Source organism: Lactobacillus sp. ESL0259 (assembly GCF_003693045.1).
GTDB classification, from domain to species: domain Bacteria; phylum Bacillota; class Bacilli; order Lactobacillales; family Lactobacillaceae; genus Lactobacillus; species Lactobacillus melliventris.
In genome coordinates, this window is the sequence record NZ_REHP01000003.1 from 115,343 (window position 1) to 201,810 (window position 86,468).

The window sequence follows — 86,468 nt, forward strand, 5'->3', positions numbered from 1 at the left end:
CGTATTTTGATACCAGCTTGATTACCATCAATGAGGATTTTGGTGGAATTGATTCCTATATTGCTAACCAGCTAGGAATTGACCAGCAAATGCAAGAGAAAATAAGAAAGAACTATTTGGAAAATTAGGGATAAAATAATGATTAAAAATTTGGCTATAGAACAAGAAGTAGGACAGCATCATGCCTTGGGTACAGCAATCACTTTACAGGTTTTTGGTGCTCGTGATAAAAGCGTGATTAATGATTCCTTTGCTTTGATCGACCATTATGAAGACTTATTGACAGTTAATCGTGATGAATCAGAAGTAATGGATGTTAATCATGCTGCAGGTAAGCACCCTGTTCAAGTTTCAAGCGGTACCTATGATTTGGTTAAATTGGCGGTAGAAAAAAGTCGGGAAAATTTTGGCTTCAATGCTCTGATAGGCCCGGTTGTCAAGTTATGGGCAATTGGTTTTAAAAACGCTCACGTTCCTACTGCTGAGCAAATTAAGGAAAGAATGGCACTGATTGATCCGTTTAAAGTTGACCTAAACGATGCTGATCAAACCATTTTTTTGCAAAAAGAGGGCATGGAATTAGATTTAGGCGGTATTGCTAAAGGCTGGATTGCTGACCGTATTAAAGATTACTGGCGGGCTTACGGAGTTCATGCCGGAATTATTAATCTGGGTGGTAACATTTTACTTGTTGGCGACTCACCTAAAAGGACTAGTGGTCAGTGGTCAGTAGGAGTACAGGATCCAAAAGAGTCTCGTGGCAATAATATTGCTTCGGTGATGGTACCGGAATGTTCTGCAGTTACCAGCGGAACTTACGAACGTTATCTAGAAGTTGACGGTCATAAGTATCACCATTTAATTGATCCGCGAACTGGTTATCCGGTTGAAACTGATTTGGCTGGCGTGACTACTTTTACTAAGTATTCAGTTGAAGCCGAAATCGAATGTAAGAGATTGTTTTTTGCTGGTAAGCCGGTTGCTGGTTGGCATGATGATCCTGACCGCATTGGCGCAGTTTTTGTTTATAACGATGAACACGTTGAGTATGATAACTTTCAAAAGTAATAAAAAAAGTGCCTCTAAGGCACTTTTTTACTTTTAAATTTATAAGTAAGTTTATTATTTGAACGAGAGGGCTTTGTGGCAAAATTCTGCTTGAATAGCACTCTCTGGTACCCAGGCAATTGCACCATGATCATAATTCATGTTCTTGCCACCAGTACCCGCTTTATCAAACTTGGAGTAATAGAGTGGATCATAAACCAAGAACTTGCCTTTTTTGTAGCCGGTGATAACTTTGCAGTGATTGCGCTTGTAGTCGCCAGCTTTTTGATATGAAGAAAAGCCATAGTATAAAACTGGCTTGCCAGCCTGAATATACATCTTAAGATCATCAACTGTTAGTTTTTTACTGGAGATATTAATGATCTTTTTGCCCTTTTTAAAAGTCCGGGCGTATTTAGCTAGGGCACCGGGGCTAATTACATAGCCAAAACCGACGCCAGTGTAAACATTTCCCTTTTGTCCGCCTTTAACTGGCTGCATTGGTAAATTATTTTGAATTTTTGTAAGCAAACTAGTGGTAATTTTCTGTCCCTGGGAACCTAACAGCATCGCCATTGAGGCTCCTGCACAGCCCCACGGGGTTTTAACAGGAACATATTGACTGACATATGGCGTCTTCTCAATTGTTTTAGCTTGATTAGGAGTAGCTACGGCTTTTTTATTAATATAGCCAATTGATTTCTTGCCCTTTTTGTTAAGCCAATAATATGTTTTACCGTTGTGGGTGAATTTTTTATTGACATTAAATGTTTGGTGAAAATAATTCTTGGCTGCTTTCTTCTTGGTAAAATTATCAAGATAAATACCATAATTCTTTTTAACAATTGCTACTTTGAAAGTTTTGACTTTTTTTGCAGTGGTATTAGCAGGCTTGTTATTCTGAGTCGCGGCAGCCGGGACATTGGTTTCGGTCGTATCTGTTTCTTTGTCTGTCTTTTGGCCTTCTTGCGGCTTTTGCGTCTCAGACTCTTTATTTACTTGATTATGGTCCTGCTTTAATTGTTTATTTTGAGCTTCCGTTTCTGCGTTAACTGTTTTAGTCAGATTGTTACTGAAAACAGGTGTTGCAAGAATAATTGCTGCAGATAGAGTTGCAATTTTCTTTAAGGTTAATTTACTCTTCAATTTATCCTCCCAGTTTTTCTTATTCAAAATATCTTCATAACTAGTTTACTACAACAAATGGCAAAGATATGCCAAAAATTAGCTGGATTTTTATTATTTGTAGAGGTATATATAACATAATTACTCAAATTATTTTAGTTAAAGATCGAAGTAAACTTTTGCTAATTGATAAACAAAAACAGCGTCTAAACTAACAAGTTTAAACGCTGATGACTATTTTATTCAATTTAAGCAGCAGTTCTGCTGATACTAAAGATACTGTTAAATAACCCGTTGGATAAGCCAGGTGTGTTATAAATGATGAAACGAATAAATGATGAGTCTAAAGTTTGCTGGATAAACCACGGATTTTGCAAAGCATTAAGCATTGACAGGATAATGTAAACGAAGAAATAACTGGCAAAAAAAGAGACGACAGCACCTAAAACACTATCTAGTAAATTGCCAAAGTTAGTCGCATGGGGATTTTTATTAGGTACCCAGCCTTTAAAAATCTTAACAACCATTTTGCCCAAAAAGACAATGATGAAGAATGCCAAAAAACGAAAGAGCATTAAGTTAGTTCCGGGAGTTAAAGTGGTTTGAATATTTTGCCCGGTGATCTGACTGTAAAGCCAATTGCCAACAGGATTTTGAAACAGAATAGCTGTAATGAAGACAATGGCAGCAAAAATCAAATTAATAATTAATCTGGTGAAGCCCGTTTGGAATCCTTTGTAGGTTTTTAGTGTCAAATAAGCCAGTACAATTAAAGTAACAATCATATTTATCTCCTTTGACGATATTATAGCTTAATTTATGCGTTTAGACTTTGACGACAGTCGAAAAATATTTCATAATTAAAGGGATGCATTGACTTTACATTAAGCCAATTTTAGCGTTAAATTTAAAGGGTGTGAAACAAGGTTTCACGGGTGAAAAATGAATCCTGAACAGTTCGTCCAAGAATTATCAAAACGTAATTTTAAATTAAATGAAAAACAAATCAACCAATTTAACCAATACTTTACCAGTCTGATTGAGACTAATAAAAAAGTTAATCTTACGCGGATAACAGAAAAAGATGAGGTTTATCTAAAGCATTTTTGGGATAGTATCACACCTCTTTTCACATTTGGTTCAGTATTAAAAGCGGCTGATACTTTATGTGATGTTGGTGCCGGCGCCGGTTTTCCTTCTATTCCTTTAAAGATTATGCTGCCTGAATTAAAGGTTACAATCGTTGATTCTCTGGGCAAACGGTTGAATTTTTTACAGGGTTTGATCACCCAGTTAAATTTAAAAAATGTTACCTTGGTTCATGGCCGTGCCGAAGATGTAGGGCAAAATAAACAATATCGGGAACAATTTGATGTTGTGACTGCCCGTGCTGTTGCTAACATGGCCGTTTTAAGTGAGTATTGTTTGCCGTTAATTAAAGAAAATGGCAATTTCATTGCTCTCAAGGGACCAAAAGCTGAAGACGAATTGAAATCAGCTCAGAAAGCCTTAAAAGTTTTAGGTGGTAAGGTCATTGCAGTTAAAGAATTAAAATTACCTCGAAGTATCGAAGAGCGCACTTTGATTCTGATAGAAAAAGTGCAGGCTACGCCTAAGAAGTATCCGCGGCAGGCGGGAACTCCGCACCGCAAACCAATTCATTAAACAGGGGGACTCAAAATGTCATTATTTTCTTCTTTACGTCATCATGAAGAAATACCTAAAAATAAGCAGATTCAGGATATTGAGCTAAGTAAAATAAAACCCAATTCTTTTCAGCCGCGGCACCAGTTTTCTGAAGAATCAATTCATGAATTGGCATCAACCCTTGATAAAGATGGGTTACTGCAACCAATTGTTGTACGTGAAAAAGAGGGCAATTATGAAATTATTGCTGGTGAACGCAGATTACGAGCCGCAAAGCAGCTCGCTTGGACAAAAATACCGGCAATAGTTAATAACATGGATGATAGCCAGGCTGCATCATTAGCTTTAATTGAAAACCTGCAAAGGGAAGATTTAAATCCGATTGATGAAGCACAGGCTTATAGTAATCTTATGAAACTAAATAACCTGACTCAAACTACCTTAGCCCAAAATATTGGCAAGTCACAATCTTATGTTGCTAACAAGCTGCGCCTGTTAAAGTTAACACCGAAAGTACAAAGTTATTTGGCCAGTGGTGAAATTTCACCACGTCACGGTCGCTGCTTGGTAGGACTGAGTGAGAAAGATCAAGGCCGTGTCTTAGATGAAATACTTGCAAATAACTTGAATGTGAGCGACACCGAAAAAATCGTTAAAAATGTTGACCAGTATTTTGCAGGCAAAAAAGTTAAGGATAAGGAAAAAGAACAGGCAGAACAAACAAGACGAGCAGCCAATCGCATTCCTAAAGATTTGAAAGTACAAATTAATACAATTAAAAGGGCAATTAAACTCGCACAACAGTCTGGCATCAAGGTTAAGTTCAAAGAAAATAATGATCCTGATGATTATATGATTACGATTGAATTGAAAAGAAAGTAGGAAGGCATGGAAAATATGGTGAGTGTAATTTCAGTTGCTAACCAAAAAGGTGGCGTCGGTAAAACGACAACAACTATAAATTTAGCGGCTTCGATTGCGGAACGCGGTTATCAAGTCTTAATTGTCGATATTGATCCGCAGGGTAACGCAACCTCTGGCCTGGGAATTGAAAAATCTGCTATTGATCAAGATATTTACAGCGTTTTAATTAATGACGTTCCCCTTAAAGATACGATTTTCCATACTTCAACTAAGCGATTGGATTTAGTTCCGGCGACTATCAATCTGTCTGGAGCTGAAACAGAACTAATCAGTATGATGGCCAGAGAAACACGCTTGAAGTCAGCTTTAGATTCAATTAGTGGTAATTATGATTTTATTTTTATTGATTGTCCGCCTTCATTAGGCCAATTATCTATCAATGCTTTTACGGCATCTGATTCAATTTTAATTCCCGTTCAAAGTGAGTATTACGCTATGGAGGGGCTTAGCCAGCTGCTTAATACCATCCGTTTGGTGCAAAAACACTTTAATAAAGATTTAGGTGTTGAGGGTGTTTTGCTGACCATGCTGGATGCGCGAACTAATTTAGGTGCGGAAGTTGTAAAAGAAGTACGTTCCTATTTTTCTGATAAGGTTTATAAAACTATTATTCCAAGAATTACTAAGCTGGCTGAAGCACCTAGTTATGGAGAAGCAATTACTGAATATGCTCCTAATTCACGTGGTGCTGAAGTTTATGATGATTTAGCTAAGGAGGTGTTAAAGAATCATGGTAAGAAACTCAAGAAATAAAGATACTAAAAAACATGGTGGTTTAGGTCGGGGGATTGAAGCCTTGTTTGAAGACGAACCGCAAATTGAAGATAATGAAGAAGAAATTCAGGATTTAAATTTAAGCGATATCAGACCTAATCCTTATCAACCACGTAAAAACTTTGATGACAAGTCTCTTAAAGAATTGGCTGATTCGATTAAAGAAAATGGTGTTTTTCAGCCAATTATTGTGCGTAAGTCGGTGAAAGGCTATGAAATTATTGCGGGTGAACGCAGATTTCGTGCTTCAAAACTAGCAAAAAAGACTACAATACCGGCAATTGTCCGTGACTTTAGCGAAAGCCAAATGATGGAAGTTGCCGTTTTAGAGAATCTGCAACGTGAGGACTTAACACCTCTTGAAGAAGCTCAGGCCTACGAAATGCTGCAAAAAAACTTAGGTTTGACCCAAGAAGAAGTTTCAAAAAGAATGGGTAAGTCCCGTCCATATATTGCTAATTACTTGCGTCTTTTGACACTTCCTAATAAAACTAAGCACTTGTTACAGCACGGTGAACTTTCAATGGGACAAGCCAGAACGCTTTTAGGCTTAAAGAATAAGGACAAGATTGATGAAGTAGCTAAGCAGGTCGTTAAGGAAGGGATGCCAGTACGCAAAGTTGAGGCACTGGTAGCCAATCTTAATTCTAAAAAGCCGCGCAAAAAGACAGTGCACAAATCGCCATTTATTCGTGCTACTGAACATCAATTAGCTGATAAGCTGGGTTCAACTGTCAATATTTCCGCCAGCAAAAAAGGTAGCGGCCATTTGTCGATTGGCTTCTCTTCAACAGAAGAGTTGAATAGAATACTCGATGTGCTGGGAGTCGACCTTGATGAATAAAGAAATTGCTTATGGTTTGGCAGATACGGTATTAATGAAAAAGCCACATGCTTGTAAAACTAATGACTGGGAAGTTCTGCGTTTAGGAGCTGATATCAGGTTAAAGTGCATGGGGTGTGGCCATATCGTAATGATGCCGCGTTCAAAATTCGCGCATAATTTAAAAAAAGTTTTAACTAAGGCTAATGATCCGGTTAATATTAAAAATACGCTTTATGTGCCTAAAAAAGAAATAGCACGGCCGGATATTAATCAAGAAAATAACTGATTTTGTTAAAGAAAGAGGATAAAAATGTCATTAACTGCTGGGATTGTTGGATTGCCAAACGTGGGCAAGTCAACTTTGTTTAACGCAATTACTAAAGCGGGTGCGGAAATGGCCAACTACCCGTTTGCAACGATTGAGCCTAATGTCGGAATGGTTGAGGTTCCGGACAAGAGACTGGCTCGAATACAGGAACTGATTCCGGCTAAGAAAATTGTTCACACTACTTTTGAGTTTACCGATATTGCCGGACTAGTTAAAGGTGCTTCAAAAGGTGAAGGTCTGGGTAATAAATTCTTGGAAAATATACGCCAAACTGATGCTATTATCCATGTTGTTAGGGCCTTTGAAGATGATAATATTACTTCTGTCACTGGTAAAGTAGATCCGGAAGAAGATATCAACACTATCAACTTGGAATTGGCAATTGCAGATCTTGACGCCGTCAACCGCCGAATTAATAAGGTAAAAAAGATTGCCCAGCAAAATGACAAAGAGGCTAAAGCAGAGTTCAATGTTTTACAAAAAATCAAGCCTGTTTTAGAAGAAGGCAAGGCTGTCCGTTCAATCAGTTTTAATGACGATGAGCAAAAAATTGTCAAGGGCTTGTTCTTGCTGACTGATAAACCCGTTATCTATGTAGCGAACATAGCTGAAAGTTCAATGGCCGACCCGGAAAAAGACCAGTACTATCAAGTAGTTAAAAAACATGCGGAAAGTGAAAATGCGGAATGTTTAGGTATATCTGCTGCAACCGAAGAAGAAATTGCCGGCTTGGATGACGATGAAAAAGCTGAGTTCTTAGAAGCAGAAGGCGTATCTGAGTCAGGCCTTGACCGTTTAATCCGTGCAGCCTACCACATTTTAGGCTTGAGGACTTTCTTTACGGCTGGTGGTCCTGAAACACGGGCATGGACTTTTCATAAGGGAATGAAGGCTCCGCAAGTTGCAGGCGTTATTCACTCTGATTTTGAGCGGGGATTTATTCGTGCTGAAGTAGTTTCATTTACTGATCTTGATCAGTATGAAACCATGCAAAAGGTTAAAGAAGCGGGGAAGCTACGTCTTGAAGGTAAAGATTATGAAGTTCAAGATGGCGACATTATTGAATTTAGATTTAACGTTTAGGAAAAAATAATGGCAGAAAAGAAAACTGAAGAACAAGCTAAGATTGATACTAATAAGCAGGAAAAGTTAAAAGAAAAGGTAATTAGTCAGAATAAAGATGACGAGGTCAAGCAAATGCAGCCTGCTGAATTGCGTAAGCAGCTCAGTAATAAGAACTCTGACTATGTTTTTCGTTTGCAAAAAGAACTGGAAACACAGGGTAAAATGAGTCATGAAGATGCCCAAAAGAGAGTAGATGAGCTTTTAAACGACTTGGTAATTGCACAACGTCATGGTCAACCAGCCAGCACGTATTATAATATGTCGCCTAAACTTAAGGCTGCTGACATGTTAAAGCCCAAAAAGAAAAAGGCTTCAGATATTCCATTTTGGCAATACGCTACGGATAATGCCTTGTTTTATGTTGCTATTTTCTTTGGTCTTTTTGGCTTAATTGGCTTGTTCCAAAAGAATGACAAATATAATTCACAGATGGGTGTGTTAACATTATTGATTGTTGGTGCTTCACTAGGTGTTTTCATGACCAAATATAATGACTGGGTTTTACCTAATGGCAGTAAAAATCGTAAAATTCCGTGGTCAAAATTAATCTGGGGTTTTGTTTTACTGATGGGAATGCTCTTTATCTGCTTTGGCGTATTGGGTCTTCCTGCATTACAAGTAATCAACCCGGCTTTGCCAGGAGTATATAACTTAATTATTGCAGCGGTAGCGTATGGCATTCGCTGGTTGTTCCGCCGGCATTATGAAATTATTGGTTCGGCCTTTTCACCAGCTGATAAGAGCAAATAGGTGCTTTTTGTCAAGAAAAGCGCTATACTTAGATAACTATATGTTTTAAAGGATAAATAGATTTATTATGAATCTATTTATCCTTTTTAAACTGAAAACACGTAAAAAAGAAAGCATTAATAAATTAGAAAGAGGTATTTAATGATTAACACGCTGCGTAAGTCAATCAGGCAGTATAAAAAACTGTCGTTGCTGTCGCCATTATTTGTTACTGGTGAAGTTATCATTGAGATGTTAATACCGTATTTAGTTGGTATATTAATAGACAATGGCATTATGAAGGGAAATATGTCATATATCACTAAGACTGGTGTTATTTTACTGGTGTTAACAGTTGTTTCACTTGTTTTAGGTTCTGGTGCCAGTTATGCCTCTGCTCACGCTGCTTCTGGTTTTGCAGCTAACTTGCGTAAAGATATGTTCTATCATGTGCAAGATTATTCTTTTGAAAATATTGACAGGTTTTCCAGCGCGAGTCTAGTTACGAGAATGACTACTGATGTTAATAACATTCAGATGTCTTATCAAATGCTGATTAGAATAGCAGTTCGGGCACCAATGATGTTGTTAGTTTCAATTATTATGTCAATAATAGTTAGTCCACAGTTGTCACTTGTTTTTGTCGTGATTGCACCGGTTTTCGTAATCCTTTTAGGCTTAGTAATTAAAAGTGCCAGCAAGTATTTTCCTAAAATTTTCCGCGGTTATGACCGCATGAACCAGGTTGTCCGGGAAAATGTTCGTGGTATTCGCGAAGTCAAAACCTATGTGCAAGAAGAAGCGCAAACTGTTAAGTTTAAAAAATCAGCTGGTTTTATTTATAGACTTTTTGCTACAGCTCAGAAGATCATGTCTCTTAACTCCATGATTGTCATGGCTGTTTTGAATATTTCTAATTTAGCTATTTGCTGGTTTGGTGCTAAGGAAATTGTGGGTGGCAGTTTACAGACTGGTCAATTAATTTCAATGTTCTCATATTCCAACTCTGTCTTGGGTAGCTTGAACATGCTAGCTATGATCATTACTCAGCTGGTAGTTTCAGGAGCTAGTGGTCACAGGGTTGCTGCGGTTATTAATGAAAAGCCATCAATTGAAAATCCACGTAAACCGTTAAAGCATGTGAATAATGGAGAAGTGATTTTTGATCATGTCAACTTTAAGTATGACCCAGATGATAAGGAACTGGCTTTAAGTGATATTAACTTAAATATCAGGCCGGGTGAAACAATAGGAATAATAGGTCGTACGGGGTCATCAAAATCTACATTAGTTTCTATGATTCCGCGGCTTTATGATACTGATTCCGGAGCGGTGCGTGTATCAGGACATAACGTTAAGTCCTATGATTTAAAGACATTGCGTGATAATGTTGCCATGGTTTTACAAAATAATGTCCTATTTTCGGGCACTATCAAGGAAAACCTCAAATGGGGCAATGAAAATGCAACAGATGAAGAAATTATCGCTGCCTCAAAAATTGCTCACGCTGATGACTTTATTCGTGAAATGCCAGATCAATATGACACTATGGTTGAGCAGGGCGGTAATAATGTTTCTGGTGGTCAAAAGCAAAGGATCACTATTGCAAGGGCATTGCTCAAAAAGCCGAAAATCTTGATACTTGATGATTCTACTTCAGCAGTAGATACACAGACTGAGCGTCAAATTCGGGAAGCCTTGGCAAAGGATATGCCCGATACTACCAAAATTATTATTTCTCAAAGAATTGTGTCAATTAAAGATGCAGACAGGATAATTGTAATGGATGAAGGCAAGATTCAGGATATCGGGACACATGAAGAGCTATTGCAGCGTAATGATTTATACAGCTCAATTGCTAAGTTTCAAGAAGAACAGAAGAAGTAGGTGATTAATTTGGATAAAGCAGTAGAAAATAAAAATAGCCAAAATACTGGTAAACGTTCCACAATTTTATGGCGTCTGCTTAAATTAGTTGCCAGTACAAGTCCTTGGATGCTGATTGCTTCAACAATTGCAATAATTTTAACAGCTGCAGCAAACGTTTTAGGTTCACTATTTATTGAACGTTTGATTAATGTTTACATTATTCCCTTAACTAAAGAAGCCCAGCCAAATTTTGGTCCGCTTTTACATGCAATTGCAGTTATGTTTGGTTGCTATGCTATCGGATTTATTTCTAATTATCTTTTTGCTGTGTTGATGGCAGTTTTGGCCCAGAAAGTACAATATAGAGTACGGCTTGAAATGTTTGAGCACATGGAAATGTTGCCAATTTCCTATTTTGACGAAAATGATTATGGCGACATCATGAGTTGCTATACTAATGATATTGATACCTTGCAACAAATGATTTCGCAGTCTATTCCGCAGTTTATGAATTCTGCGTTGAACCTCATTTTTGTTTTGGGTGCCATGCTGGCTTTAAGTTGGCAATTAACTATCTTTACCTTGATTGTTTTTGCACTTTCTATTATAATCGTCCGTTTTTTAACCGTTCGCTCCGCTCATTATTTTCAATTGCAACAAAAAGAATTGGGTCAAGTTAATGGTTACAATGAAGAAATGCTTAATGGTCTTAAGGTAATAAAGGTCTTTAGCCATGAACCTGAAGTTGAAGAAGACTTTGATGCTTATAATGAATCTTTAAAAGTAGCCTCTGGTAAAGCTCATACGTATGCCACAATTTTGTTCCCTATTATGGGTAACATGGGCAATTTGCTCTACGTCTTAATTGCTATTTTAGGTGGAGCAGTTGCTATTAACCGTATTGCCCCACTTTCATTAGGTGTCATTGGTGCTTTCTTGCAATTATCTAAGCAATTTGCAATGCCAATAGCCCAGATTTCACAACAATTAAATTCTATTGTAATGGCTTTAGCGGGCGCAGAAAGAATCTTTAAGTTAGAGGATCAACCCGTTGAAATTGATGATGGTGATGTCACTATTACCAAGGATGAAAATGTTAAGGGTACTTGGCATTGGAACGTACCGCAAAAAGACGGCTCTATCAAGAAAGTCACAGTTAAAGGACATATTGTCTTCGATCATGTTAATTTTGGCTATACGCCCAATAAACAAATTTTGTACGACATTTCTATTGACGCTAAGCCAGGTATGAAAGTAGCCTTAGTTGGTGAAACCGGTGCTGGTAAAACGACGATTTCTAATATGATTAATCGTTTTTACGAAATTAATTCTGGTACGATTACTTATGATGGTATTCCCATTAGTAGAATTAAAAAGGATGATTTGCGTCAGTCTCTGTCGATTGTTTTGCAAGACACTCATATGTTCACCGGTACGGTGATGGACAATATTCGTTTTGGTAATACCGATGCCAGTGATGATGATGTATATCAGGCAGCACACTTATCTCACGCTGATGAATTTATTCACCATTTAGATGAAGGTTATAAAACAATCATTGACGGCAATGGCGGAGACTTATCTCAGGGACAAATGCAGCTGCTCAGTATTGCACGAGCAATGATAGCAGATGAACCTGTGATGATTTTGGATGAAGCCACTTCAAGCATTGATACCCAAACGGAAAAACTGGTACAAGCTGGTATGGATAACTTGCTTGCAGGTCGCACTAGCTTTGTCATAGCTCACCGCCTGTCTACGATTGTTAACTCGGATTTAATTCTGGTGCTTGATCATGGCCATATTATTGAAGCCGGCAATCACGAACAACTTCTAAAGAAGAAGGGTTATTACTACGAGTTATATACTGGTAAAAAAGAAATAGAATAGATGTACTTAAAATATTCCTGGTCCTACAGACTGGGAATTTTTTTGCTTTAAATAATGGTGTAAGCAATAATTACTTTTCAACCATTAGTTTGTGTTATGGTAAAATAAATGAATTTAGTTGGTTCGACACTATTAATATAATTTGGTGATAATTCAAATTTTAAAAAAGTATAAAGGAATTAAGCTATGAATCAAATTATCCAGATTTTAAGCGAGCGCAAAGGTGATTTGGGAGTTGCTTTATTGCAACACCTGCAAATATCGTTAGTTTCGTTGCTGATTGCAATGGTGATTGCCATGCCTTTGGCCTTTTGGACTATAAAACACACTAAAATAGCAGAAATATTATTGCAAGTTGCCAGCATTTTACAGACCATTCCGTCACTAGCACTGCTAGGTTTATTAATTCCACTCGTTGGGATTGGAACAGTGCCTGCCGTGATCGCTTTAGTGGTATATGCACTATTACCGATTTTTCAGAACACATACCTGGGATTAACTGAAATTGATCCGGCACTAGAAGAAGCTGCTGACGCATTCGGTATGTCACGCATGCAAAAATTACTTAAGGTGGAGTTGCCTTTAGCTATGCCGACAATCATTTCGGGTATTAGAACGGCCTTAGTTTTAATTATTGGTACTGCCACCATGGCAGCTTTAATTGGTGCTGGTGGCCTGGGCAGTTTTATTTTATTGGGAATTGACCGCAACAATACCGGACTAATTGTAATTGGCGCTGTTTGTTCTGGCGTTTTGGCGATTACGTTAAGCGCGCTCATTAAGTGGCTGGAACATGCATCAGTTAAAACAGCTTTGGGAATATTAGGAGTTAGTGTCATCTTCTTAGCAGGAAGTGGAATTTATCAAGCTGTTGCCGGTCAGAAAGAAACAGTTACAATTGCCGGTAAGTTAGGTTCTGAACCAGAAATTTTGATCAACATGTATAAAGAGTTAATTGAACAAGACGATCCACACGTCCAAGTGACCTTGAAACCTAATTTTGGTAAAACTACCTTTTTATATACTGCTTTGAAAAACAATAAAATAGATATTTATCCAGAATTTACGGGAACTGTTTTGGAAACCTTTGCGAAGTCTCCGGTTAAAACGGCTGGTTTATCTGAAAAAGAAACCTATGAAAAAGCAAAAGAATTAATGAATAAACAGGATAAGCTTACTTTGCTTAAGCCTATGGCGTACGATAATACTTATGCCCTAGCAGTTAAAAATTCATTTAAAAAGAAAAATCGTTTAAGAAAAATCAGTGATTTGGCTAATGTCACCAATCAGCTAAAAGGAGGAATGACATTAGAATTTATTGATCGTGGTGATGGGTTCAAGGGTATTAAAAAATTATACAAGATTGATTTCCCTGTTAAGTCAATGGAACCGGCTTTGCGTTACCAGGCAATTAATCAGAATAAAGTTAACATCGTTGATGCCTATTCAACTGATAGTGAATTGCGCCAATATCATTTGACTATTTTAAAAGATGATAAGCATAATTTTCCTATTTATCAGGGCGCTCCCTTGATGACCAATGATTTTGCCCGCAAGCATCCGCAAATTGTTCGCAGCTTGAATAAGCTGGCTGGCAGGATTTCCGAAAAGCAGATGCAGGAAATGAACTATGAAGTTAATGTTAAAAATATGGATCCTGGACAAGTCGCACGTCACTTTTTATTAAAACAGCATTTGCTTAAGGAGAAGTAAGATGACTTCGGCAATTAAATTTGAGCATGTAAATAAAACCTTTGCTAAAAAAGTAGTAGTTAACGATCTTAATTTGGATATTCAGCAAGGCGAACTTTTCGTTTTGGTAGGAAACTCAGGCAGTGGTAAAACTACGTCGATTAAAATGATTAACCGTTTGGCAGATCCTAGTGCTGGACAGATTTTAGTCAATGAGCGGCCTACGACTGATTATAACGTTCAGAAATTGCGCTGGAAAATTGGTTATGTTTTACAACAAATTGCTCTTTTTCCTAACATGACTGTCGCTAAGAATATTACTTTGATTCCGGAAATTCAAGGTGCTAAAGCTGATCTTACGGAAATGGCCGCAAATTTATTGGAAAAAGTGGGACTAAATCCCCAAGAGTATGCTCACCGTTATCCTCATGAACTGTCTGGTGGTGAACAACAAAGAATTGGCATTTTACGCGCGATTGCGTCAAAGCCTCCGATTGTTTTAATGGATGAACCCTTTAGCGCTCTGGATCCACTTTCCCGCGCAAATTTACAAGAACTAGTTATTAATTTGCACAAGCAGCTGCATAATACAATTTTATTTGTGACGCATGATATGAATGAAGCCCTGCACTTAGCTGACAGGATTGGCGTTATGAAGGATGGCAAATTATTACAGGTCGATCAGCCACAAGAAATCTTACGCCATCCGGCAAACAATTTTGTCAGGGACTTTTTTAAAGGCAGCTTAGGGAACAATTTATATGAAACACCATTAAAGCAAGCGGCCTTATTTAATGAATTTAAGCAAACTAGTTCTAATTCGCTGGCAGCAATGCCTGTAATTAATATTAATGAAAAAATTGCTGTTTTGCTGGAATTATTGAATCATCAAAATGAAGTTGCCGTACAAAATAATAATGGAGAATATTTAGGCTTCATTGATCGCCAGTGGCTGATTAAATATTTGAACAATATTAATAGTTTAAAATAGGAAATAAGTTGGGAACTGTCCAGCTTTTTTAATAAAACGATAAAATTATGCTTGAATATTAGTAGTTTATTACAAAATTGACTAAAATATTAGACATAGATTCTGCTAAACTATATTTAGTGGAATAATGAAATAAACCGAAAATAATCAATAGATAAAAGAAGGGAAATTAGCCCTATGAAAATTTTAGTTGTTGACGATGATAAAGAAATCGTCGAGCTGTTAAGTATTTATCTTAAAAATGAAGGTTACACTCCAGTTGTTGCCTATAGCGGTAAAGAAGCAATTACGAAATTAACTACGACGCCAGATATTGCATTAATGATCTTGGATATCATGATGCCTAATATGAGCGGAATTGATGTTATCAAGGAAGTACGCAAAGATTCTGATATCCCAATTATTATCGTATCAGCCAAGACTGGTGATATGGATAAAATTCAAGGCTTGATTACTGGAGCAGATGACTATGTTTCTAAGCCATTTAATCCTTTAGAAGTAATGGCACGAGTTCGTTCACTTTTGCGTCGTAGTCAAAAGCAGGTTAAGGATGATGAACCAGATATTTTAGAAGTGGGACCACTGATTATTAACCGTGATTCACATGAAGTTAAGACAATTGATGGTAAAGACATTCAGTTGACTGCCTTAGAATTTGGCATTTTATACTTGCTTGCCAGTCACCCTAACCGGGTATTTTCAGCGGATGAGATTTTTGAACGGGTTTGGCAACAGGAATCCATAGTTTCTGCTAAAACCGTTATGGTGCATGTTTCACACCTGCGTGACAAAATCCAATCGGCAACGGGTGGTGAAGATGTTATTCAGACCGTCTGGGGAGTAGGCTATAAAGTTGAGGCTTAACTAGATGAAAAAAGAAAGGGTCAAGCTGACAGCCGCGGAAAAAAGTGAGCTGTTTGCTGAAGGCGTTATAACGGTAGTTTTAGAGCTACTATTGAACCTGTCAGTGATTATTTTGATCAACTTGACAATTTTACAAGATAAAAACCTGGTTAACGGGATTTATTTTCTAAAAAAGACCATTACTTTTGCTGGCGGGCGCCACTTATGGTCCTGGCAGAATACCTTTATTATTTTCATGGGTATTGGTGATTTAATCGTTCTGTACTGGCGCTTAATTCGGCGCTATCATCAAATGCAGTTAAGACATGTTATTTCTGAACTGCATTATATTGCTAAGGGACATTTTGACCATACAATTTCTTTTAAAGTCAAAACTGATTTGCAAAAAGTAATTGATTCAATTAATTCGTTAGTGGATAGTACAGTAAATGCGATTAATGAAGAAAAAGCGATTGAAAAGTCAAAGGACGAACTGATTAGCAATGTTTCTCATGATATCAGAACGCCTTTAACTTCTATCATCGGCTATTTGGGTTTACTGAAATCGGGGGTGTCAAATCCAGCAGATCAACAAAGATACCTTAATATTGCATATATGAAGGCTGAACAAATGAAATCGCTCGCTCATGATTTGCTTGAGTATACAACGTTAAAATCAACTAGTACCAAATTAAATTTATCTTCTTTACATATTTTTTCTATGTTAGAGCAGGTTGCCGCGGGGTTTGAATTCGAGGGTCAGGAAAAAGGGATAGTATTTAATATAGAAGCAAGACCTAAGAATTTAACCATTCAAGCTGATGCGGAAAAGCTGGTACGTGTTTATAATAATCTCATCACTAATGCGCTAAAGTACGGTACAGGTGCAACACAAATTAACTTAATTGCTAATTTAGTTAATAACAATGAAGTTGAGTTACGGGTGGAAAACAACGGTGCTCAAATTCCCGAAGATTCGTTGAAAAAAATATTTGAACGTTTTTACAGAGTCGAAGGCTCCCGTAATACCCAAACGGGTGGCACAGGGCTAGGTCTATCAATTACCAAAAGTATTGTTGATCTTCATCAGGGCAAAATCCGCTGTGAATCTGATAAAGATTGGACCCGTTTCATTATTTGCCTGCCTTTAAACTTAAAGAGTGAAAAAACTCCAGCATAGCTGTGGTATAATTTTGACTGAGATAATAAATAGAGGAGTATAGCATGAGTATTTCTTTAAATACCTGTATTTTAATTTTAAAAGAACACCATCTGCTTAAATCGAGTGCTGTCCAAGATACTATATCTTCTAAGATGGAATATGTGTCGTATGACTCGCGTGACGTTCATACCAATACATTGTTCTTCTGTAAAGGTGCTGGTTTTCGCCCCACTTATTTGTCAATGGCAAAGGCGAATGGTGCTAATTGTTATGTAGCAGAGCAACCCTATCCGGAAGGTAAGGGAATGCATGCACTGATTGTGCGCAATGTTTCCAAAGCGATGGCGTTATTGTCTGCGGCATTTTTCCGTTTCCCGCAAGACGATTTATATTTAATAGCTATTACTGGTACTAAAGGCAAGACTACAACGGCCTACTTTTTAAAAGGGATGTTAGATCAGGTAAACGGTGGTAAAACGGCGTTAATTTCATCAGTCAACACAGTTGTGGGACCTAAAAAAGATGATACTTTTAAGTCAAGCTTAACTACGCCTGAATCACTTGATTTGTTCCGTGATATGCGAATAGCTGTAGACAACGGAATGACGCATATGGTTATGGAAGTTTCCAGCCAGGCTTATAAGAAAAACAGGGTATTTGGTCTGACCTATGACCTGGGCTTTTTCTTAAATATTACACCTGATCATATTGGACCTAATGAGCATCCCAATTTCGCTGATTATTTACATTGTAAGTTGCAGCTGCTGGTTAATGCTCGTAAATGTATTATTAACGCTCAGACTGATCATTTTCCTGAAGTTTACGCTGCGGCCATGACTACTACTGATCCAGACAGTATTTACTTATTTGCTGACGAAAAATTTACTAATCCGGATCTGAAGCAGACCATCGATTTTCGTTTTTCGACCCAAGAGCTTGATATGTCACGGACCCGGTTCCAGGTATTGTGTGTTAGCGACAAAGCCAAGCAGCTTAAAATAGCTGGCGATTACCAGTTAAAGATGTTAGGTGATTTTAACGAATCTAACGGTACTGCCGCAGTAATTGGTGCAGGACTGGCCGGGATGAATTATGACGATGCTGCTAAAGGTATCAGTCAAGTTACCGTCCCTGGAAGAATGCAAACAGAAGTTACCAAGAAGCACGGAGTAGTGGTTGTGGACTTCGCACATAATGAAGCCTCAATGATGGCTCTTATGGGCTTTATGCAACGAGAATTTAATAATCCCAAAATTATTGTCGTTGTGGGGGCACCTGGTGACAAAGGAGTTTCTCGTCGTCCCGGTTTTAGTAACAGTCTAAATGCCTACGCTGCTAAAGCCTTTCTGACAACAGATGATCCTGGCTTTGAAGATCCCATGGATATAGCACAGGAAATTGATGCAGGGATCGATCATTCTAAAGTTGATGTCACAATAGAACTAGACCGTAAGAAGGCCATCCATGATGCAATCAGTATGTCCAAGCAGGGTGATGTTGTTCTGATCTGTGGTAAAGGTGAAGATAGTTATCAAAAGGTCCGGGGAGTAGATACTCCTTATCCGTCTGATATTACAGTTGCACAACAGGTAATTGATGAACTTGAAGGGCAAAAAGAACATTTTAACGGTTAGAAAAGCAGGTATTAATGAAACATTTTTTTAGTATTATTGGCGGTATGGGTACGATTGCAACGGAAAGCTATGTCCGCATGATTAATCACCGTCTAAAGATTACCAAAGATCAGGACTATCTGAATTATATTTTAGTTAATGATGCCCAAATTCCTGACCGCACGGCTTATATCAAAGACCATAGCCAACCTAATTTTTTCAATGCTTTGCGTGATGATGTGCTCCAGCAAGCAATGTTAAAGCCCGATTTTTTCGTGATGCCATGTAATACTGCACATTATTTTTATGATGACTTGGCTAAACTAACTGATATTCCTTTTTTACATATGATGCGTATTGCTGTTCATAAATTTGCAAGTGACTTTCCGCAGGAAAAAAAGATTGGCTTGATTGCTACGGAAGGTTCGATTTATGATCATCTGTACGAAGACGAAATTGAACAAGTTGGCCGTGAGGTAGAATTGGGTGGTCCTGAGATTCAACCGCTGGTTACTGAGCTGATTTATTCCAGCATTAAAGAAAAAGGCGTAGTTGATGGTGAACTTTATCACCGCATATTACGCACCATGCATGATCAGTATGGCTGTAATGTAATTTTACTTGGTTGTACTGAATTATCTTTAGCTCAGGAAAAGGCGCCAGAGCATCCGTATAATGTTATTGATCCGCAAGTTATTATTGCTGATGTGGCAATTGAATTAGAACTAAAAATTCGTGCAGGAATGGATCCTAAGACTGCTATAGAGAAATATATGTATTAAATAAAGCGTAAGGTTTAATGCAAATTAAATAGACTAGTAATCAATTTGATTATTAGTCTATTTATTTTTCCAAAAAGTATTGACAATGTTTCTATTTGGTAGTAGTGTATTAGAAAAGTAATACAGTTGAAAATGGGAGGGTTAAAATGTTATATCTTTTATATATAGTTATTGGCATACTGATAATTCTGACTACTAATTTAGTAGTAACAGCAATTTTGAGCATTAGAGATGCTTATCGCAATCATCTTAAAGATCAGTTGTCATTTGGCACTGCCTTTAAGAAATATTTTGGTAAAAACAACAATATCCCTCTTCATCTGTCTGATTGGAGACTATAAAAAATTATTTTATTTAAGTTTCTGCTTATCGTATATATAATTTTATAAAACAACAAATTGCTATTGCCGATATAGGATATCTATATTATACTGGAATAAGTTGAATACGGTTTCTTCGGGGCAGGGTGCAATTCCCTACCGACGGTGACAATTAATAATTGAAGTCCGTGACCCGCGTTTTGCGGTGGAACTAGTGTGAGTCTAGTACCGACAGTTAAAGTCTGGATGGGAGAAGAACAAACAAGATTAGACAGAAAACTCGCGTCGTTATTAAGCTTCGCTGGAATCTTATTTGATGAATACAAATTAAGCCTCGTTGATAAAAGCAACGAGGCTTTTTAATGTTTAGGAAGTGAAATTAGTGCAGGACAAGGATTATATGGAAATGGCAGTTCAAGAAGCCTTGAAAGCTCAGGGAATGACTTGGACAAATCCTTTAGTTGGCGCAGTTTTGGTTAAAGACAATCAGGTTTTAGCAACCGGCTACCACCATCAATTTGGTAAGGAACACGCAGAAGTAAATACACTCTCACACCTAGTTAATCCCAAACAGGCACAAGGAGCCACCTTGTACGTCACGCTAGAGCCTTGCAGCCATTATGGCAAGCAACCTCCTTGTTGCAAAAAGGTCGCTGAAGCCGGAATCAAAAAAGTTGTTATTGGTCAGGTTGACCCTCATCAAATTGTAGCTGGCAAGGGTATTGAATATCTAGAAAGCCATGGGGTGCAAACTGAGATAATCGGTGGTACAGAAAATTTAAACGTTGCTTATAACTTTTTTTATCACCAAAAGAGGCCTTTTGTGACGCTTAAATATGCAATGTCCATTGATGGCAAAATTAATGCTGCAGGTAAAACGAGAACAATTTTGACTGGGGATGCAGCTCAGGTGGATGTGCAAAAGTTGCGTTTGCACAACCAAGCAATTTTAATTGGGGCAAATACTTTGCGAATAGATAATCCACTTTTAACGGTCAGAATTAAGAATTTACCCCAGCCACCTATTCGAATAGTGTTAACTAAAGATGCTAATCAGTTGGACTTTAACAGTCGCATGTTTAAGACACAAGGCGAGATTTGGCTATTAAGTAGAACTGAACTGACACAAAAAGTAGCTGAAAATGTTCGCTGCTTTACTGCTGCTAAATGGACACCTTCAAAAATTGTGCAGCTTTTAGCCGCACATGAAATTCAATCATTATTAGTTGAGGGCGGCAGCAATGTCCAGAGTCAATTTGTAGCAGCTGACTTGGCTGACGAAATAGTGACATACATTGCTCCTTTAGTTTTAGGCGGTACTGCATTACCTGCTGTGTTTGGCCAGGCTTTAGCAGAAAAAAGCGATTATCAACTTTTAGACGTTAAAAAATTCAATCAAGATGTCAGAATTCGCGTGAGGAGAAAAGAATGTTTACAGGAATAATTCAAACTACGGGAACGATAACCCGTTTGGAAATTAGTGAGCAACATGCAAGACTGGGTATTTGCGCTCCTAAATTAGTGCAAAAAGATTTGCCTTTAGGGGCAAGCATTGCCGTTAATGGTATTTGTTTAACCGTTACCGCTTGGAGCGATAATGACTTTGCAGTAGACGTGATGCCGGAAACAATGAAACGGACTAATTTGGGCAATTTGCAAAAAGGTAGTTTAGTAAATTTAGAGCCTTCATTGTCTTTAAACGGTAAGCTTGATGGTCATATTGTTGCAGGTCATGTTGATACTACAGCTGAACTGGTAATAAGAAACGAAAATGAGAATTCCATAGAATTAGAATTCGCAGTACCACATAAGTATGCCCCTTTTATTGTTGAAAAAGGCTCAATTGCCATTGACGGCATTAGTTTAACCGTGACAATGACGCAAAATGATCATTTCGGGGTGAGCTTAATACCTTATACAATACAAAATACTACTTTGGCTCACTATCAAGTGCATGACAAAGTCAATATTGAAGTGGATATGATTGGTCGGTACGCTGTCAAACAAATTCAAGCTTGGAAAAAGGAATTTTAACGGAGGAAAAAATGACAGAACAACTGAATGAAAAAATGCAAAAGGTGTTACAACATATGTTGACTGGTGGGTTGGTCATTGTGGCTGATTCGCCGCAACGTGAGTCTGAGGGGGATATGATTGGTTTGGCTGAAAAGGTAACGCCTCAAGCAGTTAATATGATGATTACTAAGGCGCGCGGACTATTATGTGTGCCGATGAGTAAGGCATACGCTGACCGCTTGCAGCTAAAACCAATTGAAACAGGTTCGAACGATACTTTTGGCACGGCTTTTACCCTTAGTGTTGACTCCACTGAAACCACTACGGGAATTTCAGCTTTTGACCGTGCTAAAACTATTAAAAAATTGGCTGATCCTAATAGCCAGTGGGCTGACTTTTATCATCCAGGTCATGTTTTTCCTTTGGTAGCTAAAGAAGGCGGTGTACTAGAACGGACAGGTCATACTGAAGCTGCTTTGGATCTGGCTAGATTGGCAGGAGTTGCACCTGTAGGCTTTATTTGCGAGTGCATTAAAAAAGACGGAACGATGGCCAGGCGTAAAGACTTGAAAGCTTTAGCAGAAGGACTTGGTATTCCTTATTTGACCATTGAAGAGTTAATTGCATACCGCAAGAATCTGGCAAATAAAGATTTGGGGATTGAATCATTTACAAAGGTTGACTTTCCGACTAAATACGGTCATTTCCAGCTTGAAGGCTTCAGGGATAAAAAGCATCCTGAAAAGCAACCGACTTTGTTAATTAGTAAGAGTGAAGTAAAAAAAGGTGAGCCTCTTTTATTGCGGCTTCACAGTGAATGTTTGACTGGGGATGTTTTTGGTTCTAAGCGCTGTGACTGTGGCGCTCAGCTTGCCGCAGCTTTAACAAAAATTGAACAAAATGGATCAGGAGCGGTTTTATACTTGCGTCAAGAAGGTCGGGGAATTGGTCTAGAAAACAAGTTACGTGCTTATAAGCTGCAAGACGAAGGCATGAACACAGTTGAAGCTAACCAGCACCTTGGTTTGCCGGTTGACGCACGCCGCTATAATGTTGCTGCTGAAATTTTAAGGCAAAAAGGCGTGAGCGAAGTTGAATTAATGACCAATAATCCGGATAAAGTAACGCAATTAGAAAATTATGGCATTAAAGTTGTCAAAAGAATACCTGTTGAAGTAGGCATGACCGCCGAAAATAAGAATTACTTGGCAACTAAAAAGCATGAAATGAATCATATTTTAAACGAGGTAGATTAACATGAAAGAAATTATTGGCAACATTGCTCAGGGACAGGATAAAAAGATTGGTATTGTCGTTGCTCAATTTAACGGTGTGGTAACGGATCGCCTACTTTCAGGTGCGCTAAAGCAATTGAAAAAATCGGGCGTGAAAGATGAAAATATTGTGATTGTGAAAGTACCTGGTGCTTTTGAAATTGCTCGTACAGTCAACTGCCTGGCAAAAAGTGGCAAAGTTGATGGCATTATTGCATTAGGAGCTGTAATTAGAGGTGAAACGGCTCACTTTACCTATGTTTGTGAAGGTACTACTTCTCAGCTAGCTGCCGCATCAGCCAATGGGTCAGTTCCAATCATGTTTGGTGTACTTATGACCGATACGGTCGCACAAGCAACCGATCGTGCCGGAGGTAAAGCAGGCAATAAAGGAGCTGAGTGTGCCACAGATGTCTTAGAAGTATTAAATATAGAAGAGCAAATAAAGCAACTATAATTTATTAAGTACATCTCCTTAATAAAGAAATAGCAAGTCATTTTTAGAAATAGAAGTGGCTTGTTTTTGGTCTTAGTAGTTTTAGCGGCTTGCTGTTTGCTTTTATTATTAGTTGATTGATCTTAAAATTATTAAGTCTAATTTTAAAAACATATATGCATATATTATCAGATAACAGTAAAATTGTTATTTTAATTTATTATTAATGTTGATTTTATGGCTATTTTAAGCACTCTTATGAAAATAATTCTATTTGCAATGTTATTAAATGAAGTATATACTGAAATTGTAATAATATACATACTTTTTTAGTAGCAAGATTAGATTGATTTTATCATTGAGGTGAAAAATGAATAAAGGATTAGATCGCAATAAGCGGACTGGAGCACTGCTTTTTAGCAGTTTAACGGCAGCTGCGCTTGGTTTGATGAGTTTGAATACTAATGTCGTAAAGGCTGATAGCAATTCAGGAACACAAGACACTGCACGAAGCTTTAATAAGAATGATAATGATAGTCGTGTTAAAACTCGAATAGCAAACAATACTGTATCTCAAGCAAATAATCAGGGCGTTACTACTGATAATGCGAATACCACTACACCAGAAGGAAATACTGATGGTACTACAGATAATACAGATGAAACTCAAAATGGGAGTGTAGACTCGCTGCAGGGCAACAATAAAGATTCCAACTCTCAAACTTCTGCTGGTAATGATCAGCCAGTAACAGACATTACTAAGAATGAAAATAAAATTAGTACAAAAACTATTAAAACAGGTAAGTGGGGTAATGCTGACTTAAGTTACGATAGTGATACTAACGTATTAACTGTGAGTGGGAGTCATGATAAGAATAATCCGACTATTGTAAAAAATAATCCCGGGGTCTTAGGTGGTTTTCTAGGTGACAATGAGTCTGCGAAGGTAAAAAAGGTAATCTTTGACGGTAACTTTAAAATTGTCGGCGAAGTCAAGTCAGTTTTTATTCGTCTTAAAGGCCTAACTGATATTGTAGGCTTAGAAAACGTTGATACTTCGGAGGCGACCACCATGTATTGCTGGTTTTACCAATGTTATAGTCTTGAAAGCCTAGATCTATCTCAGTTTAATACTTCGCAAGTTACAAGCATGGACTCTATGTTTGATGGCTGCAAAAGTCTTAAAAAATTAGATTTAAAGAATTTTAATACTTCGAAAGTTACAAATATGACATGTATGTTTGCAGGGTGTGAGAGTCTTGAAGAATTAAATGTTACCAAGTTTGACACCTCTAATGTCACAGATATGTCATATATGTTTAATCACTGTGCAAGTTTGACTACCATTGACGTCCGTAATTTTAATACCAGTAATGTGACAAATATGGCGTCAATGTTTAGTATGTATTATTCTGGCGCCAGCGATACGGGTTCAGTATTCGGTTGGGATTCCAGCCTTGTCTCACTTGATCTTTCTAACTTTGATACTAGTAAAGTTACGGATATGTCATTAATGTTCTTCAAATGTACAAAGCTAAAAGACCTAAACATCTCTAAATTTAATACCTCTCAAGTTACAACTATGAATAGTATGTTCCAAGCATGTAATAAGTTAACATCTTTAGATCTTAGCAACTTTGATACTAGTAAAGTTACGGACATGTACGGCATGTTTCGAGATACGAATAGTTTAATCAGTTTGAACCTGTCAAACTTTGACACCAAAAATGTAACTAACATGGGGCAAATGTTTTATCTCTACGCTGACCCTAAAGTGGACGGTAAATATCCTAAAAAGGCAAATTTAAGGATTCTTGATATCAGCAATTTTAACATCAGCAATGCCACGTATTGTGGTTACATGTTAAAAGGCCAAGCAGGATTGCTAGTTTTGAAATTAGGAGATGAAGACAAAAACTTTTCCCAAATGGGTCTTGATACGCCAGGAACTTGGCTAAATGTTGGTACTGGAACAATGCAGCATCCTGAGGCCTCAGAAAAATGGTCATCAGATGAGTTGATGAAAAATTGGAATGGTAAAGAAGAAACGTATGTGCGAGAAGCTACGATAAATGCTCATTATCAAGATCAAAACGGCAAAACTCTTGCACCTGATGAATCTTTCACAGGTACATATGGAACCCAGTATGAAGCTAAAGCCAAAGAAATTCCAGGATATACTTTAATGACTATGCCGAAAAATGCGTCAGGACGCATTGGAGAAAATCTAGATGATATTACATTTATTTACAAAACGAATGATTCAAACAATTCAGGCTCAAACGATCATGGAACAAACTCAGGGATAAATGATAATAATACTATAGCAAGAGTTGAAGTTCATTATCAGGATGAGAACAACAATGAAATTGCTCCGTCTAAGATTTTAACTGGCGTTGTTGGTGAAGGCTACATTACTAAGGCTTTGGATATTACAGGTTATACTCTTAAATTTAGACCTGTTAATGCTACCGGCTTCTTTAGCAGCCAGCCACAAACTGTTACTTATGTTTATTCGAGAAATGGTGTTATTCGAACTGTTCGTCATAATTCCTATCTATATGACCAAAATGGTGGCCGTAAAGCTGGCGAATACTTTATAGGCAAAAAAATTAAAACCTATGGCAGTAGGCTTATTCAGAATAAGAAATATTACGAACTTGGAAACGATACTTTTATTAAAGCTAATAATGTTACAGGTATTAAACGCAAACTTAAGCACAATGCCTATATCTACACCAAGAAAGCTAATAAGAAAGTAAAGCGTTCTGGTCGTAAAGTATTGAAAAAGAAACAAACGATCAGAACATATGGTGGAGCTATTAAAATGCATCATAAGTTGTACTACATTGTTGGTAAGAATCGTTATATTAAAAAAGCTAATTTTTAGCAATTAAAAAATAATAATCAGAAAAGTTCTATCATAGTAAAAACGACTAGATAGAACTTTTTTATGTTTTGCTAAATTGCGAAATAAGGAAGAAAAAATTTAATTAAAGCTGTTGCTTTTACCTAAGCGATACTTTTGCACGTTAATACCAAGAGTGACAAAAACTAGTAATAACGAAATTCCGCTAGCAAGGAGCGTAAGAGCAGGTCGCTGCAGCATATTGGCAATTGCCGAAACTCCAACTGTAAAAAAGATATTTAGTAGTGAACTGCCTAACTGCAAAAAACTTGATTGAGCAGACTGGACATTTTTACTGGTCCGTTTAATTCTAACTTTGCTGCACCAATTACCGATTGGTAAAGTTTCTGCATAAATTAACAATGTACTAATGAACATGGTAGCGATTGTTTGTTTTAAAAAGAAAATGCCTAATGCTATTGTGGTGGTTAGAGTTAAGGTGCAAAGTAACCAGAAGTAGTTGTCAAAGCGAATAAGCACAGCTCCTAATAAGAGGCCACTGACTACAGCAAGTAGCAGCCAGTATACTTGACTGTATGTAGGATCAATTGCTTTCCAGAAGTAAATCATCAGTCCGTTAAATACAGATTGGAGAGCACCATTAAACATGGCCACAATAATTGCTGCGCGTAAGCCTTTATTAGTAATAATATTGTGCCAGACTTTGACCAGATGGGTTATGGTTTTAAAATTGTTTTTATCTTTAACAAAATGCCTTTGGTGCAAAGCTAGAGCTAGAAAAATGTTAATGAAAAAACCGCTGCTTGCTACTAAGAGAAAATATAAATAATTGCGCGTAGTCAAAATCAATACTGCTATTGCAGCTACACTGGCTATATTACCGATCAGACCAGCTATAGAATTGTAGTTAATGGTTTTTTCGAGGGAATTATCAGTCAGAAGAAATTTTAAATTTCCCATAAATGATAGTCCTTCAACTAAACTGAACATTGTAATGCAAAGGTCAACCAGAATATATAAGGGAACAAAGTATTTTTTGGGAAAAGTAAACGGCAGTAATAAGAATAAACACAGAAAGATATATATCCAAATTAACATGCAGCGTTTGTCGACATTATCAAGCCTTGATCCAATAAATAAGACGCTCAAAATAAGTGCTAAAGAACTAATACTTGATATCAAGCCATTCACAATGATATTATCTGAATATTCGCGGATAATTAGTGCACCGCCTATTCCAACTAGAATACTGCCAAAATTCGATAGCAGATTGATTAGTGGTAATAATATTTGATTACGCTTGAGAAATTTATTACTGTCCATTTTGTCACGCTTTCATGTAATATAATAAAAAGCGTAACATGTAGCAGTTTTGTTAGTAGCAGAAGTGACACAAAAGGCCCTTTTCAATAGTTGAAACGGCCTTTTTCACTATACAAATTCCTAGACCTAAATTTAATTGTTAACTTCATCAAGATCATTAAGAGTAATGCTTTTTTATGCTGCCCAAGCCATAAAATACATAGGATTGTTCGACTTTTTAGAGTATTATATAAATATATTAAGGAAAAATAATAATAACGGCTATGATAAGGATTTTATATGGTTACGATTACTGGCTTGCAAGGCGTGCCCATGATATCTGAAACTTGTGACTTGTCCCGAATATTAGTTGAAACGGTCAAAAAAGAACATTTCAAGATTGCTGCTGGCGACATTATTTGTGTAGCGTCTAAAATTTGCTCAATGGCGGAGGGCAATATTGTGGATTTAAGCCACGTAGCACCAACTTCTGTGGCAAAAAGAATTCATCAACGCATACCCAGAAAGGATGCCAGTTTAATTCAAGTGATTATTGACCAAACCGCTGACCCATCTGGCAGTAAATTAGAAGTAAGTGGAAATCATATTGGTGCTTGGCTTCCCAACGGTTTGTTTTTAACTAGTGGCGGTGTTGACAAGGGTAAAAATAATACAGCGATAACTTTACCTAAGAATTGTGATTTAACAGCTAAACGCATCAGCAATACTTTTTACCAAGAATTAGGTGTAAAAACTAGTGTAATCATTACTGACAGTGACGGTAGGGCAGATAAAAAAGGTGCTAATCAGGTAGCAGTTGGCTTATACGGATTAAATGGCTTAAGGATAAATAAAGAAGCTGGTACAGCTGAAACGCTTTGTGATTTGCTGGCAGCTGCTGCTGGTTTAGTAATGGGGCAACGAGGAGCCAATATGCCTTTAGTGTGTATTCATGGACTTGAATATGAAAAAGCTACGGATTTTAGCATTGCAGATACTGTGAATTAAAATTTAACCTGTACGAATCATTTTTAGAATGGAGCAAGTTTTTTGAAAAGATACAGAAATAACACGAACCTGAATGAAACAACGCGTAGTGAATTTGAATTAATGGGTGAATTTGGTGTAAATCCAGATTTTTTAGAAAGACAACTTCGTGATGGCTTTGCAATTGGGGTATTTAAATACGAAGGTGGAAAAGCGGAAGTTAAAACTACTCCAGTTCTTTATACTAAAGATGATAAAATTGCTGGCGGTTATTTACCATTAACTAATAGTATAAAACATTGTATATATGGCTTTTTAGAAGATGGCACGTTTGTCAGATTAAATACTTTTTCAAGTTCAAATCATAGGCTTCATATTTCGGGATTAAGTGCAATAAAATATATTTCTTATGAGACTGATTTTTTCAGATTACCTTTTAATAAAGAACAAGAGCCGGAAGAATTGTGGATAACAATAAATTCTTTGAGTGAAATTGCAAGCTATATTATTCCTCAAGATTTAGAAAATACCGAAGCTTTAAGAAAACAAGACGTGAAAATATGTGAGTTAACAGATTTTGATATCTTCTTAAAACTTCTCTATTTTAAAAATAATTCACAAATGTCTTCAAGTATTAAAACAAATATTGCGTTGAAAATAAAACCTCATAAACCTTATAGTGAAAAAACTATTTTAAATTATATCAACAAGTTTGAAAAATTTATTTCCATTATTAACGATAGTCGAATGGACATAACTTCAATTAGATTTATGAAAGATAAAAAATGTATAAAGTTACGCCTTCCATATTCTGAAGTAATGAAAGAGAATGCCTCTAAAGACTTTTCAAGTTTTGTCTACATACCAGGTCTCGCTTTCAAATTTTATACAAATGAGCTTGGAAATGTATTCAAGGCAGTAAATAAAGATGATATAAATTTTAATAACTTGATTAATAATTATATTTATAATATAAATCGTGAGCTTAATATCAACAGCTCGTTGCTTGACTATGTAAATTCAATCGAATTTTATATGGCAGGAAAAAAGTTTAAAAATGGTAAAAGAATAAAGTCTTTAAATAAAAAAATTAGTTTTTTCATAGAAAGTTTGCCAGAAAAACTGTACCACTTATTTTTTGAAGAAGCTAAGAGTAAAGAAAATCCGACTGAGTCTATGTTCATAAATTCGGTTGTAGATACTAGGGATTATTTAACCCATGGAGAAAAGACTAAAAGCGAATTTTTAATCACTGATTTTCAAAAGCAAGTTGATTATGTTGAATTTCTCAGAAATATTATACGAGTAAAAATTTTGTATGAGTACAATATACCTGAAGATATTATTTATCAAGAATATAGCAACAAATGGGGAAATAGATATTTTTGCAGCTTAATTAAGAGATACTTATAAAGATAGCTTGAATTAAGAATAGGAGAAAGAATAAATGAAGATTATTTGTTATGGTGTAATCAAAATGGAAGAATCCCGTATTAAAAATTGGGCTCAAAAAAATAATGTCGAAGTAAAAATTGTCCACGCTGATTTGTGTGCTGAAAATGCAGAATTGGCTGAAGGCTTTGACGGCGTGAGTTCTGAAGGCAATCTTCCTGTAGGTGCTAGTGTATATGAAAAATTTAGGCAGTATGGGATTAAGCAACTTGCCATTCGGCAAGTTGGGGTTGATAACCAGGATTTAGCTGCCGCAAAAAAGAATGGCATTAAGATTACTAACGTTGCAGCGTATTCACCAAGAGCTATAGCTGAACTTGGCGTAACTGATGCAATGCCTCAAGTTTTGATCACGCCGCACATTGCCTTTTTCACTAAACTAGCCGTTAAAAACAGTATTGAGATTGCTTTAAACGATGCTAAAACAATTATCTCAGGTGGAGAAGTAAAGAGTGTAGTTAATTTGTAAGGACAAAAGTTAGTTTAGGCCAAAATGCTCCAATAAATAGTTAATTAGGTTGGGAAAGATATAAAAAGCTTTGGAAATGTGATATGACCCCCAAATTTGTCCTAAATTTGGGGGTCACTTCAATTTCAGATTGTTTTTCTGTTTTTATGCCAGCAAAATCGCATCATCTTCAAGACCTGAGCCTACATGCTTTTGGAATAATTCCATTAACTTAGGCACAGTTAAATTTTGTTTATCTTCACCAGCCAGATCAATTGCTACACGACCTTGATGCAACATGATCAAACGATTGCCGTAGCGAATAGCATCTTCCATGTTATGAGTGACCATAAATGCTGTCAAATGCTGTTCAGATATCAACTTTTCAGTTAATTGCATGACCGTTATTGAAGTTTGTGGATCAAGAGCCGCAGTATGTTCATCCAGTAAAATCAAATCTGGCCGTTGCAGTGTTGCCATTAAAAGGGTAATGGCTTGTCTTTGACCACCAGAAAGTAAGCCAATTTCAGTTTCCAAGCGGTTTTCTAGATTCAAATTAAGTTGCGCAAGCTGCTTTTTGAAAAATTTTCTGTCTTGACTTTTAACACCAGGACGAAAGCCTCGGCGCTTTCCGCGCTTCATGGCTAAAGCCAAATTTTCTTCGACGGTTAGTCTGACTGCTGTTCCCATTTTAGGATCTTGAAAAACGCGACTAATATTTTTTGCTCTTTTAGTAACAGGCAGTTTTGTAATATCGGTACCTTTTAGAATAATTTGTCCTTCTTGAATAGGTAACGTTCCGGCAATACTATTGAGCAGGGTAGACTTACCAGCACCATTACTACCAATGATAGTCACGAAATCTCCGGCTTCTAAACTAAGGTCAATTCCGCGTAAAACACGGTTTTCATTAACAGTTCCTTGTTCAAAAGTTTGATGTAAATTTTTAATCTTTAGTACTTCTGGCATTTTGCTTTCCTCCTTTAAGATTGCGTGGTAAATGGAAATTCGGCAAAGTTAAGCACACAACTAAAACTAAAGCTGAAGCTAATTTTGCATCAGACGGTTCTACATTCATCTGGAATACCAAAGCTAAAATCAGTCTATAAATGATGGCACCTACGACTAAAGTAAGTAAACGACCACCAATTGACAGATTGCGAATGAGTACTTCTGCGATAATAATTGAAGCTAGCCCGATAACAAGAGTACCCACACCAGAGTTAAGGTCGGCAAAGCCATTATTTTGTGCTAACAGTCCACCTGACAAGGCAATACAGCCATTAGAAATCATATAACCTAAAATTTTCATTCCTTGAGTTTTAATGCCGTTGGCAGCACTCATCTGCGGATTGTCACCAGTAGCTCTCATAGCTAAACCAATTTCAGTTTTAAAGAAAACGACGAGTAACATAATAACTAAAAGTGCAACTATCAGTCCCATTGCAATTACAGCATTGTTACGACTTAAGCCCCAATTTTGCGCAATTGTAAAGACCGTCTTTTTGCCTAGCAATGAAACGTTGGCAGCGTTTTGCATTACTCTGGAAGTAATGGAGTATAATCCAGTCATTGTAATAATTCCTGCTAATAATGAAGGAATACGCAATTTAGTGTTCAAAATACCAGTAACTAGTCCCGCAATCAACCCGCCAATAAATGCGGCAATTGTTGCCAATACCGGATTAATTCCTTTAATAATGCACATCGTCGCAACAGCTCCCCCTAAGGGAAAACTGCCTTCAGCCGTCATGTCGGCTAAATCTAATATTCGAAAAGTTAAATAAACACCGATTGCCATTAATGACCAAAGTAGTCCTTGCGAAGTAGACGAAAGTAATAACTCCCAAAATGTATTTAACATAACTATTGATTCACGCTGCCTTTCTTTAATTTACTTAGGTGCTTTAATTGAAGCAGGATCAATTCCAAGTGCCTTTGCCATTTTCTTGTTAACCACTAATTTCAAATCAGTTGCTCTTTCAACAGGCATATCTTTAGGTTTAGCTTTACCATCTAAAATCTTAGCAGCCATTTTACCGGTTTGTTTACCAAGTGCCTCATAATCTATTCCAATAGAAGCCAAGCCGCCAGTTTTAACTTGATCCGTTGAACCGGCTACCAGTGGAATCTTCTTTTCCTTAACAACCTTACCAATAATTGAAGAAGCAGAGGCAAAAGTATTGTCTGTTGGTACGTAAATTCCTTGTACTTTTCCGGCTAAAGTTTCAGTGACTTGTTGAACATCATTTGTTGTGTTGGCCGTCTTAATTAAAACTTTGACTCCGGCTTTTTTAAGTGCCTTGACAGCTAGATCAGCTTGAATTTTGGAATTGGCTTCGCCCGCATTGTACATAATGCCAATTGTTTTAGCCTTAGGCACAATTGATAAAAGTAATTTGATTTGCTTATCAATTGAAACCATATCAGTGGTTCCTGTGACATTTCTGCCAGGTTTAGCGTCTGAATTTACTAGTTTGGCAGCTTTTAGATCAGTCACAGCAGTCACTACAATCGGGATATCCTCGGTAGCATTTGCTACGCTTTGTGCTGCTGGGGTGGCAATACCTAAAATTAAATCTGATTTTTCGTTGACTAGTTTTTCACTCATGCTCTTCAAATTGTCTTGACTATTTTGCGCATTTTGGTAATCAATCTTTAAATTTTTGCCTTCAACGTAGCCTTTTTCCTTCAGACCTTCTTTGAAGCCTTTGTTAGCTTCATCTAATGAGGGATGTTGTACTACTTGCAGTATACCCACATGTTTGACAGTTGCTGTACTGCCTGATTTTTTGTTATTGCAACCACTTAATAGTAACAAACCGGTTAAGGCCATTCCCATAACTAATTTCTTAATTCGCATTTTTCTTCCTCCGTAAATCTAATCTTCATAACGTAAAAACACCCACTTATTTCTAAGTGGGTGTACAAGTTATCATTTTCATTAATAATTATTTGTGATTAACCACTTAGAAAGCTATGTGGCTAACCGCAACTAAAGGACTCTAGCCATCATAGATAAATTCAAAACTTGAATCTGGTTTGAATTCATCTAGATGAACCCAAACCCTATCTAAAATAGCTAAAGTAATAACGATTATTCAGTTGTGAGATGTGTTTAATATAATATTTCATTTAAGATCAACCTCCAACCTTAATGAGAAGATTATAAAAAATAAAGAAGAAAAAGTCAAGGAATAATAAAATTTGGTTGCAATTGATGTGCAACCTAAGGGAATTTTTCAAATTTATTTTGCCAAAATGTTTAAGCTAGTTTTTTGTTTTACATAAAAAACTGCCCTTGTGGCAGTCTGTTTCCCGTTTATTTTGGAGCTTTAATTGATTTAGGATCAATTCCCAGTGCTTTGGCCATACTTTTGTTCACCACTAATTTCATATCGTGTGCTTTTTCAACCGGCATGTTTGCAGGTTTAGCTTTGCCAGATAAAATTTTCGCAGCCATTTTCCCTGTTTGTTCTCCCAATAATTCGTAATCAATTCCGATTGAGGCTAAGCCGCCAGTTTTGACTTGATCAACTGAACTCGCTACCAGAGGAACCTTCTTTTCTTTGACAACTTTACCAACTACTGAAGCTGCTGAGTCAAAGGTATTATCTGTAGGAACGAAAATACCGTCAACTTTTGAAGCCAGAGTCTCTGTTACTTGTTGGACATCGTTAGTCGTATTTGCAGTTTTGATCAAAACTTTCACTCCTGCTTTTTTCAGTGCAGCTGTTGCTAAGTCAGCCTGAATTTTGGAGTTTGATTCACCGGCGTTGTACATGATACCGATAGTTTTAGCCTTGGGCACAATTGACAACAGCAACTTGATCTGGCGTTTAATTGAAACCATATCTGTTGTGCCCGTGATATTTCTACCCGGTTTCTCATCTGAATTAACTAATTTAGCGGCTTTTAAATCAGTTACAGCAGTGACAACAGTTGGGATTTTCTGTGTTGCATTAGCCACACTTTGCGCTGCCGGCGTAGCAATTCCTAAGATCAAGTCAGACTTTTCGTTAACTAGTTTTTCACTCATACTTTTCAAATTATCCTGATTATTTTGGGCATTTTGGTAATCAATCTTTAGATTCTTACCCTCTACAAAGCCACTTTCCTTCAGGCCTTTTTTAAAACCCTTGTATGCCTTGTCTAGAGAAGGGTGTTGCACTACTTGCAAAACACCCACGTGTTTCACGTCTGGACTTTTACTAGCTTTCTTACTGCTGCAGCCCCCTAAAGCCATTAAACCAACAATTGTAATTCCTGTAATCAGTTTTCTAAAACGCATCTTGTGCCTCCATAAAAAATACCCACTTACTTCTAAGCGGGTACACAGAAATTAAATTGCCAACAAATAATTGGATTGTGGTTAGCCACTTAGAAAGCTATGTGGCTAACCGTACTAAAAGAGTCCTAGCCATCATAGATAAATTCAAACTTAGTTTCGTTTGAATTCACCTAGATGAACTCAAACTCTTATCTATAGTAGCTAAGATAATAACGATTATTTAGTTGATTCTCTTTTTGACTAAAATGAATCATTATCCTTACCTCCAACTTTGATAACAAGATTATAAAAAAATAAAAACTAAAAGTCAAGGATTAATTTTTTTAAAATCTAATTTATGTAACGGTGATGATAAAATAGAAAGCGCTCTGATTAACGGTTATAATACAGATAATGAAAGTAGGGGTAATAAAAGAAATGAGTACAGCAAAAGAGCGTGTATTAAAAGAAGTTCAATTATTACCGGATGGTATGGCAATTGATACGAGGGATCTCGCCCAAAAGTTAAGTTTGTCCAGATCAGTAGTCAGTCATTATCTTAACCAATTAGTTAAAGATAATAAAATTCAAAAAATTGCTGAACGACCTGTCAAGTGGACTAAAGTTGCAATTAAAAGTCCAAATAAACATGTATCTTTTGAGGATGTGATAGGTAGTAACGGATCTCTGAGAAAAGCAGTTGAGCAGTTAAGTGCCGCCGCGGCCTATCCACCTAATGGATTGAATGTTCTAATCACGGGTAATTCCGGAGTGGGAAAGAGTTTTTTAGCCCACAAATTATTTTCTTATTCAAAAAAAATTGGTGTTATTTCTACTAAAGCACCTTATATAGTTTTAAATTGTGCTAATTATGCGAACAACCCTGAACTTATTTCTAGCATGCTTTTTGGCTATGTTCAAGGAGCATTTACTGGGGCCGATACTGCCAAAGATGGCTTGCTAAAAGAAGCAAATGGCGGTTATTTATTTTTAGATGAAGTACATCGGCTTAGTAGTGAAAACCAAGAAAAACTTTTTAGTTTTATTGATTCTGGTCGATTTTACAAGATGGGTGATAATGTACACCCTCAAAAGTCAAAAGTCAGACTAATTATGGCAACAACTGAAACACCTGAAAATGTTCTTTTAACCACTTTTTTACGACGGATTCCTGTCAGAATTAATTTACCAGATTATGTTGCTCGTCCTATTGATGAACGATTGGAACTGATTAATACATTATTTGTGAATGAAGCACATAAGATTAATAAAAAAATTATTGTAGATAAAGGTGTGGTTTCAACGCTTTTACAATTAAACCATACTGGGAACATTGGGTACCTTAAAAATACTATTAAAGTTTCATGTGCTGCTGCTTATCACGACTGTTATAATAGCACTACTATTAATCTTAAATTAAAGAATTTAGAATTGGAAGCCTTACCTGAGTTTAAGGATTATGGTGAAATAATTGTTGATCCAGCTAAAAAGGAACCATTTATACCTCAGATTAGTTTAGAACAAAAATTAAGCAATATTACTGGATCTCTAAAAATTCTTGAAGACAACTATACGGATGAAAATTTGAATACTTGTCGGTTAAGAATACAGGCAATTAATAAATTTATTAATAAAGAATCATTGAAATCTGGTTTGCATGTTCAACACCAATACCTTTTTAAAAATATCATTATTAAACAATATGGTTTAAATAAAACTGATTATTTAGAACCGATTATTTATTTATTATATGAACGTCACTTTAAACCAAATTGTGACATTCCAAAGTTGAAGGAAGTAATAACGAATTACTTGCCTCGTTCATTTCATGTTGCCAGCAAATTTTATGAACAATTACCTATTTTAGATTCTAAAAGTCATAAAAGCCTAACACTAATACTTGCATTACTGCTAAGTGACCATGTGGATGAAAATATCCAGTTACGTGGCTTAATGGTAGCTCATGGTGAAAATACGGCCACCAGTATTCAGGCAGTTACTAACTATCTTTGTGGTAACTATGTTTTTGATGCAATCGATATGCCAATTGATGCTGATATAACTGCTGTTATCAAGGAAGCTAACAAGTTAATTAGTAGCTTTAATACCACCAATGGCTTCATCTTAATGATAGATATGGGTTCATTGAGTCAGCTTTATAGTCAAATTAGTGCCCAATTGGATGGCGATTTGTTGGTGGTTAATAATTTAACAACTTTAACTGCCTTAGACTTAGCGCTTAAAATGAAACAAAATTTGCCTTTCAAGCAAATAGCGGAAAAAGCAGAAAAAGATTATAGCATTGATGTTAAGTATTATGAGGGCTTTTCCCAATCAATGAATATTTTGGTTTCATGTATTTCTGGATTAGGAATAGCTGAAAAAATCAGTGATATCATGCGACAATATTTACCTGTCGGAATAAAGGTAATACCAATTGGTTATAATTCTTTAAAAGAAAAAATTGCTGGTAAGAAATGGACCTATTTCAAACAAACACTTTTTGTATTGACTACAATTGATATTACAGAAAAAGTTAAGTTCAACCATATGAATTTATATGACATATTAGATTCACGTGGAGAAAACAAACTCAAGGAGTGGCTTTCTCCATATCTAACTCCTGAACAAATGGAAAGTTTTAATAATCAATTGCTGCGATTCTTTTCAAAGGAAGGGATTTCAGAAAGACTTAGTTTTTTAAATCCTGATGTAGTACTCAGTGAGGTAGAAACTATCAACAGGAAATACGAAGACTTTTATAATTTGAAGTTAGATGGCAAAGTTAAATTAAATCTCTATATGCATATTGCACTTATGATTGAACGGACAATGATGCGTAATACTTCAGAAGTAGTGGTTAAGCCAAAGTCAGAAAAAGAAAAAAGTTTTTACAAAATCACAAAAAGTATATTTCAACCTATTGAAATCAAGTATAATATTAAAGTTTCAACATACGAGATGTCCCTTTTATATGAATTGTTTAAACAGTTTATTTAAAAGAGTTTAAAATTTCCAGTAAGAAGTGTTTATTGACTTAAACACTTCTTTTTCAATGCTTTTAAACAGCACTTGGCATTATATTTGCTAAATATTAGTGAAATGGTAAATAACTAAAGGAGTGACAAGATGACAGATATATTGATTGCAAGTCATGGGCATTTTGCCAGTGGCTTAAAAAGCTCTATTGAAATCTTAATGGGTATGAGTAAGAACATTAAAGTTATCGACGCTTATGTTGATAAATCAGACTATATGAAACAAATAGATGATTTTATCACAAAGTCTAAACGACCAGCTGTGATTTTTACTGATCTAAAAGGGGGCAGTGTAAATCAAAAAGTAGTCTTAAGAGTTGCTAAGGAAAAAGATATATTTGTCGTTACGCAAACTAATCTTGCAGTTGTATTAGCTGTGCTTTTAGATACTGAAAAGTTAACCAAAAAGCATTTACAGGATATGATAAAACAAAGTCAAGTAGAACTATTTCAAATTGACGACGATAATAATAGTTTGGCAAATCAAGAAGAAGAATTTTTTAAATAAGGAGAGAAAAGATGATTGCGGCACTAAGAGTAGATGAAAGATTGATTCACGGTCAGATTTCAATGTCATGGAGTAAGGCATTAAAACTGCAGGGAATTGTGGTAGCTAATGATAAAGCAGCATCAGATGATATGCAAAAAATGATGCTCAAAATGGCGGCACCGTCAGATATTAAGACGATCATTTCATCAGTAGACAATGCAATTAAGCTACTTAATGATGAACGTTCTCATAACATGCGTTTACTGGTTATTACTACTACTGTCAAGGATGCCCTTACTATTGCAAACAATGTTAATGAAAAACCGGAGCAGGTCAACATTGGTAATGCAGGTAAGATGGATGCAAAAGGTGATGAAGTCACACTCACAAAGGAAGTACGGCTGTCACCAGAAGAGATTGAATACTTAAAGAGATTAGTAGCGGAATACCCTGATACTTATTTCCAAGGTACACCAAATATGGAAAAACATTTGGGTAAAGATCTTTTAAAGAAACTAGAAAAATAGGAGGCAAAAAATGTTTTATGATGCTTTAATGACTGCTATTGCGGTTTTTGTGGGCACTGCGGGACATGAATTTTTTGGGAATGCCATGCTTAGTAGACCCATTGTGGTAGCACCATTACTGGGATTCTTATTAGGAGATATACACACAGGACTATTAGTGGGCGCTTCAGTTGAAACTATTTTTATGGGAGTTGTCAATATTGGTATTTCTAGCACTGCAGAGCCCGCATTAGCTGCGGCTTTGGCTACAGTGTTTACAATTCAGTCAGGAAATATGGGTGCTAATATTACGTTGGCATTTCCACTTGCAGTATTAGGCTTACAATTTTTAAACATGATTCTTTCATTTGTAATTGGGCCTTTTGCACCTTTATTTGCTAAATTTGCTAAGAAAGGCGAAGATAAAAAAATGGTGGCTCTACACTATGGCTTATGGTTCTTACACTATGGTTTATATTCGCTAATCCCATTTTTCGCTGTTCTTTTTGGCTCAAAGGCAGTGCAATTTGCTCTGCAAGCTATTCCTAAGTCAATTATGAATGGCCTAACGGTTGCAGGTAATTTATTACCAGCAGTCGGAATGGCAATGTTACTACTACTGTTATGGGACAACAAGCTAGCACAATATTACTTTTTAGGGGTTGTATTAATGGCTTACTTAAAATTGCCATTAATGGCTATTGCGGTCATTGCAGCTATTGTGGCTGTTGCTATTGCAGAACGTGATATGAGTGAAATAAAACTTTCTAAGAATAAGGGACTTACCGGTTCAGTATCGGATTCAAATCAAAAGGATGAGAAGAAATCATTTAGTCAAGAAGAGGAGGACTTTTTCGCATGAAATTAACACAAGGTTTATCTAAAGATGAAAAGAAAATGATTCGCAGTATGTTCTGGCGGTCCTCAACCATGTACATATCGGTTAACCCCGTTTTAATGGGTGGTGGCGGTTTCTGCTATTCACTAATGCCTTTCATTAATAAATATTATAAAAATGATGAAGCTGGCAGACGTAAAGCTTTGGAACGTGAAACTTCTTACTTTAGTACTACTGTACCAATGTCTACATTTGTTATGGGTATTGCCGCTTCAATGGAAAAGGAAAACAGTAAAGAACTTGATTTCAATGCTGATTCAATTAATGCTGTTAAGACCAGTTTGATGGGGCCTTTAGCTGGTATTGGCGACTCTTTGTTTTGGGGAGTTTGGCGTGCAGTTTGTGCCGCCTTGGCTATCAATTTTGCTCAAAGTGGCAACTTCTTAGCACCAATTATCTTTTTGATCATGTTTAACATCCCCAACTACGTCATTCGTTATTATGGTGGTTTCTTGGGCTACTCTCTAGGATCTAGTTATGTTAAAAAGCTCTATGAGAATGGTTTAATGAACGTATTAACTAAAGCTGCATGCATTTTAGGTCTGGTGATGGTTGGAGCCATGACTGTGCAAATGGTGATTTTTAAAACCACAATCAAATGGACAATGGGTGGCAAAACGATAATGGATGTCCAATCGGTCCTTGATCAAATATTTAAAGGTTTGTTACCTGTGGTAATTACCTTAGTATGTTACAAGCTTTTAAAAGACAAGAAAATCGGTGTAATCAGCCTAATTTTTGCTATTGTTGTGCTATCGATTTTGGCGTCGTTGGTCGGAATAGTCTAATATGAATCCTTTAATTAAAAAAATTGTCGAAGAAGCTTGGCAAACACCAGAAAACAATTTTTATAACATTACCTCTACCCAAAACAAAGAAGTAACTGCTAATAAAGACAGTTATTATGGACATTTACTTCCAGATGAAGATTTTTCAATTGATATTAGTAATCAAAAAATGCTTGCTAGCTTAGATGAAAGAGGTACTATAAAAAATATCAGTTTTTTCAGAGACTCGTATTTTACTGAAGATAAACCTGGCACTTGGGTCTCTAATGGCTTTGTTCAAGAAGAGAATATTACTTCTGAAATTGAATTTAATAACCAAAGATTTTCTTTGTCAGAGGGAAATCACACAATAAGATATGATCTTTTGTTTAATTTGTTTCCCCGATATATTCATAATTTTAGCAATTTTAAAGTTTTACAACTATTTTTACCAATTTATTTGGAATCAGGCGTTTCTGTCAGTGGGCTAATTGAAGTTTGTGCTTTGACAGACAATGATAAAGTACATTTAATCTTTCCCAGATGTTTTAATCAAAAGTTTTCCGATCGTCATAATGTAGAATTTAACTACTGTGCGGGAAAACGTACGATGCATCAAGGTATTGGTTGGCTATGTATAACTGATCCCAACGCCACATTTAATGTATCTGAAAAAGCAATGGAAAATGTTATTATTTCTTCCTATAATCATATTGCGCAAAAGTATGGGCAATTGGAAATACCAGAAAAGCCTCAATTAGCAGCACTAATTATTAGGAAAGCAGATGGTGCCTTAAATAGTATTTCTTGCGCTACTGATGATAAAGTTGTTGGTGCGAATTGGGGCTCAAGTCCAGTAATAAATCGTACTTGGTTGCGGGATATGTATTATGCCAGTTTGCCCGCTATTTATTTTGATCATGATTTGGCTAAAAAAATTATTTTATGGTTTTCGCAGTATGAAATAAAGCCTCAAGGCGACAAGTTTGCTGGAGGGATTGAACACTCCGTAGTGAATTCATTGAATTGTGTAAACTTGTTATCGCTTTATTTGGCACAAACAAATGATTTTGAATTTATTAGAAATAATCCTCAAATGTGGCAACATGTTTTATATGTCGTTAACTATTTAATTGCTCATTTAGATCAAAAATACGGATTGATAAAATCACAGTGGATTTCTGATGGCTTGGCTTTGGGAGAATTTCATACTGGAGCGCAAATAACTCTATGGAGTGCTATAAATGGTATCAGTAATATTTATAGTAAAATTCTGGCTCAACCAAAAAAGGCAAAGCTTTACAAAGAAGTTGCTGATAAATTAAAGATGAATATTGATAAATATTGCTTAGTTGCAAATAAACAAGGTAGAAAAAAATATCTTGAAGGTGTAAATCTAAGTAATCACAAACTAAGTGTAGATTCCAAGCAATATGAAAAAGGACTGTTGAAACAGGGACTTGACTTTCTAACCAGAGTAAATCACCACGGACAAATTAGTTTGGAATTTCATGATGGTGAAGAATCCGATACAACGCTTGCACCATTTTATGGGTTTTGCGATACACTTGATGAACACTATCTTGCTACTTTGAAATTTGCTGCAAGTGAAAAAAATCCAAGCTATAGCCCATTGAGCAAAGGAATTTCGTGGGGAAATCAATCGGAAGCAACTTTTCCCGGATATGTTACTTTGCTGATGGGTACTGCTGATGATAATAATCAATTTAATAAGAGATTAGCTTTGCTTAATAAGCTTGCTGATCTAGATGGCAGTTGGTGGTGGTGGCCGTATGAGGTTGGTCACAGTCAAGAAGAAGTTAGTCGCTTTAATCATTGTGGTAAATGTGGTTGGAGCGATGGAACTTTTAGTGCTTTAATAATAAAAAATATATTAGGTATTCAGTTTAATGCACCAGAAAATAAATTATGTTTAAGACCACTAAAAATTACTCCTGATTTTACTTGGCAGCAATTTCCGTTAGCTCAAGGATTGAAAGTAAACCTAACTTATCAAAAAAAAGAAATGGAGAAAAAAATCACAGTATCTTTAACTGGATCTATAAAGAAAGAAATAGAGGTTATTTTTCAACCACAGAATTGTGACCATTTAATAAAGAAGAGTTTAAACACTAACAATAGTATTAAACTTGAAGAAAGGAATGACTAAATGTTTAGCAGTTTAACGGAATACAATTCTTTTGCTACCAGAGCTATAACACCAGAGAATCCAACAGGAGCCAAGGGCAAAGCAGCAATGACGGCAAGCGAGCTGGGACCAAGTCGTAAGGGCAAAGCCAGCATCACTTTACCTAAAAATGAGGAAACTACCATTGCCGATATTAATGGTTCTGGCGAAATAAAACACATGTGGTTTACTATTCGTGATCATACTGAGCAAGGTAGTTTTATCATGCGTAATACAATTTTAAGAATCTATTGGGATGATGAAACAATTCCAGCAGTGAGCTGCCCTTTGGGAGACTTCTTTTGCAATGGGTTTGGGGAACGATATGATGTTAACTCTATGCCAATTGTTGTTGCTCCAACTGGTGGTATGAACTCCTATTTTGAAATGCCTTTTAAAAAACATGCGCGTATAACAATTACAAACTTGTTCAGGCAGGATATCAGATCATTTTTCTATACTATTAATTACGAGTTGCATGATCAAGATGAAGAAGCTCATAAATTGTATTTTCATGCATTCTGGAACAGGGAAAGACAAACCAAAGTACAGCAAGACTATACATTATTGCCTAAAATCTCTGATCATGGCTATTATGTAGGAACTTTTATTGCGCTAACTGCTTTAGAGCGCTACTGGTGGGGTGAAGGTGAATTTAAATTTTATCTTGATGATGACCAAAAGTATCCTACAATTACTTCAACAGGAATGGAAGATTATTTTGGCGGAGCTTGGGCTTTTCATAAGTACCATGAAGATGGTACTACTTACCCAGCTACTTTTTGTACACCGTATCTTGGATTTCCTTATCATAGTAACATAGACCATTCACGTGAACATTTTAGTACTGGTAAACCTAATTCTCCTCATGCTTTTGGTAATGATGGCTTGCCACAAAACGCTTTATATCGCTGGCATTTACTAGATCCTATTTCTTTCGATGACGATATTCACGTTACTTTACAACAAATTGGTAACGATGATGTGGGATTATTTGAAAGAAGTGATGATTTATCTTCAGTAGCTTATTGGTATGGTGCGAATCCTACTGGAGTTACAAGTAAGTTACCTACAAGAGAAAATTTACGACCCCGTTAAGAAATATTTTCATGCCAAAAATCCAATTTGGTATAATTATTCTGAAAGTGAGAAAAAAGGAGAGAATAGCCGATGACACGATTGCAAAAAATGGTATTAAAGCCGAAAGAGCAGTTAGTAACACGGCTTTTCTTGTCGCCTAAATTAAAGCAAAATCTAACTGTGCTCTCATACAGTACCTATGACTTAATTAACGCCATGAAGGAGTTGAGCCTAAGCAACCCGTTTGTATCTTTGCGTGAACCTAAAGGCGAAATGCAAAATTTGGAATGGTTGCGGGCGCCCGAAGGTGAGAATCTGATTGATCATTTATTAATGCAGGTTAACTTGAGCGACTGGCACAATTGGGAAAAAAGTGCGGTTAAAGTTTTAATTTATCTGCTTGATAAAGATGGCTATTTAAGGGTAGACTTAGCTAAAATTGCCGAACAAACAGAGTTTTCACTGGAGAAGTTGACAAGGGCAAAGGATTTACTGCAAAGTCTTGATCCCTGTGGTATCGGTGCCGCGGATCTAACTGAATGCCTTTTGCAACAAGCAAAGCAAAAAGCAGATTTTAATCCTGTAGCTTTTGAAATTTTACTTGATAATCAGCTGGAAATGCTGGCTGATCCCAAACAATGGCCTAACTCTAAGTTTTCAATATCCGAATTAAATGATGCCCTTGCCAGCATCCAAACACTGGATCCTACTCCAGCTAGCGATTATGTCGTTGAAAATAATACACAGTATTTATTTCCGGACTTAATTTATCGGGTAACGGATGGGTGCCTAACAGTTGAAAGTTATCAGTCCCAAATACCAGAAATGGTTTTTGACGAAAAAGCTTATCATGAGTTAAAAGAGCAGTCAGATGAAACCAAATATTTTTCTGAACAAAAGCAACGTTTTCTTGAACTGAAAAATGCGATTGCTGAACGGCAGAAAACCATCATGCGGCTGGGTGAATATGTGGGCCAGTTCCAACACCGGTTTTTAACCACAATGCAAAGACGTGAATTAAAGCCACTTGGTTTAAAAGAAACTGCTCAAGCTTTGGGTCTAGCACCAAGTACTATCAGCAGGGCGATTAAAGACAAATATATTCAGTGTCAGAACAAGATTTTTAGTTTGAAAATGCTTTTTCCACGGGAAGTGACAACTGATTTATCTCAAGCGCGTATAGAATATGACCTGCAACAGATCATAAAAAAAGAAGATGTCCGTGCTCCTTTAAGTGATCAGCAACTGGTAGAAATATTTGCCAAACATGATGTGACTTTAAGTCGGCGTGTAATTGCCAAATACCGTAAAAAACTCAATATACCGAATAGTTATAGTAGAAAGGCCAAGCCAACAGATTAAATTTTGTAAACAACTTCAATTTTCAAAGCGGTCGAATATTTAGTGATGAAAAAGTGCTCCTAATAGCCAGATTAATGTCTAACTATTATGGAGCACTTTATTTACGTCAGGATTTTTAAAATTTATAAATTACTTTTACGGTAAATCATTCCCTGCAGCCAGGTAAATGTCATACCACTCTTGAGCAGTAAGTGAGATATCTGCTCCTTTAGCACTGTCAATAATATGGGCTGGCGTCATAGTTCCAATAATAACCTGGGTATTTGCTGGGTGTCTTAAAATCCAGGCAGCTGCAACTGCATTTTTAGAAACGCCTTTTTGGTCAGCTACTTTTTGTAAAGCCATGTTGACTTCTGGAAACTTAGGATTGCCAATAAAATTGCCCGCAATTTGACCATACTGGAAAGGTGACCATGCCTGAACAGTCATGTTGTGTAAGCGTGAGTAGTCTAAAACGCCCCGATCGTGGTCAATGCTACGTGCATCCGTCATGTTGGTGTGAATATTAAAATCAATTGGCCCTGTGTGCATCACACTTAATTGCAATTGATTAATCAACAATCTTTGACTGACTCCACTTTGCAGTAAGTCAACTTGCATCGGATTAAAGTTTGAAACTCCAAAGTGCCGCACTTTGCCGTCTCTTTGTAATTCATCAAAGGCAGCGCCAACTTCAGCTGGATCCATTAAAGCGTCTGGCCGGTGAAGCAGCAAGCTATCTAAATAGTCAATTTTCATCCGGGAAAGAATACCATCTACGGCGTTAATCAAATATTTTTTAGAAAAATCATACCTGGTAGTCTTGTAGTCCAATTTAGGATTTTCATAAATACCGGTCTTAGATTGAATATAAAAATCGTCTCGAGTTAACGATGACTTTTGAAAGGCAGCTCCGAAGATTTCTTCAGATTTGCCATGACCATAAATATCAGCTGAATCAATATAATTAATTCCTGCTTCGTGAGCAGTTTCCAACGTTTTAACAGCTTCGTCAACGCTCAGTTTGTTCATGCGCATAATTCCCAGTGCAATGGCAGAACCGGTGAAATTAGTATTACCAATTTTAATTTGTCTCATAATGTACCTCCTTTCTTTAGTATACGCTTTCTTTACCTATAATTTTAAAAAAGTGTGGGTTTTAATTTACATTTAGCAATGATAACTAAAAACTAATATTTTTTTAAAAAATATTTTATTTTTATCATAATTTTGTATATAATAGATCTTACATAATTTTTTAATATTTTTAAAAACAATAGGAGGGAAAAATTATGAGTAATAAGATTGGAATTATCGGAGACGGTCACGTTGGCAGTACGGTAGCACAACAGCTGATATTAACGGGTCTGGTAGACGATCTCGTTATGATTGACGTTAATGAAGCGAAGGTTAGAGCTGATCAGCTTGATTTTCAAGATGCTATGGCAAATTTGAAGCACCACACTACTATTACTATCAATGATTATTCGGCCCTCAAAGATGCAGATATTGTAATTAGTGCTTTTGGAAACATTGAGTTGGAAGCAGGCGGTGAACGTTTCGCCGAATTGAACTACAACCGTGAGCGGATTGGAGATATTGCGGAGGCAATTAAGAAGAGTGGCTTCAACGGTATCTTGCTTGCTATTACCAATCCAGTAGATGCAATTACTAATATGTATCAGGAATTAACTGGCTTGCCGCGTAAGCATGTCATTGGCACCGGTACTCTTTTAGACACAGCCCGCATGAAACGTGCTGTTGGTGAACTCATGAATGTCGATCCTCGTTCAGTGGAAGGCTTTAACTTGGGCGAACATGGCAATTCACAATTTACTGCTTGGTCAACAGTCAAGGTTTTAGAAAAGCCAGTTACCGAAGTAGCTAAAGCAAAGCACTTAAAGCTTGAAGACTTAAATGACGAGATTAAGTTTGGTGGTCAAACAGTATACAAGGGTAAGCAATATACTAACTATGGAATTTCAGCAGCTGTGACTCGTTTGGTAGAAACTATTCAAAGCGATGCTCATACTGAAATGCCAGTTTCAAATTATCAGGAAAAATATGGTACTTACTTATCTTATCCTGCAATTGTTGGTCGTGACGGTATTATCCAAACTGTTGAGTTGACACTGACAGATGAAGAGGAAAAGAAATTACAGGCTTCTGCTGCAACAATTAAAGAAAAAGCCAATAAGTAATGAAATAAGTCCCAGGAGTTATTTATCTTCTGGGACTATTTTTGATTTATTTATTAAAAATTATGGTCAAAATAGTCAACATTTTTATATTATTTTTAAAATTATAATGAATTCTGTGGTTATAAGGGGTATTCTTATAGTAATAACAGGTTTCAAGGAGAAAGAATATGAAAAAAAAAATAGATGACTATATTCTGGGTCTCGATATCGGGACCAATTCTTGCGGCTGGGCCGTGACAGATAAGAAAAATAACTTATTAAAACTTAGGGGAAAAACTGCAATAGGTTCACACTTATTTGAGGAAGGACATACTGCGGCTGATCGTCGCGGTTTTAGAACTACCAGAAGACGCCTTAAGCGCAGAAAGTGGCGCTTAAGACTTTTGGAAGAGATTTTTGCGGAACCGATGGCTGAAGTGGATCCAGGCTTTTTTGTGCGCCTGCATCAGTCATGGGTGTCACCATTAGATAAAAGCAGAAAAAAGTACCAGGCAATTGTATTTCCAACAGCTAAGGAAGATCATGATTTTTATCAAAAATATCCGACCATCTATCACTTACGTGATGCGCTAATGACACAAGATCGTCAATTTGATTTACGTGAAATATTTTTAGCTATCCACCACATCGTTAAGTATCGTGGTAATTTTTTGCAGGATACAGCTGTTAAAGACTTTGAAGCTTCCAAAATTGAAGTCGGCCCGATTTTAACAAATATCAATAATGCTTTTGCGGATAAGATAATTGAAGATCAAGATCCGATTGAATTAAATGTGGCAAACTCTGCGGATATTGAAGCTGTTATTCGCGGCAAAGATAAAGACAAAACCGTTTATAAGATGGACAAGGTCAAGAAAATTGCCAAACTATTAACCGATTCAACTGCCAAAGAAGAGAAAAATGTGGCCAAGCAGATTGCTAACGCCATCATGGGTTACAAAACTCAATTTGAAACTATCTTAGGCAAAGAAATCGATAAAAGCGACAAGGCGCAATGGGAATTTAAACTTTCGGATGCGGATGCCGATGATAAGCTGGATGCCTTACTGCCGGATCTTGATGAAAATGATCAGACTATTGTCGCTGAAATTCAAAAATTGTTTAGCGCGATTACATTAAGTACCATTGTTGATGAAAACAAGAGTTTATCACAATCTATGGTAGAAAAATATAATAAACATCATCAAGATTACAAATTGTTAAAAGCGTATATCGACACTTTGCAGGATCGCAGTATAGCTAAAAAGTTACTTTTAGCCTATGATCTATACGTTAATAATCGTCATGGTCATTTGCTAGAAGCTAAGACTGAATTTAAGCAGGATGGCACTTTAACTAAAGAAGATTTTTATAAAACGGTTAAAGATAGTCTGGATGAATCTGAACTCGCTCGCAAGATTGCGCAAGAAATAGCTGCAGATAACTTTATGCCTAAACAGCGGACGAATAGTAATGGTGTAATTCCGTTTCAGCTGCATCAAATCGAACTGGATAAGATTATTGCTAATCAAAGTAAGTATTACCCCTTCTTAGCTGCAGAAAATCCGGTAGAAGATCATCGTAAACAAGCACCATACAAATTGGATGAACTGGTCAGATTCAGAGTGCCTTATTATGTGGGTCCAATGATTACAGCTGATGAACAGGAAAAGACTTCCGGTAAGAGCTTTGCTTGGATGGTCAGAAAAGAGCAGGGTCAAATTACCCCGTGGAATTTTGAGCAAAAAGTAGATCGTCAAGAATCTGCCAACAAGTTTATTAAGCGGATGACTATCAAGGATACCTATCTTTTAGGTGAAGATGTTTTACCTGCAAATAGTTTGCTTTATCAAAGATTTGAAGTTCTGAACGAACTTAACAATATTAGAGTTAATGGCAGCAGAATCAGTGTTGAATTAAAACAACAGATTTTCAATGACCTCTTTGAGGAAAAGAAAACTGTGACAGAAAAAGCTCTAATCAGCTATTTGAAACAAAATCTCCATTTACCAACTGTAGAAATTAAGGGATTGGCGGATCCAACTAAATTTAATTCAAGTCTGGCAAGTTATTACCATCTCAAAAATTTACATGTCTTTGATAAAGAATTAGCAGACCCACAATATCAAAAAGAATTTGAAAAAATAATTGAGTACTCGTCTATCTTTGAAGATAAAAAAATTTTTCAAGATAAATTGCATGCTGAATTTAAATGGTTAACACCTGAACAGTTTAAAGCTATTTCAACTTGGCGCTTGCAAGGCTGGGGTAGATTATCACGTAAGCTCCTTGTTGAATTGCATGATACAAATGGTCAAAACATTATGGAACAACTGTGGGATAGCCAAAAGAACTTCATGCAAATTGTGACTCAACCAGATTTTAAAGAAGCAATTGCTAAAGAAAACCAAAATGTTACTCAAGCAAATGGTGTTGAAGAGATTTTGGCTGACGCCTATACTTCTCCAGCTAACAAAAAAGCTATAAGGCAGGTCGTCAAAGTAGTAGCTGATGTTGTAAAAGCAGCAGGTGGCAAGAAACCTGCACAATTTGCGATTGAATTTACACGCGAACCTGATAAAAATCCACAGTTGTCGCATATTCGTGGCACTAAATTACTCAAAGCATATCAGGAAACTGCTGGCGAACTAGTGGATCAGAAGTTAACTGATAGCTTAAAGGAAGCGATGACCAGCCGTAAATTGCTAAAAGATAAGTACTTTTTATACTTTATGCAGGCTGGAAGGGATGCCTATACGGGTCAAAAAATTAATATTGATGAAGTATCGACAAATTATCAGATTGATCATATTTTGCCACAGTCATTTATTAAAGATGATTCCTTTGATAACAGAGTATTAACTGCTACTCCGTTAAATGCAGAAAAATCGGATGATGTGCCTTACAAGCGCTTTGCCAATAATTACGTTTCAGACCTGAAGATGACAGTAGGTGAAATGTGGAAACACTGGCAGAAGGATGGCATTATTAATAAGCATAAGCTAGGTGATTTGCTACTTGATCCAGATAGATTAAATAAATTTCAAAAATCTGGGTTTATTAACAGACAGTTGGTAGAAACAAGTCAAATAGTCAAATTAGTGTCAGTTATTTTGCAAAATAAATATCCAGATTCAGAGATTATTACGGTTAAAGCCGGAGACAACTCGGCTTTGCGTCAACGGCTAAACTTGTATAAGAGTCGTGAAGTGAACGACTATCACCATGCCATTGATGCCTACCTCTCAATTATTTGTGGAAACTTTTTGTATCAGGTTTATCCTAAGTATCGTCCATACTTTGTTTATGGCAAGTATAAAAAGTTCAGTAAAAATCCGGACTTGCAGAAGGAAGTTATTAAACACTTCAAGGGCTTTACGTTTATGTGGCCATTATTGCAAAAGGATAATTCTGAGCGTAAAGCTCCAGAAGAAATTAAAGAAAATAATAGTGATCGAATTGTTTTTTGCAAGCATCCAGATATTTTTGATAAATTACGTAAAGCATACAATTATAAGTACATGCTGGTTTCAAGAGAAACCACAACCGAAAACAGCAGTATGTTTAAAATGACTGTTTATCCTCGGGGAGATCGTGACCGCAAGAAGACCAGACAGTTAATTCCAAAAGGACACGGACTTGACCCGAAAATTTATGGCGGTTATAGCGGTAACACTGATGCATATATGGTAATTGTCAAGATTGATAAGGCAAAAGAATCTATTTATAAAGTTATTGGCGTTCCGATGCGCGCTCTTGCAAGTTTAAACCAAGCTAAAAAACAAGGAAATTATAACGAAGAACTCCACAAAGTACTTGAGCCGCAGATTATGTTTGATAACAAAGGTAAACCTAAACGTGGTGTTGACGGCTTTAGGGTAGTAAAAGATCACGTCCACTTTAAGCAAGTCGTTTTGGATGGTAACAAAAAATTTATGCTGTATTCTGCTCAATACGAAGCGAATGCTAAGCAACTAACTCTTTCCCAAGAGACTATGAGAATAGTAACGGACAACTTGAAAAAGGGTGAAGATCAAGATCAATTATTAGTAAAAGCGTACGATGAGATTTTGCAAAAAATTGATAGATATTTACCACTTTTTGATATAAAAGGATTCAGAAAGAGTCTACATACGGGTAGGGAAAAATTTATTAATTTTTCAACTATTGATAAGAAAACTACTTTGAGCAATATTCTAAATGGCTTACATGATAATATGGTGATTGTAGACATGAAATACTTCGGAATTAAGACTCCTTTTGGTAAAATGCAATTAAGTGCTGGCATAACTTTGTCATCTGATGCTGTATTAATTTACCAGTCACCAACTGGACTTTTTGAAAAACGGGTTAAGATAGCCAATTTATAAAATAAAATAGGGAATTGAAATAATCCGATTCCCTATTTTTATGTATAAAAAAAGCCTCTGCTATAGAGCCTGAGGCGTGACGATAATAAATACCGCGTTAAAACTTAGTATCGAAGATACTTTGTTTGATTTTAAATCTGATTGTTAGATCAATAATGATTAGATCGTTGGTAGCTAACCAACGACTATAGTATAACATTTATTTTTAAAAATACAAGGAGGAAATATGGGATGGAGATCGGTAATCATCACGCAGCATGCTAAGTTGACTTATTCAATGCAAATGATGATTGTACAAACTCGTGATGGAATAAATCAAATTCCAATTGAGGATATTAATTTATTGCTTGTTTCAACTACACAGGCAGTGATAACTAGTGCACTTATTAGTAAGTTGGCGCAGAATCAAGCCAAAATTATATTTGTTGATGAAAAAGACAATCCAGTTGTTGAAACAGCTGTTTATTATCCGGGAGCAAGAAATATAGCTAAGTTAAAGGAGCAGTTTAATTGGGATGAGCATTTAAAAGAATTATTGTGGACAAAGATTGTTAGTCAAAAGATCAAAAATCAGATTGCAGTTTTAGAAAATTATCATTTGGCTAAAGATGATGTTCAAAATGAACTGGATCAGTTGGAAATTAATGATGAAAGTAACCGTGAGGCAATTGCAGCGCGTAAATACTTTATGCTTTTATTCGATAAAAATTTTGTTAGACGTGATACTAGTGCGGTCAATGCAGCATTAGATTATGGTTATGCTATTTTGCTTTCTAGTTTTAACCGTGAAATTGTAATGAATGGCTATCTGACATATTTTGGTATTCACCACTGTTCGCAAGAAAACCAGTTTAATTTAGCTTCGGATCTAATGGAACCATTTAGACCATTTGTTGATTATTGGGTTAAGGCTCATGAAAGAATTAAAGAACTAACGCCTGATATTAAGTATGGTTTAGTTGAACTTTTAAGTTTAGAAATAAAGTTTAATGGTAAAAGTACTCTTTTAACAAATGCTATTACGGTTTATACGAGAGAATGTTTAAAGTTTCTGAGTGGAGAAAGGAAAGAATTGCCGGAAATGGAGATGAGTTTAACTAATGAGGTACCGAATAATGCGCTTAATGATAATGTTTGATTTACCAACAGAAACGGCTGAAGAACGAAAAGAATATCGCCAATTTCATAAAAAGTTGATTAATGAAGGTTTTCTGATGGTTCAATTTTCAGTATACGTGCGCGTCTGTGTTACTAGACAAACCGCTAAATTCTTAGAAAATCGTATTAGAAAATTTTTGCCTCGCGGAGGACTAGTGCAATCGCTTATGGTAACAGAAAAGCAATATAATGACATGCATTTTTTAGTTGGAAAGCCAATTGATGATGTGCGTAATACTTCAGATAGGACGGTAATTTTATGATTTTAACCTATGCGACCCATAAAAAATGGGAATTTAAAGATGCAGGAATAAAAATTATTGGATTGCAAAGCCCAATTGCATACCGTGATATAATTCAAGGTTTTCAAGGAAAAAACAAGATGTTAATTTGTTCAGAAGATGATTATAGTCCCCTTGATGTAAGTAAAACTTTTGATTTTATTGGCGATCCACTACTTAGTGGTGATATTACCAAAAAGTATATGCCTCATATTGTAAGTAGTTACCTAAAAAATTTAGACGAAGAAAATCGTAATAAGGTAATGAAGTCTTTTTATAATTTAGAGTCAACTTTGCAGGATTCACTTTTACTTGAAGATTTACCTTTAGCAATTAATTTTGATGAAGACTTAAAAAAGTTGCTTAAATTTACAGAAATTCATTTTGATGAATCAATGCTGCTCAGTACATATGGTATAATAGAAACAGTTTTAAAAATTCACCAGACGTGTAATTTAAAATCAATTCCTGTTATTTGTAATGTAGCTCATTACTTGGAAGAACAGGAATGGCAAGAGCTAGCTAGTCTTGTCACAGAAATGAATTTAATTTTGATTGTAATTGAATTCACGATGAAAGAAAATTTGACAGTATCTAAAGACATACCTTTTTACTATATCGATAAGGATCTAATCGATTGGTACTAGCAAAAATTAAAATCAGATTATAAAATATCGGTTTTAGATGATTGTTAGATCAATGATGATTAGAACCATGAAGTCCGGTAGAGAGCCTGCTGCTTCGTTTTAGATGATTGTTAGATCAATGATGATTAGAACATTTAGTACACAAAAAAGCCCGACGGTAATGTTTTAGATGATTGTTAGATCAATGATGATTAGAACCTATTTCGACTTTGTTTAACACAAAGATGGGTTTTAGATGATTGTTAGATCAATGATGATTAGAACAGATGAAGTCACAGGAGCCTAAAACTATTAGTTTTAGATGATTGTTAGATCAATGATGATTAGAACAAAAAATCAGAAAAACATTCCATGAAATGCGTTTTAGATGATTGTTAGATCAATGATGATTAGAACTAGGTATGGCATATGGTGGTCTCATCCCTGGTTTTAGATGATTGTTAGATCAATGATGATTAGAACAGAATGAAATAATCGATTGGTTAACCGGGTGTTTTAGATGATTGTTAGATCAATGATGATTAGAACTTGGTTATTAATCAACCGCAAAAAGCTCCAGTTTTAGATGATTGTTAGATCAATGATGATTAGAACGCAAATATAACGAAAGAAACAGCTGAAGGCGTTTTAGATGATTGTTAGATCAATGATGATTAGAACACAGTACAATGATGCATTGATAATTCACGCGTTTTAGATGATTGTTAGATCAATGATGATTAGAACTTCAATATATAATTCTACTGAGTTAGTAACGTTTTAGATGATTGTTAGATCAATGATGATTAGAACTTAGCAAATGGTAAAGAAGTTAATTATTTAGTTTTAGATGATTGTTAGATCAATGATGATTAGAACTTTAGCATGTCAAAATATGTTTTACCGTCAGTTTTAGATGATTGTTAGATCAATGATGATTAGAACAAATGTTAAAAAGCCGTGGCGGCAAAGATAGTTTTAGATGATTGTTAGATCAATGATGATTAGAACCCTTTTACCGTAAGAAGCAAGAGGCACTGTGTTTTAGATGATTGTTAGATCAATGATGATTAGAACATAAATTGTAAAACAGCTGAACCACCGGACGTTTTAGATGATTGTTAGATCAATGATGATTAGAACACAAATTTGTCGCTTATTTGCTGTACATTTGTTTTAGATGATTGTTAGATCAATGATGATTAGAACGATAATTTAGTTTTAGTTGCCAAGGATTAGGTTTTAGATGATTGTTAGATCAATGATGATTAGAACTCAGCAACAGTAGTAATGATAATAAAGCACGTTTTAGATGATTGTTAGATCAATGATGATTAGAACGTATGAAAAAATGGCAGGGCTTCATGTTGAGTTTTAGATGATTGTTAGATCAATGATGATTAGAACCTTTTGCATTCAAGACTTGAATATGATCTTGTTTTAGAAGATTGTTAGATCAATGATAATTAAAAGCATGCTTAGAAATCAAGGCAAGATTAACAATCATCTAGTTGACTATTACTGCAAATTAAAAGAGCCACCTTATTCCAAAAAGGATTTGGTAGCTCAAATAGCCTGTGTTAACCATTTAAATCGTACAATCATGTATTTGGCTCACACAAATCAAAGCTATGATTATCAACAAGCTGTACATTAATAAGGGTTATCTGTTAAACAAATATTTAACTTGCAAAAAGGCGCTTTTTTGAAGTATCTTTAGTATACCAATTTTTAGATCTTTTTGATACTTGACATTCTATAAGAACTCCTGCTGATAATGAAAAAATAAGTAGTAACAGATAATAAATCTGCTAATTAATCACACATGATAATAACAACAAAGTAGTCAGGCATATTTTATTTCCTTATATGTGACTTCCACTATGCAGATATAAACTAAACTCCCATTAAAAAGGTAAGCTTATTCATATGAAAAACATACTAAAAAGTAGAAACAACAGACTATATCTTCTATCAGTAATTACTGATAACTTTGGCAGTGCGTTAATGACCTTTGTGTTACCATTGATGGTACTTGATATCACTAAAAATGGCATTCATTTGTCAATAATTTCTATAATTCAAACACTGCCTTTTTTGGTTCTTGGTCTTCCTGCAGGCGCGCTCACAGATAAATTCGATGTCAAAAAAATTCTAATTTTCAGTGATTTAATCCGACTTATCAGTTATCTAGTTTTTGCTACTGCGATTGCATTGCACTTAACAACAGAGTGTATAATTTTTGTTATCTATGCAGTTTCACTCGTTGTCAGCGTCACCAATACACTTAATACAGTATCAGAAATTACCTTTGTTTCTTTTTTGGTTGAAAAGAAAGATTTCTCTGAATTAAACAGTCTGGTTTATGGCATACAATATGCAGCTAATTTCGCACTGCCTATCGTAGGCGGCGTCTTATATCAATTTGTTTCGCAAAGTATTTTAATTCTTATTTGTGCCGTTTTCTATTTAATTAGTCTTTTACTGGAAAAAATGATAAATCTGCGGTCCCAGAACACTTCCTTTACTGGAGTAGCAGACCTGAAGCCAGCACTTAAAACAGTAAAAATGGATATAAAAGAGGGCTTGAATTATACTCTTAGTCTTCACTCTGTTTTATATCCATTAATACTGGCCGCACTAGTTAATATTGCTTCAGCAAATTTTGATAACGATAGTCTCATAATATTACGCACGCAAATAGGCCTTTCCTCTGGAAATATCGGAATTGTTTCCGCAATTGCAGCTATTAGTGCCTTAATAGGTACTTTGGTTGTTAATTGGTTAAATAAACGAGTTGGTTTTAATTTGTTGTTTACACTGTTAATTTTTACAGGCGCTCTTTTTCGTGCTGTTTTTGCCTTGTCTAAGAACGTATTGGTATTAGTTTTAGCTATTGCAGTTATTGCAATTATTGAATCCATCATCAATATTAGTATAATCACGAATAGGCAACAGCAAGTTGAGCAAAAATATCTGGGTCGAGTTACAAGTATCTATAAAACATTATTAATCGGAGTAAATTCTTTAGGTTATCTTTTAGGAGGGCTTATTGCTAAGAAAATTGGTTCAAGATGTGGCGTAGGGGTTGCTGCGATTGCACTCTTGGCAGTCACAGCGATTAGCGCTTATCTGTTTGCGCCATCAAAGAAACGTAATGAGTAAAACTGAATAAAAAATTGTTAAGCCGCTCTTTTGAGCTAATCATATCCATAAAGAGAATGTAACCATTCGCAGTTAGGACAAATTACTAGGATAAATATTAATCATGAGCAGTTTTTGACCATGATTCATCTCCAGACATAGCCCGTATTATAGCTTTATACGGTACTATTGCCAGAGACCATCTATAGACATCAAACATGATAATGATTCTGACCAAATAAGAGAATCTTAATGGGAAGTCAAGCCTGGCTTGTCGCCATTGTTTTATAATTAACAAAATGTTTGTCAAGACTTCAATGAAAAGCAAACCGCCAATAACTGCTAAACTAGCCCAGACGTTAGTTTTCATATAAATTAGTAATATTATTAGTGAAATTCCTGCGGCCGGCGTAACTAAAAGGGAAATTGCGGGAATAGTCAAAAACGCTATTACAAAGACTTTAAACATTGATGGAATGGCAGATGATTTAATTATCTGCTTGCCATATTTGTTCAAGCATTGAAATCCGCCCTGGCACCAACGTGTGCGCTGGCGAACTAACTTCTTATATCCAGTAACGCCTTCTTGTGCAATACTTACTTTATTTATAAAAGTACCACGATAGCCTTTAAATAGACCTTTTATTGAAAATTCGCAATCTTCGAGTAGTGATGATGACCAACCAACGTCATTAGTCATTTTTAAAGTCATAAATTGGCCATTACCTGAAGCTAAAGATGAGCCCCAGCTAGTTCTTGCCATTTGTAAAAGAGAATTATAAACGGTGAATTCGAAATTTTGCATCACCGCAATATTTTGTTTCAAATTGTAAATATTCACGCGTGTTTGCACTAAATCATAGTGGGAATGATTAAAGGCATATACAACTTCCTTTAAGTACTTTTTTCCTGGAATACTGTCAGCATCGATAACACCAATAATTGTTTTGTCTTCGGGGTAGTTCATCTTAGCAATGCGCTTGACTGTATATTCTAGTGCTGGCCCCTTTCCTTGTTGCGCATTAGGTTTAGTGCGATGTACAACCATGACATCAGGATGGTAGGCATACTTTTGCAGTAGAGTAGTGGTCCCATCGCTTGAATCATCATCAATAAATACCAGCTTAAGTTTGATAAAATCGTCACATTGTTTTTGTACATCTAATAATTTTGGTATATTTTTGCTTAGAGTTTGAAATTCATTCATCGCAGGGATTAACAAAAACATAGTATCAAAATCGCGGCAGCGCTCGCCATACCTATCCTGTCGAACACGACTGCTAAATGTCAGACACAGCGTCCAGATTAGATCCAAAATGTATGAACAGCCACCTATAATTAGTATAATGTCTATAAATAATTTCAATTTGATGGTCTCCGGTTATTTCTCCATAATTCTAAATATATTTCAGATTTATAATAGCATTAATCGATATATACATAAAATATATAAGTGTTTAATTATTAGTTAAATATTTATATTTAAATACGCATACACCTATAAGCACTGCTTTAATAGCATTAAATTTAAGGATTTAAAAGATAAAAATACTAATTAATTAAATTAATTTTATTTATTTATTAATATTAATAGTATAAGATGTAAAGTTATTTTAGTGCTAATTTAGTAAATTGAATATTTTGGAGGGAATGTTATTTTTATATCCACAATTCATAAGTAGTTAGGATTCGGGTTGTCTGTTCAAACTATAATTTTTGTCCTTGCTGTAATTTTAACGAGTAAAACAACAAATAAAAAAACAAGCAGTTATCTGCTTGTCTGAAATTTTTGCCTGAAAAATAATATTATTCTCCTTTAAAGGTGTTTTCTTCTACTTGACGAATAAAGTCAGCTAAATGTTTGTAATAAACAGCAGGATTATCAACCATGTGGTGGTGACCGCCATCAGGAGTTGTTACTAGGCGAGAATTAGGAATCTCTTTTTGCATAATTTTGGCGGTGGCAATCGGCATTGTTTCATTTTCACCAAAGGTTAGCAGTGTCGGCACCTTAATGTTTTTAAGTTGATCCCTAAAATGCCAGTCTTTTAGTTTTCCGGTAATTACAAATTCATTGTCACCTTGAAATGCCTGGTAAACGGCAGTACCGCCAATATCTTTTAGATGGTATAGCTTAGACGGTTGTTTACGATCAACGAAGTTAATGTTTAGAATATTAACGTCTTCTTGATAGCGTTCATTGTCGTAATCATTATTCTTTTCGCATTCATGCATAAAGTCAATTTCGGTTTGGGGCAAAACTTCTTGGCGCCGGCGATTAACGGCTTTAACGTAGTCATCAATATCATCAACCATTGAAGAAATAATTGCGCCTTTTAAATGTTGACCGTATTTGACGGCGTATTCTTGGACTAGAAGGCCACCCCAGCTTTGACCGATGAGGTAAAAATTGTCTAAACCTAACTTTTGCCGTACCTCATCAACTTCATCTAGGAAATACTCATAGGTCAAATATTTTTTAGCAATAGCAGGGTCAGAATAATCAGGTTGATCAGAATAAAGAGAACCCAATTGATCATACATAGTTACTTGTACGTCCAACCCCTGTTTTTTCAGTTGTTCAGCAGTGTCCTCCCAGTATTCATGATTACCTCCAGGGCCACCGTGTAAAGCCAATAAATGGATATTTCCGTGGCCTTGAGTGTTCGTCCACAAATGATATCCATTATCTAATGTAATAATCTTTGTCCCAGTTTGCATAATTCTCTCCTTTAAACTTTATCTATTACTATCTATTTTAGCTCATTATGATAGAAAGAAAAATAAATCTCAGATAAAGGATAATTTAAAAAGATGCCTAAAAATAAGCGCTTCCGTGATACAATTGGTTTACTATTGTAAATAATGATAAAGGAGAATGAAAAATGGCTGAACCCAAATGGTTAAAAGACATGAACTCTGATGAATATTTAAAAGAAGACTTTGATGCTACAGGCAAAAGCCGTTATACAGTAGAGGGGCTAAAAAAAGAAGATCCAGATTGGCTTGATAAAGCAGCAGAAAAGACCCAAGCTGCCACAGGAGACGATTATGTTAAGCTTGACAGTGGATTATTAACAGTCAATCAAATTAACTGGATGTTGCGTAACACAATTGGCGAACTAACTTTTGTAGATGATAATAACCAATTCTTATGGTATAACCGGCCGGTTGATCCTAACGCCAAGATGAAGGCTAAGAGAGTTCCCGCACAAGTAGGAAATACCATGGGAGAAGTTCATCCTGATGTTCGCGATGTCATTCCCGAAGCTAAAAAAGTTGTTCATGCTTTGCGAACCAAAGAAGGCGGACACGACGCTGTTTATATGCCTGTACCAACGGGAAACCTTAAGCAACTTGTTTTACATTATTACAAGCGTGTTGAAGACGATGAAGGTAATTATGCTGGTATTTACGAATGGGTGCAGGACCTATATCCGCTGGTAAAATATTTCTGTGAAACAACCGGACAAAAGTTGGTAGTTGATCCTGATGCTACAACGGGAGCTACATACAGGCGTAATTCTGATCCTGATGCTCAAACTGGAGCTTCAACTAAAGCTGAAGCAGCCGCTGCAGAAGAAAAGGTCAAAAAAGACACTGAGCCGGACACAGCAACAGGTGCATCCCAAAACTAAGTTTAAATTAAATATTTATAAGTAGTAGTTAGACAGGTTCTAACTACTTTTTTGTTATACTGATAATATATAGGCTTATAAACACAGTTTAAGTAAGCTGACAGGGAGGAAGCGAACACTTTTAGCTATATTTGGTAATGTTTAATTTAGTTAATATGTGATTTTGCTATTGCTATTAACTTATAAAAACTAGAATAAATTATTTTTGATAGAGGTAATTATGTTATGACTTTTTACACACTTAAATATATTGAGCAAAATCAAAATACAAGTAAAACCATTCTCTACATCCTGATTGCAATTGCGGCTTTAACAATGATCGCGTTCACAGTTTTGTATCTCAGGCACAGATTCGATACCCGCTACCGTGATTTGGGGATCATTGCACTCTTATTTTTACTTTTATTTATGGGCACACAATACGAAAAATACGTGCAAACAAACGTAGTGAAATCTCAGTCTGAGCAAATTGCACCATTTATAAAATCAGTTGCTAAAGACCACAAAGTACCGGTTTCAGATGTGATGGTCAGTTCTACTACACTGCAAAACGGTTTAATCGTCAGGGTTGACTCAAAAGATATTGACTATCAGCTGGAATTAAATGATGACAACAATTCATATTCTTTAAAGCAGGCTCATGTGATTAACCACACGGTCGACATAAAGAATTAGGAGGAAATAATAATGAATTATACGCAGCTTTTTATTAAATTCGTATTAGGTGTGTTAACTTTAATTTTTCAAATAAATGTGTTTGGCAAAAGCAACATCGCTCCCACGACTGCTTTGGATCAACTGCAAAACTATGTTCTAGGTGGTATTATCGGTGGCGTTATCTACAATGCCAACATTTCCGTCTTGCAATTCCTGCTCGTTTTGATCGTTTGGACTCTGGTGGTCTTTATCTTGAAATTTGCGCGGGAGCACAGCAACTTTATTCGCGGCCTGATTGATGGCAAACCAATTCAAATAGTTAAAAACGGACAGGTTTTACCACGTAATTGCTTGTCTGCTGGGCTGTCAGCTAATGAATTAATGTTCAAATTACGCAGTCAGGGTATTTATTCTGTTGATCAGGTGAAAAACTGCATCTTTGAAAAGAACGGTCAACTAACGGTTATTAAGAAAGATGAGAAAAATGTCCGTTTTCCTTTAATTAATGATGGTCAAATTAACCAAGATGTGCTTGAATCTATTAATAAGGATGAAAATTGGTTAAAAGAGCAGCTCAAACAAGCCGGCTATAATGACCCTAGTGATGTTTTCTTAGGAGAATTTGAAGATGGTCAGGTTTCGTTTACTGGCTACAATCAAAAATAGGAAAGAGAATTAAATGGAAAATTTAAATAAGGCAAAGCAGTTAGTCCAAGAGGCGGAAGCTGTGGTTGTAGTTGCTGGTAATGGTTTGGCAAAAGTTGAGGGACTTGATCTTTTAGGTCAAGCAGATTTTGAACGTGATTTTCCCAGCATTGTCCAAAAACACGATGTTCATTCAGTCGGATATGCACTGGATCAACATATTCCTTCATGGTCTGAAAAATGGCAACTGTGGTCAAGCCTTATTCAAAAATACTCCTTTGATTACCGCCCAAGTAGTACATTAAAAAATCTGTTGCAACTAATTAGTCATAGACAGTATTTTGTTGCTACCTCAGCATTTGGCCACTTTTTCGAAACTGCCGGTTTTAACGAAAACCGCATTTTTAACGCATTTGGCGATTGGACTAAAGCACAATGTGCGAGTGGGATTAATCATGGTCTTTCAAACATTCAGACTGCCGCTGAAAAAATTATTGCGGCCAAGCCAGGTACTGATCTAGCAAAATTAGTACCAAAATGTGAGGTATGTGGTCAGCCATTGGAAATTCATCTGCCGCTTAATGACCATTTTTATCCCGACACTGTTGCCAATTCCCGTTTTCGCTGGTTTTTAACAGGTAATGAAGAGAAAAAGACTGTCTTTTTGGAATTGGGAGTTGATGAAACCAGTCCGCAACTGCGCGAACCAATTGAACATTTGGTTGCAGAATATCCGCAATGGTCTTATGTCGCTGCAGATTATCCGCAGGAGACGTTGTTACCTGAAATTCAAGAGCGCAGTGCCGGTACAAATGCAGATGCAGTTAGTTTAATTAATAATCTTGTAACGGAGTAACTGATTCTCAATGAGTATTTATGTAAAAAATGGCGTGCTCCATGTTTCTGGCGTTCAGAATAAAATCCGGGGCAAAGGGCAGGAATGGCCCGACTTTATTTCCGACTATACTATGCTGGATATCGAAACCACAGGTTTAAATCCCTACCGTGATCATGTAACCGAAATGGGTGCAGTTAAAGTCCGCAATAACAAAGTAGTGGCTGAGTTTAGCCAATTGGTTGTTTATCCGCGATCGAACCGGGTATCCAGTTTTATTACCAAGCTAAATGGCATTACTGAAGAGCTGCTTCTTAAAGAGGGAATACCGGTAAAAGAGGCAATGACAGCTTTTCGCTCATTTATTGGCGCGGATATTATCATTGGCTATAACGTCAATTTTGACTTAAATTTTTTATATGATTTAGCGCAAAAGTTTCATTTGACAGAATTAAATAACGACTATGTCGATGTGTTGCGTTTGGCTCGTGTTTACTATCCCATGCAACATAATCGGCTGCTTGACTGCATTCAGCGAGCTGGTATTGCCCAAGTTGAGCAGCACCACGGCTTAGATGATTCCCTTGATACTAAAAAGGTTTATGATGATTTTCGCCAGCATTTTACACCTGCGCTTTTGCAAGAAGCACAAGGCAAGCTCAAAAACCTGGATTTACTCCAAAAAGAACTGGAAGTTTGGGAATTGGGCTTTCGCAATCCGGTAAATAACAAAAAAATTGCCTTCGCTCCTGAAGTAGAGGTGAATAGCGCAGAAGCCGCGCAAATGGTAAATAATATGAACGGTCTAGCTCAGACTGGTGTTAAGGCAGATACAGACTATTTAATTATGAGTGATGACGGCTTTTTTAGTAAAACTAATCCGGAAACTCTCAAGGCCAAGGAATATAACCGTGCTGGCAGCAAGATTAAGCGGCTGTCTGAAAGTTATTTTTTAAATATGCTTGATGAATGGGCCAGAAGTTAGAATTTAAGCAAGGAGATTGGTCAACCTTGCTTTTTTATTATTTCCTGTTGCAAACAACAGTTCGATTAGCTATACTTAATTATTATTAACTAAGGAGCAATGTGAATGGCACGCAGGAGGAGCAGACGAAATACTAAGACAACTAACGCGGATTTTTGGGCAATTGTCATTATTATCTTGTTTTTATTCTGGTTTGTTGCAACTAAAGGTGGATCAGATCCAAGTGGCCAGCAAACGAGGGATAGAATAACTCGCAATGACCAGCAAAAGGATAATAAAATAGAAAAAGCTAAACCAGCTGCAAAAGTGTATGGTGGTCTATCCAGCCAGGACTATCAAAAATTGGCTGATTTAGATTTTAAAAGCGGCAGTTCTTCTTATATTACAGTTAATAATGACCATTCAACTTTAATTAAAAATGCCTGGCGCGTTAACCGGGTAATATATTCTGATTTGGACAGCTTAAACCGTACTTCCCACTCCAATACTGCATTTTTGCAAAAGCGTAATGTAGCCAATGATAGCTTAAGAGAGCGGCAGTTTATCGAACCAACAGGTTGGCATTATAACCGGCGCAATGGTACCCAAATTTATAATCGCGGCCACCTCATAGCTTATTCTGTTTCGGCAGGTATTGATTTTGACGGCAATTTTAATCCGCGTAATCTTTCTGGTGACCAAAATAATCCAAAAAATCTGTTCACCCAGTCTGCTTTTTCAAATCAGAGGATTCAGACAATGTTTGAAAGTCGTATTCGTGTGGCTCTAAGGCAGAATAAAAAAGTAATTTACCAGGCCACACCCATCTTTCGCGGCAATGAATTAATGGCACGGGGGATTAATTTACAGGCTGTGTCAACTGATGGCACACTGGATTTTAACGTTTATTTATTTAACGTCCAGCCAGGCTATTCCTTTAACTATAATAATGGTCGGGCTAAAGTTAATCATGAAATTTATGTGAAAGAAAACTATTAATTTAGCTTTCAAGGCAAAATTACCCCACTAAAAATAGCCAAATGTTCGGATAAATTAATAATTAATATATAAAGAGATTAACTAAAGCGGCAGCAAGTTTTACTGCCGCTTATTCTGTTTGCAGCAAAGTAATTAAAAGAGAACAATAAAAGTTATTTGTTGATAATAATTAGTAATTTGTGCAATAATTACAAATATTTAGCTCTTATGCGGTGGTGTGATAAGAAAATTACGAATTTTAATCAAGCAAATTAGGTTGTGTTCTTAAGCTTTTTATCTTAAAATTAGGAGAGTAGTAAAAGAAGAAATAAAGATGATAGTGGTGCGAGTTAATGGATAACAATAAATTTGTTGAAGTGAAAAACCTGCGGAAAGTTTATGACAACGGTCATGAAGCGATTAAAAATGTTAGTTTTTCTGTTAAAAAGGGCGATTTGGTGTGTCTTTTAGGACCTTCTGGGTGTGGCAAAACAACCATTTTGAATATCTTGGCCGGTTTACTGAATCCCACGGAGGGAGATATTTTATTTAACGGTAAGTCGGTCGTCAAAGTAGCAGCCAAGGACCGCCATATTGGCTACGTTTTTCAAAACTATGCATTATATCCACATATGACTGTTTTGCAAAACGTCATGTTTCCGCTAATTGTAGGGGCTAATAAAAAGCCAAAGGCGGAAGCCAAAAAGATTGCTACCAAATATATGGAGTTAACCCAAATTACTGAATTAGCTGATCAAAAACCTGGTAATTTATCTGGTGGACAGCAACAACGTGTAGCAATTGCACGTGCATTGGTGCAAGAACCCCAAATTTTATTAATGGACGAGCCATTGAGCAATTTGGATGCCAGATTGCGCCTTAAAATTCGCGAAGAAATTCGTTCATTAGTTAAGTCTGTTGGTATTACTACCTTATTTGTTACCCATGATCAAGAAGAAGCATTATCAATCGGAGATAAAATCATTCTCTTTAATGACGGTGTTATTCAACAAGATGATTTAGGGCAAAACTTTTACCTGGAGCCTAATAATTATTTTGTAGCCAATTTTGTTGGCAATCCTGTAATTGATAACTTTAAAATAACTAAAACTGCAAATGAATTAAAGTCAAGCCAATTTACGATTAATCTTGCTAATCTGGAACAGTCCCGTTTTAAACGCGAAATTCCAGATGGTGAGTATATCTTGTCTGTGCGACCCGAAAATATTGTGCCCGATCCTGATGGTCTGTTTGAGACCAAGGTCGACGATATTGAATTAATTGGACGTGAACGTATTTTGAAATTTACATTTGATAATCAGCAAGTCCGTTCACTAATTAATCTGGAGACTCCAATTAAGAGGGGCGATCAAATTAAACTCAAAATGCGATTTAATAGGATATTTCTATTTACGCCTGAAGGAGAGCGAGTTTACTAATGAAGACTAATCAAAAGAAGGCTTGGCTTTTTTTAGCACCAACTATTATCTTTGTCACGTTATTTAGTATTTATCCCATTTTGCGCGCTTTTGGGATGAGCTTTCAGAGTGGCTCGCTAATTGACCTGCGCTGGAACGGCTTTAGCAATTATCAGTATATTTTTAAGGATCCGGAGTTCTGGTTAGCGATTAAAAATACTGTGCTCTATGCCATTATTTCTGTACCAGTTGGTCTAGCTATTTCGATCATGCTGGCGTGGATTATTTTTGACAAAGTAAAACATAAATCATTCTTTGAAACTACGTTTTTTATGCCTTATGTCACCTCGACTATTGCCATTGGGATAGTTTTTCGCTATATCTTTAACGGTGATTACGGTATGTTGAACTTCGTGCTCAGATGTCTGCATTTACCAGCTCCCGACTGGATTGATGATCCGGCAATGTCTTTAACTACGATTATTATTTTCGGAATCTGGTCATCTTTAGCATTTAATATTGTTATATTAATGGGAGCGTTGCGTAATATTGATCCCAATTTTTACACTATAGCGGATATGTTTGGTGCCAGTGGTCGTGACAAGTTTTGGCGGATTACCATGCCCGAACTTGTTCCTACAATAGCTTTTCTGTTGACAATGAATGTTATTGGAGCATTTAAGATTTATACTTCTGTCTATGCCCTCTTTAACGGTCAGGCCGGAGTAGGTAATTCGGGAACGACTGCAGTGTTCTATATTTACAATAAGTTCCAAATTGTCGGTACTCCCGGTGTTGCTATGGCGGCAACAGTAGTCTTATTCCTGATAATTCTGTTTGCGACATTCCTGCAACGTAAGATGATGAAGAAGATAGGAGAATATTAAATGAAACGAATTCGCATTGGGGTTTTATTCAGTTACATTATTTTATTTATCTTTGCCATCATTACCGTTTTTCCTTTTATTTATATGATTTTGGGTGGCTTAATGAGTTTTCAGGAAACCACTTCGATTCCGCCAACTTTGATACCGCACCATTTTGAATGGTCCAACTACGCCAAAGTTTTTGCTCGTGCCCCATTTGGACGCTACTTTGTCAACACGGTTTTAACAGCCAGCGTGACCACGATTGTTAGTTTGTTTAACTCTTTGCTCGGAGCTTTTGCCATGGTGAACCTGCGTTTTAAGGGTAAAGGCTTAATTCAATTAGTACTTTTGTCTTTATTGATGGTGCCAGGTGAAGCAATTATTTTTACCAACTACAACACAATTGCTCATATGGGTTTACTCAACACTTATGTAGGATTGGTTTTGCCATTCTTGACTTCCATTTTCTACATGTATTACTTGCAGAGTTACTTTGGTTCAATTTCGGATACGATTTATAAAGCAGCCATGATTGACGGTGCCAGCGATTGGGATTACATTTGGAAAATTTTAGTTCCGATGTCAAAGGGTGGTTTGTTTACCGTCGGCTTGCTTAGCTTTATTTCTGGCTGGAATTCATTTCTTTGGCCATTGCTGGTTACCAATGAAGATACGATGCGCCTTCTAAATAATGGTTTGTCAGCCTTTGCTTCTGACGCCGGCAGTGAGACGCAATTGCAACTAGCTGCTGCAACTTTAACTGTTTTACCAATTTTAATTTTGTACTTAATCTTTAGAAAGCAGATCATCAAGGGGGTAGTGCGTAATGACCTTAAAGGCTAAAACCACCATCACTTTTTACAACGGCTTAAATACTATTGGCGGGCCAATGATTGAAGTAGCTTATAACAAGTCTCATGTTTTGTTTGACTTGGGTGAAGTCTACAGACCGGAATTGAATCTACCTGATGAAAAATACCAGACTTTAGTTGATAACCAGTTAATTGGGGATGTACCTAACTTTTATGATCCAGAATTAACTGGTAAGGCGCTTGATCATGAACGGTGGGAACACGCTGCTGCTTACATATCGCACCTTCATCTGGATCACAGCAAGGCCATGAATTTTTTGGCACCCGAAATACCTTTATATGCGGGACCATTAACGGCTAAGATGCTGCCGGCTTTAAACGAAAACGGGGACTTTCTGCTCTCAGCTGCTAAGCATGAACCCAGCTATACTCGCCCAATTATTGCGGCTGAGTATCAAAAGCCAATAGCAGTAGGCGATATTACAATGACTGTTTGGCCTAGTGACCACGATGCTTATGGTGCCACTGGCCTTATTGTCAAGACACCTGATTTAGCAATTGCATATACCGGTGACATCCGCTTGCACGGTTATCATCCTGATTGGGTCAAAGAATTTTTGACAGCTGCAAAAGACTGCGACGTTTTAATTACTGAGGCAACCGGCTTTTCTTGGCCGGAAGAAAAGCATGAAGAAAATAGCGCAGAATTTACCGGCCCTAAAAATGAGGATGAGTTAACCGCAGAATTTGTTCAGTTACAAAAAGATAATCCTAACCGGCAAATGACTTTCAATACTTATCCGACCAATGTAGAGCGACTGTTGCGCATTATCTCTGCTTCACCGCGTAAAGTTGTTTTACATGCCGCAAGAGCTCACTTGCTCAAGGAAAGCATTAATCAGGATTTGCCGTATTACTACTTGCCAGGGGAGCAAAAATTCGTTGATCTGAAACCAGAATTGGCTGTTCAATACGAAGAACTGCTAAACGATGATCACGAATTCCTCTGGCAGGCAGTTGCTGATTTTGAACATTTGCAAAAAGGAGGCTTGTATATTCATTCAAATGCTGAGCCGTTAGGAGATTTTGATCCAGCCTATCAGCCATTTTTGCAAAAGTTGGAGAAGCAAAATATTGAAGTTCAAATGTTGCGTTGTTCTGGTCACGCTGACGAAAAAGAACTAAGACAAATTATTGATTGGGTTCAACCACCAACACTAATTCCCGTGCACACATTGCATCCGGAGCTGGTAGAGAACCCTTATGGTAACAGGATTTTACCAAAGCGCAATCAAACAGTTACGCTTTGATTAATCATAAAAATGTTGTTTAGTTTTTATATTTGGGAGGTTTTAACCAAATGAAGTTTAGTAAAAAGTTGGCCGCTGCATTTGCTATTGGCTTAACTCTGGTTGGTACTGCAGCTTGTTCAAATGGCGGAAGCAATTCTAATTCTTCCTCATCTTCAAGTTCAGAAAAAATTGCTAAAGTCAAGAAGACAACCAATATTGTCTTTTGGCATGGTATGACAGGTGTGCAACAAGCTACATTAAAGAAGTTGACACAAGACTTTGAAAGCAAAAATCCTAAGATCAAGGTTAAATTGGAAAATCAAGGTGCTTATAACGACTTGCAAGCTAAAATTAATTCAACTTTGCAGTCACCTAATAACTTGCCCACCATTACTCAGGCCTATCCTGACTGGCTCTTTAATGCTGCCAACAAAAACATGCTGGTTGATTTAAAGCCATACATTAATAGTAAAGAAGTTGGTTGGGGCAGTAGTGAAGCTTCTAATATCAAGAGTGCACTTCTTGATGGTGCTAAGATTAATGGTAAACAATATGGTATTCCTTTCAACAAGTCAATTGAAGTTTTGACCTATAACGCTGATTTGCTTAAGAAATATGGTATTAAAAAGGCCCCAGCCACTATGGATGAATTGAAGAAAGATTCACAAATCATCTACAACAAGAGTAATCATAAAGTCGTTGGTGCTGGTTTTGACTCATTATCAAACTACTACACTTTAGGCATGAAGAATGAAGGCGTTGACTTCTCAAGTAAAATTGACTTTGCTGGCGACACTTCAAAGAAAGTTATTAATTTTTATGCAGATGGCATCAAAGAAGGCTACTTCAGAGTTGCTGGTTCAGAGCACTATTTATCCGGACCATTTGCTAACCAAAAGGTAGCAATGTACATTGGTACTTCTGCTGGTGAAGGCTTTGTTAAACAAGGAGTAGGCAATAAGTTTACTTATGATGTTGCTCCTCGTCCTGGTAAATACACCATGTCACAAGGTACTGACATTTACATGTTTAAGCATGCTTCAGCTGACCAAAAATCTGCTGCATTTACCTACATCAAGTTCTTAACTTCAAAAGCTAGTCAACTTACATGGGCTAATGCAACTGGCTATGTTCCAGTTAATCAAGCTGCTGCCGATTCTGCCGAGTACAAGGACTCTAAGAGGCTTAAGCTGCCAGCTAAACTTGAAGATGCAATGGCTAACCTGTACAGTGTGCCAATTATCAAGGATGCCGGTGCAGCATACGGTAGCTTAAATCCAATTATGCAAAACATTTTAGCTGCTGCACAAAAGAAGCAAAACGTTAATGATGCAATTAAAGCAGGTAAAACAAAATTTGATGCTGCTTGGAAACAATAAAAACTAAATAGCAATTTTTATCATAAAGCTTGTCTTTTTACGGCAAGCTTTTTTGTCCGCAATAAAAGCAAGAGAGTAACTACCTGATAAATGTTCGTAATGTGGTGAACTATATAATTAAATAAAGTAAAATATACAAATAAAGCCGAATTTTTTTGGTTAATTTATTGTAATTAATCTATATTTGCTATACAATTAATGGGAATTAATGCTCACAGTATCACTAGTGAGCGCGTAAAAATGTTCTGGAGGAAAAATAATATTATGAATTTCGGTAAAAAGCTGGCGGCTATAGCAGTCGCGGGCTTGGCTTTAGTTGGAACTTCTGCTTGTTCAAATAACAGTAATTCGTCGTCATCAAGTTCAAGCAAAATTCCTAAAGTAACTAAGAAAACCACAGTTGTCTTTTGGCACGGGATGCAGGGTGCTCAGGAAAAAACTCTGAAAAGTTTAGCTCAGGACTTTGAGAATAAAAATCCTAAAATTAAGATTAAGCTTGAGCAACAAGGTGATTATGATAATCTGCAATCAAAAATTACTTCAACTTTACAATCACCTAAGAATTTGCCAACGATCACTCAGGCATATCCGGGTTGGCTTGAAAGTGCAGCCAAGAATAAGATGCTGGTAGATCTTAAGCCATACATTAGTAATAAAGATGTCGGTTGGGGCAGCGTTGCCGCATCAGGCATTAAACAGGATATGTTGAACAGTGCCCAAATTAAAGGCACCCAATATGGTATTCCATTTAACAAGTCAATTGAAGTTTTAATTTATAACCCCAAGATGTTTAAGGAGTATGGTATCGCCAAAGTGCCTACAACTATGAGTGAGGTTAAAAAGGCAGCGCAAACTATTTACCAAAAGAGTAATCACAAGGTAGTTGGTGCCGGCTTTGATGACTTAGACAACTACTACGTTTTAGGAATGAAAAATCAAGGTGAGAATTTCTCCAGTAAAATTGATTTTACCGGTACTAAATCTAGGAAGTTGCTTAACTACTTTATAAATGGAGAAAAGGCAGGCTACTTCAGAATGCCTGGTTCAGATAAATATCTCTATATTCCATTTACCAACCAAAAATTGGCTATGTTTGTGACCTCTTCTTCAACAGAGACTTGGATTAAACAGGCGGCTAAGAAGGGCTTCACTTATGAAGTTGCAGCTCGTCCAAGTAAGTACACGATGTCGCAAGGGACTGATATTTATATGTTCAGCCACGCCAGTGCTATGCAAAAGGCAGCTGCTTTCAAATTCATGAAATACTTGGCTGCTAAAGACGGACAGATTAAATGGGCAAAAGAAACTGGTTATATTCCAGTTAATGAAGCTGCTACTAAGTCTGACGACTATAAGGCAAACAAGGACTTTAAGCTGCCGGCAAAATTAGAGGATATTCTCAACTCCAATTCACTATACAGCGTTCCTGTAATCAAGGATTCCAGTGCTACATATAGTCAATTGACTCCTATTATGCAATCAATTTTGTCAGCTGCACAAAAGAACCGTAATGTAGAAAAAGCTATTACAACAGGTAAAAACAAATTTGATGCTGCTTGGAAACAATAGTTAAGTGCTAAAATATTAAAAAAACGGGCCGAGGCCTGTTTTTTTATTTGTCGTTTTTCACTTGAATGGTAAGATAATAATGGCATAAGCAAGCTGGTAGGTAATATCAACTAAATATAGCGGCCAGGGGTGAAAAAGTGATTAGAGAGCAAAAGTTTCCGGTGGAAACCAATTATAGATGGTATGACATCAGTAATTTGAGTGAAGAGGACAGCAACAAGCTGCAAGTAGATTTTAATTTCACTCCTGATATGATTACATATATTTCAGACAGACATGAACGACCGCACTATGACTATGATACGCATACGCACATTAATTTGCTTGTTTACGATGTACCTATTTGGCCTACTAAAGCGATTAAGCATTTTACAGCACATCCTGTAACTTTTTTAATATCTGGGCAGAACATCTTTACTTTTCATACGCAATCAACCAGCTATGTCTTTGATGAATTCAATGACACTGCCACACGACGGGAATTATCACTTGCACAAGATGTCACGGAATTATTAATGAAGTTTTTGTTGTATTTATCACAGTATTTTCAACGGGCGGTTACGCAGCTTGATACGGAACGCAACAGTTTGGACCAAAAGCTGTCTGGTGATATTAACAATAAAGATTTAGTGGAGCTGTCCAATATTGAAAAAAGTTTGGTGTATTTATCCAGTTCAATTCAGACTAATTTGATGATGTTGCACAGTTTAAAAATGTCTAAACTAGATTTTACTAAGCCCAGTCGTGAACGTCTTGATGATGTCCTGATTGAATCGAATCAGTCAGCAGAAATGGTGAAAATTTCGCAGCAGGTTACGCAAACCTTATCAGCAACTTCCAATAATATGATGAACAATAACTTGAATGATACTATGAAGTTCCTAACTGTTTGGTCTTTGGTTTTAACTGTTCCGACCATCCTAACTGGTTTTTACGGTATGAATGTCAGTCTTCCAGTTGGTCATAGTTCATCTGACTGGATTGCAATCACCGTGATCACAATTTTTCTGATGGTCTGGCTAATTGTATTAATGAAACGACATCATTTCTTTTAAACTGAGGCATTGATATGAAAAACAAAGTTTTGTTAGGCTCATTAATTTCGGCTTTAATTGCTTTTATGTTATATTCTGCTAACCTCAAAAGAGTGGAGAATAGCAGTTTAAAAATTGTGGGCGAAAAGCAAGAACAAGTTGTGAAAAATAAAAAAGGACAAAAGTCAGTTCGTGAACCCAAAGTTGATAACGTTGAATATCCTAATCATATTAAAATTGCCTCTGGTAGTGAGAAAAAATGGGCAGAAAGTATTGCCCAGGTGATGGGAAAAGAACAGAGTTATCAGGTTTGCGTTCAGGATCTTACTAATAATAAATTTGCCCGCGTTTCTAATACTACTCAACATCATGGGGTAAATTCAATTAGCCATTTATTTTTGTTGATTGCAATGACTTATCAAGAACAACATAGCAAGTCCATTGCCAATAAAGCCATCAAAATAAAAAAAGCTGATCGCGTTAAAGGAGAAAAACTCTTGCAAAAGGGAATTGCTTACAATGCGACTTATTTAAAGCAATTAATGATGCAAGGCGACCAAACAGCGGCTAATGCCCTTCTTCGTACTGTTAAACCCAAAAAGGTAAACGCAGTTATTAAAAAAACAGGTGTTAAGGATACAGCAATAAAAAATAAATTTTCTAAATCACCGGTAGCTTTAACTACTGCTAATGATTTAAACAAAATCATGGTGAGTCTTTACCATGATCAAATTTTAAGCAGACAATACTCCAACCAGGTTTTGGGGACGCTAAACGCTGCTAAAATTAAGCCCAAGATTGTCCGTGATCATAAAGGTCTGATATATGCCATCGGTGACAGTAAAGCAAACGTAGCGCTGGTCCAATCTAATGGCAATGCCTACTGTGTCAGTGTGTGGAGTAGTAATGATCATAATTTTGCTAAATTAGGTAAAGTAGTTGATGGCTTTTTTAAATAACAATATTGATGCGAGCTTTACTAATTCTTTAACTTTTAAGTCCCGTTAACTAAGTGTTTGGGGGCTTTTTTGTTTTTTAAAAAATAATTTACACCTTGTAGATTGTATTCTTCACATTGTAGTGCTATATTATTCACTATGCTGTCAAAAGGAGGGGTGAAAATGATTAAAAAAAGAAGCCTTGATTTAGATAAGGTGATTGCGAAGGCGACGGAGCTGATTGGACGAAAAGGACTTTCCGCGACCACTCTGCCGAACCTAGCTAAGGAGTTAGGCGTTCGTTCGCAGTCACTCTATCACTATGTTTCAGGTCGAAAGCAATTGTTGTCGCTTGTAGGTGCAAGCAGAATTAAAATTTTAGGTAAAAAATTAGTTGATAATTTGATTGGAATTTCAGGTGAAGAGGCTTTACTTAAATTTGCTGATATTGTCCGCGACTTTATTCTGGACGATCCCGCATTAATTAGTATTCTTTATCATTTGAACGAATACAAGAAAGACGATGCTATTACTCAAGAAATTTTAAAGATAATAGCTTTTGCTGACAAACTAAATTTAAGAAGTGACAGCACGGTTTCGCTCCATTCCTTAATTGGGGCAGTATTAGGATACGTTTTCTTAGATGTATCAGATTCTTTTACAGAAGAAACTAGTGAAGAGGCTGACCAGGGTTATCATGAATTAATTATTCAATTGGTTCAGCCCAATAAATTATTGCAAAAAAATAGAAAGGAAAATCAGAGTGCATAAACTAGTAAAAAATCATATTTTTTCGTTAATTGCATGGATTTTAATTTTAATCATTTCTGTTGTGGCTTTGCCGGACGTTACAGGGTTAACCCGTGAGCACTCAAATATTTCCTTACCATCAGATGTTCAAAGTGAAGTTGCAAAGTCAATTCAAAATGACTGGGGTCCTAAACAAAAGGATACCTATCAAATTGCCGTAGTCTTTAATAAGCAAAAAGGTAAATTGACTGCTGATGATAAAGATGCCATTAACGAAACAGTTAGCAGATTAAAAGATGATCAGGATCAATACGGTATCAAAATGGTATTAGGTCCAGACGATAATATTGCTACTAAGAAAAAGCTGCAATCAAAGGATAATACTACTTGGATTATGCAGCTAAACGTGGCCAAAAAGCACGCTCCGATTAATGATGTTGAAGCGCAGCTAACTAAAGCAGTTAAAACAGCTGGTATTAGAACTTATGTCACTGGTGCAGATGTTTTACAAAATGCCTTTTCAAATGCAATTCAAGAAGGAATCAAGAAAACAGAAGTAATAACTGTTATCTTTATTTTCATCGTGTTAGTGATTGTCTTCAGGTCACCAATTGTGCCTTTGATCTCATTATTAACAGTTGGCGTTTCCTTTATTACATCATTTGCGATTGTTACTAACTTGGTTAAATACCAGAACTTCCCATTTTCTAACTTTACACAGGTCTTTATGATTATTGTCCTGTTCGGTATTGGAACAGACTATAACATTCTCTTGTATGATAAATTTAAAGAAGATCTGGGTAAGGGAATGGGTCGCTACGAAGCGATGAACAGTGCCTTGAAGGTGGCTGGTAAAACAATTCTTTATTCCGGTTCTTCCATTTTAATTGGTTTCTCAGCGCTAAGCCTGGCTAACTTCTCAATTTACCAGTCAGCTGTGGGCGTTGCAGTCGGCGTTGCTGTTTTATTAATAGTACTATTAACCCTCAACCCGTTCTTCATGGCTGTTTTGGGCGAAAAAATGTTCTGGCCGGTAAAGAAATTTACTGGTGAACATGAAGATAAATTGTGGCATGGTATTGCAAAGGGTACACTTGCCCACCCAATTATTTACTTAATTGTGTTAGCAGTAGTTGTCCTTCCCTTTGGTCTGATGTACACCGGTCATTTGAATTATGATGATACGGATGAGATTGATAACAGTGTGCCGGCTAAAGCGGGGATGCTCGTTGTTGAAGATCACTTTTCAAAAGGAATGGCCGAGCCATCAACTCTTTATATTAAGAGTGATCACAAACTTGATAATGAAGCCGACCTACGTCTAATTGATCAATTAACCAGACAGCTTCAGGCATCAGATGATGTAGCATTTGTTACCTCTGTTACCCAGCCATACGGAGAAAGTATTGATCAACTTTACGTTAAAAATCAGCTGGACACTGTCAATCAAGGAGTTGATCAGGCACGTGCCGGTTTAGGCAAACTAAGCAATGCAAGTAAAAAACTAACTGCAGGTGCAAGTAAATTAGCGGATGGTACTAGTCAACTGCAAAGTGGTACTGGCAAGTTAGCTGACGGTGCCAGTCAATTGCAAAGCGGAACTGGCAGACTGCAAAATGGAGCCAGCCAATTGCAAAATGGTACTGGTCAATTGCAAGGCGGTGCCAGTCGCTTGCAAAACGGCACAGAGCAAATGACTAGTGGCTTAAACCAATTAAATTCGCAACTTGCAAGTGGTAGTGCTGGTATTGCGAATGCACAGAAGAATACCAAGGCTGCCTTAGAAAAGAGTTACAAAGCCAACTTGGCTAAGAGTATTGGCAGTATTCCGGGCTTAACCCAGCAGCAAAAAATGGCTGCCATGCAAGCTGCAGGAGCTGCTTTAGAAAAATCTTGGGCAGAAGCTTCTGCTTCAATGCCAGATGTATCTGGTCAAATGGGTCAGCTGCAATCCGGCGTCGGCAGATTAGCCACTGCTTCTGGCCAGTTAAACAATGGGGCTGCTACTTTGAATGGCGGCATTGGTCAGCTTAATTCCAGCGCAGGTCAATTAAGCTCGGGTATTGGTCAAGTTAATTCCAGTACAGGCCAATTGAGTTCTGGTATCGGCCAGCTGAATTCTAGCGTTGGTCAACTAAACTCTGGCGCTGGCAAGTTGGCTGCAAGCACACCTAAGATTACTGATGGTGTGGATCAAGTAAATAACGGACTTGGTCAAGGAGCCGCTTACCTTAATGGCTTAGCAAGTTCTTCAGCGGCAGATACTTTCTATATTCCACAAGAATTTATCAAAAACGATACTTTCCAAACTTCGATTAAGAATTATTTGAGTCCTGACAAGAAGTCTGCCATGCTGATGATTGTCTTCAAGTCAAACCCAAGTAGTCTTAAAGCAACTAAGAAGGCGCAGGATCTGAGCTTAATGGCTAAAAAGTCTTTAGCTGGTACTCGTCTTAAAAAAGCCACGGTAGCAATGGGCGGCGAAAGTTCTAACATCGCTGACATTAAGGATATTGCCAACAGAGACTTTATTAGAACTGCTGCCATAATGCTGATTGGTATTGGTATTGCCCTGATTTTTGTAACTCGTTCACTTTTGCAACCTGTTTACATCTTGGGTACGCTTTTAATTGCTTACTTCTGCTCATTGTCAATTACAGAGTGGGTAGTCAAAGCTGCTTTAGGCAAAACTATGCTAACCTGGAACACACCGTTCTTCGGCTTTATCATGTTAATTGCCTTGGGTGTTGATTACAGTATCTTCTTAATGACGCGTTATCGTGAACTTGAAGGCGGCAGCCCGAGTCAAAGGATGCTTAAAGCGTGTGGCATAATTGGAACTGTGGTAGTTTCAGCTGCCATTATTTTAGGTGGTACATTTGCCGCGCTAATTCCTTCAGGAATTCCGACTTTGATTGAAGTGGCTTTGGCAGTGATTATTGGTCTGCTAATTTTAGTATTTATTATGCCGATCACTTTGTCAGCTGCAGTCGAGTTGACTTATGAAGGTGTTCATTGGCGCAAGAATAAACGTGCTAAAAATTAAGCAAAATTAATTAAAAGGTTGAAATTCTCAGTTAGAGCATTTCAGCCTTTTTTATTCAAAACAATTTTTTAATCCATTTACAAATGTTAATTAGTTATAGTATACTGTTTTTAATTAAATTTTAAGTAGAAGGTAAGGAATACTGGCATGTCAAGACAAGTAAATAATCAATAAGCTCTAGTTGTAGTTTTAAAGCAATAACCACTTCTTTAACTCAACGTAGAACAATTCACTTTAACAGGAAAAGTAATTTTGCAACTTATTTTATGAATTACGCGTACACATTGAGGTCTTATAGTGGAATTAATTAAAATAGATTATTTACAAATTGGCGTGGCAGGTACTAAACTGCTGACGGTCTCAAATTTGAGCATCAATTCTGGGCAAAAAATTGGTTTGATTGGCAATAATGGTGTTGGTAAAACCACTTTAATACGAATACTTGCTCAAGAAAAATTAACAGATATATTTACCATTAAAGGTGGAATTACTAGAAACTGTAATTTTGCTTATGTCCCGCAATTACTTGATGCTGGTGATAAGAGTGGTGGTCAAAGAGAAAAGTTAGCTCTCAGAGAAGCAATTGCTAAATTAAAAAATATGCCTAATGGCTTGCTGCTTTTAGATGAACCTACTTCTAATTTGGATATTGAAGAGCAACAATGGCTAATAAAGTTATTAAGTAAAAGCAAAATTGCCTGCTTAATTATCAGCCATGACCAGAACTTTTTAAATAGCGTCTGTGATTCAGTTTGGTATATTCAAAATAAAGAAGTCAATACATTTTCAGGGACTTATGAGGAGTTTCGCCGTTTTCGGCAAAATGAGCAAAAACGAGCTGAAACTAGCTATGAGCAAAAGAAAAAGCATATTGAGCAACTTACGAAAAGTTATAATCAGCATGTTAATAAGGCTAGGACTTTTTCTCATAATAAAAAGGGACTTTCTTCATCTGATTGGCGCTCAAAGTCGCTGGGCAAGCAAAAAACTGCAAATAATGTTATCAGAGCCAGTAAAAGTCTCACTAACCGCATCAATAAGGAAAAAGGAGAACTAAAAAAACCGCAAGTTCATCATGCAATTACCCTGAAAAATGGCAATAATGAGATAACTGACCTATCTATTTCTCCCAAAAGCAAAGCTTTACGAATAGAGCAGCAACCGGTTAATGCTTATGGACGAATGCTCTTTTCCATTGAGCAACAAGTTAATCTCAATTATAGGGCGAAAGTTGTTTTAACTGGACAAAATGGGGTCGGTAAATCTGTTTTTCTGGAAAAAATCAAGAACAAACAACTGGCTGGTTTTTATAATCCTAAAATTAAAATAGGGTATTTTAACCAAAACATTATGACAAGCCAAACTGATGAAAGTTTATTTGCTTCTCTTTTTGCTACCAGTATGTTTGATCATAGTTCAACTATGCAAGTTTTAGGCGATTTGCATTTACGTCAGTATGGCGAGCACAAAATAAGTGATCTTAGTGGCGGTCAGCTCATCTGTTTCAACCTAGCTAAAATAATTACTGGACAATATAATTTATTGCTGCTCGATGAACCGACTAATTTTTTAGATATTTTATCGATTAATGCACTGGCGAAATTTGTTGTTGCCTATCCATTTGCTATGATACTGGTATCACATGATCAGGCATTTATTAAACAACTCAAAGTTAAAAAATGGCAAATCAAAAACGGACGTTTAATAACTTCCGCAGCACAGAAAAAGAAGCGCGCAAGTAGCAATAATAATGAATTAGAATTGCTCAAATTTAAATTGGATCGATTAATGCTTGATTCGCAGGCTTCAATTGCTCAGATAAAGCAGGTTAAAGAGCAGATTCAAAAATTACAGTAAAAAAATATTGTATTAAAATAACGATAAAGACCTTTTCCTTATCGCTATTTTTGTTTTATGATTAACTTATTATAATTATTGAATAAAGGAAGTTTCTTATGACTACTTGTCCGAACTGTGGTCGTCCCATTACTGATGCGGATGTTACCTGTCCTAATTGCCACTTTGATTTACAAAAATATCGTGAAACTTTTTTCACAGACCAGCACGAAGAAGCTCATTTTGAAGACGAAAAAACCGCTAAAAAAATTGCCAGTCGTAAAGTCTACCGGCAAGAATTTTATCCGGAAAAACAAAATTCAGTTATTGAGCGCATGCTGCAATGGATTCATGTTAACAGCATGATTGTTTTTCTGCTGGGAATTGCACTTTTAATTATCATGAGTTTTTCCCGTAGTTTTGGCTGGATTTGCTTTTTTGCGTTGCTCGTTTGGCTCTACTTTGTTTGTAGTCGCGCAGAAAAGATTGAGCGCTATACTGTGGATCTGCGGCTAACACAAAAAGTAAATCAACTTGGGTCTAATATGTTTAATAATGTGGCTGAGTCTAAAGAAAAAGTTAAAGCCAAAAGCAGATTGGCCCAGAAGGGTAATAGATATAAGGAGAACATTCAGGTAAACAAGCATTTTACCTTTGTCCAGCTTTTAGTCGTTTTACTAGCAGTTATCAACTTGATAGTTTTATTTACCGGATCTGGTGCATCTGTCTTAGATATGACTTACGGTCAAAAAATGTCAATTACACGAGTCACTTTCGGGCTTGCCGGCAGGCTTTTTTCTTCAAATGCCACATTGCTTTCTGGAGTTGTGCTTTGTGTAATTTGGCTAGTCATGGTTTTGATTCCGCTATTTATTATTTACAATACTATGAGGGATACTAAAAAGAACAGGACAATTGCATTTATCCTTTCGCTAATTGAAACTATTTTTCTAATTTACCTTATTTATAGAATGTCTAATAGTACACTGTCAAACCGGGGAATTTTACATAGCATCACCAGTCAACTACTCTTATATGCGGTATCAGTTGGTGCGTCAACCTATTTCTTGATTTTGGCCAGCGTAATGACCACGGGACTAACGGGCTACAATCTGTTACGTCACCGTTAAAAAATGACAACAAAAAAGCTGATGAATTAACGTCTAATATAAACGCTACTCATCAGCTTTTTTAATTTATGCTCTTATACTAATTATTTGGTCGGCATAGAAATTACTAAATGCTGGTTGACGAAAGCCATCAAACCTAGGTCACTAAGTTCACGACCATAGCCTGATTTCTTGACACCACCGAATGGTAACTCAGCGGAACTGATCCATGTGCCATTAATTACTGTCATACCAGTTTCAATTTGTGCAGCTACATTTTGTGCACGTTTAATGTCGGAACTGATAACAGAAGAACCTAGACCGTAACTGGAATCGTTAGCTAAAGCAATAGCAGCATCTTCATCTTCTACTTCGTAAACGATAGCAACTGGGCCAAAGAACTCTTGGTCAAATGCAGGATTGTCACGATCAACATTGGTTAGAATAGTTGGACGGAAGAAGGCACCAGCTGAATCAATTTCAGGATATTGGTAGAACACTTTTGCTCCTGCTGCAATAGCACCATCTACTTGTTTAGTCAGTTTTTCCTTAGCAGCTTGTGAATTCATTGGTGGTAAGGTAGTGGCTGGATCAAGCGGATCGCCTGCTTTTAAGTCAGAAAAGACCTGCTTTAATTCCTGCAAAGTTTCTTCATAACGCGACTTAACAACAATAATCCGTTTGGAAGAAGTGCATACCTGTCCGTCGTTATAGGTTCTGGCTGAACTAAGAGCCTGCTTCAAAACTTCAGGATCAGCGTCATCAAGAATGATGAAGGCATCATTACCTCCAAGTTCCATAGTCGATTTCTTCAGATTTTTACCCGCATTTTCTGCAACAGAAGAACCACCACGTTCTGAACCGGTTAGAGCTACTCCTTGAATTCTTGGATCTGCAATCATTTGATCAAGTTGATCATAACTTGGATACATATTAATTAGACTGCCTTCGGGTGCCCCAGCCTGTTTAATAATTTTAGCAATCAAAGCTGCAGAACCGGGAACATTGTGAGCGTGCTTCAGAATAATAGGATTACCAACGATAAAGTTAGGTGCAAATACTCTGATTACTTGATAAAGTGGGAAATTCCAAGGCTCACATGCCATTACAACGCCAGTAGCCTGCTTTAGGTAATATGCATCACCTAATTGAGAATCAATTGGTTCAGGTTTTAGCAATTCGGGACCCTTATCAGCAAAGTAATCACAAATAGAGGCGCAAAGATCAACTTCACCTTCAGATTCGCCAATCATTTTACCCATTTCACGGGTCATGATTTCAGCCATTTCTTTTTTATGCTCGCGCAAACCGTCAGCAATTTTGTGCAATGTTGCTGTTCGAGTTTCAGGTCCTTCATGACGCCATTTTTGGTAAAGTGCGTTAGTTAAATTTAGTGCATCTTCTATTTGTTCAGCTGTCGGGTTGTCGTAGCTAGCAAAATTTTCATTAGTGTAAGGATTAATAGATTGATATTTAGCCATAATGTTATCTCCTTAAAAATATTTGTAGGATAAGCTTATCAAAAATATAAAACGTTTTCATCAATTATTATAGCACATACAGAATATTTTACTAATAATTAGTAAGTAAATAATAAAAATTATTTTATTGCTTGCAAAAGATAATTTAATGAATATTCTAAATATTGATTAGCATAAGACATCGCATGTTTGGTGCCAGATATTATTTTTAAGTCAACCGCGTGATTATTTTGTGCTAAATAGTTAACAAAATCGAGTAAATATGGAATAGGCGATAGCTCATCCGCAGAATTAATCATTAATAACTGGTGTAAATTAGTGTAATCATAAGATTTAGCATCCATCTTTTTTAATGTTTCTTCATTTTCCGAGCCGGCATAAGCCAACGTAAAATATTTATAAAAAGCATTGTTGATATCGTGTAAATCAGATAAGCCCAGTTCTTTGCGACCATCAATTGTAGGGGTGACATCCTGATGGTCTTTCATCCAGGCTGAATAACTAACAGGAGCCGACCAAGTAACAGTAGGGAAGCCATATTTACCTGCAATATTAAGTGCCATTGTGCCGCCACTGCTGGCGCCAATTTGGGTAATGTGGGGCTTTTTATTATTTACAAAGTCAGTTTTTAACAGCCATTCAACAAAGTTAATGCTGTCTTGGTGCGCAAGCGGAAAAAGATGTTGCGGTGCAAGGGAATAATTAGGTGCAAAAACTATAAAGCCTTGGTCAGCCATTTTACTGCATAATTCGTTGAAGCTGCTTTTGTCTCCCCGAAACCAGCCTCCTCCATGCCAAAACAACAAGATATCATTCGAATTATTGTTATCTGGTTGGTAAATATCTGTTTGCAATTTTCTTTGTTTATCATAAGTAACGTCAGTGCTAATTTGGGTCATTAAGTTTTCCTCCAAAAATTATATTATTAATACCTATTATACTTTAACTGAAAGCTGTACTTGCTTTAAAACCAGCTTCCTTTTATTTTTAGAAGCGAAATATTTAAATTATTTAAATATTAGTATTTAATGAATTAAAAAGTAATCACACTGCATATTTTTTGGTAAAATGAGGCTTAACATTGGAGGTAAGTTATGCATTTGTCTGCTAAAGCTAGTCGAAGATTAATCAATATTCTGACCGTTGTCAGTGGGATTATCATTATTCTTTTGTGTATTTATTGGTACAAAATAGGAATATTTACTAGTCAAGCTAAAATGAAAGCATATTTGGCTAATAAGAGAATAATTGGACCCATTATTTTTGTTTTGATTCAAATAATTCAGGTTGTTATTCCTATTATTCCTGGCGGGGTCTCACTTCTGGGTGGAGTTATCTTCTTTGGACCAGTAGCCGGATTTATTTATAACTATGTCGGAATCTGCGTTGGCTCGATCATTAACTTCTTTTTAGCGCGTTTTTATGGTAGACCGTTTATTCTCCATATCGTTTCTGAAAAAACTCTTGATAAATATATGAAGTGGACCAAAAACCAGCGTAAGTTTAACTGGTTTTTTGCGATCTGTATTGTTGCACCAATGGCACCAGATGATGTTCTTTGTCTTTTAGCTGGTTTAACCGATATGAAGTTCTGGACTTATTTTTGGATAATTATCTTAGGTAAGCCTTGGACTATTCTTGCTTATAGCTTCGCACTTGATTTCGGCATGGACTGGTTGCTCAAACTGGTTGGTCACTAATGGTCAGTCGAATTTATTTACGGCCATTTAATCTAGCCGATGCACCAACTTTACTTAAATGGGGCCAAGATGAATATTATCAGCGTTTAGCCGGCTTTGGTCATTATCAAAATATAGCAGAAGCTGAAGTTGCTGCAGGACAGTATGCTGCTAGAAAATATAGTTATGGCATTTGTTTGAGTAATTCGCAGCAGTTAATTGGCTTAGTTGAACTATATAATAGGGGAACTAACGAAGAAGAACTGCTGCATACTAAAGAAGTTGGTTTCTTGCTTGATAAAGATTTTTCCGGTCACGGGTATATGATGGAATCTTTAAAAATACTTTTTGACTATGCCTTCAAAAAGCTTGATCAGTCGGAAATTTGGGCTGGGACTTATCAAAATAATACCCGTTCACAAAATTTACTTGCTCGTTTAGGCTTTAAGCTGATTTATTCGGTTGATATGAGTAAAGTAAGTAGTCTTTTTGAATATCAAGAGGATTTTTTCTTGTTGAAAAAATCAGGTTGGCTTGATCTTGAGCAAAAACTTAAATTTTGAAAGAAACCTTTTTACTAAAAATTGTAAAAAACATTAAAACTTATTTGCTAAAAAATGCATAATAGCTTAAAATAATATCCAAACACGGAATCCTAAGACTGATTAAGAGAGTTCGCATAGTGGTGTAAGCGAATAGAAGTCGTTTCCAGATTCCATTTATGTGGGTAATTAATAGTTACACGGCACGCGGCATCGTTATCGCCGACTTAATGAAGTGCAGCTAAATTTAGCTGAAACTGGGTGGTACCGCGAAGCCATGTATAAGCCAATTCGTCCCAATTTGGTGGGATGAGTTGGCTTTTTTTGTGGAGGTAAAAAGATGCTGGATATTAAGGTGATTCGCGAGAATCTTGATTGGGCCAAGGATAAACTTGGTAGACGTGGCGTTAAGCCGGAAGAATTGGATGAATTAGTCAAAATTGACGCTGATCGGCGTGAAGAACTGAACCGCAGCGAGCAGTTAAAAGCAGAGCGTAATACAGTTTCAAAAGAAATTGCTGCAATAAAAAGGAATAAAGAAGATGCTTCTGCTGCAGTTCAAAAAATGCGTGAAGTTGGACAGGAAATTAGGGAACTTGATGATAAGGTTGCCAAATTAACTGAAAAACAAAATTATATTTTGTTGCGGCTGCCTAACTTTCCCGATGATTCTGACCCAATCGGACCCGACGAAAGTTATAATGAAGAAGTTCGTAAATGGCATGAGCCAACTAAACTAGCTTTCAAACCTAAAGCACACTGGGATATTGGTACAGATTTAGATATCTTGGACTGGGACAGAGGTGCCAAAGTTTCAGGTGCGCGTTTTGTCTATTATAAAGGTGCTGGTGCCTTGCTTGAACGAGCTGTTTTTAACTTTTTCCTTGATGAAAACACCAAGGAAGGATATACCGAAATAATTCCGCCATATCTAGTTAATGATGAGTCAATGCAAGGTACAGGACAATTCCCTAAGTTCCGCGAAGATGTTTATACCATCGTTGACAATGATAATCCGGACAAGCCCAGGGATTTAACTTTGATTCCAACTGCAGAAGTACCGCTTGTTAACTATTTCCGTGATGAAATTATTCATGGTGATAAGCTGCCGATCAATGTTACTGCATTATCTCCAGCATTTAGAAGTGAAGCTGGTTCAGCTGGACGTGATACTCGTGGCTTAATTAGAATGCACGAGTTTAGAAAAGTCGAAATGGTTAAGATTTGTAAGCAGGAAGATTCATGGGATGAATTAGAAAAACTGACTCATAACGCTGAACATTTACTGCAAAAACTAGATTTGCCATACCATGTAGTTGCTTTATCCACTGGGGATGCCAGTTTTACTAGTGCCAAGACTTATGATCTGGAAGTTTGGATGCCGGCTCAAGATAAATATCGTGAAATTTCTAGTTGTTCGAACTGTACTGACTTCCAGGCTCGTCGTGCACAAATTCGTTACCGTGACGAAGATGGTAAACTGCATTTAGCACATACTCTTAACGGCTCAGGTTTGGCTGTCGGCAGAACTGTTGCCGCAATTTTAGAAAACTATCAAAATGAAGATGGCACAGTCACTGTACCAAAAGTTTTGGTTCCTTATATGAACGGAATGACAAAAATTACTAAAGAAGAAACTCTAATTTAGAGAAACAATTATTTTTTGCGTGAGTTTAATAAACTTGCGCTTTTTTTGTAAAAAATTTTGCTGCAATACTTGTAAAAAATGATGAAATTACGAATAATTAGCAAATTGGTCTAGTCATAAAAGCGAAAAATTGCAGTATCAGCTATTAGACAAAACTAATTTGGTTACGAATTTACTTAAATAACGAACAAAATGATTGATTTGACGAATTAAGAGAAAAAGAGTAAGGTATTACTTGTGTTTGAGCGAGTTACGACAAATAACAAGTTCAAAACAAAATCAAGCAAAAGCAGTTGACAAAAGACAATTGTTTTAGTAAGATAATAAACGCTGTCCGGTAAGACGGCAAAACGAGTCAGAAAAAAGCGCTTGACAAAAACGCTTGAATCTGGCAAAATAAAAAAGTTGCTTTAAAGCAGCAGGTAGTACCTTGAAAACTGAACAATGTTTTCGCAAAAATGTGCGGGTTTAAAGAACCCAAAACAAAAGAGCGAAGTCAATTTCGCAAGCAAATAAATCCGAGATGCGAATCTTGGAACGA

General features: G+C 36.5%; 74 protein-coding genes, 1 CRISPR repeat array and 1 riboswitch (1 of these 76 cut by a window edge). Of the genes, 62 read left to right on the forward strand and 12 right to left on the reverse strand.

Translation table 11 applies throughout. The features are described 5' to 3' along the window. Both F5ESL0259_RS01290 and F5ESL0259_RS01295 read left to right on the forward strand, forming a co-directional pair. Positions 1 to 128, forward strand: partial view of a tyrosine-protein phosphatase gene (locus F5ESL0259_RS01290; RefSeq protein ID WP_046324231.1) — the 3' portion only. The gene continues 664 nt to the left of window position 1, outside the view; the window shows 128 of its 792 coding nt (coding positions 665–792); its start codon lies off the left edge, out of view; the stop codon is at positions 126 to 128. Positions 129 to 138: 10 nt separating this feature from the next. Then, positions 139 to 1,068, forward strand: a complete 930-nt coding sequence (locus tag F5ESL0259_RS01295) for an FAD:protein FMN transferase (RefSeq protein ID WP_046324232.1) — start codon at positions 139 to 141, stop codon at positions 1,066 to 1,068. A gap of 54 nt (positions 1,069 to 1,122) precedes the next feature. Here F5ESL0259_RS01295 and F5ESL0259_RS09060 read toward each other — a convergent pair whose 3' ends face one another. Next, on the reverse strand, positions 1,123 to 2,193 hold the full coding sequence (locus tag F5ESL0259_RS09060) for a C39 family peptidase (RefSeq protein WP_370448793.1): 1,071 nt from the start codon (positions 2,191 to 2,193) through the stop codon (positions 1,123 to 1,125). A gap of 227 nt (positions 2,194 to 2,420) precedes the next feature. Then, a complete protein-coding gene (locus F5ESL0259_RS01305; protein WP_046324233.1) occupies positions 2,421 to 2,957 on the reverse strand; it encodes a CvpA family protein in 537 nt (178 codons plus the stop codon). Between the two features lie 157 nt (positions 2,958 to 3,114). On the opposite strand from F5ESL0259_RS01305, the gene rsmG reads away from it, so the two are divergent. The 21 genes from rsmG (at position 3,115) to F5ESL0259_RS01410 (ending at position 26,303) form a co-directional block, all read left to right on the forward strand. After that, entirely contained in the window at positions 3,115 to 3,837 is a 723-nt protein-coding gene (rsmG, locus tag F5ESL0259_RS01310; protein WP_046324234.1) for a 16S rRNA (guanine(527)-N(7))-methyltransferase RsmG, read from the forward strand. Between the two features lie 15 nt (positions 3,838 to 3,852). Continuing rightward, on the forward strand, positions 3,853 to 4,701 hold the full coding sequence (gene noc / locus F5ESL0259_RS01315) for a nucleoid occlusion protein (protein ID WP_046324235.1): 849 nt from the start codon (positions 3,853 to 3,855) through the stop codon (positions 4,699 to 4,701). 15 nt (positions 4,702 to 4,716) lie between these two features. Further along, positions 4,717 to 5,496, forward strand: a complete 780-nt coding sequence (locus F5ESL0259_RS01320; protein ID WP_122037228.1) for a ParA family protein — start codon at positions 4,717 to 4,719, stop codon at positions 5,494 to 5,496. Beyond that, complete coding sequence (locus tag F5ESL0259_RS01325; RefSeq protein ID WP_122037229.1) at positions 5,474 to 6,361, forward strand: ParB/RepB/Spo0J family partition protein; 888 nt, start codon at positions 5,474 to 5,476, stop codon at positions 6,359 to 6,361. Before F5ESL0259_RS01320 ends, F5ESL0259_RS01325 begins: the two co-directional genes overlap by 23 nt. Further along, positions 6,354 to 6,629: a DUF951 domain-containing protein gene (locus tag F5ESL0259_RS01330; protein WP_046324238.1), complete on the forward strand. Its 276-nt coding sequence runs from the start codon at positions 6,354 to 6,356 to the stop codon at positions 6,627 to 6,629. The genes F5ESL0259_RS01325 and F5ESL0259_RS01330 overlap by 8 nt, the downstream gene beginning before the upstream one ends. A gap of 24 nt (positions 6,630 to 6,653) precedes the next feature. Continuing rightward, positions 6,654 to 7,754 carry a redox-regulated ATPase YchF gene (ychF, locus tag F5ESL0259_RS01335; RefSeq protein WP_122037230.1) on the forward strand — a complete coding sequence of 367 codons (1,101 nt, stop codon included), beginning with the start codon at positions 6,654 to 6,656 and terminating at the stop codon, positions 7,752 to 7,754. Positions 7,755 to 7,763: 9 nt separating this feature from the next. Further along, the gene (locus F5ESL0259_RS01340; protein WP_122037231.1) at positions 7,764 to 8,546 is read left to right on the forward strand and encodes a DUF1129 family protein; all 783 of its coding nucleotides are present in this window, start codon (positions 7,764 to 7,766) and stop codon (positions 8,544 to 8,546) included. Positions 8,547 to 8,687: 141 nt separating this feature from the next. Next, entirely contained in the window at positions 8,688 to 10,412 is a 1,725-nt protein-coding gene (locus tag F5ESL0259_RS01345) for an ABC transporter ATP-binding protein (RefSeq protein ID WP_046324241.1), read from the forward strand. A gap of 9 nt (positions 10,413 to 10,421) precedes the next feature. Next, entirely contained in the window at positions 10,422 to 12,284 is a 1,863-nt protein-coding gene (locus F5ESL0259_RS01350; RefSeq protein WP_199726679.1) for an ABC transporter ATP-binding protein, read from the forward strand. A 186-nt stretch (positions 12,285 to 12,470) separates the two neighbouring features. Then, positions 12,471 to 13,997 (forward strand): ABC transporter permease/substrate-binding protein, encoded by a 1,527-nt coding sequence (locus tag F5ESL0259_RS01355; protein ID WP_122037232.1) that lies wholly within the window; start codon positions 12,471 to 12,473, stop codon positions 13,995 to 13,997. Position 13,998: 1 nt separating this feature from the next. Continuing rightward, positions 13,999 to 14,967 (forward strand): ABC transporter ATP-binding protein, encoded by a 969-nt coding sequence (locus tag F5ESL0259_RS01360; RefSeq protein ID WP_122037233.1) that lies wholly within the window; start codon positions 13,999 to 14,001, stop codon positions 14,965 to 14,967. Positions 14,968 to 15,144: 177 nt separating this feature from the next. Beyond that, positions 15,145 to 15,831 carry a response regulator transcription factor gene (locus tag F5ESL0259_RS01365; RefSeq protein WP_046324244.1) on the forward strand — a complete coding sequence of 229 codons (687 nt, stop codon included), beginning with the start codon at positions 15,145 to 15,147 and terminating at the stop codon, positions 15,829 to 15,831. A gap of 4 nt (positions 15,832 to 15,835) precedes the next feature. After that, the gene (locus F5ESL0259_RS01370) at positions 15,836 to 16,990 is read left to right on the forward strand and encodes a cell wall metabolism sensor histidine kinase WalK (protein WP_046324245.1); all 1,155 of its coding nucleotides are present in this window, start codon (positions 15,836 to 15,838) and stop codon (positions 16,988 to 16,990) included. A gap of 44 nt (positions 16,991 to 17,034) precedes the next feature. After that, positions 17,035 to 18,606, forward strand: coding sequence for a UDP-N-acetylmuramoyl-L-alanyl-D-glutamate--2,6-diaminopimelate ligase (locus tag F5ESL0259_RS01375; protein WP_122037234.1), 1,572 nt, complete (start codon positions 17,035 to 17,037; stop codon positions 18,604 to 18,606). Positions 18,607 to 18,620: 14 nt separating this feature from the next. After that, positions 18,621 to 19,367 (forward strand): aspartate/glutamate racemase family protein, encoded by a 747-nt coding sequence (locus tag F5ESL0259_RS01380; RefSeq protein WP_122037235.1) that lies wholly within the window; start codon positions 18,621 to 18,623, stop codon positions 19,365 to 19,367. Between the two features lie 146 nt (positions 19,368 to 19,513). Beyond that, the gene (locus tag F5ESL0259_RS01385) at positions 19,514 to 19,708 is read left to right on the forward strand and encodes a hypothetical protein (RefSeq protein WP_122037236.1); all 195 of its coding nucleotides are present in this window, start codon (positions 19,514 to 19,516) and stop codon (positions 19,706 to 19,708) included. Positions 19,709 to 19,815: 107 nt separating this feature from the next. Then, a riboswitch (FMN riboswitch) is annotated at positions 19,816 to 19,949 on the forward strand. 120 nt (positions 19,950 to 20,069) lie between these two features. Further along, complete coding sequence (gene ribD, locus F5ESL0259_RS01390) at positions 20,070 to 21,131, forward strand: bifunctional diaminohydroxyphosphoribosylaminopyrimidine deaminase/5-amino-6-(5-phosphoribosylamino)uracil reductase RibD (protein ID WP_233558032.1); 1,062 nt, start codon at positions 20,070 to 20,072, stop codon at positions 21,129 to 21,131. Then, positions 21,116 to 21,721, forward strand: a complete 606-nt coding sequence (locus tag F5ESL0259_RS01395) for a riboflavin synthase (RefSeq protein WP_122037237.1) — start codon at positions 21,116 to 21,118, stop codon at positions 21,719 to 21,721. Before ribD ends, F5ESL0259_RS01395 begins: the two co-directional genes overlap by 16 nt. An 11-nt stretch (positions 21,722 to 21,732) precedes the next feature. Then, a complete protein-coding gene (gene ribA / locus F5ESL0259_RS01400; RefSeq protein ID WP_122037238.1) occupies positions 21,733 to 22,959 on the forward strand; it encodes a GTP cyclohydrolase II in 1,227 nt (408 codons plus the stop codon). A 1-nt stretch (position 22,960) separates the two neighbouring features. After that, positions 22,961 to 23,434: a 6,7-dimethyl-8-ribityllumazine synthase gene (gene ribH / locus F5ESL0259_RS01405; protein WP_122037239.1), complete on the forward strand. Its 474-nt coding sequence runs from the start codon at positions 22,961 to 22,963 to the stop codon at positions 23,432 to 23,434. 349 nt (positions 23,435 to 23,783) lie between these two features. Beyond that, positions 23,784 to 26,303: a BspA family leucine-rich repeat surface protein gene (locus F5ESL0259_RS01410; protein WP_122037240.1), complete on the forward strand. Its 2,520-nt coding sequence runs from the start codon at positions 23,784 to 23,786 to the stop codon at positions 26,301 to 26,303. A gap of 99 nt (positions 26,304 to 26,402) precedes the next feature. On the opposite strand, the gene F5ESL0259_RS01415 is transcribed toward F5ESL0259_RS01410, so the two are convergent. Further along, a complete protein-coding gene (locus F5ESL0259_RS01415) occupies positions 26,403 to 27,605 on the reverse strand; it encodes a hypothetical protein (RefSeq protein WP_122037241.1) in 1,203 nt (400 codons plus the stop codon). Between the two features lie 279 nt (positions 27,606 to 27,884). On the opposite strand from F5ESL0259_RS01415, the gene F5ESL0259_RS01420 reads away from it, so the two are divergent. Genes F5ESL0259_RS01420 through F5ESL0259_RS01430 form a run of 3 tightly spaced genes read left to right on the forward strand, consistent with a single transcriptional unit; the run spans position 27,885 to position 30,492 of the window. After that, positions 27,885 to 28,592, forward strand: a complete 708-nt coding sequence (locus tag F5ESL0259_RS01420) for a coenzyme F420-0:L-glutamate ligase (RefSeq protein ID WP_122037242.1) — start codon at positions 27,885 to 27,887, stop codon at positions 28,590 to 28,592. 42 nt (positions 28,593 to 28,634) lie between these two features. Then, positions 28,635 to 29,984: a HEPN domain-containing protein gene (locus F5ESL0259_RS01425; protein WP_122037243.1), complete on the forward strand. Its 1,350-nt coding sequence runs from the start codon at positions 28,635 to 28,637 to the stop codon at positions 29,982 to 29,984. Positions 29,985 to 30,018: 34 nt separating this feature from the next. Further along, the gene (locus tag F5ESL0259_RS01430) at positions 30,019 to 30,492 is read left to right on the forward strand and encodes a hypothetical protein (RefSeq protein ID WP_122037244.1); all 474 of its coding nucleotides are present in this window, start codon (positions 30,019 to 30,021) and stop codon (positions 30,490 to 30,492) included. A gap of 144 nt (positions 30,493 to 30,636) precedes the next feature. On the opposite strand, the gene F5ESL0259_RS01435 is transcribed toward F5ESL0259_RS01430, so the two are convergent. From F5ESL0259_RS01435 to F5ESL0259_RS01450, 4 genes are all read right to left on the reverse strand, one after another. After that, on the reverse strand, positions 30,637 to 31,440 hold the full coding sequence (locus tag F5ESL0259_RS01435; protein ID WP_122037245.1) for an ABC transporter ATP-binding protein: 804 nt from the start codon (positions 31,438 to 31,440) through the stop codon (positions 30,637 to 30,639). Then, a complete protein-coding gene (locus F5ESL0259_RS01440) occupies positions 31,418 to 32,335 on the reverse strand; it encodes an ABC transporter permease (protein ID WP_122037246.1) in 918 nt (305 codons plus the stop codon). The genes F5ESL0259_RS01435 and F5ESL0259_RS01440 overlap by 23 nt, the downstream gene beginning before the upstream one ends. A gap of 30 nt (positions 32,336 to 32,365) precedes the next feature. Beyond that, a complete protein-coding gene (locus F5ESL0259_RS01445; protein WP_122037247.1) occupies positions 32,366 to 33,334 on the reverse strand; it encodes an ABC transporter substrate-binding protein in 969 nt (322 codons plus the stop codon). A 459-nt stretch (positions 33,335 to 33,793) separates the two neighbouring features. Further along, positions 33,794 to 34,717 carry an ABC transporter substrate binding protein gene (locus F5ESL0259_RS01450; protein WP_370448578.1) on the reverse strand — a complete coding sequence of 308 codons (924 nt, stop codon included), beginning with the start codon at positions 34,715 to 34,717 and terminating at the stop codon, positions 33,794 to 33,796. Between the two features lie 462 nt (positions 34,718 to 35,179). Between F5ESL0259_RS01450 and F5ESL0259_RS01455 the strand changes: the two genes are divergently transcribed. The 8 genes from F5ESL0259_RS01455 to rpoN all read left to right on the forward strand — a co-directional run bounded on the left by F5ESL0259_RS01455 (position 35,180) and on the right by rpoN (position 45,070). Next, positions 35,180 to 37,741 carry a sigma 54-interacting transcriptional regulator gene (locus tag F5ESL0259_RS01455; RefSeq protein WP_122037248.1) on the forward strand — a complete coding sequence of 854 codons (2,562 nt, stop codon included), beginning with the start codon at positions 35,180 to 35,182 and terminating at the stop codon, positions 37,739 to 37,741. Positions 37,742 to 37,870: 129 nt separating this feature from the next. Next, positions 37,871 to 38,287 (forward strand): PTS sugar transporter subunit IIA, encoded by a 417-nt coding sequence (locus F5ESL0259_RS01460; protein ID WP_122037249.1) that lies wholly within the window; start codon positions 37,871 to 37,873, stop codon positions 38,285 to 38,287. Between the two features lie 11 nt (positions 38,288 to 38,298). Beyond that, positions 38,299 to 38,796, forward strand: a complete 498-nt coding sequence (locus F5ESL0259_RS01465; protein WP_110445594.1) for a PTS sugar transporter subunit IIB — start codon at positions 38,299 to 38,301, stop codon at positions 38,794 to 38,796. A 10-nt stretch (positions 38,797 to 38,806) separates the two neighbouring features. Further along, positions 38,807 to 39,637: a PTS sugar transporter subunit IIC gene (locus F5ESL0259_RS01470; RefSeq protein WP_110445595.1), complete on the forward strand. Its 831-nt coding sequence runs from the start codon at positions 38,807 to 38,809 to the stop codon at positions 39,635 to 39,637. Continuing rightward, on the forward strand, positions 39,634 to 40,461 hold the full coding sequence (locus F5ESL0259_RS01475; protein ID WP_122037250.1) for a PTS system mannose/fructose/sorbose family transporter subunit IID: 828 nt from the start codon (positions 39,634 to 39,636) through the stop codon (positions 40,459 to 40,461). The genes F5ESL0259_RS01470 and F5ESL0259_RS01475 overlap by 4 nt, the downstream gene beginning before the upstream one ends. 1 nt (position 40,462) lies before the next feature. Continuing rightward, positions 40,463 to 42,610 (forward strand): hypothetical protein, encoded by a 2,148-nt coding sequence (locus F5ESL0259_RS01480; protein ID WP_122037251.1) that lies wholly within the window; start codon positions 40,463 to 40,465, stop codon positions 42,608 to 42,610. After that, positions 42,611 to 43,726: a glycoside hydrolase family 172 protein gene (locus F5ESL0259_RS01485; RefSeq protein ID WP_122037252.1), complete on the forward strand. Its 1,116-nt coding sequence runs from the start codon at positions 42,611 to 42,613 to the stop codon at positions 43,724 to 43,726. It abuts the gene before it with no gap. A gap of 72 nt (positions 43,727 to 43,798) precedes the next feature. After that, positions 43,799 to 45,070, forward strand: coding sequence for an RNA polymerase factor sigma-54 (gene rpoN, locus F5ESL0259_RS01490; RefSeq protein ID WP_122037253.1), 1,272 nt, complete (start codon positions 43,799 to 43,801; stop codon positions 45,068 to 45,070). 135 nt (positions 45,071 to 45,205) lie between these two features. Here the strand turns inward: rpoN and F5ESL0259_RS01495 are convergent, their stop codons facing one another. Beyond that, positions 45,206 to 46,147: an aldo/keto reductase family oxidoreductase gene (locus tag F5ESL0259_RS01495; RefSeq protein ID WP_122037254.1), complete on the reverse strand. Its 942-nt coding sequence runs from the start codon at positions 46,145 to 46,147 to the stop codon at positions 45,206 to 45,208. A gap of 194 nt (positions 46,148 to 46,341) precedes the next feature. On the opposite strand from F5ESL0259_RS01495, the gene F5ESL0259_RS01500 reads away from it, so the two are divergent. The 7 genes from F5ESL0259_RS01500 (at position 46,342) to F5ESL0259_RS01530 (ending at position 56,829) form a co-directional block, all read left to right on the forward strand. Further along, positions 46,342 to 47,250: an L-lactate dehydrogenase gene (locus tag F5ESL0259_RS01500; RefSeq protein ID WP_122037255.1), complete on the forward strand. Its 909-nt coding sequence runs from the start codon at positions 46,342 to 46,344 to the stop codon at positions 47,248 to 47,250. A 167-nt stretch (positions 47,251 to 47,417) separates the two neighbouring features. Then, positions 47,418 to 51,599, forward strand: a complete 4,182-nt coding sequence (gene cas9 / locus F5ESL0259_RS01505; RefSeq protein ID WP_122037256.1) for a type II CRISPR RNA-guided endonuclease Cas9 — start codon at positions 47,418 to 47,420, stop codon at positions 51,597 to 51,599. Between the two features lie 226 nt (positions 51,600 to 51,825). After that, positions 51,826 to 52,737 carry a type II CRISPR-associated endonuclease Cas1 gene (gene cas1 / locus F5ESL0259_RS01510; RefSeq protein ID WP_122037257.1) on the forward strand — a complete coding sequence of 304 codons (912 nt, stop codon included), beginning with the start codon at positions 51,826 to 51,828 and terminating at the stop codon, positions 52,735 to 52,737. Beyond that, on the forward strand, positions 52,715 to 53,020 hold the full coding sequence (gene cas2, locus F5ESL0259_RS01515) for a CRISPR-associated endonuclease Cas2 (protein WP_045927545.1): 306 nt from the start codon (positions 52,715 to 52,717) through the stop codon (positions 53,018 to 53,020). The genes cas1 and cas2 overlap by 23 nt, the downstream gene beginning before the upstream one ends. Next, the gene (gene csn2, locus F5ESL0259_RS01520; RefSeq protein WP_122037258.1) at positions 53,017 to 53,685 is read left to right on the forward strand and encodes a type II-A CRISPR-associated protein Csn2; all 669 of its coding nucleotides are present in this window, start codon (positions 53,017 to 53,019) and stop codon (positions 53,683 to 53,685) included. The genes cas2 and csn2 overlap by 4 nt, the downstream gene beginning before the upstream one ends. A gap of 30 nt (positions 53,686 to 53,715) precedes the next feature. Beyond that, positions 53,716 to 55,137: a CRISPR direct-repeat array (repeat unit 36 nt; unit sequence GTTTTAGATGATTGTTAGATCAATGATGATTAGAAC). Between the two features lies 1 nt (position 55,138). Continuing rightward, positions 55,139 to 55,321, forward strand: a complete 183-nt coding sequence (locus F5ESL0259_RS01525) for a hypothetical protein (RefSeq protein WP_122037259.1) — start codon at positions 55,139 to 55,141, stop codon at positions 55,319 to 55,321. Between the two features lie 272 nt (positions 55,322 to 55,593). Further along, the gene (locus tag F5ESL0259_RS01530; RefSeq protein ID WP_122037260.1) at positions 55,594 to 56,829 is read left to right on the forward strand and encodes an MFS transporter; all 1,236 of its coding nucleotides are present in this window, start codon (positions 55,594 to 55,596) and stop codon (positions 56,827 to 56,829) included. Positions 56,830 to 56,926: 97 nt separating this feature from the next. Here the strand turns inward: F5ESL0259_RS01530 and F5ESL0259_RS01535 are convergent, their stop codons facing one another. Further along, positions 56,927 to 58,174 (reverse strand): glycosyltransferase family 2 protein, encoded by a 1,248-nt coding sequence (locus F5ESL0259_RS01535; RefSeq protein ID WP_122037261.1) that lies wholly within the window; start codon positions 58,172 to 58,174, stop codon positions 56,927 to 56,929. A gap of 440 nt (positions 58,175 to 58,614) precedes the next feature. After that, on the reverse strand, positions 58,615 to 59,529 hold the full coding sequence (locus F5ESL0259_RS01540) for a proline-specific peptidase family protein (protein WP_122025658.1): 915 nt from the start codon (positions 59,527 to 59,529) through the stop codon (positions 58,615 to 58,617). Between the two features lie 164 nt (positions 59,530 to 59,693). Here F5ESL0259_RS01540 and F5ESL0259_RS01545 point away from each other — a divergent pair, with 164 nt between their 5' ends. The 18 genes from F5ESL0259_RS01545 (at position 59,694) to F5ESL0259_RS01630 (ending at position 80,598) form a co-directional block, all read left to right on the forward strand. Beyond that, entirely contained in the window at positions 59,694 to 60,446 is a 753-nt protein-coding gene (locus tag F5ESL0259_RS01545) for a PAS domain-containing protein (protein ID WP_122037262.1), read from the forward strand. A gap of 225 nt (positions 60,447 to 60,671) precedes the next feature. Next, the gene (locus tag F5ESL0259_RS01550) at positions 60,672 to 61,121 is read left to right on the forward strand and encodes a DUF3290 domain-containing protein (RefSeq protein WP_122025660.1); all 450 of its coding nucleotides are present in this window, start codon (positions 60,672 to 60,674) and stop codon (positions 61,119 to 61,121) included. Between the two features lie 12 nt (positions 61,122 to 61,133). Then, positions 61,134 to 61,769 carry a DUF421 domain-containing protein gene (locus tag F5ESL0259_RS01555; RefSeq protein WP_181413630.1) on the forward strand — a complete coding sequence of 212 codons (636 nt, stop codon included), beginning with the start codon at positions 61,134 to 61,136 and terminating at the stop codon, positions 61,767 to 61,769. A 13-nt stretch (positions 61,770 to 61,782) separates the two neighbouring features. Next, positions 61,783 to 62,604, forward strand: a complete 822-nt coding sequence (locus F5ESL0259_RS01560; RefSeq protein WP_122037263.1) for a Sir2 family NAD-dependent protein deacetylase — start codon at positions 61,783 to 61,785, stop codon at positions 62,602 to 62,604. A gap of 10 nt (positions 62,605 to 62,614) precedes the next feature. Next, a complete protein-coding gene (locus F5ESL0259_RS01565; protein WP_122037264.1) occupies positions 62,615 to 63,568 on the forward strand; it encodes an exonuclease domain-containing protein in 954 nt (317 codons plus the stop codon). 105 nt (positions 63,569 to 63,673) lie between these two features. Further along, positions 63,674 to 64,546 (forward strand): DNA/RNA non-specific endonuclease, encoded by an 873-nt coding sequence (locus F5ESL0259_RS01570; RefSeq protein WP_122037265.1) that lies wholly within the window; start codon positions 63,674 to 63,676, stop codon positions 64,544 to 64,546. 332 nt (positions 64,547 to 64,878) lie between these two features. Further along, positions 64,879 to 65,964, forward strand: coding sequence for an ABC transporter ATP-binding protein (locus F5ESL0259_RS01575; RefSeq protein WP_122037266.1), 1,086 nt, complete (start codon positions 64,879 to 64,881; stop codon positions 65,962 to 65,964). Further along, positions 65,964 to 66,830 (forward strand): carbohydrate ABC transporter permease, encoded by an 867-nt coding sequence (locus F5ESL0259_RS01580; RefSeq protein WP_122037267.1) that lies wholly within the window; start codon positions 65,964 to 65,966, stop codon positions 66,828 to 66,830. Before F5ESL0259_RS01575 ends, F5ESL0259_RS01580 begins: the two co-directional genes overlap by 1 nt. Then, positions 66,831 to 67,655: a carbohydrate ABC transporter permease gene (locus F5ESL0259_RS01585; RefSeq protein ID WP_046324310.1), complete on the forward strand. Its 825-nt coding sequence runs from the start codon at positions 66,831 to 66,833 to the stop codon at positions 67,653 to 67,655. Further along, positions 67,639 to 68,934 carry an MBL fold metallo-hydrolase gene (locus F5ESL0259_RS01590; protein WP_122037268.1) on the forward strand — a complete coding sequence of 432 codons (1,296 nt, stop codon included), beginning with the start codon at positions 67,639 to 67,641 and terminating at the stop codon, positions 68,932 to 68,934. The genes F5ESL0259_RS01585 and F5ESL0259_RS01590 overlap by 17 nt, the downstream gene beginning before the upstream one ends. 50 nt (positions 68,935 to 68,984) lie before the next feature. Continuing rightward, on the forward strand, positions 68,985 to 70,295 hold the full coding sequence (locus F5ESL0259_RS01595; protein WP_122037269.1) for an extracellular solute-binding protein: 1,311 nt from the start codon (positions 68,985 to 68,987) through the stop codon (positions 70,293 to 70,295). Between the two features lie 264 nt (positions 70,296 to 70,559). Further along, positions 70,560 to 71,864 carry an extracellular solute-binding protein gene (locus F5ESL0259_RS01600; protein ID WP_122037270.1) on the forward strand — a complete coding sequence of 435 codons (1,305 nt, stop codon included), beginning with the start codon at positions 70,560 to 70,562 and terminating at the stop codon, positions 71,862 to 71,864. Positions 71,865 to 72,001: 137 nt separating this feature from the next. Further along, positions 72,002 to 72,919 (forward strand): magnesium transporter CorA family protein, encoded by a 918-nt coding sequence (locus F5ESL0259_RS01605; RefSeq protein WP_046324314.1) that lies wholly within the window; start codon positions 72,002 to 72,004, stop codon positions 72,917 to 72,919. A 14-nt stretch (positions 72,920 to 72,933) separates the two neighbouring features. Next, on the forward strand, positions 72,934 to 73,857 hold the full coding sequence (locus tag F5ESL0259_RS01610) for a serine hydrolase (protein ID WP_122037271.1): 924 nt from the start codon (positions 72,934 to 72,936) through the stop codon (positions 73,855 to 73,857). Between the two features lie 162 nt (positions 73,858 to 74,019). Continuing rightward, the gene (locus tag F5ESL0259_RS01615; protein WP_122037272.1) at positions 74,020 to 74,607 is read left to right on the forward strand and encodes a TetR/AcrR family transcriptional regulator; all 588 of its coding nucleotides are present in this window, start codon (positions 74,020 to 74,022) and stop codon (positions 74,605 to 74,607) included. Then, positions 74,600 to 77,632, forward strand: coding sequence for an MMPL family transporter (locus F5ESL0259_RS01620; protein WP_122037273.1), 3,033 nt, complete (start codon positions 74,600 to 74,602; stop codon positions 77,630 to 77,632). The genes F5ESL0259_RS01615 and F5ESL0259_RS01620 overlap by 8 nt, the downstream gene beginning before the upstream one ends. Positions 77,633 to 77,929: 297 nt before the next feature. Next, positions 77,930 to 79,489, forward strand: coding sequence for an ATP-binding cassette domain-containing protein (locus F5ESL0259_RS01625; RefSeq protein ID WP_122037274.1), 1,560 nt, complete (start codon positions 77,930 to 77,932; stop codon positions 79,487 to 79,489). A 98-nt stretch (positions 79,490 to 79,587) separates the two neighbouring features. Then, positions 79,588 to 80,598 carry a zinc ribbon domain-containing protein gene (locus F5ESL0259_RS01630; protein ID WP_122037275.1) on the forward strand — a complete coding sequence of 337 codons (1,011 nt, stop codon included), beginning with the start codon at positions 79,588 to 79,590 and terminating at the stop codon, positions 80,596 to 80,598. An 83-nt stretch (positions 80,599 to 80,681) separates the two neighbouring features. On the opposite strand, the gene F5ESL0259_RS01635 is transcribed toward F5ESL0259_RS01630, so the two are convergent. Together F5ESL0259_RS01635 and F5ESL0259_RS01640 are read right to left on the reverse strand one after the other, a co-directional pair. Further along, positions 80,682 to 82,058 (reverse strand): NAD-dependent succinate-semialdehyde dehydrogenase, encoded by a 1,377-nt coding sequence (locus tag F5ESL0259_RS01635; protein WP_122037276.1) that lies wholly within the window; start codon positions 82,056 to 82,058, stop codon positions 80,682 to 80,684. Positions 82,059 to 82,177: 119 nt separating this feature from the next. Further along, positions 82,178 to 82,957, reverse strand: a complete 780-nt coding sequence (locus F5ESL0259_RS01640) for an alpha/beta hydrolase (RefSeq protein WP_122037277.1) — start codon at positions 82,955 to 82,957, stop codon at positions 82,178 to 82,180. A 195-nt stretch (positions 82,958 to 83,152) separates the two neighbouring features. On the opposite strand from F5ESL0259_RS01640, the gene F5ESL0259_RS01645 reads away from it, so the two are divergent. The 3 genes from F5ESL0259_RS01645 (at position 83,153) to serS (ending at position 85,927) form a co-directional block, all read left to right on the forward strand. Further along, positions 83,153 to 83,758, forward strand: coding sequence for a TVP38/TMEM64 family protein (locus tag F5ESL0259_RS01645; RefSeq protein WP_110445626.1), 606 nt, complete (start codon positions 83,153 to 83,155; stop codon positions 83,756 to 83,758). After that, positions 83,758 to 84,300: a GNAT family N-acetyltransferase gene (locus F5ESL0259_RS01650; RefSeq protein ID WP_122037278.1), complete on the forward strand. Its 543-nt coding sequence runs from the start codon at positions 83,758 to 83,760 to the stop codon at positions 84,298 to 84,300. The genes F5ESL0259_RS01645 and F5ESL0259_RS01650 overlap by 1 nt, the downstream gene beginning before the upstream one ends. Before the next feature lie 319 nt (positions 84,301 to 84,619). Next, positions 84,620 to 85,927, forward strand: a complete 1,308-nt coding sequence (gene serS / locus F5ESL0259_RS01655; RefSeq protein WP_122037279.1) for a serine--tRNA ligase — start codon at positions 84,620 to 84,622, stop codon at positions 85,925 to 85,927. Positions 85,928 to 86,468: the final 541 nt, after the last annotated feature.

Bases quoted from the DNA above. Each gene is read 5' to 3' on its own strand.
- F5ESL0259_RS01295 (WP_046324232.1), top strand. From the start codon at position 139: ATGATTAAAAATTTGGCTATAGAACAAGAAGTAGGACAGCATCATGCC.
- F5ESL0259_RS01305 (WP_046324233.1), bottom strand. From the start codon at position 2,957: ATGATTGTTACTTTAATTGTACTGGCTTATTTGACACTAAAAACCTAC.
- rsmG (WP_046324234.1), top strand. From the start codon at position 3,115: ATGAATCCTGAACAGTTCGTCCAAGAATTATCAAAACGTAATTTTAAA.
- noc (WP_046324235.1), top strand. From the start codon at position 3,853: ATGTCATTATTTTCTTCTTTACGTCATCATGAAGAAATACCTAAAAAT.
- F5ESL0259_RS01320 (WP_122037228.1), top strand. From the start codon at position 4,717: ATGGTGAGTGTAATTTCAGTTGCTAACCAAAAAGGTGGCGTCGGTAAA.
- F5ESL0259_RS01325 (WP_122037229.1), top strand. From the start codon at position 5,474: ATGGTAAGAAACTCAAGAAATAAAGATACTAAAAAACATGGTGGTTTA.
- F5ESL0259_RS01330 (WP_046324238.1), top strand. From the start codon at position 6,354: ATGAATAAAGAAATTGCTTATGGTTTGGCAGATACGGTATTAATGAAA.
- ychF (WP_122037230.1), top strand. From the start codon at position 6,654: ATGTCATTAACTGCTGGGATTGTTGGATTGCCAAACGTGGGCAAGTCA.
- F5ESL0259_RS01340 (WP_122037231.1), top strand. From the start codon at position 7,764: ATGGCAGAAAAGAAAACTGAAGAACAAGCTAAGATTGATACTAATAAG.
- F5ESL0259_RS01345 (WP_046324241.1), top strand. From the start codon at position 8,688: ATGATTAACACGCTGCGTAAGTCAATCAGGCAGTATAAAAAACTGTCG.
- F5ESL0259_RS01355 (WP_122037232.1), top strand. From the start codon at position 12,471: ATGAATCAAATTATCCAGATTTTAAGCGAGCGCAAAGGTGATTTGGGA.
- F5ESL0259_RS01360 (WP_122037233.1), top strand. From the start codon at position 13,999: ATGACTTCGGCAATTAAATTTGAGCATGTAAATAAAACCTTTGCTAAA.
- F5ESL0259_RS01365 (WP_046324244.1), top strand. From the start codon at position 15,145: ATGAAAATTTTAGTTGTTGACGATGATAAAGAAATCGTCGAGCTGTTA.
- F5ESL0259_RS01370 (WP_046324245.1), top strand. From the start codon at position 15,836: ATGAAAAAAGAAAGGGTCAAGCTGACAGCCGCGGAAAAAAGTGAGCTG.
- F5ESL0259_RS01375 (WP_122037234.1), top strand. From the start codon at position 17,035: ATGAGTATTTCTTTAAATACCTGTATTTTAATTTTAAAAGAACACCAT.
- F5ESL0259_RS01380 (WP_122037235.1), top strand. From the start codon at position 18,621: ATGAAACATTTTTTTAGTATTATTGGCGGTATGGGTACGATTGCAACG.
- F5ESL0259_RS01385 (WP_122037236.1), top strand. From the start codon at position 19,514: ATGTTATATCTTTTATATATAGTTATTGGCATACTGATAATTCTGACT.
- F5ESL0259_RS01395 (WP_122037237.1), top strand. From the start codon at position 21,116: ATGTTTACAGGAATAATTCAAACTACGGGAACGATAACCCGTTTGGAA.
- ribA (WP_122037238.1), top strand. From the start codon at position 21,733: ATGACAGAACAACTGAATGAAAAAATGCAAAAGGTGTTACAACATATG.
- ribH (WP_122037239.1), top strand. From the start codon at position 22,961: ATGAAAGAAATTATTGGCAACATTGCTCAGGGACAGGATAAAAAGATT.
- F5ESL0259_RS01410 (WP_122037240.1), top strand. From the start codon at position 23,784: ATGAATAAAGGATTAGATCGCAATAAGCGGACTGGAGCACTGCTTTTT.
- F5ESL0259_RS01415 (WP_122037241.1), bottom strand. From the start codon at position 27,605: ATGGACAGTAATAAATTTCTCAAGCGTAATCAAATATTATTACCACTA.
- F5ESL0259_RS01420 (WP_122037242.1), top strand. From the start codon at position 27,885: ATGGTTACGATTACTGGCTTGCAAGGCGTGCCCATGATATCTGAAACT.
- F5ESL0259_RS01430 (WP_122037244.1), top strand. From the start codon at position 30,019: ATGAAGATTATTTGTTATGGTGTAATCAAAATGGAAGAATCCCGTATT.
- F5ESL0259_RS01435 (WP_122037245.1), bottom strand. From the start codon at position 31,440: ATGCCAGAAGTACTAAAGATTAAAAATTTACATCAAACTTTTGAACAA.
- F5ESL0259_RS01440 (WP_122037246.1), bottom strand. From the start codon at position 32,335: ATGTTAAATACATTTTGGGAGTTATTACTTTCGTCTACTTCGCAAGGA.
- F5ESL0259_RS01445 (WP_122037247.1), bottom strand. From the start codon at position 33,334: ATGCGAATTAAGAAATTAGTTATGGGAATGGCCTTAACCGGTTTGTTA.
- F5ESL0259_RS01450 (WP_370448578.1), bottom strand. From the start codon at position 34,717: ATGGCTTTAGGGGGCTGCAGCAGTAAGAAAGCTAGTAAAAGTCCAGAC.
- F5ESL0259_RS01455 (WP_122037248.1), top strand. From the start codon at position 35,180: ATGAGTACAGCAAAAGAGCGTGTATTAAAAGAAGTTCAATTATTACCG.
- F5ESL0259_RS01460 (WP_122037249.1), top strand. From the start codon at position 37,871: ATGACAGATATATTGATTGCAAGTCATGGGCATTTTGCCAGTGGCTTA.
- F5ESL0259_RS01465 (WP_110445594.1), top strand. From the start codon at position 38,299: ATGATTGCGGCACTAAGAGTAGATGAAAGATTGATTCACGGTCAGATT.
- F5ESL0259_RS01470 (WP_110445595.1), top strand. From the start codon at position 38,807: ATGTTTTATGATGCTTTAATGACTGCTATTGCGGTTTTTGTGGGCACT.
- F5ESL0259_RS01475 (WP_122037250.1), top strand. From the start codon at position 39,634: ATGAAATTAACACAAGGTTTATCTAAAGATGAAAAGAAAATGATTCGC.
- F5ESL0259_RS01480 (WP_122037251.1), top strand. From the start codon at position 40,463: ATGAATCCTTTAATTAAAAAAATTGTCGAAGAAGCTTGGCAAACACCA.
- F5ESL0259_RS01485 (WP_122037252.1), top strand. From the start codon at position 42,611: ATGTTTAGCAGTTTAACGGAATACAATTCTTTTGCTACCAGAGCTATA.
- rpoN (WP_122037253.1), top strand. From the start codon at position 43,799: ATGACACGATTGCAAAAAATGGTATTAAAGCCGAAAGAGCAGTTAGTA.
- F5ESL0259_RS01495 (WP_122037254.1), bottom strand. From the start codon at position 46,147: ATGAGACAAATTAAAATTGGTAATACTAATTTCACCGGTTCTGCCATT.
- F5ESL0259_RS01500 (WP_122037255.1), top strand. From the start codon at position 46,342: ATGAGTAATAAGATTGGAATTATCGGAGACGGTCACGTTGGCAGTACG.
- cas9 (WP_122037256.1), top strand. From the start codon at position 47,418: ATGAAAAAAAAAATAGATGACTATATTCTGGGTCTCGATATCGGGACC.
- cas1 (WP_122037257.1), top strand. From the start codon at position 51,826: ATGGGATGGAGATCGGTAATCATCACGCAGCATGCTAAGTTGACTTAT.
- cas2 (WP_045927545.1), top strand. From the start codon at position 52,715: ATGCGCTTAATGATAATGTTTGATTTACCAACAGAAACGGCTGAAGAA.
- csn2 (WP_122037258.1), top strand. From the start codon at position 53,017: ATGATTTTAACCTATGCGACCCATAAAAAATGGGAATTTAAAGATGCA.
- F5ESL0259_RS01525 (WP_122037259.1), top strand. From the start codon at position 55,139: ATGCTTAGAAATCAAGGCAAGATTAACAATCATCTAGTTGACTATTAC.
- F5ESL0259_RS01530 (WP_122037260.1), top strand. From the start codon at position 55,594: ATGAAAAACATACTAAAAAGTAGAAACAACAGACTATATCTTCTATCA.
- F5ESL0259_RS01540 (WP_122025658.1), bottom strand. From the start codon at position 59,529: ATGCAAACTGGGACAAAGATTATTACATTAGATAATGGATATCATTTG.
- F5ESL0259_RS01545 (WP_122037262.1), top strand. From the start codon at position 59,694: ATGGCTGAACCCAAATGGTTAAAAGACATGAACTCTGATGAATATTTA.
- F5ESL0259_RS01550 (WP_122025660.1), top strand. From the start codon at position 60,672: ATGACTTTTTACACACTTAAATATATTGAGCAAAATCAAAATACAAGT.
- F5ESL0259_RS01555 (WP_181413630.1), top strand. From the start codon at position 61,134: ATGAATTATACGCAGCTTTTTATTAAATTCGTATTAGGTGTGTTAACT.
- F5ESL0259_RS01560 (WP_122037263.1), top strand. From the start codon at position 61,783: ATGGAAAATTTAAATAAGGCAAAGCAGTTAGTCCAAGAGGCGGAAGCT.
- F5ESL0259_RS01565 (WP_122037264.1), top strand. From the start codon at position 62,615: ATGAGTATTTATGTAAAAAATGGCGTGCTCCATGTTTCTGGCGTTCAG.
- F5ESL0259_RS01570 (WP_122037265.1), top strand. From the start codon at position 63,674: ATGGCACGCAGGAGGAGCAGACGAAATACTAAGACAACTAACGCGGAT.
- F5ESL0259_RS01575 (WP_122037266.1), top strand. From the start codon at position 64,879: ATGGATAACAATAAATTTGTTGAAGTGAAAAACCTGCGGAAAGTTTAT.
- F5ESL0259_RS01580 (WP_122037267.1), top strand. From the start codon at position 65,964: ATGAAGACTAATCAAAAGAAGGCTTGGCTTTTTTTAGCACCAACTATT.
- F5ESL0259_RS01585 (WP_046324310.1), top strand. From the start codon at position 66,831: ATGAAACGAATTCGCATTGGGGTTTTATTCAGTTACATTATTTTATTT.
- F5ESL0259_RS01590 (WP_122037268.1), top strand. From the start codon at position 67,639: ATGACCTTAAAGGCTAAAACCACCATCACTTTTTACAACGGCTTAAAT.
- F5ESL0259_RS01595 (WP_122037269.1), top strand. From the start codon at position 68,985: ATGAAGTTTAGTAAAAAGTTGGCCGCTGCATTTGCTATTGGCTTAACT.
- F5ESL0259_RS01600 (WP_122037270.1), top strand. From the start codon at position 70,560: ATGAATTTCGGTAAAAAGCTGGCGGCTATAGCAGTCGCGGGCTTGGCT.
- F5ESL0259_RS01610 (WP_122037271.1), top strand. From the start codon at position 72,934: ATGAAAAACAAAGTTTTGTTAGGCTCATTAATTTCGGCTTTAATTGCT.
- F5ESL0259_RS01615 (WP_122037272.1), top strand. From the start codon at position 74,020: ATGATTAAAAAAAGAAGCCTTGATTTAGATAAGGTGATTGCGAAGGCG.
- F5ESL0259_RS01630 (WP_122037275.1), top strand. From the start codon at position 79,588: ATGACTACTTGTCCGAACTGTGGTCGTCCCATTACTGATGCGGATGTT.
- F5ESL0259_RS01635 (WP_122037276.1), bottom strand. From the start codon at position 82,058: ATGGCTAAATATCAATCTATTAATCCTTACACTAATGAAAATTTTGCT.
- F5ESL0259_RS01640 (WP_122037277.1), bottom strand. From the start codon at position 82,957: ATGACCCAAATTAGCACTGACGTTACTTATGATAAACAAAGAAAATTG.
- F5ESL0259_RS01645 (WP_110445626.1), top strand. From the start codon at position 83,153: ATGCATTTGTCTGCTAAAGCTAGTCGAAGATTAATCAATATTCTGACC.
- F5ESL0259_RS01650 (WP_122037278.1), top strand. From the start codon at position 83,758: ATGGTCAGTCGAATTTATTTACGGCCATTTAATCTAGCCGATGCACCA.
- serS (WP_122037279.1), top strand. From the start codon at position 84,620: ATGCTGGATATTAAGGTGATTCGCGAGAATCTTGATTGGGCCAAGGAT.